Origin of the sequence: Streptomyces sp. NPDC048361, assembly GCF_040651795.1 — a bacterium.
Classification (GTDB): domain Bacteria; phylum Actinomycetota; class Actinomycetes; order Streptomycetales; family Streptomycetaceae; genus Streptomyces.
Map to the genome: position 1 here is coordinate 112,384 of NZ_JBEZKW010000002.1, position 113,270 is coordinate 225,653.

Below are 113,270 nucleotides of genomic sequence, written 5' to 3' on the forward strand. Positions count from 1 at the left end.
ATCTTGTGGCGCGAGAGGTGGTCGCGGCGGCCGTTCTGGTCGAGCTGGGTGAGCAGGCACTTGCCGACCGCGCTCGCGTGCGCCGCCGACTTGAAGTCGACCCACTCGTTGACCTTCGGCGCGCGCGGCCCGTCGGCGTACTGGGTGATCTTGACCTCGCCGTCGATGTACCGGCTGATGTAGACCGCCGCGCCCACCGTGTCGCGGAGCGACAGGAGGGTGTCCTGCAGCTTGGTCTCCAGGGCCTGCTGACGGGCGGCGCCCGAGCCGAGCAGGACCATCGAGTCGCCGATCACATAGGCGCCGTCGGCCACCTGCTCGACATAGCCCTCGCGCCGCAGCATGAGCAGCATGGAGGTCAGATGGGCGGAGGGCAGACCCGTCTCGCGCGCGACCTGGACATCGGTGACACCCCCGCCGTGCCTGGAGATCGCCTCCAGGACCCGCAGGACGTAGTGCACCGAGTGGAACGGCGCGGTCGGCTCCGGCTTCAGCGCCACGGTTTCCCCCTAGCAGGTCGAGCTGCGAAGGTGGCAGGTCTGCACCTCCACGATAGCCGCCAAGACCCCTTTGGGGTGGGGGTGTTGACAACTTCGGTGGCGCGCTCCAGGGCTCTGTCCTGGGGCGTGCCACCGTGGCATATGCCAGAGGCATGGTCGGTCGGTGCCGTGCTGGTCGGACCGTGAGGTCAGGGCCGTTTACGCCGTGTATTCACGCGATCGCACCGAGGAACTCCCGTGTCCGCTCGTGCTCCGGCGCACCGAAGATCTGCTCCGGCGGCCCCGACTCGATGACCTTGCCCGCGTCGAACATCATCACCTCGTCGGAGATGTCCCGCGCGAAGCTCATCTCGTGGGTGACACAGAGCATGGTGATGTCCGTGGTGCGGGCGATGTCGCGAAGGAGGTCGAGTACGCCGGCCACCAGCTCGGGGTCGAGCGCGGAGGTCACCTCGTCCAGGAGCAGCACCTCCGGACGCATCGCGAGAGCCCGGGCGATCGCGACCCGCTGCTGCTGGCCGCCGGAGAGCTGGGCGGGCTTCGCGTCGCGCTTCTCGTCGAGGCCCACCAGGTCGAGCAGCTCACGCGCCCGCTGCTCGGCCTCGTCCGCGGAGAGCCCGAGGACGCGCACCGGAGCCTCGGTGATGTTGCGCAGGACGCTCATGTTGGGGAACAGGTTGAACTGCTGGAAGACCATGCCGATCTTTTTGCGGGCCACCCGGCGCTCCTTCTCGTCCGCCGGGAACAGCCGGTTCCCGTTGACCTGGATGATCCCCGAATCCGGGGTCTCCAAAGTCATGAGCAGCCGCAGGATCGTCGTCTTGCCGGAGCCCGACGGGCCGATCAGGGTGACGTGCTTGCCCTTGCGGGCGGTGAAGCACAGGTCGTCGAGGACGGTGTTGTCACCGAAGCGCTTGGTGACGTTCTCGAAGCGGATCAGCTCGCTGCCGCTCTGCTTCTTCACGGGCATCTCGATCTGGGTGTCAGCGGACAAGGCGGCGCTCCAGGGCTCGTACGAACAGCGAAGCCGGATAGGCGATGAGGATGAAGGCGACGCCGACGACGGTCAGCGGCTCGGTGTACTGGAAGGTGCTCGCCCCCGCCAGACGGGACTGCTGGAGCATCTCCAGGACGCTGATGCCGGCGAGCAGCGGGGTGTCCTTCAGCATGGAGATGACGTAGTTGCCGAGCGCCGGCGTGATGCGGCGGACGGCCTGCGGCAGGATCACCGCGAACCACGTGCGGTGGGTGGGCAGGCTCAGCGCGGTCGCCGCCTCCCACTGGCCCGCGGGCACGGCGTCGATGCCGGCCCGGTAGACCTGCGCGGTGTACGTGGAGTAGTGCAGGCCGATGGCGAGGATGCCGGTGGTCAGGGCGGAGAACTGCACGCCCCACTCCGGGAGCACGAAGAACAGGAAGAACAGCTGCACCAACAGCGGGGTGGTGCGGATGAACTCCGTGATCAGGTGGACCGGCCAGCGCACGAAGCGCGTCGGGGCGCGGAAGGCGAGCGCCCACACCAGGCCGAGGGTGAAGGAGATGAGGGAGCCGAGCGCGAGGATCTCCAGCGTGGTGAGCACGCCGTCCCAGAAGCGCGGCATGAAGTCCCAGACGGCGGACCAGTCCCAGTTCACTTGACCGTCACCCCCAGGTTCGCCTTGGTGCGGCGTTCCAGCGCCTTCATCCCGCGGGTGAGACCGAAGGCGAGCACGAAGTAGATGACCAGCGTGACGGTGTAGATCTGCGCGCTGTCCTGCGTCGCGAGCCGCACCAGATACGCCGCGAACGACACATCGCCGACCCCGAGGAGGGAGACGAGCGCGGTGCCCTTGAGCAGCTCGACCAGCAGGTTGCAGAACGGCGGGATCATCTCCGGCACCGCCTGCGGCAGCAGCACGAGCCGCATCCGCTGCCAGGGCGTGAAGCTGAGCGCGATGCCCGCCTCACGCTGGGCGGGCGCCACCGCGTTCAGGGCGCCGCGCACGATCTCCGCGCCGTACGCCCCGTAGGAGAGACCGAGCGCGAGCACCGCCGCCCACATCGGGACGAGCTGCCAGCCGGCCAGCGGCGGCAGCACGAAGAACAGCCAGAACATCAGGACCAGGGCCGAGGTGCCCCGGAAGATCTCCGTGTACGCGGCCGCGAGGAAGCGCACCAGACGCGAGCGCTGGGTGCGCGCGATACCCACGCCGAAGGCGACCGCTGCCGCCAAAGCGGCGCTGTAGACGGTCAGTTGGACCGTGATCCATATGCCAGGCAGCACCCAGTGCTGCCACAGTCCCGCCGTCATCGGCACAGCTCCTTGGCGGTCAGGGTGGTCATCTCGGCCTGGGTGAACCCGAAGGGCTTCAGGATCCGGAAGAGCTCGCCGCTCTGCTTCATGCGGTGGATCTCGGCGTTGAAGGCGTCGCGCAGCGCGCCGTCGGTGGGACGGAAGGCGAAGCCGCCGCCGTCGATCTTCTTCTTGCCGTCGACGACCGCCGCGAAGGGCTGGGTGGCCTCCGCCTTCGCGCTCTTCTTCGCCACCTCGCGCACGGTGAGCGCGGTGCCCGCGAACACGTCCACGCGGCCGGACTCCACGGCGTTCAGGCCCGCCACCTGGTCCTGGAGGATCACGATGTTCTTCTCGGGATACCCGGCGGCGGTGGCGTACGCGATCTCCGCGTAGCCGGTTCCGGTCGCGAACCGGGCCTTGCTCCGGACGACGTCCTCGTAGGTGTGCAGGTTCTTCGGGTTGCCTTTGCGGACGATGAACGCGTCCAGCATCTGGTACTCGGGGTCCGCGAACAGGACCTGTGCACAGCGGTCCTTGTTGATGTACATACCGGCCGAAACGACGTCGAATTGCTGGGAGTTGAGGCCGGGGATCAGCGAGGAGAAGTCGGTTGCCACGGGTTGGACGCGGCCGATTCCGAGCCGTTTGAAAATCACCTTGGCGAGTTCGGGGGCCTCGCCGGTGAACTCGCCCTCCTCGTTCACATACCCGTACGGGACTTCACCGGCGATGCCGAGGCGGACCGTGCCCTGCGACTTGAGCCGCGCAAGGGCATTGCCATCAGGGACTCGGGAGCAGGCGGCGGCGCCGGTGAGGGCGACGGCGGCGGCACCGGTGAGCAGGGTTCGCCTGGGTATCGAGGGTCTGGGGCGTGAGGTAGCTCGGGCCATGGCGGCGCGGCTACCCCTCTTCATCCGGCCCATGCCTCTTATTTTTTCGGACACCGCCCGGGCCCGCCTGCGGGACTCACCCCATCGGGGTGCCCGGGAAGGCCGCGGCCGCCCGCAGGACCACCGCGTCACCGTGGCGCGCGGCGATCAGCTGGAGCCCGATCGGGAGGCCGTCCGCGTCGGAGCCGACGGGCACGGTCGCCGCCGGTTGCTGGGTCAGATTGAACGGATACGTGAACGGTGTCCATCCCGTCCAGCGGTGCGGAGCGGAGCCCTCCGGCACCTCCCGGCCCGCCTCGAACGCGGTCAGCGGCAGCGTCGGCGTCACCAGCAGGTCGTAGCGCCGGTGGAAGCGGGCCATCCGCCGCGCGATCTCAAGGCGGGCATCCTGCGCGGCGAGCAGGTCGACGGCGGAGAGCCGGGCGCCGCGCGCGGCGATCATACGCAGCCCCGGATCGACCAACTGGCGCTTCTCCAGAGGGAGTCGGTCGATCAGACGGGCCGCTCCCGCGTTCCACAGGGTGTGGAAGACGTCGACGGGGTCGGCGAAGTCGGGGTCGGCCTCCTCGACGTACGCGCCGAGCCCGGCGAGCCGGGTCACCGCGGCCCGTACCGCCGCGGCCACCGCGGGGACCACCGCGACCTGGCCGCCGAAGGAGGGGGAGTAGCCGATGCGCAGGCCCTTGACGCCGGCCGCCGCGTCCTCGGCGAGGGCGGCCGCGTAGGAGTGGGCGGGGGGTTCGAGGGCGGTGGGGTCCCTGTCGTCCGTACCGCTGATGACGTCGAGGAGCAGCGCCGCGTCCGCCGCGTCCCGGGCGATCGGGCCCACGTGCGACAGGGCGCCGAACGGGCTCGCGGGATGGAGGGGGACCCGGCCGTACGTCGGCTTGAGCCCGACGACCCCGCAGAACGACGCCGGAATGCGGATCGAGCCCCCGCCGTCCGTGCCGAGCGAGAGCGGCCCCGCCCCGGCCGCCACCGCCGCGGCGCTGCCTCCGCTCGATCCGCCCGCGGTGCGCGCGGGATCGTACGGATTGCGGGTGACGCCGGTGCGCGGGGAGTCCGTGACGCCCTTCCAGCCGAACTCGGGGGTCGTCGTCTTGCCGACCAGCACCGCCCCGTGCTCGCGCAGCCGCGCGACGGCCGGCGCGTCCTCGCCCCAACTCCCCTCCTCCGACGTGGTGTTGGATCCACGCAGGGTCGGGCCGCCGGCCTGGAGGAGCAGATCCTTGACCGAGACGGGCACTCCGTCGAGCAGCCCCCTGGGCTCCCCTGCGTGCCAGCGTTCCGTGGCGGCGCGGGCCTGGGCGAGGGCGGTCGCGCTGTCGACGCGAACGAAGGCGTTGAGGCGGGGCTGGGTGTCGTCGATCCGGGCCAGGACGGCACGGGTCGCGTCGGTGGGGGAGAAGGTCCCCGCCCGGTATCCGGCGAGGAGTTGACGTGCCGTCAGGTCCGTGAGTTCGCTCGGCTCAGTCATGGGGGGTGTCGTACCCATGTTTCCCCCGGCCCACGTGACGGGTCGGCCACGGTGCGTGGCTCCGCGGAGCGGGAATAAACGGAGAGTGCCTCCTGTTGCGAGCGGTGTACGCGAATGACGACGACCCGGAGGCGTGGAGCGGTGGACGTGGATGCGATGCGAGGGACGGCGCTCGGGACCGCGCCCGTGCCGCTGTCCGTACTCGACCTGGTGACGGTGGGTGCCGGCTACACCGCGCACCGGGCGCTGCGTACGAGTGTGGAGATCTCCCAGCTCGCCGAGGCGCGCGGCTTCCACCGGCACTGGGTGGCCGAGCACCACTCCATGCCCGGGGTCGCCTCGTCCGCGCCGGCCGTGATCCTCGCCCACCTCGCCGCCCACACCTCGCGCATCCGGCTCGGCTCGGGCGGCGTGATGCTGCCCAACCACGCGCCGCTGGTGATCGCCGAGCAGTTCGGCACGCTGGAGGCGATGGCTCCCGGGCGCATCGACCTCGGGCTCGGGCGGGCGCCCGGCACGGACGGAGCGACGGCCGCGGCGCTGCGCCGCACGGACCGGCTCAACGAAGGTGCCGAGGACTTCCCTCAGCAGCTGGCCGAGCTCACCCGCTTCCTCGACGACGACTTCCCCGACGGGCACCCCTACGCCCGCATCCACGCGGTGCCGGGTCCCGTGCAGGGGCCTGCGGCCCGGCCGCCGATCTGGCTGCTCGGCTCGTCCGGCTTCAGCGCGCGGCTGGCCGGCACGCTCGGGCTCCCCTTCGCGTTCGCGCACCACTTCTCGGCGGCGAACACGGTGCCCGCGCTCGACCTCTACCGGGATTCCTTCCGGCCGTCGGCGGCCCTGGACGCGCCCTACGCCCTGATCGGCGTCTCGGCGCTGGCCGCGGACGACGAGCGCGAGGCCCGTCGCCAGACGCTGACCAACGCGCTGTCCATGGTCCGGCTGCGTACCGGGCGGCCCGGGCTCGTCCCGACGCCGGAGGAGGCCGAGGCCCACCAATTCAGCGCCATGGAGCGGGAGTTCGTGGACAGCTGGCTCGCGAACGTCATCTCCGGTACGGCGCAGGAGGTCCGGGCGGGGCTCGACGACCTCCAGAAGCGGACGGGCGCGGATGAGCTGATGATCACGGCGAATGCGCATGGGCCGTCGGTGCGGGTCCGCTCGTACGAGCTGATCGCCGACGCGTACGACCTCCCCACCGGGGCGTAGCCCCGGGCCCCTTGGCAGGGCATCCGGGCGGATGAGGCTCACCGCAGTCCGCTGGGGTCGCGGCCAATCGTGCGGTTGCGGCTGACCGCACGCCGCTGGGGGCGCGGCCAACCATGCGGTTGCGGCTTACCCCGGTCCGCTGGGGGCGCGGGGAACTGCGCGAGCAAGCGGGCACGGTCCGCAGCCGACCGGCAGTTCCCCGCGCCCCTGACGGCACTGGGGTGTCCCCGGCTTCCCCCTTGGCGGGGTGGGGGTCCCGGCCGGGAAAGGGGGCCGGGGCGGGTGGCCGGGGTCGGGGAAGTTCGGGGTTTGTGGGGGACTGGTTCACCTCGGGGGGCCGGGGTGCGGTGGGCGCACGCGGCCCGCCATGGCTGGTTCCGCCGGGAGCAAAGCGGCGCAACTCACCCCCCGACAAGCGGATTCGCCGCCAAATTGGTCTAGTCCTCAATTTGGTTCAGACCATTGACGTGGCCGGTATCCGATCGCTATCACTTCCTCAACCGCCCTTCCCCGCACCCCCTCGTGCCCCACCCCCCGGAGGCCCGTCTTGCAACGCCGCAGACCTCTCGTTGCCGCCTTGAGCACCGCCGTGCTCGCCGCCGGCGCCCTCGCCGCATTCGCGGGCCTCGGTACCGCGTCCGCCGCCGACAGCGCGCAGGGCTCCGCCCAGAACGCCGCCGCGCCCTCCACCGGCGGCGTGAAGATCGCGTACTACGACCAGTGGAGCGTGTACGGGAACGCCTTCTACCCCAAGCACCTCGACACCCGCGGCATCGCCGGCAAACTGGACGTCCTGAACTACTCGTTCGGCAACATCGACCCCACCAACCTCACCTGCTTCGAGGCGAACAAGGCGGCGGGCGACGACAACAACCCCAACGCCGGTGACGGGGCGGGCGATTCGTTCGCCGACTACCAGAAGTCGTTCGCGGCCGCCGACAGCGTCAGCGGCGTCGCCGACACCTGGAACCAGCCGATCGTGGGCGTCTTCAACCAGTTCAAGGAATTGAAGGCCAAGTACCCCAAGCTGAAGATCAACATTTCGATCGGCGGCTGGACCTACTCCAAGTACTTCCACGACGCCGCGTTCACCGATGCCAGCCGCAAGAAGTTCGTGTCGTCCTGCATCGACCAGTACATCGCCGGCAATCTGCCGTCCGAAGGCGGATACGGCGGTGCCGGCGCCGCGGCCGGGATCTTCGACGGCGTCGACATCGACTGGGAGTACCCGGGCTCGCCCGACGGCCACCTCGGCAACCACTACGGCGCCGAGGACAAGGCCAACTACACCGCCCTGCTCGCCGAGTTCCGCAAGCAGCTCGACGCGTACGGCTCCGCGCACGGCGGCAAGCACTACCTCCTGACGGCGGCGCTCCCGGCCGGCCAGGACAAGATCAAGAACATCGAGACGGACAAGATCGGCGCGTCCCTCGACTACGCCAACATCATGACGTACGACATGCACGGCGCCTGGAACGCGACGGGACCGGCCTACCACCAGTCCCCGCTGGTCTCGCCGGCCAACGACCCCACCGACGTGATCAAGCCCGGCACCCAGAAGTACTCGATCTCCAACGCGATCGACTCCTGGATCGACGGCAACCCCGCCTACGGCATAGCCGGCGGCTTCCCCGCCAACAAGATCACGCTCGGGTACGAGTTCTACTACCGCGGCTGGAAGGGCGTCCCCGCGACCAACAACGGGCTCGGCCAGAGCGCGACCGGCCCCTCCAACGCCCGGCCCACCAGCCAGGTCGCGGGCACCGCGCTCTACAAGGAGCTCGGCGGCATCGTCGACAACCCGGCGACCACCTTCTGGGACGCCGACGCGAAGGCCTCGTACTTCTACAAGGACGGCGAGTTCTTCACCGGCCTCGACAAGCAGTCCATCCAGGCCCGCGCCGACTACGCCCACCAGCGCGGTCTCGCCGGCGCCATGATGTACAGCCTGCTCGGCCTCGACGACAAGACCACCCTGCTCAACGACATCGTGGACGCGGTCGGCTCCTCGCCGTCCTCGACCCCGGACCCGACGCCGACGGCCACCAACTCCCCGTCGCCGACGCCGACCGCCACCAACAGCCCGTCTCCGAAGCCCGGTGGCTGCACCGCCGCCGCATGGGACAGCGCCGCCACCTACACCGGCGGCAACCAGGTCTCCTACGGGGGTCACACCTGGAAGGCCCAGTGGTGGACCAAGGGCGAGCAGCCCGGCACCACCGGACAGTGGGGCGTCTGGCAGGATCTCGGCGCCTGCTGATCCGCTCTCCCCGGCACCCCCCGCGCGCACATGGACATGAGTCACACGCGCACACGCGGCCGCCCCGCTCCCTGTTGCATTCAGGGGAGCGGGGCGGCCGACACCGTGTGCCGCGCGCCTCAGACCTTCTGCGGGCTGACGGCGATCATCTTCGCGATCCGATCCGGCGTGACGGCGCGCGAGTACAGCCAGCCCTGGCCGGTGTCGCAGCCGATGCGGGCCAGCCGGGTCGCCTGCTCGGTGGTCTCCACGCACTCGGCGGTGACGGTGAGGCCGAGCCGGTGCGCGAGCTGCACCATCGCCTCGACGATGGTCTCGTCGGCCGGGCTGGGATGGGCGCCCCCCTCGTCGTACTGGAAGCCGCGCACGAAGGAACCGTCCAGCTTGAGCACGGAGACGGGCAGCCGGCTCAGATAGGCGAGGTTGGAGTAGCCCGTCCCGAAGTCGTCGATCGCGATGTGCACGCCCATGTCGGACAGCGCCTGGAGGGCCTGGAGCGGGCGGCCCGCCGAGCCCATCACCGCGGACTCCGTCAGCTCCAACTGGAGCAGTTCCGGGGCCAGTTGGGTCTCTTCGAGGATCTCCGCGACATCCGTCACCAGGTCGGAGTCCCACACTTGGCGCACCGCGACATTGACGCTCACGAACACCGGCGGCACACCCGGGTGCTCGACCTGCCAGCGCCTGGCCTGCCGGCACGCCGTGCGCAGCACCCAGCGGCCGAGCTGCACCACCGAGCCGTCCTCTTCGGCGATCCCGATGAACCGATTCGGCGGAAGCATCCCGAATTGGGGGTGGTTCCAGCGCACCAGCGCCTCGACGCCGTGCACGACTCCGTCGGCCATCCCCACCAGCGGCTGGTACTCAAGCGTGAACTCACCGCGCTCCACGGCCGGGCGGAGCGTGGACGAGAGCGCCTGGCGGGTCATGCGGTGCGCGTTGCGCTCGGGGTCGAAGAGCGTCCAGCGGGCCTTGCCGTCGGCCTTCGCCCAGTACAGCGTGGTGTCGGCGGCCTGCATCAGACCGGTCGCCGATGTGCCGGAGCCGGCCCGCTCCACCACCCCGATCGAGGCCGACACCGACAGGCGCTGGCCCGCCAGGTCGAAGGGCCGCTGCAGCGCTTTCAGTACGGAACGGGCGAGCTCGGCCAGCTGCTCCGTACCCGTGGAATCCTCGACGAGGACGGCGAATTCGTCGCCGCCGAGCCGCGCCACCAAGTGGCCGCCGCTGCGCGCGTACCCGCTCTGGTCGGCGCACTCGGTGAGGCGGGCCGCCACCGCGCTGAGCAGCCGGTCGCCGACCCGGTGGCCGAGCGTGTCGTTGACCGCCTTGAACCCGTCGAGGTCGAGGTAGCAGATCCCGATGCGGCCGGTGCCGCCGTTGTCGTACGTGGATGCTTCGAGCGCGGCGGTGAGCCGCTCGAAGAAGAGGGTGCGGTTGGGAAGCCGGGTGACCGGGTCGTGCATCTGGAGGTGGCGCAGGCGCGCCTGGAGTTCACGCCGGTCGCTGATGTCGGCGATGGAGAGCAGCACGCTCGAACTGTCCGGTACGGGGGCCACGGTGACCTCGGCCCAGAGTGAGTGCCCGTCGGGGTGCTTGAGGCGGCGGGTGCAGCGGAACCGGTTGCGGGCGCCGCGCAGCACCTCGCGGTAGGCGTGCCAGGTGCGGTGGTCGGCGGCCAGGTCGACGAGGTCGGCCGCGTCCTGCTCGCGCAACGCCTCGGGGTCGGTGCCGAGGAGTTCGCCGAGCGCGTCGTTGGCCGCGACGACGCTGCCCTCGCGGTCGACGACCGCCATCGCGAGATGGGCGGCGTTGAACGCGGCCCGGTAGTCCCGCACTTCGGATGCCGTGCGGCCCGCCGCGTAGCGCTCGGTCTGCTCAAGGCGGCCGGCCCGGTCGCTGTGTTCGGCTCGGTCGGGGTGGTCGGTGCGACCGGTGTGTTCCGTGCGGTCGGGGTGTTCGGCGCGCTCAGTGTGTTCGGTGCGACCGGCGCGCTCGGCGCGCTCGGCCTGGTCGGCGCGCAGTCCGTTCTGTGTGGTGCGCCCCGTTCGCGGGTCGGAGTTCTGGGCGTGTTCCGGGGGGCGTTCCGCCAGGACGCCTGCGATCCGGTCCGTATGACGCTCTGTGACGGGCGGCCGGATGGTCCCGGGTGCTCGACCCGGTCCTTCGGAGGTTCCGCTCACCGCTGGCTCCCGCAGTGCATTCGAGTTGTGCAGAGGTAGTACGGAGGTGGCCGGGGTCTTCGGCCGGGGTGGACGCCGGCCCCAGGAGGCCGGATCCACGCTGGAAAGTGTGCCGATCATAGAGGTTGGCGCACGGCGCGATCCAGCTTCACCGTGGTGATCATGAGCACCCGGAGTTCCGTGTCGATCGTTGACCGATCGTTTCTGCGCGGGTGTGGCCGGGCTCGGGCTCTCGGTGATCGGTCGTGACTTTGCGTAAGTCATCGGGGTGTCGTACACCCTCACCCTTCTGGGGCATCGAAACAGGGCATATTCATATAAACCTGCACAAAGTGGGTGGGACGTCTCGCATCCCGCTCCCGGAGGTCGCCGTGCAGGGTCCCCAGACACCCGGGGGAGTGGAGCGTGTCCGGCTGCGGAGCGCGGCCGCGGCCCTCACCTCCCTCGCGGCGCTCGCCGCCATCTCGCTGGTGACGGGGCCCGCGGTCGCGGCCGACTCCGAGTTGCCCTGCGCCCTGCCGAGGACCGACGCCCACCACTCGCTCGGCGTCAACACCTGGAACTTTGCCTACCCGCGCCCGGTCCGCGCCCTCAAGGCGGTGATGGTCTTCCTGTCCTTCCCGGACTCGCAGCCCGCCACCGCCCCCAAAGACCTGGCCTCCGACTACTTCCCCGCCACCAGCCGCTTCTTCGAGCAGGCCTCGTACGGCAAGTTCCGGCTCGACGCCGAGCCGCAGCAGGCCTGGGTGCGGATGCCGGCCGCGTCGACCTCGTACCGCATGGAGCGGGACTGGGACCCGCGCCAGCGCAGCCGCTACCTCAAGGACGCGATCAGCGCGGCCGACCCGACGACCGACTTCTCCCGGTACGACATCGTGTATCTGGTCGCCGACCCGGACGCGCCCGGCGTCGACTCGGACGCCACCAAGGTGGTCAACTTCGAGCGGCCGGTGCGGGCGGACGGCCGGGACATCAACCGGGCCGTGACCGTCTTCGAGCACCACCCGCCGGACCGCAACGTGCTGGCCCACGAGACCGGGCACGTCTTCGACCTGCCGGACCTCTACCACCGGCCGCAGGACGGCAAGAGCGGCGACTGGGACACCTACGTCGGCGACTGGGATGTGATGGGCAGTCAATTCGGTACGGCGCCCGACCTGTTCGCCTGGCAGAAGTGGAAGCTCGGCTGGATCGACCGGCGCGAGGTCAGCTGCGTGACCGGCGACGGCACGACGAGGATCACCCTGGAGCCGCTGTCCGCGTCCCCCGCGAAGGCGGGCGTCGCGGGCAAGCGGCTCGCGGTGGTCCGCACCGGCGAGGACCGCGCCATCGCCATCGAGGTCCGCGAACCGGCCGGCCTCGACCGGGCGAGCTGCGCCTCGGGGCTCCTGGTCTACCGGGTCAACAGCGGGTCCGGGTCCGGCGGCGGCCCGGTCGAGGTGCTCGACGCGCACCCGGACACGGAAGGGTGCTGGGAGAAGTCGGTGTACCCGGCGCTCGCGGACGCGCCGGTCGGCGTGGGCGAGACGTTCACCGTGCCGGGCGAGGGCATCAGGATCGAGGCGGAGGGGCGGACGAAGTCGGGGGCGTGGACGGTCAAGATCTCCCACTGACCGGTGCAACGCGGTGGCGTCTTCGGTATCGGCTCCGGCATCCGCCCTGGTCAGGGCAGCAAAGAAGCCCCCCGCTCGCGCGAGGGGCTTCTTTCGTCTGTGCGCCGCCAGGGACTCGAACCCCGGACCCGCTGATTAAGAGTCAGCTGCTCTAACCAACTGAGCTAGCGGCGCCTGCTGACGTCGTAGACATTAGCATCCTGATCGGCGCGAGGAAAAATCGAAATCCGGGAAGCGTCCGCGGGCCCGTTCGTGGCTCCGCTCCCGGTCTCTTTCGCGGTCTCGTACGTGGTCTCGAACGCGGTCTCGTTCCGGGCGGCCCGGACGCAGGCCCACAGCAGGACGTCGGGCCCGGGCAGCCAGGGGCGGCGGGTGTCGGGGGCGACCAGCCAGCGGGCGGCGCCGGTGTTCTCCCGCTCCGGGCGCACCAGGGCCGGGACGGTGACGGCGTCACCGGCGCCGTGGCACAGCAGCGGCGGTACCGGCGCGTCCGGGCGGTGCCACTCCTCCCACTCCAGGAGCGAGGGCAGGCGCTGCGCGGTGCCGGGGGCGGCGAACAGGAGCATGCGGCCGCGGTGGATCGCGACGGGACCCGAGCCGGGGCCTTCGGCCCACAACCGGTCGAGCATGCGGCGCCCGAACATCGACGGGACGTTGACCACGTCGAAGACCGACCCGCAGGGCAGCACCCCGGGCGCGGTCGGCCGGGCCTCCCACAGAGCGAGGGTGCTGCGCGCGTGACCGGACGCGGACGACAGCCAGGCGGCGCCCGCTGCGGTCACCTCACCGGCCTGATGGCGTCCCTCGTCCCGGAGGACGGAGAAGACGTCGAGGGCGTCGAGGGCGCCGTGGGTCCCGGCCTGGCCGCCGCGCCGGCTTACGGCTGTGAGGGTGTCGGCGCCCCCTGCCTGTCCGCCCCCGTACCGGCTCACCGTCGTGAGGCCGGCACCACCCGTCTCCATCTGCCGCATGCCGCCGCTTCCGCCGTTGCCATCGCCGCTGCTCATGCTCTACGTCTACCGGCCGGGCGGACCCCGCCCCGGCGGGTTGGCGGAAACCGGGACAGGGCGGGGCGGGGAGGCGTATCTTGCGGCCCGGCATATGCCCGGGGCGCGCCCGCCGACGGGGCGGGCGACTGCGGAACCAGGGCTCGGGCGACGGCCCAGCACCAGCGGCTTGGGCGGCGGGCCAGCACCAGCGGCTTGGGCGGCGGGCCAGCACCAGCGGCTTGGGCGGCGGGCCAGCACCAGCGGCTTGGGCGGCGGCCCAGCACCAGCGGCTTGGGCGGCGGCGAAACCGGCGCCCCGGGTACGGGCCGCTCAGGACTGCGCGGCAGGGGCGGACGGGGCTCGGCGCGGGCGGCCGAGCCGTCGCCAACTCCTAGGGGACGTCGGCGTTGCGCAGCAGGTCGCGGCCGAACTCGATCATCTTCTTCGCGTAGTCCTCGGTCCACTGCGCCCGTTCCGCCACGTCGGCGGGGGTGAGCCGGTCGAAGCGGCGCGGGTCGGCGAGCTGGGCCGCCGCGATCGCCTGGAACTCGACCGCCCGGTCGGCGGCCGCCCGGAAGGCCAGGGCCAGCTCGGTCGAACGGCTCAGGAGTGCCCGGGGGTCCTCCATGGACTCCAGGTCGAAGAAGTGTTCCGGGTCGGCGGTGGCCTCGGACGGCTCGAAGAGCAACGGCGCCGGCCGCAGCCGCTGCCGCTCCTCGTTCCGCTCGTGCTCCGGCATGTCTGTCCTCCCAGGGCAGGTCGACGCTCGGCTCCGGGCGCCCCGGGCCACCGTCCATTCTCCCGCGCCTGCGCAAGGGGGCCCTGCCGGGGGGACGGCCGGAGGGCGGCGGGGCCCGCGCCGCGAACCCGGGCCCGGGGCGCCGGACGATGCGGTGGTCCGCCGACCTTGCTCACGGAAGCGGCGCTGTCTGGCGTCCATATGCCCCCCGGGGTCAGGCGCGCCAGCCCACTCGATGTTCCGCCAGATGCGACAGCACCGCGTGGTTCGCCTCCCAGCCGTCCGGGAACTTCACCGTCACGCCCAGCTGGACCGGCTCCGTCGAGGGGTGGTCGTCCAGGAGGTCGCTCACGCCCGCGCGGCACACCACGATGCAGGCGTGCCGGTGGCGGGAGGCCAGGACGCACAGTCGGCCCGTCTCCAGGTGGAAGGCGGTCGCGTCCGGGCGGCCCGACAGCGGGTGCAGGACGACCGTCACGTCGAACTCCCGGCCCTGGAGCCGGTTGGCCGTGTCGACGGCCACCCCGCTCACACCCTGCTCCGCGAGCGCCGCGCGGACCGCAGCCGCCTGGTCGCGGTGGGCGGTGCCGACCGCGACCCGGTCCGCCGTGAGCGGGACCGGGTCCGGCGAACGCTCGCTGGTCGCGGCGCCACCCCGGTCCAGGAGGCGGCGTACGACGAGGGCGACGGCGTGCACCGCCTCCGGGTCGGTGCGCGGGGTGTGCCGGGCCGGCAGCTCCAGGAGGGCCCAGCCCGACCGGGCGGCCTCGTCGACGGCGCGGTCCGCCGCCGAGCCGTCCGACGCGACGCCGAACGCCAGCCGCCGGTCGCCGTGGCCGGTGCCGCTGCGGAACGGCGTGAACGGATAGAACGCGTCCGACACCAGCGGCGCCGCCGACGCCGGAAGCCGCCACGACACCGGAAGGCGGTGCTGGGGCAGCTCGGGGTTGTGCGCGAGGAGGGTGGAGACCGCGCTGGCCGACGGGTCGTAGGACAGCCCCGCCCACTGCTCGGCGTCGGCGATCGCGAACGGGTCGAGCTGGCCCGGGTCGCCCACGAACAGCGCCCGCTCGAAGAGCCCGGCCACCGCGAGCAGCGCGTCCGAACGCATCTGGTACGCCTCGTCCACGATCGCGTGGCCCCACGGCTCGACATCCTTCACATGCGCCCACTTCGCGGACGTGGAGATCACCACGTCGAGCCCCGCGAGATCACCCGCCTTCGCCGACTTCCGTACGTTCTCCAGGTCGTCAAGGACCTTGTCGTACGGGTCGCTGTCGCTGCTGTGCAGCCGGCCGACCGGCAGGTCGGGAGCCTTCTCGGCGAGGCGGACCACGAGATCGTCGACCTGCGAGTTGGTCTGGGCGACCACCATCAACGGGCGCCCGGCGGCGGCCAGTTCGAGTGCGGCACGCACCACGAGAGTCGACTTGCCGGCGCCGGGCGGCGAGTCCACGACGACGCCGCGGCTCGTGCCGTGCAGCGTGTCGGCGAGGATCGCGTCGGTGGCCTCGGCCGCGGCCGTGCCCGGGTCGAAGGCGGTCACAGGAGGTCCTCAGGGGTGGCGGCGTCGGGCTGCTCGGCGGTGGCGGAGCCGGGCGGGCCGCCGTGGGTCCAGGGGGTGGCTTCCGGGTCGGGCAGCTTGGGCGCGCCGCGCTGGTCGTGCTCGAAGAGCGTCCAGCACACGCGGTCGCCCTTCTCGGGCACGGAGCCGGGCGCCGGGTCCTTGCCGCGTCCCATCTTGTCCAGGACGCGCAGCACCAGGACGCTCTCGCCGCCGGCCCGTTCTCCCGCGGCCCGTTCTCCCGCGGCCCGGTCTCGCACGGCCCCGTCCGCCCCCGCAGCCCCGTCCGCCCCGGCGGAACCGCCCGCCCCCGCGGTCTCGTACGTCACCAACTCGGCCTTCTGCGGCTTGCCGTCCAGGGTGCGGTAGACCTTCGTGCCCTCGGCGAGGTGCGGGGCGTCGTCCGTGCGGAAGGTGATCAGGGGGCGCGGGCTCGGGCGTTTGGACTCCGACCACGCCGGGGTCACCTCGACCACCTCGCCCGCGAACGCCTCGCCCGCGAGCCTGCGGCCCGCCATCACCAGCGGGTCGTCGAGCGCCTCGCCCGCCTCCAGCTCGGCCTGGGCCCGCTCGCGGCGCAGCAGCTTGGTCGCGGCGGTCACCGCGTCGTCGCGGCGCGGCTGGGGCGGCTCGCCCGCGGTGATCCGGTCGCGGTGGCCGGTGAACGACCAGCGGTCGCTCGTCCAGCGCGCCGCCGCCCGCTCGCCCTCGGGCAGCTCCCGCAGCAGGTCGAGGGCGCGCCACACCGCGGACCAGGTGGGCATGAGCTGCGCCATGAGCAGGCGGCGGATCTCCCGTTCGGCTGTGGCCAGTTGGCCGAGGCGTTCGTCGGCGGCCAGGCCGTCCTCGGCGGATTGGAGCGCCTGCCGGGCCCGGTCGTAGCGCTCCACCGCCGGGGCGAGCAGCCGGTTGTCGAACGCCGGGTCGGTGGCGGGGCCGGCCGGTGGACACAGGAGCTGGCCGTCGGCGCCCCGCGCCAGCTCCGCGCGCAGCGCCGCGTCGGCCCCCGACTGGCCGTCGGGCGGGTCGATCCAGGCGAGCAGGGCGCCCAGGTGCTGGTCCTCGAGGCTGGACTGGCCGGTCGCCCAGTGCCGGCCCAGGAGGTCGGTCGTGGCGAGCAGCAGCGCGGAGCCGGGGGTGCGGGCGCGCTCGGCGTAGTGCGTGAACCAGCGGCCGAGCAACGGGACCCGGGGCGGCGCCGGATAGGGCGCGTCCGGATCCTGCTCGGCGGTACGGCGGAACCGCATCGAGCGGCCGAGGAGGCGGACGAAGTCGATGCCGGCCCGGCCGGGCACGATCAACTGCGGTGCGTCCGCGCACAGTTCGACCTCGACCTTGGTCTTCTTCCCCGTCTCCGGGTCGGTCTCGGAGCGCTCGGTGAGCTCGATGTCGCCCGCGTACGCGTCCAGGTACGGCAGGACGGCCTCGGCGAGGTCGGCGAGGAAGGTGAAACGCAGGTCGCGGTCGCGGGGCTGGGGGACCACGAGCAGCGTCGGGGCGTCGCGGTCGGTGCCGACCAGGGCGCCGAGCGGCGCGCCCGCCTCGCCGGCCGTGGTGAGCGGCACGAAGACGAGCGGCCGCTCGGAGAGGTGACGGTGGCGGACGGTGGCCAGCGGCTGGGCGCGGCCGCACTCGACGGCTTCGAGGCGGGCCAGGGTGGAGATCAGCGACACGGGGCTCCTCCCTGGGCGCTCGCGTCGGCGGCGGCCGTTCCGCTGCGCGGGGCGGCGAGGGTCGGGGCGGTGCCGGTGCCTTCTGCGTTCGCGGTGACCCCGGTGGCCCGTGGATCCGGGCCGGCCCCGGTGGCCTGGACGTCCGCGCCGACCCACGTGCCGTCTGCGTCCGGGGTGGGCTCGGTGGTCATGCCGGGTTTGCCGAGTGCTTCCGCGCGCAGGGCGGCCGCGCGGCGGACCGCCGCCACCGTCGGGTCGGCGGGGTCGCCCGCCTCGCCGCGTGCCGCGGCCAGGACCTCGCCTACGGTCGTCAGGGCGCCGAGCTCGCCGCGCAGTGGGCGGCCGAGCGCCGTCACCATGTTCTGCTCGCGGGCGCGGCCACGGCAGTGGAAGGCCAGCTCGCACGCGGACAGGCACTCCGGCGCGTACACCGCGGGCACCGCCTCGACCGCCGAGGTCAGGGCCGCGCCCGACTGGCCGTCGAGGTCGAAGGTGGTGCCTGGCGGCAGCGCGTCGGCGATGGACTCGACATGGGTGAGGCGCGTCAACTGGCGCCGGGTGACCGACAGTTGTTTACGTACGTCGACCACCGAGGCGGTCGGCAGGTTGGAGAAGTCCTTCGGGCAGACCAGCAGGACCGAGTGGTCCACCGCGGCGCCCTCGGTACGCTCCGCGACCCGCTCAAGGGCGAGGACGTACACCGCGGACTGGCGGGCGGCGGCGCCCACCTTCGACGGGTCGGCCGCCGCGTCGATCATGGGGAAGGACTTGATCTCGACGACCGTCCAGCGGCCGTCGGGGTGCACCACCACCGCGTCCGGCTCCAGGTAGGCCGGGGAGCCGGCCACTTCGAGGGCGAGCATCGGGTGGTCGAGCAGCGCCCAGGCGCCGGCCGCCGTCGCCTCGCGCAGAGCGAGCGCCGTGCGGGCGGCGCGGCCCTCGGGGCCGGCCGCGGCGAGGTCGGGTGTCAGGGCGTCGCCCTGCGGCTCGTCGCCGGTGCCCATCCGCTCGTACAGCAGGCGGAGCAGCTCGGTGCCGCCGTCGCCCTTGACCTTCGCCTCGAACGCGTTGCCCCGCATGAACGCGAACTGCGACTGGCCGAACGCCGCCGACGGCGAACCGATCGCCTCCGCGAGCGCGCCCTTGTCCACCCCGGCGCCGTCGAGCAGGGCGCGTCTGCGGCACCCCGGGTTGGCGGCGAGCGCCGCGAGCGCGCGGGCGTCCAGCGGCCTGGCCGGGACCGCCGGGCCGCGTAGTTCAGCGAGCCTTCGACGGAGCGCCGTCGACGGCTTCTGCGGGGATGCGGGAGGAGGTCCGCTGCCCAGGGATTGGCTCACCCGGGGAAGTCTGGCATCCAGGACTGACAATCGGGGCACGGGTGGCGGAAGGGGCGGGCGCGAAACGGGCACGCACGCGGTCCGCGAGGCGCAGCAGCGGCTTCGAGAGCAGCAGCCCGATCCCCATCACGGCGACGCCCGCGACCGCGTCGAGAAGATAGTGGTTGGCGGTACCCATCACCACGAACGTGATGGTCAGCGGGTACGCGACGGCGGCGATCTTCGTGATCCGGCTGCCGCCGAACCGCCACAGCATCACCCCGGACCACAGCGCCCACCCGACGTGCAGGCTGGGCATCGCGGCGAACTGGTTGGTCATCCCGCCCATGCCGCGCGGCGCGCTCGCCTCGCCGCCCCACCAGCCGTACGTGCCGTACTGCGCCATCGTGTCCGTGAAACCCTGCACGGCGGGGAGCAGCCGGGGCGGGCACGTCGGCAGGAACGTGAAGCCGATGAGGCCGAGCAGCGTGGACGTCATCAGCCAGGTGCGGGCCGCCCGGTACTGCGTCGGGCGCCGGCGGAACAGCCAGATCAGGACGGCCGGGGTGATCAGGTAGTGCAGCGAGGCGTAGATGAAGTCGGCGGGTATGCCGAGCGCCGGGGTGTGCGTGAACAGCCGGTTCAGCGGGTGCTCGGCGTTGAGGTGGAGCGACTTCTCCAGGCGCAGGATGGACAGCCCGTGCTCGGTGGCCCGCGCCTCGTCGCCGCGTACGATCAGCCGTCCGAGCGAGTACGCCGCGTACATGATCGCGATCAGGGGGAGTTCGGTCCACCAGCGCGGTCGCGTGGCATGGTGCGGCAACTGCATCCGGAAGGGTCCCCCCACTTGGTCATCGGACTGCCCTCTGGGGGCCAACGGGTTTTCGGCGTGCGTTCAACCGTACGGTGTACGCGGTCGTGTGCGCACAGCACCCCGGTGCGGGGGGTGTCCGGGGTGAGACGTCGGGGCCGGGCGTCGGGTTGCCCGGGGGGTGCGGGATGATGGATGCGCACGATTTGGCCTTGCCCGGGCTCTTTCACCGGGAATGGGCGCGCCTCGTTGCACCAGGTCACGTCTAGTCACGCCTTGTACGGCATCGGGAGTGAACACCCATGGCAGCCGCCGCACCGCGCATCCTGCTGGCCCGGCACGGGCAGACCGAGTGGTCGCTCGCGGGCAAGCACACCGGCCGGACCGACATCCCCCTCCTCGACGAGGGCCGGCGCGGTGCGAAGCTGCTCGGCGAGCGCTTGCACCGCTCCCCGTGGGACGCGCTGGCCGGCGCCGAGGTCCGCACGAGCCCGCTGGTCCGGGCCGCGGAGACCTGCGAACTCGCCGGCTTCGGGGAGCGGGCCGAGCCGTGGGACGCGCTCATGGAGTACGACTACGGGGCGTACGAGGGCATGGCGCCGCCCGAGATCCAGGCGGTGCGGCCGGGGTGGTTCATCTGGCGGGACGGGGTGCCGGACGGGGAGAGCCTGGCGGAGGTCGCCGCGCGGGCGGACGAGGTGGTGGCGTGGGCGCGGTCCGCCGAGCGGGACGTGCTGGTCTTCGCGCACGGGCACATTCTGCGGTCCATCGCGGCGCGGTGGCTGGGCGAGCCCATCGCCTTCGCGGCGCGGATCCGGCTCGATCCGACGTCGCTGTCGGTGCTGGGGTGGGCGTATGGGGCGCCGGCGCTTGAGCGGTGGAACGATACGGGGCACCTTGAGCGGTGAGCTGACCGGGCGGGCGGGGTCCGCCCACCCTCCCCCAAGCCCTTAAGGAGCAAGGGGGACCCCGATCCCGTGCGGCTACTCGGGGGTGGCAGCTCCCCGGGGCTCCCCGCCCAGACCCCGTTCACGCCTGAAGGGTGCTCGTCCTCAAGTGCCGGACGGGCTGGCTGTGCCGGTGTGGGCCGGCGTCGAGCAGTTCAGGGGCGCGGGGAACTGCGCGCCCGTCCGCGGGGTTACACGGCTACCGCCGCCCTCCGTTCCAGGAACGCCGCCACCTCGGGCGCGGCCCGGTGCGGGGTCAGGAGGCGGGACGTGTCCGCCAGCATGGCCTGGATGCGGGTGGAGCGGACCTGGGTCAGGAGGTCCAGGACCTGCTGGCCCGCCGCCGCGGATTCGGCGGGCGCACCCGCACGCGCGAGATCGTCGGCGAGCTCCGCCCGGTACAGGGCGAGGTTCCGCGTGAAGTACGGGTCCTGGAGCGCCGCCGCCCGGCGCGCGTGCCGGGCAGCTTGCCCCCAGTCGCCCAGCGCCGAGAAGCACTGCGCCTGGAGCATCTCCAGCTCGGCCTCGACGAAGAAGCTCATCCACTCGGGGTCGGCGTCCGAGGCGCCCCGCGCGAACAGGCCGTGCGCCCGCCCGAGCGACTCCTCGCACGCGGAACGGTCGCCGAGCCCCGCCCAGCCGCCCGCCTCGCGCAGCGCCAGCAAGGAGAGCAGCCGGGCCGAGCCGAGCGGCCGCGCCGCGTGCTCGCCCGCCTGCGCCGCCCGCATCGCCTCGCGCGGCCGGCCCATGTCCCGGGCCAGGAACGACATGTTGCAGAACGCGTGCGCTTCGAGCGCGGGGTCGCCGGCGAGGCGAGCCGTGGCGAGCGCCTCCGCGTAGTGCGAGCGGGCCTCGCCGAAGCGGCCCGAATCATGCGCCAACCAGCCAACGGAGATGGCCAGTTCGCCCGCGCCCGAGTGCAGTCTCTCCTGGGTGGCACGCCGGGCGGCACTCGCGTCGAGCAGGGCGTACGCGGTCCGCAGCGGCTGAGCGGCACGCTGGTACAGCGTGTCCGCGCCGTGCCGGTCGTCCAGGAGTCTGATCCGGCGCACCGCGTCCTCGACGGCGCTCACCTCGGCCTCGCCGACGCGCTGGACGGAGTGTGCGGGTACCGGGCTGAGGCCCAGTGAGACGGCCGCCACCGCGGTGGTGGACCCGGTCATGAATGCGCGACGCAGCACGTCGCTCTCCTCGTGGTTCTGGTGGTACCGGTGGTCGTGGTGGTCGTGCAGAGGCAGTGGCAGTGGGTGCAAAGGGGGGAGAAGGTAGGGCGGTTGTCGGTCGGACGGGTAGGTGTCGACGGGTTCGGGGCGGGGTGCCAGACGGATGAAGGGGCCGTCGGCGAAGGGAGAGTTGGGGAGGAGGGAGTCGGGGAGAGGGGAGTCGGTGAGGGGGCGGGCCCCTCGGCCGCGCACCGCCTCCCGTGCCGAGAACCCCAACTCCGCCAGGGTCAAACCCGGGAACATGTGCCGGAAGACCCTTTCGTACGCATAGTTGGGGCAGCGGATCTCGCCGTTCTCCACCCGCCCGATGTAGCGCGCGTCGCACGCGACCTGCTCGCCGATCTCGCGGGCGGCGCGGCGGACCGCGGCCGCGAACTCCCCAGGGGAACGGGCACCCCGCAGCGCCCGGAAGGCCGCGTTGGGCTCCCGGGGTTCCCGCGTGAGCCGGCGCGGTGTCGGTGGAGTCCGCGTGTTCACCGGGGGGTCTGCCTGGGGATCTGGTGACGGCGCCATGGCTCGACAGCTCTCTCTGGCGGGGTGGTGCGGAGCAAGAACGTACCTTCTGTGACGGCCTGTTCACGCAGCGTTTGCCTACAAAACGGATATCTCACCCGCGATCCGCCATGAACTGCCATCCTTTGCGGCGGCGTGCCGCCGTTCCCCTTGACGCGCACGGGCGTTGAACCATGTGGAGAGCGCCAGACGCCGCGCAGAAGCGGAGGGCTTGCCTTGTTGGAGGACCGCGTGAACACCGACACCCCCACCGACTTCACCGTCTCCGGTACGCAACCGACGACCGCCCACCCGCCGAACGCACCGCGTCCGGGCGCCCCTTCGGCGCAGCTGTGCGGCGCCGATGAGCCCTGCGACCTGGTGACCGTGCCCGCGCGCCAAGGGCTTGAGGCCGTCGACATCATTCGCCGCGGCGCCGCCCCCGCCGCCGTCGGCCCGGTCCTGCACGACGGGGCCTGCGACACCCTCGGCTTCCTCGTGCCGTCCGGCACCGCCGCCGCCTGGGACGTGCCGGGCAGCGCCTGTACGGAGACCAACGGACGCGGCCTGCGCCTGTCGGGGCTCCCCGTCGAGCCGCCCGTCACCGGCTCGGGCTGGCTGCTCCCGCCGAACACCACCGAGGTCACCGACCCCGGCCTGCTGCGGGCCGCGCTGGGTGAGGCGGCCCGGATGATCGAGGCGGCCGACGGTATCTGCGAGGCGGGCGTCCGAATCGCGCCCGTGCGGGAAGGCGGCACCCGCACGCCCGGTCGATAATGGCCGGATGGCGAAGAGCAGCAGGCGGCGGGGGTCGGGTCCGGAACCCGTCGTGGAGGCGGTGGACGGCGGGCTCGCGGAGCTCATACCCGACCGGGACCGGTCCGGCGGATGGACGCTGCTGCTCGACGGGGCACCCCAGTCGCACGTGGACCTCGCCGCGCCGGACCGGCTGACTTTCGAGTACCAGCGCCGCCTCGGCCACGTCATCGACCTCGCGGTCGCGCCGGGCCGGCCCATGAACGTCCTGCACCTCGGCGGCGGCGCCTTCACCCTGGCCCGCTACATCGCGGCGACCCGGCCGCGCTCCAGCCAGCAGATCGTCGAGCTCGACGCCGCCCTCGTCCAGCTGGTGCGCCGGGAGCTGCCGCTCGACCCCGGGGCCCGGATCCGGGTGCGGGGCGGCGACGCACGGGCCGGGCTCGCCAAGCTTCCCGACGGCTGGGCCGACCTCGTCATCGCGGACGTGTTCAGCGGCGCCCGCACCCCCGCCCATCTGACCAGCACCGAGTTCCTCGACGACGTACGCCGGGTGCTCAAGCCGGACGGCACCTACGCCGCCAATCTCGCGGACGGGCCGCCGCTCGCGCATCTGCGGGGCCAGATCGCCACCGCCGCCGGTGTCTTCCCCGAGCTCGCGCTCGCCGCCGACCCGACGGTGCTGCGCGGCAAGCGGTTCGGCAACGCGGTGCTCGTCGGCTCGGCCGTGCCGCTGCCCGTCGCCGAGCTGACCCGGCGGATCGCGGGGGACCCGCACCCCGGGCGGGTCCAGCACGGGCGGGAGCTCGCCGACTTCACGGGCGGCGCGGCGCCGGTGCGCGACGCGAGCGCCAAGCCCTCACCCGCGCCGCCCGCCTCGGCCTTCCGGTGAGCAGCACGGGGCGCCGCCATGCGGGGCGCCGCATGGAGCGCCGCCGCCCGATCACGTGTTGTTGATCTCCACGGCGGGCGGATGGCCGTTCCAGGTGCAGAACACCGAGACGGTCTCGCCACCCCGCGTGAACGTCACCCGTATCCACTGCGTCTGGATCCAGCGTTCCATCTGCCAGCCCGACGCGGGCGTCGCCGAGACCAGTTGGGCGGAGCTCGCGCCGAGGTCGAAGACGACCCGGCCGCCCGCGACGTTGTAGCCCTGCACCGCACCCGAATTGGCGGGATTGTCCGAAGTGCGGGACGGGGGAGGCGACTTGGCGGTGCCCGACGGCGTACGACCGCCCGAAGGCTTCCCGGCCCCCGCGCCCTTCGACGCATTCGGCGAGGCGGAGGGCGACGGGGCGGCCGGGCTCTCCTTGGCGCGCCGGGTCGAGGACGCCGTCGGCTCGGAGCCCTGTGTGATGCGTGCCTCACCGCTGATCGGCAGGGCGCGCGGCGGGTCGTACGCCGTGCCGGCCATCACCGTGTGGACGCCCCACCAGGAGAGCGTCACTGCCGCTCCCGTGGCGAGTGACCACGCCAAACCGTGTACGAGTCCTCTGTGCATCCGGGCCATACTGCACCACGCGCCCCACCGGTGTCCCGCCACCTCCGACTCCACTCCCGCGGGGGACCCCGCTCCTCCGGATGGCGTACGGTGCGGCCCATGGCAAGTGTGCTCGTGGTCGAGGACGACCAGTTTGTCCGCTCCGCCCTCATCCGCCACCTCACCGAGGCCTCCCACACGGTACGGAGCGTCGGCACGGCACTTGAGGCGCTGCGCGAAGTGGCCCATCACCGTTTCGACGTGGTCATCCTGGACCTCGGACTCCCCGATCTGGACGGGTCCGAGGCGCTCAAGATGCTCCGCGGCATCACCGACGTACCCGTGATCATCGCGACGGCGCGGGACGATGAGACGGAGATCGTGCGGCTGCTCAACGACGGCGCCGACGACTACCTCACCAAGCCGTTCTCCGTGGAGCACCTCTCCGCGCGGATGGCCGCCGTGCTGCGCCGGGCGCGTGCCACGGCCGGCGCCGAACCACCGTCCACGGTGCTCCAGGTCGGCGGGCTCCGCGTCGACCCGCTGCGCCGGCAGGCCGAACTCGACGGTGACCCGCTCGATCTGACCCGGCGCGAGTTCGACCTGCTCGCCTTCCTCGCCGGCCGGCCCGGCGTGGTCGTACCGCGCAAGGAGCTGCTCGCCGAGGTGTGGCAGCAGTCGTACGGTGACGACCAGACCATCGACGTCCATCTGTCGTGGCTGCGGCGGAAGTTGGGCGAGACCGCGGCCCGGCCGCGTTATCTGCACACCCTGCGCGGTGTCGGCGTGAAGCTGGAGCCGCCGCGATGAGATGGGCGCTGGTCAAGGTCTGCCTCGCCGTGACGGTGATGGTGGTGGTCGCCTTCGCGGTGCCGCTCGGCATGGTCATCAAGGAGATGGCCCGCGACCGGGCGTTCTCCAACGCCGAGCGCCAGGCGGCGGCGATCGGGCCCACCCTGTCCATCACCACCGACCGCGACGCCCTGGCGCGGGCCGTCGCCTCGACCCAGTCCGGGGCCGAGAACCGGATGGCCGTGCATGTGCCGGCCGATCCGGCCGTGCCGGGCAGCGCGCCGGTGGACCTCGGTACGCAGCGGGCCGCGGACAAGGACCTCGAAGCGACCCGGAAGGTCATCAAGGCATCGATATCGGACGTCTCCGGTGGCTCCACGCTGCTCCAGCCGACCGCGCTCAGCTCCGGCCAGATCGCGATCGTCGAGGTCTTCGTACCGGAGGCCGAGGTCAGCAACGGCGTGGCGACGGCGTGGCTGGTCCTCGCCGGGGTCGGCATCGCCCTGATCATCGGCTCGGTGGCGGTTGCCGACCGCCTCGGCGTACGCATGGTCCGCCCGGCCCAGCGGCTCGCGGGCGCGGCGCAGGACCTGGGCGAGGGCAAGCTCGGGGCGCGGGTGCCCGAGGAGGGGCCCACCGAACTGCGCCAGGCGGCCGTCGCCTTCAACTCCATGGCCGACCAGGTCGTCCAACTCCTCGCGAATGAGCGGGAGTTGGCGGCCGACCTCTCCCACCGCCTGCGTACGCCGCTCACCGTGCTGCGTCTCAACGCGGCCTCCCTCGGGGACGGGCCCGCGGCCGACCAGACGCGGGCGGCGGTCGAGCAGCTGGAGCGGGAGGTCGACACGATCATCCGTACGGCGCGGGACGCCAAGCCCCAGACCCAGCCGGCCGGGCCCGGTGCGGGCTGCGATGCCTGCGAGGTGATCCTGGAGCGGATGGCGTTCTGGTCGGCGCTCGCCGAGGACGAGGGCCGCGAGGTGCGGCTCGCGGGAGTGGAGCGGCCGGTCCGCATCCCGGTGGCCCGGGCCGACCTGGTCGCGGTGCTCGACGCGCTGCTCGGCAACGTGTTCCGGCACACGCCGGAGGGGACGGCGTTCTCGGTGGACGTCCACAACGGCGAAGAAGCGGTGATCGTCCTGGTCTCCGACGCGGGGCCGGGGATCTCCGATCCCCGGGCGGCGCTGGCCCGGGGCAACAGCGGGGGCCGCCCCGGGTCGACGGGGCTCGGCCTCGACATCGTCCGCCGGGTCGCGGAGTCCACGGGAGGTGACGTCCGGATCGGCCACTCCGTCCTGGGCGGCACGGAGGTACGCCTGTGGATCGGCCTGGGCCGCACCACCAACCCGCCTCGCCGAAGCCACCGCCTCCGCCGCCGCGCGACCCCGGCGTAGCCCCCGCTCGTTCGGCTCCGCCCCGCGCCCCGGTTCTTGGCCCCGCCCCGCCCCTTCCCGAAACCCTCCGGGGAGTCCACCCCGTGCGGACCGTGCGTGGCTGGTCGCGCAGTTCCCCGCGCCCCTGAACTACTCGGTGCGGGCCCGCATGGGCATAGTCAGCCCGTCATGGGGGTCCCCCTGGCCCTTAAGGCCTTGGGGAGATTGAGGACGTGCGCCGTTCAGGCGCGAACGGGGTCCGGGGCGGAGCCCCAGGGGAGCTGCCATCCTCAAGCAGCCGCACGGGCGGGGGGTGGGCGAACCCCCAGGGGCTTAACCGCCCCCCATCGGATCCTTAAGCGGAGCCTAAGAACCTCAACCCCCGCCCTGAACTGGGCATTTGTCCGATTCCGCGACGCTAGCGTGCTGCCCGCACCCCAGAAACACCCCCCGCAAACGCAAACGCAGAGGCAGGCACGGCATGGGCACCAGTACGCACCGGCGCAGGGCAAGCGGCAAGACCAAGGTGATCGGCGGCATCGTCGCCGCCACCGTCGTCGGCGGCGCCGCGTTCGCCCTCACCGGCACCGCACAGGCCGCGTCGGTCGGCGCCGCGTACACGAAGACCAGCAGCTGGGCCGGTGGTTACACCGGGCAGTACGTCATCACCAACGACACCGGCAAGACCCTCGCCGACTGGACCCTGGAGTTCGACCTGCCGGCCGGCACCACGCTCTCCTCCCTCTGGAACGGCGACCAGAGCGTCAAGGGGCAGCACGTCACCGTGAAGCCCCCGAGCTGGGACACGGGCGGGCTTGCCGCAGGCAAGTCCGTGACCGTCGGCTTCGTCACCTCCGCGAGCGGCACCGCGGGCGACCCCACCGGCTGTCTCATAGACCAGGAGAAGTGCTCCGTCGACACCGGCGCCACCCCGCAGCCCAGCGGACGCCCCACCGAGCGGCCCACCCCCCAGCCCTCCAAGCCGGCGAGCACCAAGCCCACCGCCGAGCCCAGCACCAAGCCGACCGCCACGCCGTCCAAGTCGGCCACCGCCACCCCCGCCCCGAGCAAGCCGTCGGGCGGCGGCACCGCGGGCGGCGCCGGGTTCTCCCCGTACGTCGACACCTCGCTCTACCCCTCGTACGACCTGACCGGCACCGCCGACAAGACCGGCGTCAAGCAGTTCACCCTCGCCTTCGTCACCTCCGGCGGCGGCTGCACCCCGTTGTGGGGCGGCGTCACCGATCTGCAGAGCGACAAGGTCGCCTCGCAGATCGGCGCGCTGCGCGCCAAGGGCGGCGACGTGCGCGTCTCCTTCGGCGGCGCCTCCGGCTCCGAGCTGGGCCTGGTCTGCACGAGCGCCGACGAGCTGGCCGCCGCGTACGGCAAGGTCATCGACGCCTACAAGCTCACCAAGGTCGACTTCGACATCGAGGGCGCCGCGCTGCCCGACACCGCCGCCAACGCGCGGCGCGCGCAGGCGATCGCGAAGCTCCAGAAGTCCCACCCCGGGCTCGACGTCTCGTTCACGCTGCCCGTGATGCCGGAGGGCCTCACCCAGCCCGGCGTCGACCTCGTGGCCGACGCCAAGAAGAACGGCGTCAAGGTGTCCGCCGTGAACATCATGGCGATGGATTACGGGCCCTCGTACAGCGGTGACATGGGCGACTACGCGATCCAGGCCGCCACGGCAACCCAGGCTCAGATCAAGGGAGTTCTGGGTCTGTCCGACGCCGCCGCCTGGAAGGCGGTCGTCGTCACGCCGATGATCGGCGTCAATGACGTCAACGTCGAGAAGTTCACCGTCGCCGACGCCACCCAGCTCGTGGAGTTCGCCGAGTCCAAGGGCCTCGGCGGGCTCGCCATGTGGTCCGCCGCCCGCGATCAGGAGTGCCCGGGCGGCGCCAAGAACTCCGCCGACCCCACCTGCTCCTCGATCGCCCAGGACCCGCTCGCCTTCACCAAGGCCTTCGGCGCCTACAAGTAGCCACCACGGAGAGCCCTTTGCGGCCCCTGCGGTAGGCCCCTTCACGGCCCCTTGACCAGCGCCCCGGCCGGTACGCACCTTCCCCCATGTCGGCCGTGGCGCCTCAGCGTGTGAACGCCAGGGCCACCACGGCCAGGACCGCGACGGCCACCACCACCGCGGCCGCCACGCCCCACCCGACCACTCCGCACAGCGCGAGCACACCCACCAGCACCACGATGACCAGCAGGAACGGCAGGAGCGAGTAACGGTTCGTTCTCATCGTGCCGCCTCCAAGTACTCCGTCAGGGAGTCCCACTGGCCCGGCCGGGCCGACGCGTCCCCGGACAGTGCGGCCGGGTCCTCGCGCCAGGCGGCCCGTACGCCCGCCGAGAGTGTGCGGTCGCCGCCGCTGAACAGGGCGCTCAACTCGTCCATCCGCACCACCAGCCTGCGTACACGGGCATCAGTCGCAGGCGTGCCCGTCGCCCTCAACTCCTCGGCCCGCCGGTACAGTTCGGGCCACTCGACCTCCAGCACGCAGGACCCGGGCCGGGTCGACCCCGGCGTCCAGACAGAGGGCGATGGTGTCGAGCCCGAGACCCAGGCCGCGCAGGGCGAGTACCTGGTAGAGGCGCCCGACGTCGGCCTCGGTGTATTCGCGGTGCCCGGCCGGGGTGCGGCGCGACGGGGTCAGCAGCCCGATGGTGTCCCAGTGGTGCAGCGTGCGGACGGTGAGCCCGGCGGCCTCGGCCAGCGGGTCCACCTTCCAGGTGGATTCGCTCATACCGTCACTGTGCGTCCTCACGCCACGTGAGGTGCAAGCCCCGCGCCCGGCTCAGCCGCGCGAGGTGCGCCACTCCTCCGCGTAGTCGTTGAAGATTGCCCGCAGATGGTGGCCGATCTTGAGGTAGTCCAGGTCGTCGAGGTTGGCGAGGGAGACCCGTACCGACCATTCGGGGCCCTCGAAGCCGCCGCCGTTGAGCAGCACCACACTGGTCTGCTCGGCGAGCCGGAACAGCGGGTCGACGGCCTCGTAGTTCTTCTCCAGGAAGGTCGCGAAGTCCTTGCCGTGGACGCGCTCGGCCTCGGCGAGCAGATCGAGTTCGATGTAGTACCCGGCCCGCTTCGGGTCCTCGGAAATCTTCATCTGGGCGCCCTCCAGGAGGAGTTCGAGGCGCTGGTTGACGATCGCGCGGATGCGGTGCTTGTACGCCTGGCCCTCCTCCAGGAGGTCGAAGAGCGAGAACAGGGTCATCATCACCTGCTGCGGCAGCGAGAGGCCCGCGGTGTGGTTGAGGGCGACCTGCCGTGAGTCGGCGACGAGCCGGTCGATGAACCGGATCGTGGACGGCTCCAGGCTGAGCGTCCCGTACCGCTTGTCCAGGCGCTCCTTCTCGGACGCCGGCAGTGCGGCGATCAGCTCGTCGATCACGTTGTCGTCGTGCAGCCCGATCACGCCGAGCCGGTGCCCGGTGCAGCCGTAGTGCTTGGAGTAGGAGTAGACGAGCAGGGTGTTGCGCGGCACCTCGGCGGCGATTGAGCGGAAGCCCTCCACGAAGGTGCCGTACACGTCGTCGGTGACGATCAGGAGGTTGGGGTTCGGCCCGGCCACGATCTCCTTGAGCTGCTGCGAGACCCGCTCGCTCAGTGCGAGCGAGGGCGGGTTGGACGGGTTCACCAGGCACACCAGCCTGACGGAGGGGTCGGCGAGCTTGGCGACCTCATCGGGCGGGTAGCGCCACTCGCGTACCCCGGTCTCGGTGAACAGGCTCGCCTCGACGCGCACCACGTCGAACGCGTAGGTGTCGAGTTCGGGGATCTCGATGTACGGCGTGAAGACCGGCACCATCAGGGCGATCCGGTCGCCCTTCTTCAGGACCCCGTTCTTCATCAGGGAGTCGAAGATGTAACACATGGCCGCCGTGCCGCCCTCGGTCGCGAACAGCGACAAGGTGCCCTGCGGCGGCCGCCTGTCGAACATCTCGTCCGCGAGATAGCTGCGCACCACTTTCTCGGCGTGGACCAGCATCCGGTCCGGCACCGGGTAGTTGTCGCCGATCGAGCTGTCGGTGAGCTCGTGCACGAACTCGTCCCGGTCGAAGCCGAACCGTTCGACGGCGTACGCGACGCACCGCTCCAGGAGCTCGATGCCGGGCAGGTCCGGGTGTTGGCGCACGAACGTGTCGAAGCGGCCGGCCGCGCCCTGCTTCTCGGGCATGCCGCCCAGGTTGTCGGCGGTCCACACCCGGCGGGACTCCGACAGGGCGAAGTAGCCGAGCGCGTAGAACGCCTCGCGGGGTCCGGTGGCCACCCAGTTCGGGTTGCCGCGGCCCGCGTTCAGCATCTGCCGCGCCGACTTCTCCTTCTGGCCCGGCTCGTCCGCCTGCACCGCCTGGGCGATCTGGATGAACTTGTCCTTCAGCTCGAACGGCGAGAGCTGCGCGAAGGACTGGATTTCCTCACGGGTGAAGGTGGTCTTGGGCACGGAACGTCCTTACGTACGGGAGCGGTTGAGTCAGTGGTTGAGGAGGATGATCACGGCGCCCCAGATGGTGAGCAGGACATTGCTCATCGCGTAGGGGATGGTGTAGCCGAGCGTGGGAATCTGCGATCTGGACGCTTCGTTGACCGCGCCGAACGCTGCCGTCGTGGTCTCGCCGCCGGCCAGGACGCCCATCAGGACCGGGAAGCGGATCCTCTGGATGTGGTGGCCGACCAGGAAGCCGACCAGCAGCGGTACGACGGTGACGACCACGCCCCACAGGAGCAGGGTCCAGCCCGCGGTGGACAGGCCGCTGGTGAAGCCGGGCCCCGCATTGAGGCCGACCACCGCGATGAACAGACAGAGCCCGAGGGTGTCCATGAACCACTGGGCGCCGGGCGGGACATTGCCGTACGTCGGGTACTTGGAGCGGATCCAGCCGAAGACCAGGCCCATGATCAGCGCGCCGCCCGAGGTGGAGAGCGAGATCGGGACGCCGCCCGCCTTCAGGGCCGGGATGCCGATCAGGGCGCCGAGGACGATGCCGAGGCACACCCACACCATGTCGGTGGCGAAGCTGGTCGGAACGGGCTTGCCGATGGCTTTGCCGGCCGGGCCCACCAGCCGCTTGGGTCCGGTCAGGATGAGGGTGTCGCCACGTTCCACAGGGGTGGAGAGCCGGTAGGGGAACTCGGCGCCGGAGCGGTACAGCTTGTCGACGTACACCCCGACCATGAACGGCTCCTGCCGCAGCTCGCCGATGGTGCGGCCCAGTTGGGATTTTTCGGAGGCCACCACGTGCAGGGTCTCGGTCTGGTAGCCGAGCAGCTCCACGTCGTCGGCCTCGCCGCCGATGTGGGTGCGGGCGTCATAGGTGACGAGGTCGCCGCGGATCGCGCTGATCGCGACGGTGTCGCCTTGCCGCAGGACCGTCTGCTGGTCGTGTTCGAGCACTGTGCCCTCGCGCCGTACCGCCGTGATGTAGACGCGGCGGCCCAGCTGCTTCTGCTGGCGCTCGAAGTCGTCGATGGTGCGGCCCACGACGTCGGGGCGCTCCACCGTGTAGGCGCGCAGCACCACCTCGTAGTAGCCGGCGCCCAGGTCGGGGTCGTTGCCGGGCGCGTCCAGCTCCTTGGCGAGCAGGGCGCTCTCGGCCGCCAGGTCCCTGCGGTAGAGCCGGGGCAGCACCGAGGCCAGGAGCAGCGCGGCGCACACCGTGCCGAGCGGGTAACAGACCGCGTACCCGATGGCGACGAGGTTCTCCTCGCGTCTGATCTGGGCGGCGCTCAGGCCCGGCAGGTTGCCGATGGCGTCCTGGGCGACGCCGATCACGGCGGACTGGGTGAGCCCGCCGCCGAGCAGCCCGGCCGAAAGACCCGGCCCGTAGCCGAGCATCGAGGCCAGGCCCCAGGAGACCAGCAGGCCCGTGACGCAGACGACCAGGGCGTTGGCGACCTGGGGCAGGCCGTCCTTCTTCAGGCCGCGGAAGAACTGCGGGCCGACCCGGTAACCGAGCGCGAACAGGAACATCGTGAAGAAGAGGTTCTTCACGGTCGCGTCGATGGGCACCTTGAACTGGGCACCCAGGAAGAGCCCCACGATCAGACAGCCGGTGACCGCACCGAGCCCGATCGCGCGGTAGCGGACCTTCCCGAGCAGGAAGCCGAGCGCGATGGTGACGAACACCAGGAGCTCGGGGTGCGGATGGAAGATGTTCCGATTGATGAAATCGATCATGTTCAGGCTCCGAGGACGCCGACGAGGACCGGTCCGGTCAGGGGCAGCAGGAAGTTCGAGAGCGTGTACGTGATCGTGTAGCCGAGCATCGGAACGGAGCTCTGGGCGACCTGGGTGATGGAGGTGATGGCGGGCGTCGAGCACTGCTGGCCCGCGATCGCGCCGATCAGGAGCGGCTTCTCGATCTTCAGCAGGGAGCGCCCGACGATCAGCGACAGCGTGGCGGGGATCAGCACCATCGCGATCCCGGCGAACGGGAGCAGCGCCCCGTACTGCTGGAGCAGCGGCCACGCCTGCGGCCCCGACACCAGCCCGGTGCAGGCGATGAAGACCGCGAGGCCCATGTCCTTCAGCGTGGTCGCGGCCTGCGGCGGGAACGCGCCGAACGTCTGCTTGCGGGAGCGGAACCAGCCGAAGACGAGTCCGGAGATCAGACAGCCGCCGCCGGTGCCGAGCGAAAGCGGGATGTCACCGGCCCGGATCACGATCTGGCCGAGCAGTGAGCCGCAGACGATGCCGAGGCCGAGATAGATGAAGTCGGTGGCGTCGTTCTTGACCACCGCGCCGATCTTCGCGACCAGCCGGTTGAGCCCGGAGCGGGCGCCGACGAGGGTGAGGACGTCGCCACGCCGCAGCACGGTGTCCGGGTTCGCGGGAAGATGCTGGTCGTTGCGGAGTACGTCAGTGACGTAGACGCCCTGCTTGATGAACTCCGGGTAGGAGCGCTGGAGTTGGTCGAGGCTCTTGCCGTCGGCCGACTTCTCGGTCATCGCGACCTGGGCCGTCGCCAGCGGTGAGTCCAGGCCCGGGATGCCGGGTGTCTCGGGGCCGATCTCACGGCCCGCCTCGATGGTGTTGGCCCGGCGGCCCACCACGAGCACCAGGTCGGACAGGGTCAGCTCGACGTGTGGTTCGGGGGTGAGGGCGCGGCTGCCGCGGCGCAGCGCCTCGATGGTGATCCGGCCGCCGAGCGAGGACTCCAGGTCGCCGATGGTGCGCCCGTCGGCCAGCGTCACCAGATAGGTGCGGCCCACCAGGCCCGGCAGGGCCTCGCGTTCGTCCGCCTCCAGGCCGCGCTCGCCGCCGCCGCCGCGCATCGTCTCCCACAGCTGCCGCGACGCGTCGCGCAGATTGATGCGCAGCATCATCGGCATGATCTGGCTGGTGTAGATGACGATGGTGATGAGGCCGAAGAGGTAGCAGACGGTGTACGCGGTGGCAACATGGCCCTGGTAGTCACCGACCTGGGCCGGGGTGAGGCCGCCCAGCTTGCCGATGGCCTCGGTGGCGGTGCCGACGACCGCGGACTCGGTGGCGGCGCCGGCCAGGATGCCGGACGCGGTGCCCACGTCGAGCCCGAAGGCCTTCGCCAGGCCGTAGGCGATGCCGAGCACACAGACCAGCTCGATCAGGCACAGCGTGAAGAAGCGCAGGCTGCCGCGGTTGAGGTTGGCGAAGAACTGCGGGCCCGCGAGATAGCCGAGCGAGAAGATGAACAGGGCGAAGAAGACTGTCTTGACGTCACCGGAGACCTGCACCTTGGCCCAGGCGCCCATCAGGAGCGACACGATCAGGGTGCCGCAGATGCCGCCGAGCGTGATGGGTCCCGCCCGCAGCTTGCCGACGAGGTAGCCGAGCGCGAGGCAGAGGAAGAGGGCGAGCTCCGGGTGGTCCTTGAGGATGCCCATCGCGGCTCAGCCGAGCCGGGACGCGCTATATCCGGGCAAAAGGTGCATGAAGCTGAAATTAACAGCGGGCCGGGGCGGCGGCACGCCGGGCCGCCACCCCCTCCACCATCCCGGGCCACGCCCCCTTCGCCATCCCGGGCCACCGCCTCCTTCACCATCCCGGGCCACCGCCCCCTTCACGATCCCCGGCCGCCCCGCCGCGGAGTCAGGCGCCGGGCACCCGGGGCAGTTCACCCGTCCGGGCCAGCTCCGCGTACCAGCGGGCGCTCGACTTCGGGGTGCGGGCCAGCGTCCCGTAGTCGACGTACACCGCGCCGAACCGCTTGCCGTACCCGTACGACCACTCGAAGTTGTCCATCAGGGACCACAGGTAGTAGCCCCGCACATCGGCGCCCGCCTCCATCGCCCGGCGCACCGACGCGAGGTGGCCGTGCAGATAGCGGATGCGGTCCGGGTCGTGCACCGCGCCGTCGGGGCCCGGTACGTCGTCGCAGGCCGCGCCGTTCTCGGTGACCAGGAGCGGCAGCCCCGGGGCCTCCTTGGCGTACCGCAGGAGCAGGTCGTACAGGCCGGACGGGTCGATGGTCCAGCCCATCGCGGTGCGCTCGCCGGGCGGCTGGTGGAAGGCGACCGCTCCGGCGCCGGGCCACGGCGAGTGCGGGCTCGCACCGTGGCCGTCGGCGCGGGCGCCCGCGCCGGCCGGATCCGCCGCCGACACGAGCGAGGTCGTGTAGTAGTTGAGGCCCAGCGCGTCGAGCGGCTGGTGGATCGCGCGCAGATCGCCGTCGTGCACGAAGGACCAGTCCGTCACGGACGCGGTGTCCGCGAACAGCCGGTCCGGGTAGCTGCCGTGCAGCATCGGCCCGTGGAAGATCCCATTGGCGAGGTCATCGATCCGGCGCGCGGCCTCCACATCCGGCGTGTCCTGCGAACGCGGCCTCACAACAGCCGAGTTGAGGCTGACCGCGATCTGGTTGCGGGCCGGCATCGCGGCGCGCAGCGCCGAAGCCGCCTCGCCGTGAGCCAGGTTGAGGTGGTGGGCGGCGCGCAGCGATGCCGCCGGGTCGGTGCGGCCCGGCGCGTGCACCCCGGATGCGTACCCCAGAAAGGCACTGCACCAGGGCTCGTTGAGGGTGACCCACCGCTCGACACGGTCGCCGAGCGCGGTCCCGACGAGCGCCGCGTATTCGGCGAATCGGTACGCGGTCTCGCGCGCGGGCCAGCCGCCCGCGTCTTCGAGCTCCTGCGGCAGGTCCCAGTGGTAGAGGGTGAGCGCGGGCGCGATGCCATGGCCGAGCAGCTCGTCGACCAGACGCCGGTAGAAGTCGAGACCCCGCTGCACGGCGGGCCCGCGCCCGGTGGGCTGCACCCGGGACCAGGAGACGGAGAAGCGGTACGAGGTCAGCCCCAGCTCCGCCATCAGCGCGACGTCGTCCCGCATGCGGTGGTAGTGGTCCACGGCCACGTCACCGGTGTCGCCGTCGGCGGTCCGGCCCGGGGTGTGGCTGAAGGTGTCCCAGATCGAGGGTGTGCGGCCGTCCTGTGCCGCCGCCCCCTCGATCTGGTAGGCGGAGGTGGCGGCGCCCCAGAGGAACCCGGGCGGAAAGCGGTCGGACATACGACACTCCCAACGAGCTGAGGAACAAGGGGAATTGAGGGCGGCCGAGGGTCGGGTGCGGATCGGCTAGCCCTTGACCGCGCCCTGCATGATCCCGCCCACGATCTGCCGCCCGAACAGGACGAACGCGAGCAGCAGCGGCAGCGTGCCGAGCAGAGCGCCGGCCATGATGACCGACTGGTCGGGGATGTATCCGCGGCCGAGGCCGGTCAGGGCGACCTGCACGGTGGGGCTGCCGTTCTGGGTCAGCGCGATGATCGGCCAGAAGAAGTCGTTCCACGCCATGACGAAGGTCAGCATCCCGAGCACCGCCATCGCGGGCCGGGCCACCGGGAACACGATGTGCCACACCACCCGCCAACTGCTCGCCCCGTCGACCCGGCCCGCCTCGACCAGTTCGGTGGGGAGCGCCTCCACCAGGTACTGCCGCATGAAGAACACCCCGAACGCGCTGACCAGGGTGGGCAGGATGACCGCCTGGAGCTGGTCGGTCCAGGACAACTTGGCGACCATCATGTACAGCGGTACGACACTGAGCTGCGGCGGCACCATCATCGTGCCGATCACCAGGATCATCAGCAGGTTCTTGAAGCGGAACCGCAGTTTGGCGAAGGCGAAGCCGGCCAGCGTGGAGAAGAACACCGTGCCGGCCGCGATGGAGCCCGCCACGATCGTCGTGTTGAGCAGCGCCGTGCCCATGTTGGCGTCGGTCCAGGCGATCTGGAGGTTGCGGAACAGGTTCCCGCCGAACCAGAACGGCGGCGGTGTCTGGGCGAGCCGGGTGTTGGTGCGGGAGGCGGCCACCGCCGTCCAGATCAGCGGGAAGAGCGATCCGGCGGTGAACACGATCAGTACGGCGTAGGTGAGGCGGCCGCCGTGCAATTGGCGGCCGGCACGCTGGACCCTCAACTTGTCTCCCCCTTGCGCAACATGCGGGAGACGAACCAGTTCACCGCGCCGATCAGCAGCAGGATCAGGAACATCGCCCAGGCGATCGCCGAGGCCCGGCCCAGGTGCAGGTTCACCCAGCCCTGCTCGTACAGGTACAGGCCGAGCGTCTGGAACTGGTGGTCGGAGCCGCCGGTGGCGCCGGCGGCTCCGTTGAACAGGAGTGGCTCACCGAAGAGCTGGGTCGCGCCGATGGTGGAGACGACCGTGGTGAACAGGATCGTCGGGCGCAGCGCGGGGATCGTGACGTGACGGAACTGCTGCCACCGCGAGGCCCCGTCGAGCGCGGCCGACTCGTACAGGTCGGCGGGTACCGCCTGCATCGCGGCGAGATAGATCAGCGCGTTGTAGCCGGTCCAGCGCCAGATGACGATGGTGGAGACGGCGAGCTGGGAGGTCCAGGTGCCGTTCTGCCAGTCGAAGGGGTCGAACCCGACGAGCCCGAGCGCCCAGTTGATCATTCCGTAGTCGCGCCCGAAGAGCAGCACGAACACCAGGGTCGCGGCCGCCACGCTGGTGGCGTACGGGGTGAGCACGGCGACCCGGAAGAACATCGAGCCGCGCAGCTTGTAGTTGAGCAGATGCGCGATGCCGAGCGCGACGAGCAGCTGCGGAACGGTGGACAGGACGCCGATGGTGAACGTGTTGCGCAGCGCGTTCCAGAAGAAGTCGTCGGACAGCAGCCGCGAGAAGTTCCTGAGTCCCACCCACGTCATGTCGTTCGGCGCGGTCAGCTCGACCTGGTGCAGCGAGGCCCAGCCCGTATAGAGGAGCGGGAAGAGGCCGAACGCCGCGAAGAACACGAAGAAGGGCGCGACGAACGCGTACGGACTCCAGCGCATGTCGCGCCGGTAGCGGCGGCTGCGGCGCTCGTCGGCGCGCCCGCGGGCGGTGGCCGTGCCCTCCTGCCCGGGGGCGGGGGAGGGCACGACGGCCGTGGTGTCGCTCGCCATCGTCACTGGTCCAGAGCGTTGTCGATCGCCTTCACCGCGGCGTCCCAGCCCTGCTGCGGCGACTTGCCCTTCTGCTCGACCTGGAGCATGCCGATGTCGGAGAGGTTCTGCTGGATGATCTGGTCCTTCGGGCCGAGGAACTGCACCGGGGTGCCCTCGGCGGCCTTCGCGAAGATCTGCCCGATGGGTGCGCCGCCGAAGTAGTCGTGCTTGGCGTTCGCCACCGCGGGGAGCCCGTACGCGGCCTTGGCGCTCGGGAAGCTGCCGCGCTTCTCGAACAGGACGGCCTGCTGGGCGGGGGCGGTCAGCCACGCGGCGAGCTTGGCGGCCTCCGCGGTGTGCTTGCCGGCGGAGGGCACGGTGAGGAAGGAGCCGCCCCAGTTGGAGGGCTTGGGTGCGGCGGCCACGTCCCACTTGTCCTTGCCCGCGGCTCCCGCCTTGTCCTGGATGTAGCCGAGCATCCAGGCCGGGCAGGAGACGGTGGCGAAGGTGGCGTTGGCGAAGCCCTGGTCCCAACTCGGCTGGAACTGCTGGAGCTTGGCGGTCAGACCGCCGGTGGCGAACGCGGTGGCCGTGGACCAGGCCTGCTTGACGGCCGGGTTGTCCTTGTAGACGACTTTACCGTCGGCGTCGTAGTAGCGCACGGCACTCGACCCGGTGATCGAGTTCAGCACGCCCGAGGCGGAGTCGACGAAGGCGGCGCCGGACGGGACCTTCGCCTTGAACTGGCGCCCCACATCGAGGTACTTGTTCCAGTCGCCCGCCCACAGCTTGCCCACGGCGTCCCGGTCGGTGGGCAGCCCCGCCTTGGCGAACAGGTCCTTGCGGTAGCAGATCCCGGTCGGGCCGGTGTCGGTACCGAGGCCCACCGTCTTGTTGTCCTTGGTGGTGGCCTCGGCCCACTTCCACGGCAGGAAGTCGTCCTTGTTCACGCCGGACGCCTTCGACAGGTCCTCCAGCTTGCCGCTCTGTGTCGCGGTGACCTCGGCGATGTTGCTGACCTCGACGGCCTGGATGTCCGCGAGCCCGCTGCCGGAGCCGAGGTGGGTGAGGAGCTGCGGGTAGTAGTTCTCGTTCCGCTCGATCGAGGTCTGCTTGATCTCGATGTCGGGGTGGAGCTTCATGTACGCGTCGTAGAGCCCGGCCTCCTTCAGGCCGAAGGCGCCGAAGACGCCCACGGTGAGGGTGGTCTTCGCGCCGCCGCCGCCCCCGCCGCCGGAGGAGCCACCGGCCGCCGGGTCCTTGCCGTCGTCGGCGCAGCCGGCGAGCAGGGCGGTGCCGAGTGCGGCCACGGCCGCGAGGGCCGCGAAGCGTCTGGACATACGTGTACGCGTGCGCATGTGCTTCCTCCAACTGTCGTCCGGGCCAGGCCGGTTGAGGCGGTCGGCGCGGGCGGAAGGGATGCGAAAGGTGTAGGGACCTACTACTGTGGGAGCGCTCCCAGCCGTGATGTGTTGAAGGTTCGCCGCTCCCTGTTGGACTGTCAAGGGACCGCGCAATGCCAGGGGATGCCGTTCTCGATCCGGCCGGGGCTGTTACTTTCACCGTCAGTTGCGCGAGTTGGGGAGGCAGACGTGACAACAGCCCGCACGGCCAGGGGCCGCAGCGCGGGGCGGCCCACCCTGGAAGAAGTGGCGGCCAGGGCCGGCGTCGGCCGGGGCACGGTGTCCCGGGTGATCAATGGCTCGCCCCGGGTCAGCGAGGAGACCCGCGCCGCCGTGGAGGCCGCCGTCGCCGAACTCGGCTACGTACCCAACAGGGCGGCCCGCGCGCTCGCCGCCAACCGCACCGACGCGATCGCCCTGGTCGTCCCGGAACCCGAGGCCCGCTTCTTCGCCGAGCCGTACTTCTCCGACATCGTGCGCGGGGTGGGTGCCGCGCTCGCCGACACCGACATGCAGCTGCTGCTCACGCTGGTCGGCGGCGACCGCGAACGGCGCAGGCTCGCCCAGTACCTCGCCTCGCACCGGGTCGACGGCGTCCTGCTCGTCTCGGTCCACGCCGACGATCCACTGCCCGACCTCCTGGAACAGCTCGGCATCCCCGTCGTCATCAGCGGCCGCCGCAGCGAGGACGAGCCGCTCGCCTCGGTCGACTCCGACAACTTCGAGGGCGCCCGCAGCGCCATCGCCCACCTGGTGGCCCGGGGCCGGCGCACCATAGCCACGATCGCCGGGCCGCTCGACGTGTACGGAGCCCGGCGCCGCCTCGACGGCTACCGGGCCGCCCTCGCGGAGGCGCACCTGGAGGAACTCATCGCCCACGGCGACTTCACCGAGGAAGGTGGCCGCCGCGCGATGACCGAACTCCTGACCCGCGCCCCGCACCTGGACGCGGTCTTCGCCGCGTCCGACCTGATGGCCTCCGGCGCCCGCCAGGTCCTGCGCGCCCACGGCCGCCGCATCCCCGAGGACCTGGCCCTGATCGGCTTCGACGACTCCTCGATAGCCCGCCACATGGACCCACCCCTGACGAGCGTGCGCCAGCCGATCGAGGAGATGGGCCGCGCGATGGCCGAACTCCTCCTCACGGAGATCACCGCCACCGAACCGACCCGCCGAAGCCTGATCCTGCCTACGGAACTGGTGGTGCGGGCGTCGTCGTAGGGGTCGGGGGGCTTTCGCCCGGGCTATCGGCGGGGCCGGCAGGCGGGGTCTCCCTCGACGTGCCGCCAGTCGTCCTCGCGGGCCCCGCTCGCCGCCCCCAGCTGGCTCTCGCCGGCGACTTTGACGGCGGCGCCTTCGATGGGCCGGTCGCAGCGGACGCAGAACGTGATGCGGCACGTGACCGGGGTGGTGCCCTCTCCGCGCGCCCGGGCCGCCGCCTCGACCCCGCCGAGCGCGATCGTCCCGCCCCCGATCAGCTCGGACAGCCGCACGGGGTCGCACAGAGTGCCGGGGGTGGGCATGGGGACGGCCCAGTAGCTGGCGAGGGTTCCGTTCGGTTCGTTCGCCCCCACGCGGGGCACCCCCAGAAAGTGGCCGAGGCCCAGATAGGCGGCATGCGGGTCTGTCTTGGAGGGCGGTGGGGACGGGGGCACAAGTGCGTAGAAGCGCTGGCCACGCGGGTCGTGGATGACAGGACCGCCCAGACGCTCGCGCAGAACCCGGGTCACTGTGGTGGGGTCTGCCGAGCTGGTAGTCGCGTACACGAGAGCCTCACTGAGGCGGGCAGCACAGAAGCACCGTCCGAGGGCCAAAACGGCCACGGATCCGTCCTGCCACTGTCGCCGCGCGTCTTCGGGCCGGTGGAGGCTCGCGGCGAGCCAGGCGGAGATGGCTTCTGAAGTGGTGGTCGTGTGCACGAAGGCGCCCCTCGCTCGGTGCTGGTTGTGCCACTGAACGTAGAGGCGCCAGTCAGGAACAAGGGGCCGGGTCTCGGCCCCTTGCTACACGGCGAGCATTCCGATTTTCACCGCGAGTTCCGCCGCCCGGCGTCTCCGCTCGGGTAGGCGTGACTCGGTCTCCTCCAGCACGAGGCCCCGGGCGTACCCGTTGTAGCGAATGGTCTCGGGTGCAGCGACGTGTGCGAGTTCCAAAGTGGCCAGGGCGCGCTCGTGCTGACCGTCCAAGCGGTACGCCCTGGCCAGCTCGATCCGGTGCCGGGCACGACGAGGGCGCGACGGGATCGCTTCGGCCTCGGCTCGCGACGCTTGCCGCACGGATTCGCCTCCAGCCCTCAGCTCGACGGCGACAGTGACGGCGTGGGCGCCCATGATGGCCCTGCCGAAGGAGGTGACCGGGTGGTAGTAGTCCGGCGGCAGGCTCTCGGCTGTATGAGCGGCCTTGTCCCACCAGCCCCAGGCCGTCCCTGACTCAGCCCGTCGGGCAGCGGTGTACCCCGCCTCGAACTGCAATGCGCCCACGATGGCGCGGACGTTGTCCGCCGCATCAGGCAGAAGCGGGGTGAGATGGCGCAGCGCCGCCTGAGTGACCTCGTCCGCTGCGTCGAAGTGGCCGGAGTCGCGGTGCGCCTGCGCGGTGAGCCATGAGGCAATCCCGATCGCGTGCGGATCCTCGCTCTCCTGGGCGGCGACCATCCCGCGTTCGGCCACGCGCCACAACAGTGCCGCATCCGGCTGGTAAGCAACGAAGAACTGCGCGAGCGAGTACACCTCCGAGAGCGTGCCGTGCGCGATTCGGCGCTCGACCGCCGAATCGCTCTGCCGCACCGCGACTTGAGCGTCCCGGATCAGGTCCGGCAAGAGCTCGCCCAACATCTCCCGATGGTTGGCGGCGCGGTGCCGAGCCGACCACGCTGCGGCAAGACGCATGTGCAGATGTGCCGTGGACGGAGCCGCACGGTCGGTGCTCCACGGGAACGCGTTGATCGCCTCGGTCACCGCCGCGAGCCGGGGGTGACCGGGTCCCGTGAACAACGCGACATCCGTGCCGCTGTCGATTCCGGCGAGATCGTTGAGGCTCCGTACCCGGAGCGCCTCGGCGATCCGCAGGATCTCAGGCAGCCGTGGCATCCGCATCTGGCCGTTCTCGACCTTTTTGACCCACGACGCGTGATGGCCGAGAAGTCCGGCCAGCTGCTCCCGGGTCATTCCACGACGGGTACGGAAGATCTGCACGCGCTGCCCGAAGCGCACGGGGTTTTCATGCGGGTCCGGAGTCGCCTCGATCGACATAACGCCCTGCCCCTTCCTTGCAGCTCGACACTGCCAGGTTAGGAGTGATGCACGTGCCAGGTGGTCCTGTTCAGACTTTGTCAGTCGGCAACGCGAAAGAGGACCCGCTCCGTTGTCACGGAGCAGGCCCTCTTCGTTCAGGGTGAGTAACGGGACTCGAACCCGCGACATCCTGGACCACAACCAGGTGCTCTACCATCTGAGCTATACCCACCATGCATGGCCGGACTGTTGTGGTCTTGGGAAGTCCCTGGGGGCTTCCCTACCGGCCGAGAAAAAGTGTACAGGGTCCGAGAGGGTGCTCGCGCACATGTTTCGAGGCACCCTCTCGGACCCCCCTGCGGAGGGCTACTCCGCAGGCAGGACGTACTTCGCCGCGATGGACTTCGCCGTGTCCGAGTCGGGGCCCGGCTGCGGGACGAAGACCGCCTCGCGGTAGTAGCGGAGCTCCGCGATGGATTCACGGATGTCCGCGAGCGCCCGGTGGTTGCCGTTCTTGTCCGGGCTGTTGAAGTACGCCCGCGGATACCAGCGGCGGGCGAGCTCCTTCACGGAGGACACGTCCACGATCCGGTAGTGGAGGTGGGACTCCAGGCTCGGCATGTCCCGCAGCAGGAAGCCCCGGTCGGTACCGACCGAGTTTCCGCACAGCGGCGCCTTGCCCGGCTCCTTGACGTGTCCACGTACATACGCGAGGACCTGCTCCTCGGCGTCGGCCAGCGTGGTGCCGCCGGCCAGCTCGTCGAGGAGCCCGGAGGCGGTGTGCATGGTGCGCACCACCTCCGGCATGGTCTCCAGCGCGGCGTCCGGGGGACGGATCACGATGTCCACCCCTTCGCCCAGTACGTTCAGCTCCGAGTCGGTGACCAGTGCGGCCACCTCGATGAGTGCGTCGTCCGCCAGCGAGAGCCCGGTCATCTCGCAGTCGATCCACACCATGCGGTCGTTCATGCGCCTTACCCTACGGGGCGCTCCGCTGACCGGGCAGACTCGGACGGCCACCGGTGTACCCGGAGGCGTACAGATCGGAGCCGGGCTTCCCCGGCTCCGGCACGGTGTGCGAAGCGGAGGGACCCATCACCGCACTGGCCGCCGCCGTCCGCCGGATCTGGGGGAGCGCCTGGGACGGGACGGTCTCCGGCAGGGGAGCCGGCACCGCCACCGCTACGTGGCTTCCATTCGGTTCCGGCTGTGGTCGCCGCGCCCGGTAGGCCGCCCGGTAGGACGCCGGGGACGAGCCGAGCTGGCGGCGGAAGTGCCCGCGCAGCGCGACCGGGGAGCGGAAGCCGCAGCGGCCCGCCACCTCGTCCACCGAGTAGTCGGACGTCTCCAGCAGGCGCTGGGCCTGCAGGACCCGCTGGGTGATCAGCCACTGGAGGGGGGCCGACCCGGTCAGCGAGCGGAAACGACGGTCGAAGGTGCGGCGGCTCATGTACGCCCGCGCCGCCAGGGTCTCCACGTCGAACTGCTCGTGAAGGTGCTCCAGCGCCCAGGCGACGACCTCGGCCAGCGGGTCGGAGCCGATCTCCTCAGGTAAAGACCTGTCGAGATAGCGCTCCTGGCCGCCGCTGCGGCGCGGCGGTACGACGAGCCGGCGGGCCAGCGCACCGGCCGCCTCACTGCCGTGGTCCGTCCGCACGATGTGGAGACAGAGATCGATTCCGGCCGCGGTCCCGGCCGAGGTGAGAACGTCCCCGTCGTCGACGAAGAGCTCCCTCGGGTCCACATGGACCGACGGGTACCGCTTGGCCAGTGTCGGCGCGTACATCCAGTGCGTCGTCGCCGGGCGGCCGTCGAGCAGACCGGCCGCGGCGAGCACGAACGCGCCGGTGCACAGCCCGACGATCCTTGCCCCTTCCTCGTGTGCCCGCCGCAGCGCTTCGAGCGCGGCGGCGGGGGGCGGTGAGGTGATGGAACGCCACGCGGGCACCACCACCGTTCCCGCCCTGCTGATTGCCTCCAGGCCGTAGGGCGCGGTGAGTTCGAGTCCCCCTGTGGTCCGCAGGGGTCCTTCCTCGCCGGCGCACACCAGCAGGCGGTAACGCGGAACTCCCGCGTCCTGACGGTCGATGCCGAACACGGAGAGCGGAATGGAACTTTCGAAGATGGGGCCGCCACTGAACAGCAGTACGGCGACGACCTCCCGGCGTCGGCGGCCGGCCAGCTTCCTTGCGGTCTCCGGTGATGCGGCAGCGGAGTCCTGGCTCATGGCGCTAAGCCCCCCTCGGTGTTCGCGGCTCCCCGTTCTTGTCGGGCCTGTCGCTCCTGCACTTTTCCCCTCGGTTTTGCACGAGTCCCCAGCCTTCGATAGGCAAGATCGAATCTACTGCGTCCCGTGGCGCCGGCGTGACAAATCCGGCACTCAGCGCTATGTCGACATGGCAACTTGGCGCGAAGCTTTCGATCACGAGCGTTTCATTCGTGGGCCCCGTAGGGGAAGTGCGCCTGCGGGGGATGGCCCGTACCCGTAGGGTGCCGGCGCCCGCATCGACCCTTTCTTCCCTGGTGGCAAGGGGGTTGGCAGGCCATTCGGCCAAGGAATCCGTCACCCGGGGAAGTTGGCCGAAAACAGATGGGTCCAGTTGTGCGATCAGCTCACTCCTGGGGTGTACGGGCCCCTCCGTGTCGCCCTCCGCGATGCCCCGCGGGGGCAGGTCGGACACGTCGGCTCTGCGCCACAACCGACCGCAGTGCCCGTTCTTCGGCGGCGGCCCGCTCGGAGCGCCGCAAGAGCAGGCGGCACACGGCCGTCACGGCCGTGAGGCCCACCGCGGAGCCGACCGCGCCGGCGAACGAGGACCCGTAGACGACGAGCACCACGGGCACGAGCAGACAGCTGAACACCGCCCAGCGCACGACGTCCCCCGCCGGATCGCCGGACGCTCCTGTGGAAGCGGACCCTACTGGTTCGGCGTTCACGGACCGGTTGGTACGTACGGTTTCAGCCGCGGGCAGCGATTCGGGCGACCGGTGTCGGGAGCCGGCCGGCGCGGCGGGGGCGGACGGGTGGGCGACCGGGGGAGGGGGCACGAGGAGGTGCTTCCTGGATCGGGGTCGGGGTGATCGCGTGGCTAACGCGGAAGCGGCCGCTCCGGTCACTGGAAGATCATCAGTATGGAGGGATCGTCGAGGCGCGCCCGGGACGTCCCCGAGGCGTCGTCGAAATGTCCCCGGAAGCGTCCCCGAGGGTGTCGGCCGGGCCCGCGGGAGCGAATTTGGAGCGGCGGTGCGCGGGGCTGTCCGGGAGCCGTCCGAGCGTCGTCCGGGAGCCGTCCGGGCGGCCGTTCGGGGCCCGTCCGGGGGACGGCTGTACAGGGCACCAAGCATTGCCATCCGGGGCCGCCTCGTGCATGCTCCCGGGGAACGCCGAGTAGGTTCGGCGGACCTGGGCAGGAGAGGAGTGTCGCCGTACCCTTGGGGGTATGGGGTTGGGAAGACAATTCCCGGACACGGCTCCCCCCGGACACAGCTACGCCGCCGACTCGTTGTTGCTCACACGTCCCCGCTGTCCCTCGACTGAGGACCTCTTTCGCCGAGACACCCATGGCCGGTCACGAATTCTCCGAACCCGCGGACCGCAAGCAGGTAGCCGACCCCACGTCGGACCTCCAGGCGGCGACAGAACCACGTCATTCCTGCGATCCCGCGTTCCGTCACGGTGTCGTCGTCGGCTTCGACGGCTCGACCTCCAGTGAGCGGGCCCTCGCCTACGCCATCGGCATGGCCAAGCGCTCCGGCTCCGGGCTGATCATCGTGCACGTCGCCAACCGGCTGCCCACCACGGTGTGGGCGGGCTGCGAGCCGCCGGTCTTCGTGGACGTGCCGGACCACCGCACCGAGGTACTCGGCCTCGAACTCGCCTGCGCCGACTACCTCGCCGAGGTCCCCTGGATCCTCGTCGAGCGCGGTGGCGACATCTGCCACGAACTGGAAGAAGTCGGGCGCGAGTACGCGGCGGACGCGATCGTCGTCGGCTCCACGCACGGCCTGGTCGGCCGGATCTTCGGCTCGGTCGCGGGCCGCCTCGCGCGCCGGGCGCAGCGCCCCGTCGTCGTCATCCCGTAACCGCGCGGCGGGCGGGCCGTAACCGCGCGGCGGGCGGGCCGTAACCGCGCGGCGGGCGGGCCGTAACCGCGCGGCGGGCGGGCCGAAACCGCGCGGCGGGCGGGCCGAAACCGGCATGAGGTTTGGCCGAGCCCGGCCTCAGGTTTGGCCGAGCACGGAACCGGATTCGGCCGAGGCCAGCACCCGGTTGGGCTGACGTGACGTCAACTCCCGTGCTCCGTGGCTGAATCTACCCATGCGTAGGGGTGGATTGTGTGCTTGTGAAGGGTAAATAAGGGGCGCTGGGAAGCAGCACAAAAGCGCGTCTGAAGGGAGCCCGCCGTGGACAATGAAGTTCCCGCGGGAAGCACCACCTCCACCCTCGGCCACCTCGCACTCGGCCTCACCCTGCTGGCCTTCGGCATAGGCAACACCCGCGTCGTCCACGGCGTGACGGTGGCCGACTCGGTCTCCATCGCCACCTACGTCGGCGGCATCGGCCTGTTCGTCCTCGGCGTCCTCGCCTTCCGCGACCAGGACGCGTTCACCGGCACAGCCTTCGCCGGCCTCGGTGCCTTCTGGTTCACCTGGGCGGCCGGGGCGGACACCAAGCTCTCGGCCAACGCGGCCGGCCTCTTCCTCGTCCTGTTCGCGCTGCTCGCGCTGAGCCTCGCCGCGGGCTCGACGGGCGCCGGGATCTTCCGGCAGGGCACGTACGGACTGCTCTTCCTTGCCCTGGTGCTGCTGGCGATCGGCCAGTTCGCCGGGAGCACCTCGCTCGGCAAGGTGGCCGGCTGGGTCGCCGCGGTCGCGGGCGCCGTGGCCTGGTATGGGGCGACGGCCGCGCTCGCCAAGTGGCCGACCGCCATGCCGCGACGCGCCGCCGGCCGGGGGGTGACGGCCACCGGCTGACCGGCAGCCGCGTGCCGGTGCGTGGGCAGCACGGGCACGCACGAGGGCGGCCCCCGCCGCGAGGCAGGGGCCGCCCTTTTCCGTACGCGCTGCCGTACGTGATGCCGTACGCGCTGCCGGTCGGTGCGGACTATTCGACCGTGACGGACTTCGCCAGGTTGCGCGGCTTGTCGATGTCGCGGCCCATCGCCAACGCCGTGTGGTACGCGAAGAGTTGGAGCGGGATGCCCATGAGGATCGGGTCGAGCTCGTCCTCGTTCTTCGGCACGACGATGGTGTGGTCGGCCTTCTCCTGGTTCTGGTGCGCGACCGCGAGGATGCGGCCGCTGCGGGCCTTGATCTCCTCAAGGGCGGCGCGGTTCTTCTCCAGGAGGTCGTCGTCCGGGACGATCGCGACCGTCGGGAGCGCCGGCTCGATCAGCGCGAGCGGACCGTGCTTCAGCTCGGAGGCGGGGTAGGCCTCGGCGTGGATGTAGGAGATCTCCTTGAGCTTCAGGGAGGCCTCCAGGGCGACCGGGTAGCCGCGCACACGCCCGATGAACATCATCGACTGGGCGCCCGCGTACTCCTGGGCCAGCTTCTCGATCTCCGGCTCCATGGCCAGGATCTCCTCGATCTGGCCGGGCAGCTTGCGCAGGCCCTCGATGATCCGCTTGCCGTCGGCGACCGACAGGTCGCGGATGCGGCCGAGGTGCAGGGCGAGCAGCGCGAAGGCGACGACCGTGTTGGTGAAGCACTTGGTGGAGACGACACAGACCTCGGGGCCGGCGTGCACGTAGGTGCCGCCGTCCGCCTCGCGGGCGATCGCCGAGCCGACCACGTTCACGACGCCGAGGACGCGGGCGCCCTTGCGCTTGAGCTCCTGCACCGCCGCGAGCACGTCGTACGTCTCACCGGACTGGGAGACCGCGATGTACAGGGTGTCGGGGTCCACGACCGGGTTGCGGTAGCGGAACTCGGAGGCCGGCTCGGCGTCCGCGGGGATGCGGGCCAGCTCCTCGATGAGGCCGGCGCCGATCATGCCCGCGTGGTACGAGGTGCCACAGCCGAGGATCTTGATGCGGCGCACACCGCGGGCCTCGCGGGCGTCCAGGTTCAGGCCGCCGAGGTGAACGGTCGAGAACCGGTCGTCGATACGGCCGCGCAGGACACGGTCGACGGCCTCGGCCTGCTCGCTCATCTCCTTGTGCATGTACGTGTCGTGGCCGCCCATGTCGAAGGAGGCGGCCTCCCACTCGACGGTCTCGGGGGTGGCGTTGGTGAGCGTGCCCGACGTCGTGTACGTCCGGAAGTCGTCGGCCTTCAGGGTCGCCATCTCGCCGTCGTTGAGGGTGACGACCTGGCGGGTGTGGGCGATCAGGGCGGCCACGTCGGAGGCGACGAGCATCTCCTTCTCGCCAATGCCGAGGATGACCGGGGAGCCGTTGCGGGCGACCACGATGCGGTCGGCGAAGTCGGCGTGCATCACGGCGATGCCGTAGGTGCCCTCGATGACCTTGAGCGCCTCGCGGACCTTCTCCTCCAGGGAGTCGGCGGGGGAGCGGGCGATGAGGTGGGTGATGACCTCGGTGTCGGTCTCGGACGCGAAGACGACGCCCTCGGCCTCCAGCTTGGCGCGCAGGTCGGCGGCGTTGTCCACGATGCCGTTGTGGACGACGGCGACCTTGTTCTCGGGGTCGAGGTGCGGGTGCGAGTTCACGTCGGAGGGGGCGCCGTGGGTGGCCCAGCGGGTGTGGGCGATGCCCGTGGTGCCGGCGAAACGCTTGGGGACGCGGGCCTCCAGGTCGCGGACGCGGCCCTTGGCCTTGACCATCTTCAGCGCCCCGGACTTGGGGGTGTTGACGACCATGCCCGCGGAGTCGTAACCCCGGTACTCCAGCCGCGCCAGGCCTTCCAGCAGCAGCGGTGCCACATCACGCTTACCGATATAACCGACGATTCCGCACATAGAGTCTCTGCCCCTCCATCGACGTACAACGTTCCTGTGTGCCCGGCCCCGCCTCAGCCGCGCCTCAGCCGTACTTCAGCCGTAGACGATGCGGCGCAGCTGCCGGAGCGAGAGCTCCGGTGGCGCCACGGCGCGGTGCGGCAGCTCGGCCGCGATCCGTTCGAAGATCTCCGCGTTGACCGCGCCACCGGATTGCAGTTCACGGTGGCGCCGGCGGACGAATTCCTCGCACGTCTCGTCGAAGTACGCCAGCACATCGAGCACCACCCGGGCCGCCTCACCGCGCGGAAGCGCGGTGCTGCGCACCAGATGATCTACGAGGTCGTCGTGGGACGACGGGCTGCGGCGTTCGAGCACCCGTCGATATTGCGGGCTATCGGAGCCGTACGCAAGAATCCTGCCCGCTTTCGGGCAGGATTCGCATGATCATGTGCAAGGTCTGGACCAGACCGATCCAGATGGGCCTGCGGGGCCTCGAAGCCGGGGACGTCCGTCTCGCAGCCGGTGCGCGGGGATCCTAGGAGCCGGGAGAGCCGGGCCGTACGTCCTTACTGCCCGGTACGATCCGCAGCGTGGAGCCGTCGAAGGCCCACATGCCATCCGTCTGGATGATTTCCGCCATGACAGGATTCTTCTACCGCACGATATGGCGATGATCGACGTACGGACGTCTGCCGTGCGACCCGCCCTGCCCACCGGCCGGTCCGCACCTTGACCCCGGACGGGGATGCCGGGTCCCATGGAAGTGTTCGGTTGCTCGGCCCCCACAGCTGCGTGCGCCCTTGGAAGGGAACCGCTTGTGAGACAGAGACAGCGCAGGACATTCGCCCGGCTCTTCGGCTCCCTGGTCCTGGTGGCGGCCGCCGGGCTTACCAGCATCGGAACGTCGGCGGCGCCCGCCGCGGCTGACGGACCCCGCCCGCTCGGCCAGATCGTGCCCGTCCCCGCCGACGTTTCGCCGGGCGGCTCCCCCTACACCATCGGCTCCGCCACCCGGATCAGAGTCACCCCGGGCGAGCCCGAGGTACAGCGGATCGGCGCCTATCTGGCGGCCGTCCTGCGCCCCTCCACCGGGTACGCCCTGCCCATCACCGGCGCCACGGGCGGCGACGGAATCCGCCTGCTGCTCGGCGCCGATGACGAGGGCCTCGGCGACGAGGGGTACCGGCTCACCTCGGCCAAGGGCTCCGTCACCGTCGCCGCCAACACCCCGGCAGGCCTCTTCCACGGCGTACAGACCCTGCGGCAGCTGCTCCCCGCCAACGTGGAGAAGAAGACGAAGCAGGCCGGCCCCTGGAAGATCGCGGGCGGCACGATCACGGACGCGCCCCGCTACGCCTACCGCGGCGCGATGATCGACGTCTCGCGGCACTTCTTCACCGTCGCCCAGGTCGAGCGTTACATCGACCAGCTCGCCCTCTACAAGATCAATGAGCTGCATCTGCACCTCAGCGACGACCAGGGCTGGCGCATCGCCATCGACTCCTGGCCCCGGCTCGCCACCTACGGCGGCCAGACCCAGGTGGGCGGCGGCAAGGGCGGCTTTTACACCAAGGCCGACTACCAGGCGATCCTCGACCACGCCGCCTCGCGCTACATGGAGGTCGTGCCCGAGATCGACACCCCGGGACACAGCAATGCGGCGCTCGCCTCCTACGCCGAGCTCAACTGCAACGGCGTCGCGCCCCCGCTCTACACCGGCACCCACGTCGGCTTCAGCTCGCTGTGCGTGCCCAAGGAAGTGACGTACGCCTTCTTCGACGACGTGGTGCGCGAGGTCGCCGCCATGACGCCGGGGCGCTACCTCCACATCGGCGGCGACGAGGCGCAGTCCACCTCGAAGGAGGACTACGACACCTTCATGACCCGGGCCCAGCCCGTCGTGCACAAGTACGGCAAGACCGTGATGGCCTGGCACCAGATCGTCGACGCCACCCCGATCCCGGGCACCGTCGCCCAGTACTGGGGCACCACGGGCGACGAGGCGAACGTCGCCGCGGCGGCGCAGGCCGGCACCAAGTTGATCATGTCGCCGGCCAACCGTGCCTACCTCGACATGAAGTACGACGCGAAGACCACGCTCGGCACCAACTGGGCCGGCTACGTCGAGGTCGACAAGTCGTACTCCTGGGACCCGGACACCTTCGTGAAGGGGGTGCCCGCTCGCGCGGTGCTCGGTGTGGAGGCGCCGATCTGGTCGGAGACGCTCAGCACCAGCGCGCAGATCGAATACATGGCGTTCCCAAGGCTCCAGGGAATCGCCGAACTCGGCTGGTCACCGGCGTCCACGCATGACTGGACGGCGTACAAGGCCCGGCTGGCGCAGCAGGGCCCCAGGATGTCGGCGCTCGGCATCACCTACTACCGCTCACCGCTGGTGCCCTGGGTGTGACCTCGGGGCTGGATCACGGTGCCGGGGCCCGCAGGAAGGGGCCCCGGCACCGCCATGTCAGGAGGATCCGGGCCGGGTCATGCGACCTTCTTGGCCTTCTCGATGGCCTGGGCGAGTGCGTCGACGATGGGGGCGACACGCGCGTAGGAGTAGATCGGCTCGGTCAGGCGCGGCATGACCTGCTGGGCCTTGACGGCGGGCAGCCGCGCCCAGGTCGGCTTGGAGCCGAGGTCGGCGGGCTGGAGGGTGCCGGTTCGGTTGTCCATGAGGATCAGGTCGGCCGGGTACTTGCCGACGTTCTCCCAGCTGAGCGACTCGAAGAAGCCCTGCGAGTCGGTCTTCGGGGTGACGAACCGGACGCCGAGCTCCTGGAAGTAGCGGGTGTCGCAGCTGCGCTTGGCCTCGGAGACGTAGAAGAGGTCGGGGCTCGCGGAGCCGAGCAGCACCTTGATGTCCGGGTTGGCCTTGGTGGCGGCGCGCAGCCGCGCGGAGGCCTTCTCGAAGGCGGCCTTGGCGTCGGTGAACTTCTTCGCGTTCAGGTCCGCGCCGAGGGACTTGGCGAGGTCCGCGCGGCGCTGGAGGGCGGCGGGCATGCTCTCGTCGGCAGCCCACAGGGCGACGCTCGGCGCCAGCTTGAGGATCTTGTCCTTGCTGTTGTCCGGCACGTACCAGAGGACGTCCTTCTGCCACATGTCCGTGATCAGCACGTCGGGCTGGAGGGCCGCGTACTTCTCGACGCTGAACTCGCCGTACACATTGCCGATGATCTCGACCTTGTCGATGTCGAGGCCGCCGGCCTGCACATCGGGCTTGCCGTCCTTGGTTTTGGTCGGCCCGAAGACGCCCTTGACCTCGATGCCGTAGTCGAAGAGGGCGGCGGCCGTGCCGGTGAAGGCGACGATGTTCTTCGGCTGCGTCTTGGTCTTCGCGGTCTGGCCGCGGTCGTCCGTGAACGACCAGGGCCCGGAGGCGCCGGCCTTGGTGCCGTCCGCCGATCCGCTCTTCTTGTCGCCCCCACCGCAGGCGGTCAGCGCGGCACCGATGCCGATCGCGCCGCCCATGGCCAGGAGGCCGCGACGGGTGGGCAGGGATGCTCGGGCGTGGGGCATGACGTGTCCGCTTTCGTACGTACGGGCCGGGGGCTGCCGCCGGCTGGATGCGAAGGTAAGCCTACCCTTAGCTTTACTGATGGCCCGGCCCCCCACGGAACAAGCAGCCCGACTCGGGCACTTAGTGGTCGGCTCCGTAAGTCCTTCGGGGGTTGATCAAGCTGCCCGCGCGACGGAGGATTCTTCTTGTCGGCAGCCCGCCAGCGGCGAACCGGCCTCGCCAGGCACGAACCGTGTCCGGGTGCAGACCCGTTGTCGCAGCGCGGGGAGTACCCGGCCGATTTCCTTGGGCGCGGCAGGCCCCCTTGGCGGCTGACGGAGGGGCTGGGGGTTCAGTCGAGGGTGACGACCATCTTGCCGAGGGCTTCTCCGGCCTCCATGGCCCGGTGGGCTTCGACGATCTCGTCGAACCGGAAGACCCGGGTGGGACGGGCCCGGAGGGTACTGGCTGTGACTTTGGCGTAGATCTCGTCCAACGGCACGTCGGTGAGCGGGAATGCGGGGGTGCCCAGGACGAAGGCGCTGCCGAAGAAGCTGAGCCGGACCCCGCTGGGGAGATCGGTGATCGGATCGAAGTCCCGCACCGGGTCGAAGCCGCCCAGGAAGCCGAGCTGGCACACCCGGCCACGGGGTCGGACCAGGGCCAGCGAGTCGCGTAGGACGCTGTTGCCGACCACGTCGAACACCGCGTCGACGCCGACCTCCCGCTTCCCGACCTGGGCGGCGAGCGCGCCGTCGTCGATGAGCACGTCGCCGGCCCCGAGCTCCTTCAGCAGCGGTACGTGCGCGAGGTTCCGGGTCGTGGCGAGCACGGTCGCGCCGTGGTCGACCGCGAGGTTGACGGCGGCCTGGCCGAGCGAGGAGGTCGCTCCCCGCACCACGACCGTCTCGCCCGGTCGCAGGTCCAGATTGCCGAACAGGCCACTCCACGCCGTCGCGTACACCTCGGGAACCGCGGCCAGATCGGCCCAGTCCAGCGGCGAGTGCACGGCCACCACGTTGGTCGCCGGCACGGTTACCAGTTCCGCATAGCTGCCGTTGCGGGTCCGGCCCATGCCGCCGAGGATCGCCACCACCCTGGTTCCGACGGGGAGTTCACCGGATGGGTCGGCCTCGACCTCTCCGGCGCACTCGATCCCGGGGACGGCCGCCACCTCTCCCCAGGCTCCGCCGCGCATGTACGCCTCGGCGTGGTTGAGGCCGAACGCCTTGACCCGGACCAGCACTTCGCCGTCGGTGGGCACCGGGTCGGGCAGTTCGGTGAGGGTGAGCACCTCGGGGCCGCCGTAGGCGGAAATGACGATGGCCTTCATGTCGTGACTCCATTCTTGAGCGCACATTCAACTATTGGTGCGAAAAAAGAGCCACCGCGTACGGTGGCCCGTGTGGCCGGCCGTCAGGCGAGAGCAGTGAAGGCGTTGTCGACGATCGCCCGCAGGAGCGTCTCGTCGGGATTCGCCTTCCCGACGACCATCAGCCCCTGGCATGTCGCGACCAGCAGCTTGGCGCTGCCGGCGCAGTCCAGCGAGGCGCGCACCTGACCCCTGCGAGCCGCGTTCGCCAGAGCGTGGGTCATGCACCGTTCGAGCCGGGCCAGGTGGCCGCGTACGACGGCCGCCGCCTCGTCGTCCTCGGCGGCCTTCTCGATCGCCGTGTTGACGAGCAGGCAGCCTTGCCGGCCCTCGGGGCTGAGCAGGTCGCGCACCAGCCCGTCGAAGTAGCCGCGGATCTCAGCCACCGACGCGCCCGAAGCCTCCAACTCGCCCAGCTTCTCGGGCACGACCAGCCTGGAGTAACGCTCCAACGACTTCAGGAACAGTGCATGCTTACCGCCGGGGAAGGCGCTGTATAGGCTGCCGGGCTTCACCCCGGTCGCCTTCACCAGATCCTCGATGGACGTCGCCCGGTACCCGCGCTCCCAGAACCGCAGCATGGCCACGTTCAGGACGGTGTCGGGCTCGAACTCTCGAGGTCTGGGCATGAGGCAAACATACATGAGCGACCATTCAAGAACAATCCCTGGCGTACGGAGCGAGGGCATACTGCGGCCACGCGAACCGCCGCCAGTGGCGCAGTCGCCCGACCCTCGGCTCAGTGAGCTCCGGGGCATGTCGCACGTCCCGGCGGGGCGCCGCCTCTACCTCGTGAGACAAGTACGGAGGACTCCGCCCCCGCGACGGCACCTACGCCGACACCCCCAACGACGCCCCCGACTGAGCCTGCGAGCGTTACACCACCGCCTCGACGTCTGACCAACCCTCCGACACAACGCCCCGCCACTGCGTCAACCCCCGAAGGACTCCGAGGCTCTACCACTTGGTCCCCGTCCGGTGCGCCCTGCGTCCCGAACTCCGCCCGACACGCGTCGAGCCCCTCGATCCGGACGTCCACCGTACGAAGCCGCTCCCACTCGGCGTGCTCAAGGCGCAGCCGCTGAAGCGTGACGGGCCGGTCTCGCACGACGGCGGTGGCCAGCCCGTCGTCCCGGTAACCGAGCCGGCGCGAGACGCCGAGCGAGCGAGGGTTGTCGGTCATCGCGGCCGAGACGGCGGCCCGCGCGCCGAGCCCGGCGAACGCCAAGTGCAGGGCAGCGGCCCGCATCTCGGTGCCGATGCCGCGTCCCTGGTGGGCGGTGCCGAGCCAGGAGCCCGTCTCCACCTCCCGGGTCACCCCGAAACGCGTCGCCAGCACGTCCTGCCGGCCGACCACGGCCCCCTCGTGCAGCACGGCGAGGCTCAGCGTCCAGTCGTCCGGCGACCAGGTCGCGATGGTGCCGAGCACGTGCTGCCACGCCGCCCGGCCGCGCTCGGCGGGAGTCCCGTCGCTCCACGGCACGGTGAACGGCATCCGACCCGGCGCATGCACCCCACCCGCCGCCACCCTCGCGAGTTCGGCGAGCAACGCCAGGTCGGGCAGGCGCAGTTCGAGGCGGGGCGTGCGGATGCGCAGGGCGTAGAGGGGCCACCAGGCCGAGGGCAGTTCCATGGACCGACTGTGCGGGGCGGGGTCGGGGCGTGTCGAATGATTTGCCCTTGCGGGAACCGTTCAACGCGGTGGCCCGGCCCGGGGGTTCGGCTGCGGACCGTGCCGCTTCTCGCGCCCTGACTACTTGGTGCCGCCCGGCACTGGACACCCTCAGCCCAGGACAGTGGCCCGGTTTCGCGTCGTGCGTGGCTGGTCGCGCAGTTCCCGGCGCCCCTGGGCTGCTCGGTGCCGGGCGCTATGCGCATCCTCAGCCCGACCTGGGGCGGAGCCCCGGCAACCCCGCTTTCGGCTGCGGACCGTGCCCGCGTCTCGCGCAGTTCCCCGCGCCCCCCAGTAGGGCACCCGGCGCCGCATGGCCACCCGCGCCCACCGCGGCGGAGCCGCGAAAAGGGCACAGCCCCGCGCCCCTAAGTAGGGCACCCGGCGCCGCAGGCCCACCCGCGTCCCCCGCGGCGGAGCCGCGCAAAAGGGCACAGCCCCGCGCCTCTGGTAGGGCACCCGGCACGGGCCTGGTGGCCGGTTACCCCAGCAGCGGTACCTGCCGGCGCAGCGGGGCGTAGGTGAAGCGGACCTTGTGCGAGGCGCTCGGCTCGTAGGTGCGCAGGCACAGCCCGCAGTGCCAGTGCCAGCGGTCCGCCGCACCCGGCGCCGTCGTCGAGGTGTCCTTCCACAGCGGTGGACGGCTCGCACAACTGGGGCAGGTCGGGGGGTTCACCCTGACAGGGTGCGGGCCCCGGCCCCCCACGGCGACGCCGACGCGAGCGGCACCACTCCATCGAGGGACCCGAGGCCCAGGGCCCGGGGTCCAGGAACCCAGGACCCGGGGTCCAGGAACCCAGGACCCGGGGTCCAGGACCGACCCGGGGTCCAGGGGCCCGGAACCCCCGGAAGCGTGAGCAACACGCGCAAACGTCAGGCCGGCAGCCCCAGCTCGCGGGCGATCAGCATCCGCTGCACCTCGCTCGTACCCTCCCCGATCTCCAGGATCTTGGAGTCCCGCCACATACGCGCCACCGGATACTCGTTCATGAAGCCGTAGCCGCCGAAGATCTGCGTACCCTCACGTGCGTTGTCGACCGCCACCGTCGAGGAGTACAGCTTCGCGAGCGCCGCCTCCTTCTTGAACGGCTCGCCGTGCACCAGCCGGGACGCCGCGTCGCGCCAGCCGACCCGCGCCATGTGCGCCCGCAGCTCCATGTCGGCGATCTTGAACTGGATCGCCTGGTTCTCGCCGATCGGCCGCCCGAACGCGTGCCGCTCCTTCGCGTACTTCACCGACTCGTCCACACACCCCTGCGCCAGCCCAGTGGCCAGCGCCGAGATCGCGATGCGGCCCTCGTCGAGGATGCGCAGGAACTGGGCGTACCCGCGGCCCTCCGCGCCGAGCAGGTTGGCCACCGGGACGCGCACGTCGGAGAAGGACAGCTCCCGCGTGTCCGACGCGTTCCAGCCGACCTTCGAGTACGGCGCCGCGACGGTGAAGCCCGGCGTGCCGGACGGCACGATGATCGAGGAGATCAGCGGACGCCCGTCGTCCTTGCGGCCGGTGACCGCGGTGACGGTGACCAGGCCCGTGATGTCCGTACCGGAGTTGGTGATGAAGCACTTCGAGCCGTTGATGACCCACTCGTCGCCGTCGCGTACCGCGGTGGTCCGTGTGCCGCCCGCGTCCGAGCCGCAGTCCGGCTCGGTCAGGCCGAACGCGCCGAGCACCTCGCCCGAGCACAGCTTCGGCAGCCACTCCCGCTTCTGCTCCTCGGTGCCGAACCGGAAGATGGGCATCGCGCCGAGCGAGACGCCCGCCTCCAGGGTGATGGCGACCGAGGAGTCGACGCGGGCCAGCTCCTCCAGGGCGATGCCGAGCGCCAGGTAGTCGCCGCCCATGCCGCCGTACTCCTCGGGGAACGGCAGCCCGAACAGGCCCATGCGGCCCATCTCGCGGACGATCTCGTACGGGAACTCGTGGCGCTCGTAGAAGTCGCCGATCTTCGGGGCGACGACGTCGTGGGCGAACTCCTCGACGGTACGGCGGAGTTCCTCGTGCTCGGGGGTGAGACGGTGGTCGAGGGGCATGGCTACGACTCCTGGTGGGAGAGGGCACGTACGGTGCGGGAGGGGCTGGGTCGGCCCAGCTGTCCGGCCATCCACACGCTGGTGGCGGTGAGCAGGCCGAGGTCGACCCCGGTGTCGATACCGAGGCCCTGGAGCATCCACACGAGGTCTTCGGTGGCGAGGTTTCCGGTCGCGGACTTGGCGTACGGGCAGCCGCCGAGGCCGCCCGCCGACGCGTCCACGGTGCTCACTCCGTGCTGGAGGGCGGCGAGCGTGTTGGCGAGCGCCTGGCCGTAGGTGTCGTGGAAGTGCACCCCGATGGCGGGGGTGGGCACGCCCTGCTCGTTCAGCAGCGACAGCAGGGCCCGCACCTGGCCGGGCGTGGCGACGCCGATGGTGTCGCCGAGGCTCAGCTCGTCGCAGCCCAGGTCCATGAGGGACTTGGCGACGCGCACCACCTGCGCCAGGGGCACCGCGCCTTCCCACGGGTCGCCGAAGCACATCGACAGGTAGCCGCGCACGTGCGCGCCCGCGGCCTTGGCGCGGGTCACGACCGGCTCGAACATCGCGAGCGACTCGTCGACCGTGCGGTTCAGGTTGGCCTTGGCGAACGACTCGGTGGCGCTGGCGAACACCGCGATGCGGTCGGCGCCGAGCGCGAGCGCCCGGTCCAGACCCCGCTCGTTGGGCACGAGGACGGGCAGCGCCACGCCTTCGAGGTCACCCAGCATCGGGAACAGGGCCTCGGCGTCGGCGAGTTGGGGCACCCACTTGGGGTGCACGAAGCTCGTCGCCTCGATGGTGGTCAGGCCGGCCGCGGCAAGGCGGTGCACGAATTCGGCCTTGACCTCGGTCGGCACGACCGCCTTCTCGTTCTGCAGCCCGTCGCGCGCGCCCACCTCGTGGATGCGGACCCGGGCCGGCAGTCCGGGCGCCGGGACGGCCATCGGCAGCTCGGTCATGAGGTCTCCTCGGTGGCTGCGGCCTCGGCCGGGGTGACGACGGCCAGGACCTGGTCCATGGCCACGGTCGAGCCGGGCACGACGTCGAGCTCGGTGACCGTGCCCGCGTGCGGCGCCGAGATCACGTGCTCCATCTTCATCGCCTCCACCACCAACAGGCTCTGCCCGGCGTCCACTTCGTCGCCGACCGCCACCTTGACGACGGTGACCGTGCCCGGCATGGGCGCGGCCAGGGTGTCGGCCCCGCCGTGGCTGCGGCCGGACAGGGCGGCCTCGACGGCGTCGTGGTCGGCGACGTGCCAGCTGTCGCCGTCGCGGCCCAGCCAGGCGCCGGCGCGGTGGAAGGTGTGGGTGACGCCGTCGAGTTCGACGGTGACCCGGTCGGCGGTGACCATCGCCGTGGTGGGCGCGGCGTGAGTGACGGGTTCGAGTCCCGTCACGCGCAGCGGGAAGGCCAGAGCCTTGGGCTCACCCCCTATGCGCCAGCCGCTCGGCACCGAGAACGGGTCGGTCCAGCCGTCGGCCGCAGCGGGCTTCAGCGCGTCGAGCCGGACCGCCGCCGCGGCCGCGTACACCTCGTCGGGTACGCCGTCGGGGACGAGGCCGTCCGCCTCACGCTCGACGAGGCCGGTGTCCAACTCGCCTGCCACCACGGCCGGATGGGCCAGAAGGCGGCGCAGGAACCCGGCGTTGGTGGGCACGCCGAGCGTCACTGTGCCGGCGAGCGCGGCCCGCAGTTTGCGCAGCGCGGTCGCCCGGTCGGGCCCGTACGCGATGACCTTGGACAGCATCGGATCGTAGAGGCTGCCGACCTCGGTGCCCTCGCTCAGACCCGAGTCCGTGCGCACTCCGTCGCCCTGCGGTTCGCGCAGCGCCAGGACCGTACCGCCCGACGGCAGGAAGCCGCGCGAGGGGTCTTCGGCGCACAGGCGGGCCTCGATGGCGTGGCCGGTGAGGGTGATGTCCTTCTGCTCGTACGGGAGTTGCTCGCCCGCTGCGACGCGCAGCTGCCACTCCACGAGGTCGACACCCGTGATCAGCTCCGTCACCGGGTGCTCGACCTGGAGGCGGGTGTTCATCTCCATGAAGTAGTACGAGGACGGGTCGCTGCCCGGCACGATGAACTCCACCGTGCCCGCGCCCGAGTAGCCGCACGAGCGGGCCGCCTGCACGGCCGCCTCGCCCATCGCGGCGCGTGTCGCCTCGTCGAGCAGGACGCTGGGCGCCTCCTCGATGATCTTCTGGTGGCGGCGCTGGAGCGAGCACTCGCGCTCGCCGAGGTGGATCACATGGCCGTGGTTGTCGGCGAGGACCTGGATCTCGATGTGGCGGGGCCGGTCGATCCACCGCTCGACGAGCAGCGTGTCGTCGCCGAAGGAGGCGCGGGCCTCACGGCGGGCCGCCGCGATCTCGTCGCCGAGCAGCGCCTCGTCGCGGACCAGGCGCATGCCCTTGCCGCCGCCGCCCGCGCTCGGCTTCAGAAGCACGGGCATGCCGATCTCCCGTGCCGCGTCGGCCAGTTGGGCATCGGTGAGGCCGCTGCCCGAGGAGCCGGGCACGACCGGGACCCCGGCCTTCTGCACGGTCTCCTTGGCGCGGATCTTGTCGCCCATCAGGGAGATCGCACCGGCGGGCGGCCCGATGAAGACCAGGCCCGCGTCGGCGCAGGCCTGGGCGAACCCCGCGTTCTCCGCAAGGAAGCCGTAGCCCGGGTGGACGGCCTGGGCGCCGGTGCGCAGCGCCGCCTCGATGAGCCGCTCGGGGCGCAGATAGCTCTCGGTGGCCGCCGCCGGGCCGATGCGCACGGCCGTGTCCGCCTCCCGGACGTGGCGCGCCTCGGCGTCCGCGTCGCTGAAGACGGCGACCGAGCGGATGCCGAGCTGCCGCAGGGTGCGGATGACGCGGACCGCGATCTCGCCCCGGTTGGCGACGAGCACTGTCGTGAACATGGGAGCCCTCACCAGGGAAGTCGAGGTGGAAGTCGACGTGGGTGCCGTCGCAGATGTCTCAGCCGTCACGTCGGTCACATCCGGAAGACGCCGAAGGCGGGGTCGGCGAGCGGCGCGTTGGCGCAGGCCGTCAGGGCGAGGCCGAGGACCTGACGGGTGTCGACCGGGTCGATCACACCGTCGTCCCAGAGCCGCGCCGTCGCGTAGTAGGCGTTGCCCTGCGTCTCGTACTGCTCGCGGATGGGGGCCTTGAAGGCCTCCTCGTCCTCGGCGCTCCAGTCGTCGCCCAGCTGGTCGCGCTTGACGGTCGCGAGGACGGACGCGGCCTGCTCGCCGCCCATCACCGAGATCTTGGCGTTGGGCCACATCCACAGGAAGCGGGGGCTGTAGGCGCGGCCGCACATCGAGTAGTTGCCCGCGCCGTACGAACCGCCGACGACGACGGTCAGCTTCGGCACCCGCGTGCAGGCGACGGCCGTCACCATCTTCGCGCCGTGCTTGGCGATGCCGCCCGCCTCGTAGTCGCGGCCCACCATGAAGCCCGAGATGTTCTGGAGGAACACCAGCGGGATGCCGCGCTGGTCGCACAGCTCGATGAAGTGGGCGCCCTTCTGGGCGGATTCGGAGAACAGGATGCCGTTGTTGGCGACGATGCCGACCGGGTGGCCGTGGATCCGTGCGAAGCCGGTGACCAGCGTCTGGCCGAACTCGGCCTTGAACTCCTGGAAGCGCGATCCGTCGACGACCCGGGCGATCACCTCCCGTACGTCATAGGGCGTGCGCGAGTCGACCGGCACGGCCCCGTACAGCCCGAACGGGTCGGCCTTCGGCTCCTCGGCCGGCTCGACCGACCAGGGCAGCGGACCGCGCTCGGGCAGGGTGGCCACGATGTTGCGGACGATCCTGAGCGCGTGCGCGTCGTCCTCGGCCAGATGGTCGGTGACGCCGGAGACCCGCGAGTGGACCTCGCCGCCGCCGAGTTCCTCGGCCGTGACGACCTCGCCGGTCGCCGCCTTCACCAGCGGGGGACCACCCAGGAAGATCGTGCCCTGGTTGCGGACGATCACGGCCTCGTCGCTCATCGCGGGCACATACGCGCCGCCCGCCGTGCACGAGCCGAGCACGGCCGCGATCTGCGGGATACCGGCGCCGGACATCCGGGCCTGGTTGTAGAAGATCCGCCCGAAGTGCTCGCGGTCGGGGAAGACCTCGTCCTGCATCGGCAGGAACGCGCCGCCCGAGTCGACGAGGTAGAGACAGGGGAGGCGGTTTTCGAGCGCCACCTCCTGCGCGCGCAGGTGCTTCTTCACCGTCATCGGGTAGTACGTGCCGCCCTTGACCGTGGCGTCATTGGCGACGATCACGCACTCGCGGCCGCTCACCCGCCCGATCCCGGCGATCACGCCCGCGGCCGGCGCCTGCCCGCCGTACAGACCGTCGGCGGCCAGCGGGGCGAGCTCAAGGAAGGGCGAGCCGGGGTCGAGGAGCGTGTCCACGCGGTCCCTCGGCAGCAGCTTGCCGCGCGCCACATGCCGGGCGCGGGACCGCTCGCCTCCGCCGAGCCGGGCCGCGGCGAGCTTCGCCCGCAGCTCCTCGCCGAGCGCGTGGTGTGCCGCCTCGTTGGCCCGCCAGGCCTCGGAGGCGGGATCGTCCCCCAAGGACTCCGTCCAGGGGGGACCCCCAGCACTCCCCAGGACCGGTGCCTGCTGCATCGTGTCGAGCCCCCTTGCCCGTACGCGGCGATGTCAACGGATGTTAATGGCCGTTAACTCATTGCGTTCAGGTTAACGAGCGCTAACCCCATTGTCTAGAATGACTTCCCATGAGCACCCGAACCGACGCCCCGACCCGCCGCGAGCAGATCCTGCGCGAGGCCGCCCGGCTCTTCGCCGAGCGCGGCTTCCACGGCGTCGGCGTCGACGAGATAGGGGCCGCCGTCGGCATCAGCGGCCCCGGCCTGTACCGCCACTTCGCCGGCAAGGACGCGATGCTGGCCGAGCTGCTCGTCGGCATCAGCGGGCGCCTTTACGACGGTGGCCGCAAGCGGGTCGCCGAGGCGGACGGCGACCCCGAGCGGCTCCTTGGCTCGCTCATCGACGGGCACATCGACTTCGCCCTCGACGACCGGGCGCTGATCACCCTGCACGACCGCGAGCTCGACCGGCTGCGCGACAGCGACCGCAAGCTGGTACGCCAGCTGCAGCGGCAGTACGTCGAGCTGTGGGTCGGTGTCGTGCGCGAGCTCCATCCGCCGGTGCCCGTGGCGGAGGTGCGCGGGGCGGTGCACGCGGTGTTCGGGCTGCTCAACTCCACCCCGCACCTCGGCTCGTACGGCACCGGGCTGCCGGGCCGCGCCGCCACCGAGGCACTCCTCCGCCGCCTGGCCCACGGCGCCTTCGCCTCCCTGGACGGACACGTCGCCGCCGGGGACGGTCCCTTCGCCTCCGAGGACGGGCGCTGAGCCCGTTCCGCCGCCCCGGGCGGCCCGTCCGCGGCTCGGGACGGACCGGCCGTGTGCGGCGCGGGCGGGGCAGAATGGGCGGCATGCCGATACCCAGCCGTGCCGCCCTTGTCGACCACCTAGTCCGCACCCGGATCGCCGGTGACGTCGCCACGCCCCGCGACAACAACCTCTCCCACTACCGCAGGCTCGCCAACGGCGACCGCCACTACTGGCTGGGCCTGGAGCTGGGCGACCGCTGGGCCGACGAGCAGGACGTGCTCGCCGTCATGGCCGAGCGGTGCGGCGTCGTGGACGACCCGGAGCACCGCACCGGCCAGGACACCATCGACCCCGAGCTCACGGTGGACGGCCTCGACCGGATGGCGGCGCGGCTGCGCAAGGCCGCGGCGGGGCGGGAGCGGGTGCTGTTCGCGACCGGTCACCCGGGCGCGCTCCTGGACGTCCACAGCCGGACGGCTGCGGCGCTGCGCGCGGCGGGGTGCGACATCGTACGGATCCCGGGCGGGCTCACCGCCGACGAGGGCTACGTCGTGCAGTTCGCGGACGTGGCCGTGTTCGAGCGGGGTGCGTCGCTGTGGCACACCCACTCGCCGGAACCCATGCGGGCGATCCTCGGGGCCCTGGAGACCCCGCCGGACCTGGTGGTCGCGGACCACGGGTGGGCGGGGTGCGCGGGGCAGTGGGGCGTGGACGCGATGGGGTACGCGGACTGCAACGACCCGGCGCTGTTCATCGGCGAGGCGGAGGGTTCGCTCCAGGTGACGGTGCCGCTGGACGACCACGTCCTGGACCCCCGCTTCTACGAGCCCATGACGGCGTACTTGCTGGACGCGGCGGGCCTGACACTCTGACCCGGGTGGGTCCGTAGGTCCGTAGGTCCATAGGTCCGGGGGCGGGCCCGGAGGTAGGTACGGCCTTACTGCAGCGTGATCTCCTGCCCGACGGACCGTTCGCGGGCCGAGGCGACGACCAGGGCCGTGGCTGCGGCGTCCTGTGCTGCCACGCCGACCGACTTGTAGAGGGTGATCTGGTCCGGTGCGGTGCGCCCCGGCCTGCTGCCCTCGATGAGTTCGCCCAGCTCGGCATGGACGTGATCGGCTGTGATGAGGCCGTCGCGGATCGGCATGAGCAGGTCGTTGCTGCCCGCGGGGAACGGGGCGAGCGCGGCCTGGCGCGATTCGACGCACACCAGCGCCTCGGCGACCGTGGCGTCGTCGATCTCGCGGCCCGCCGGGTTGTATCCCACGGACGTGATGTGCACCCCGGGTGTCAGCCAGGAACGGCGGATCACGGGTTCGACGGCATGGGTCGCCGCGGCGGCGATGTCCGCGCCGTCGAGCGCCTCGGCGTAGCTGGGCACGGCCCGGACGTCGCCCTCCAGTACGGCCGAGAGTTCCGCGGCCAGGGCAGCGGCTTTTGCCGGATCGCGGCCCGCGACGCGGATCTGCTCAATGGGGCGGACCCGGCAGATCGCGCGGGCATGGGACCGGGCCTGCACGCCGGTGCCCAGCACGGCCAGTACGGTCGCGTCCTCACGGGCCAGCAGGCGTGCCGACAACGCGGAGCAGGCGGCGGTGCGTGCTGCGGTGATGGCCGTACCGTCCAGCAGCGCGGCGGGCTCGCCGGTGTCCGGATCGAACGCCACGATCAGCGCCTGATGTGTGGGCAGTCGGGTCACGTCGTTGTGCGGGAAGAGTGACACCAGCTTGGTCATCAGCACCCCGGCCGAGGGCAGGAAGCCCGGCATGGCCGCGAGGAATCCCTCGTGTTCGGGCACCAGGGCGGCGACGCGGTCGGGTACCGAGGCACGGCCCGCGCTGAGGTCCGCCATCGCCGGGGCCAGGGCGTCGATCAACGAGTCCACGTCGAGTAGCGCCTCGACTTGCGCGCCTCCCAGCACGAGCATGCGCCTCAACCTCCCGATGCCGGGTCGTCCGGCCGACGACCGCACAGCCAAAGCGTCGACCTCGTTTCCCGTTGCCTCGACTGCGACACGCCGTTGCCCGTGAACACGTTCCGCGCGCGGGGCGCGGGGCGCGGGGCGCGGTCGCCGGGGCTCCGCCCCAGCCCCCGTGCCCACGCCCGGAACCAGTGCACACCGCAACCTGACCCGCACAGCCACACTTCGGCACATCGCCACGGATCAGCGCTCCGGGACACCTCCGCTCTCCCGTACGTAGTGAGAGCAGGAACGATCCGGCCCGGGCGGGGCTCCGGAAACCTCCGCTCTCCACATAGACCGGAAGCGAGAGCAGCCTGATTGCCGACAAGGCTGGGGCGCCTTACAGCGGCGGTGCGAAGAGTGTCGAAGTGACGACTTTTGGAACTGTTCCCAAACCCATAAGAAAATCTAGGGGGATTGGAGATCAGTGTCTCAGGCGTCACCGCGTCACCGAAACGCACCCTCGGGAATCCACTGGTCCCTAATACTCCCGGAAGCGGGAACAGCGCGAGCCCGCTACGGCGGACGGGAAACCTCTGCCCTCCACAGGGAATGAGAGGGGGACTCTACCGCGCACCCACCCAACGGGGGAATCTGGCGGACCGAGCGCCCGACTCTCGGAACCAGCGTCGCCCGTGCACCACGCCGCGCCATGGAATCTCTCCGTCCCCACTGCTCATAGGAGTGGGGGCTAGTAGGCCGCTCTGCCCGACAGATGGTGCAACACCCTCGGTCCCTACCACTTGGGCAAGAGAGCGAGCACTCCACACATCAACGAGCACCAGGCGGTGACTGATGACCCCCTGCATGGAATGCAGCGACACGGCAACTCGGCATGCACGCTGCGGAGTTCACGACTAGGCGCACCAAGACCGTCCCACGGTTCGGGCTCGCCGTTCGCGTGGTCGGCGACGTGCGAAGCGGTTCGATGCTGCGGCACGGCTCCGCCGGCGAGTGCAGGAACGGGGCTCGGCGTGGTGCGACTGGTGCTTGGGTGACTTCCCGGCGGACGGGGTGGACGTGGACCATGTGCGTCCGCTGTCCCTCGGTGGCGAGGACATAGACAGCAACGTTCAAGTGCTGTGCCACGGCTGCCACCAGCTCAAGACCTGTACCGAGTTCGGAGGACGGGCGGCTTAGGAGACCGCCCTCCAACCACACAAGTTTTTGGTCTAACCGCCTACCAAAGCCCGCCCCCGCCCAAGCCATTAATAACACTCTGTGGACTGATCACGTTTGCAATTCCTTGGTTGACGGAGTCGCCGAGCGTCTCCGAGTAATAGTTGAACGACTCATCACGGTTTACCGTCAGGGGGCCATCATCAGCCTGGGCCACGCCGGTCATTGAGAGCGCCGCACCCGTCAGAGCCAGAGCAGCAAGTACGCGCTTGGTGGAGTTCATGCGCTGCCAACGATCTTGGCCCGCTGAGGTCACGCCCGTCGCACAGACACCGCCCTGGACCGGCCCTAACCCGGCTCGTCCTGGTGCGGAAGGGGTGCGGTATAGGCGCGCACTCTGCCCCGAGTAGGTACGGGCGGTTCCCGTGCTGAAACCGGGCGGTAGAGACGGTTCGATTCCGTCCATCCCGCGGACATGACTCCGCCCCGGCACAGTATCGCGCGCCGGGGCGGTGGCCGTCCGCTACTTTAATGAGCGACGCGTACGCTCTCGTTGCTCGCGAATGACACGGTTGTCGGTTCGTTGTCCGGCAACTTGATTGCCTTGACCATATATTTCTTCGACCCGTGCTTACCGGTCGTAGCAGTGGCCGCGCCAGTAACGCGACAAGGGCCCGACTCCGACCAGAAGACGACTCCGGGTTTCAGGGCCGTTGCGTCCTTAATTACCCACCGATATTCCTGCGTGGATTCATCTGATACTTCCTCAGTCATGAGGGCTCCAATCGGTCTTGCTGTCCGGGGCCGTTCCCCGAATGCATCGGCGAATGACCAGTACCCCTTCCCATCGAAGGTGACCCCTATGCCCCGCAAGCCCCGCCCCCCGTGCTCTGTCCCCGGGTGCCCCGAGCTGACCACTGGTGGGCGCTGTGAGGCTCACCGACGCGAGGCCGAGCAACAGCGCGGGACGAGCGCACTTCGCTGACCAGTTCTTCAATGGCGATGTGGAGGTGAATCCGAAGGGGTTCGATGGTCTGCGCAAGCGGCTGCTCGGCGGTCAGGTCCTGGACGCGAAGGGAGTCGGCCCGGTCGCCAACGGCCATGACTTATTTGATGTGTTGGACGCGCTCGTTGCCCAGGTACGCGGCCTCAACGGCACGAACGGAGCGCTCTACATGAACGCCGCGCTCCGGGCGAAGATCGAGTCTGGATTCCGGCGGCTCGGCGGTGCCGAACTCCTCTCGGCTGCAATCGCCGGAAAGCGCACCACCACGTGGAAGGGCATCCCGCTCCTCGATGCCGGGCAGAAGCTGGACGGCACCGACGTACTCCCGATGACCGCTGGAACAGGCGCCAAGCAGACTGGCGACATCTACGCCGTGCGCTTCGGGTCCACCGAGGCCGACGCCGGAGTCACCGGTCTGACCAACGGCGTGTGCAGACCACTGACCTGGGCGAGTCTCACGACAAGCCTGTGTATCGCACCCGGATCGACTTCTATTGCGGTCTCGCGCTGTTCGGCGGGAAGGCCGCTGCACGCCTGACCAACGTCCTCGCCGGCTGACCAACACCACAGAGCCCCCGCGCTCGCTGCCCTTGAACGGGCGGCGGGTGTGGGGGCCTTCCGCGTTCATGCGACGCTGTCCAGCAGTGCTCGGACGTCTGGTACGTCGCGGAACTTATCCAGGCGAGCGAGCACGATTCGCACACGTTCTGCTGTTCGTTCGCTGGCTACGTCGGCGGAAAGCGAGATCACGCGTTCAGCGACGGTTACCGCCTCCTCGGGTTCGTTGGCGTCGGAGAGGGCGACGGCGAGCCAGGAAAGGTACAGGGCAAGTTCCCGCGTGTGGGTCGCGTCGTACCGGCTGAGTACGTCCCGAAGCAGCGGAACGGCGCGGAGTGGTCGGCGTAGCTCCGTGTAGACACGAGCCTCCATGACCTGTAGTTCGCCGGAGTCAACCCAGTACAGGTAGGCCGGTGCCTCGCTTCCTTTGCTGTCCTGACTGAGTGCTTCGCCTGCCTCGCCCAGTGCCCGAATGGCGGGCTGAACTTCACCGGCCTTGGTGTACGCCCATGCCACCCGGTCGAGGTACAGCGCGCGAGCCTTGCCCGGTGCGTTCATTCCGGCAACGTCGAGAGCTGCACGGGCAAGTTGAAGCCCGTCAACCTCCCTTCCGATATTGCTGAGTTGATATGCCAGGGACCCGGCGAGGTTCGCGGCCAGGGTGTCGTCCTCTGCCTGCCTGGCTGCGCTGAGCCCTATCCGATAAATTTGTTCCGCCTCGCTATGTTGACCGGCGTCGCTCGCGATCCATCCAGCGATCTGTCCCAACTCACCGATGTGGCGCAGGAGTTCGCGTCCAACTGTTCCGCTGTGGCGGCCTTCTCGGTAGAGCTTTACGGCTGAGCGGAGTTCGCGGAGTGCGGGACGGATCAGGTCGCCGCCGGCTAAAACGTCATCGGCTAGCCGTAGGCCGTGTACGCGCTGTTGCAGGTCGTCCACCTGCTCCTTGCCGATGCGTCGCCCCGTGCGGGCTGTGAGGGGGGCTAGCGGATCATCGGCGGGCAGGTAGTCCGCGAGTGTCGGCAGCGGAGGTTCGGGGGGAGCCTGCGGCGCTGTGAGCGCATCCACGGGCACTTCGAGGGCGGCAGCGATGGACGGCAACCATTCGCGGGGCGTGCGCTTCCCTGTTTCCCATCGGCTGATCTCTTGGCGGCCGACCGGTTCGCCTTGAACTCCGGCAACTCGGCAGATCTCTCGCGCTAGGCGTGCCTGGCTCCATCCGCGCTGTCCCCGCTCGCGCCGGATGTTGGCCCCCGTGTTCTCCGACATGCGTCCAGTCTGGCCGACAGCTGGCCTACATGGGGCCGCTAGTCGGCATTGCTTGGCGGCAGCACGATCAAGGCTGACGACGTTCGAGGGGACGGCGAGAAGTGATGGCCGATAACTGGACGCCCATGGTGGGTGGTTATGCAGTAGATACGACAGGTGGGCGGATTGGAGAGGTGCGTAGCCTGTTCGAAGGAAGCGTGTACCTCGTTCCGCCGGGCGGGGGTGTGGAGTGGACCGCCCCGCCAAGCAGGCTCCGCCCGCCGTCTGACGCCGAAGTCTGGCAGGCGCGCGTGTGGACGACACCGGTGGGCGGGCGCTGATGAGCACCAGGAGCACGGCGCGGTTCGTGCGTTACAAGGTCACCTCCCACCCGGACGGGGGTCTGCGGACCTTCGTGTCCTGCCAGTCCTGCTCATTCGTTGTGCTGCCGACCGCCGACATCGAGCGGGCCACGCGTGCCATGAGCCACCACACGGCTACCAAGGGACACGCGATCTTCAAGCGGACGACTGAGGATGTGGCCGTCGTGGTGCTGGCGGACACGGCCGAGCAGGAGCGGCGGGCCGAGGTCAACCGGCTGGAGTACCGGCACCTGGGCGGAGCCGCCGAGGACGACGCCGAGCACGCGCAGGCCGGCGCATGAGCCCCCGATTACCGACCACGCGAGGCCGAGCGGCAGGCGCACTCATGCTCATCATCGGGTGGGCGCTCCCCGTGGCCTTGCTCGTATGGGGCGTGAGCGGTCGGCTCTGAGACTCCGGCTTCCGGGTGAGGTTCGCACCGGCCCGCCCCTGCTGCGAAGGGCAGGCGGACGGGACGGCGGTCCCGTCCACCCGGGAGGCGGGGTTCAACCCCGCTGTCTGCGTCGTGATGTGAGGTCCAACGCAGACAGCGGGTCCAACCCGCAAAGGAGAGAAGCACATGCGAGACGCACACGCCTTACTCACCCCGCAGGGGTTCGAGGGGGTCGCCGCAACAGTCCGCGACAACAACCCCGGCATGTCCGAAGCTATGGCAGAGCGCATCGTGACGGAAGCGCTCAAGTACGTAGCCGCGGCTGCCCAGTTCCCCGCCGTGTCGATCCAACCGTCCAAGGTCGTGGACGAAGGATGGCACGCGCTGATTCTGCACACCCGGCTGTACGCCCGGCTCTGCGCGGGACTGGGGCGCTTCGTCAACTACTTCCCGGAGCGGCCGGGACCGGAACGGCACGACCCGGACGTCCTGGCCCGCACGGTCGCCCTGATCGAACAGGCCGGGTTCACCGTGGACGCGGAGCTGTGGACCGGGCCGATCAAGACCCTGGTGGGCGTGGCCGCGAACTGCTCTCACACCCCGGTGCCGGGGGGTTGCGGGCCGATCAACCCTGGTAAGTGCGCAACGCACGGCGGGGGCAGCGGCAAGTAGCTAAGGTGGCGCGCAAGTCAGGACGGAAGGTGAGTCAATGGACGCGTACGAGGCCCGAGAAGTCGAGGCCAAGATCAAGCGGTTGGGCCTTTCCTGGATCGTCGCACCCATGGACCCGAACAACAGTGAGGGCCCGTGGGGTGTCTATGACATCGCCGACCCTGCCACCCGGGAACCCATCAAGGCCGAGGCATGGTCGGCGGTGCTGGCCAAGGCTGCCGATAGCGCGCACGACTCCCGGTCCAACCAGGGTCGGACCGCCACACGCGGCTTCGTAGTACCGCCCACCGGGGGCTGACCGACGCGCAACTAGACAGCAAGTAGCCACGCTCGTCCCGGCATACGTGCCATGGGCGGCGGGGCTACTCGTCGTCTTGGTGCCCGTCCTCGCCGGCGTGCCCCCGCGGTGACCGGTCCACCACACGGCTCCCCCTGCCCCACTCGGTCGCGACCATGCCTCGCTCGCGCAGAACGCGCACCGCTCGACGGGCAGTCTCACGCGCTACCCCGAATTGTCCGCGAGATCTTCCGCGAGGGCGCCGAACTTCCGCAGCTACAGCGTGAACGGCGGTGGCAACAGCGTTCGCCGAAGTCGGCATCGACTACGACCACCCGACCATCAACATCACGCCCGTTCGGCGCCGGGTGATGTCGGCATGACGACCGCCGAGGAACTGTTCCCGCTCGTCCTGCCCGGCCGTGTGGCGCTGTGCATCGCGTGCAAGACGCTCACCAGGGCGCCGATCGCTGTCCGCTGGATTCAAAGCACCATCGGCCCCAGAACGACGCTCTACGCCTGCCCGGACCATGCGCCGGGACTGGTGCACGGTCCGCAGTGGGACGAGCTGCCCGCGATGCGGCGCTCGACGGACAACTAGTAAGCCTTCCAAGCTGTCCCGCCCGGCATCAGGTCGTGCGGGACAGCACCCCTACTTACGAGCATCGGGGCTTCCCGAAACCCTCCGGGGGTGGGAAGTTGGGCGGAGGCGCAAGCACCTGGGGCTCCGCCCCAGTTGCCCATGCCGGCCGGCCCCCACCGGCCCCCACCGGCCCACGTGGCCCGGGACGCGGCACCGCTCCAGGCACACCGGGGTGTTCAGGCGCGCGGCACCCGAACCACGCCCTCCTGGATCACTGTGATCGCCAGCCGCCCGTCCTGCGTGTAGATGCGGGCCTGGCCCAGCCCCCGGCCCCCCGAGGCCGACGGCGACTCCTGGTCGTACAGGAGCCACTCGTCCGCCCGGAACGGCCGGTGGAACCACATCGCGTGGTCCAGCGAGGCACCCACCACATCACCCACCGTCCACCCGCCCCGCCCATGCGCAAGCAGCACCGAGTCGAGCAGCGTCATGTCGGAGACGTACGTCGCGAGGCACACATGGAGCAGCGGATCGTCCGCGAGCTTGCCGTTCGTGCGGAACCAGACCTGCGAGCGCGGCTCACGCGGCGTACCCACCGTGCCCCACGGAGGCGCGTCCACATACCGCAGGTCGACCGCCGCCCGGGCTTCGAGGAGCCGGTCCACGACACCCGGGTCGTGGAAGGCGGACGCGTACCGCGGCAGCATCTCCGCCGCCGTCGGCAGCGACTCCGGGTCCGGCGCCACCGGCATGTCCGCCTGGTGCTCCATGCCCTCCTCGTACCGCTGGAACGACGCGGAGAGGTGGAAGATCGGCTGCCCGTGCTGGATGGCGACGACGCGGCGGGTCGTGAAGGACGCGCCGTCGCGGATGCGGTCGACCGTGTAGACGATCGGCGCACCCGGGTCACCCGCCCGCAGGAAGTACGCGTGCAGCGAGTGCGCGAGCCGCTCGGCGGGCACGGTGCGGCCGGCCGCGACCAGCGCCTGCGCCGCCACCTGCCCGCCGAAGACGCGGGGGACCACCGCCGAGCGGGAGCGCCCCCGGAAGATGTCCTCCTCGATCCGCTCCAGGTCGAGCAGATCGAGGAGGCTCTCAAGTGCCTGATGCATGAAGGTAGTTGTACCTGACCGCCGTTTCAGGCCTTGACAGGCCCTTACAGGCCCATGTTCTTGGCGATGATCGACTTCATGATCTCGCTGGTGCCGCCGTAGATCCGGTTCACGCGGTTGTCCGCGTACAGACGGGCGATCGGGTACTCGTTCATGAAGCCGTAGCCGCCGTGCAACTGGAGGCAGCGGTCGATGACGCGGTGCGCGACCTCGGTGCAGAACAGCTTCGCGGACGCGGCCTCCGCCGGCGTCAGCTCGCCCGCGTCGAGGGCCTCAAGCGCGCGGTCGGCGACCGCCTCGGCGGCGTCCACCTCGGCCTGGCAGGCGGCCAGTTCGAACTTGGTGTTCTGGAACGAGGCGACCGTCTTGCCGAACACGGTGCGGTCCTGCACGTACTCCTTGGCGAACCGCACGGCCGCCTTGGCCTGCGCATACGCGCCGAACGCGATGCCCCAGCGCTCGGATGCGAGGTTGTGGCCCAGGTAGTAGAAGCCCTTGTTCTCCTCGCCCAGCAGGTCCTCGACGGGCACCTTCACGTCGACGAACGCCAACTCGGCGGTGTCGGACGTCTTCAGGCCCAGCTTGTCGAGCTTGCGGCCGACCGAGTAGCCCTCGGACTTGGTGTCCACCGCGAAGAGCGAGATGCCGTGGCGGCGGTCCTCGGCGGTCGGCGCGTCGGTGCGGGCGCAGACGATCACGCGGTCGGCGTGGACACCACCGGTGATGAACGTCTTCGCGCCGTTGAGCACGTAGTGCGAGCCGTCCTCGGAGAGCTTGGCCGTGGTCTTCATGCCCGCGAGGTCGGAGCCGGTGCCCGGCTCGGTCATCGCGAGCGCCCACATCTCCTCGCCGGTGACGAACTTCGGCAGGAAGCGCTTCTTCTGCTCGTCGTCGGCGAGCATCTTGATGTAGGGCAGGCCGAGCAGCACGTGCACACCCGAGCCGCCGAACTGGACGCCCGCGCGGGCCGTCTCCTCGTACATCACGGCCTCGAACTTGTACGAGTCGATGCCGGCGCCGCCGAACTCCTCGTCCACGCGGATGCCGAAGATGCCGAGGTCGGCCAGTTTGGAGTAGAACTCGCGCGGCACGATGCCCGCGGCGAACCACTCGTCGTAGGCGGGTACGACCTCGGCCTCGATGAAGGCGCGCAGGGTGTCCCGGAACGCCTCGTGGTCCTCGTTGAAAACGGTACGGCGCACGGACGCCCTCCTCGGATGGCAGTTTGGCCAAGCATTGGCTAAGCGCTTGCTCAGGTTGAATAACGAAGTTACCCGGCGGTCACCGGCGCTGTCCAGGGGGCCAGAGTGTGACGCCCCACTCTCCTGCGTCACCCCGGCCTGGGAGGCCGGAGGACGCGAGGACCGCGCCCCGTGCCGCACCCCCGCTCCGCGGGCGGATCGCCATGCGGCGGGGTCACTCGGCCTGGTCATTCGTCCTGCTTGAGTGCCAGCCACAGCTCGGTGCGGACGTCCATGTCGTCCAGGTCCGCGGCGAGCAGCGTCGCGCAGCGGGCGACGCGTTGGCGCACCGTATTGCGGTGTACGCCGAGCGCGGTGGCTGTGCGGTCCCAACTGCCGTTCCGAGAGAGCCAGTTGCGCAGGGTCGTGCGCAGTGGCTCGCTGAGCGGGGCGAGGAGGTCGCGGGCGTACGCGGCGGCCTCGGCCGGGGCGAGGAGCGCCGCGAACCCGGCCGGGCGATGGCGGACCAGCGGGGAGCGGGTGGCCTCGGCGCGGGTGAGGGCGCGGGCGGCCTGGGTGTCGGCCACGGCCAGCCGCTCGATTCCGGCCGGTGCGCTCACGCCCAGGGTCCAGCCGGGGTGCGGGGTGACCTCGCGGTCGGCGGGGACGAGGGCGCGTACGGTCGACTCCGCCGCGTCCACCAGCGGCGTGCCGAGGTCGGGCGGGGTGCCCGTGCCCCGGGCGCGTACGACGACCCAGGGCCCTTCGCCCAGCAGCGCCGCCGTCTCCCCGGGCGAGCCGCCGAGCAGCATGCGCACCAGCGCGGCGGAACGGGCGGCTTCGTCAGTGGTGGGGCGCCCGGCGGTGAGCAGCGAGAGCAGCACGGCCGCGACGCCGGCGATGGTGTGGTCGCCGGGGGAGCGGTGGGGGGTGGCCAGGGCGAGGGTGAGGGGGCCGGTGAGGGCGTAGGCGGAGAGGTGGGTGCCGTTGGCGCTGGCGCTGGAGCTGGCGGTGAGGGGGTGCGCCTTCGGGGGACTCTCCCCACCCCGCCCCTTCCCGAAAGCCTCCGCCGGATGATCAGCGGTCCGCGCCCCTGCGCCCACCCCACGGGCTCCGCCCTCGGATCCCGGCTCCTCGAACGCCGCAGCGGTCGACTCGCCCGCTCCCTTCTCCGGTGCGGGGTTCGTCCCCTCCGGTGAGGGGGTCGGCTCGGGCGGCGTGAAAATCAGCCCCTCCGGCGTTTGAGGAGCGGGGTCCGGGGCGGAGCCCCGTGGTCGATGGGCGGCGGTCGACGGAGCCGCGTCCCCCGCCGTATCCGCCGGAGGCCTTCCGTGGGGAAGACCCGCCGAAGGCGACACCACCCGCACCAGCCCCCGCACCCCCGCAAGGGACCCCGGCTCAACCCCCGCCGCCTCCACCACCGCCCCCTCCGGCGTCACGAGCGCGGCCCAACCCCCCACCCGCCCCGCAAGCACCCGCAACACCGCCCCGACCGGCGCGGAGCGCGACGCGGCCGCCGCCAGGGCCCGCTGTGCCTCGCTCACCCGTCTCAGCTCGTCCTCCCGGGCGCGGGCCATCAGGAGCCACACCGCCCGCGCCACCCCGGAGAACGTCGTGCGCGGCGGCACCTCGATCAGCGGAAGCCCGTGCCGCGCGCATGCCTCGACGAGGGCCGGCGGCACCTCCTCGTGCACCGGCGCCACCCCGAAGCCGAGCGCCGCCGCGCCCGCCGCCACGACCCGGGACACGTACACCTCGGGGTCGGCGAGCTGCACCCCCGCCGTCATCAACAGCTCGCCGCCCAGCAGATACGGGTACGGGTCGGCCATCTCGGAGGTGTGCACCCAGCGGATGGAGGCGTGCGAGGGCCCCGCGAGCTGTCGCAGTCCCAGGTCCGCGCGGGCCAGCAGGGCGGCGAGAGCGATCGGCGGAGTGGGTGGGGTGGGCGAGGTGGGCGGCGCGGTCGGTTCCGGCATGGTGGACGATCCATCCATCGGCGGCGTGAGAAGTGGAGGAAACGTACACTTCAGTGGGGCTGCCCGGCCACCTATGGTCGTGCCGACCGGCGCACGCGGAGGCATACGGGGGAACGGACAGGCTCCCCCGCGCCGCCGGACCCGGCCCGGACCGCCACGACCGGCGCGTCACACCGGACCGGGGTCGCCACAACACGCCGAAAAGGAAGGGCACTTCACATGAGCAGCAACGAAACGCCGCGCGGTCCGATCGACTCGTCCCGCATCCCGCGGTACGCCGGTCCCGCGACCTTCGCCCGGCTGCCCCGCCTCGACGAGGTCGGCACCGCCGATGTCGCCGTCGTCGGCGTGCCCTTCGACTCCGGCGTCTCCTACCGGCCCGGCGCCCGCTTCGGCGGCAACGCCATCCGCGAGGCCTCCCGTCTGCTCCGCCCCTACAACCCGGCGCAGGACGCCTCGCCCTTCGCGCTGGCCCAGGTCGCCGACGCCGGTGACATCGCGGCCAACCCGTTCAACATCAACGAGGCCGTCGACACGATCGAGGCGGCCGCGGACGACCTGCTCGGCACCGGCGCCCGCCTCATGACGCTCGGCGGCGACCACACCATCGCGCTGCCACTCCTTCGTTCCGTCGCCAAGAAGCACGGCCCGGTCGCGCTGCTCCACTTCGACGCGCACCTCGACACCTGGGACACCTACTTCGGCGCCGAGTACACCCACGGCACCCCGTTCCGCCGGGCCGTCGAGGAGGGCATCCTCGACACCGAGGCGCTCTCCCACGTCGGTACCCGCGGCCCGCTCTACGGCAAGCAGGACCTCACCGACGACGAGAAGATGGGCTTCGGCATCGTCACCTCCGCCGACGTCTACCGGCGCGGCGCCGACGAGGTCGCCGACCAGCTCCGTCAGCGCATCGGCGACCGCCCGCTCTACATCTCCATCGACATCGACTGCCTCGACCCGGCCCACGCGCCCGGCACCGGCACCCCCGAGGCCGGTGGCATGACCTCGCGCGAGCTCCTGGAGATCCTGCGGGGCCTGTCCTCCTGCAACCTGGTCTCCGCCGATGTCGTCGAGGTCGCCCCGGCCTACGATCACGCGGAGATCACCAGCGTGGCCGCCTCGCACACCGCGTACGAGCTGACCACGATCATGTCCCGCCAGATCGCGGCGGGCCGCGCCTGAGGTGCGGAGGACCGGTTGACGACGAGCTGAGCACCAGGCCACGCGGCCCGGGGGCGGGGGAGCCCGCCACCGGGCCCGGGCCGGGCGCCACGGAAGAGGACGCGATGAGCCACGACCACCACGACATCGAGCTGCGGCCCACGCCGCGCCAAGTGGAGGCGGCCCTGAACCCTCCGCCCGGCCGCACCGGTGGCGACCTGGTCGTGGAGACGCTGGCCGGGCTCGGCGCGACCACCGTGTTCGGGCTGCCCGGCCAGCACGCGCTCGCCATGTTCGACGCGCTGCGCCGCTCCGACCTCGCCTACGTCGGGCTGCGGGTCGAGAACAACGCGGGCTTCGCGGCCGACGCGTACGGCCGGATCACCGGCGAGGCGGCCCCGCTGCTGCTCTCGACCGGGCCCGGCGCGCTCACCTCGCTCGCCGCGCTCCAGGAGTCGGCCGCCGCCTCGTCGCCGGTCATCGCGATCTCAAGTCAGGTACCGCGCAAGGGACTTGACGGCGGGCGACACGGTCATCTGCACGAGCTCCGCGACCAGCAGGCCTCCTTCCGCGACATCGTGAAGTCGGTCCACTGCGTGCGCGGCCAGTCGCAGATCCCCTCCGCGATCGCGGCCGCCTGGGAGTCGGCGCTCACCGCGCCGCACGGGCCGGTCTGGGTGGAGATCCCCGAGGACGTGCTCCTCGCCGAGACCGCGCTGCCCGTCGTCACCGCGATGGACGCCTTCCCCGAAGACCTTCTTCCGCGCCCCGAACTGACCGCCGTGGCGGCCGAGTTGCTGGCCAACGCCGCCCGCCCGGCGATCATCGCGGGCGGCGGTGTCGTACGCGCCGACGCCGCGGGCAAGCTCCGCGCGCTCGCCGAACGCCTCGACGCGCCCGTCGTGACGACCTTCGGCGGCAAGGGCGCCTTCCCCTGGGAACACCCGCTCTCACTCCAGTCCTGGCTGGAGGACCGCCACACCACGGACTTCCTCGAAGACGCCGACGTCCTGCTCGTGGTCGGCTCCGGGCTCGGCGAGCTGTCGTCGAACTACCACACCTTCGCGCCGCGCGGCCGGATCATCCAGATCGAGGCCGACCTCGGCAAACTGGAGGCCAACCACCCCGCGCTCGGCATCCACGCCGACGCCCGCATCGCGCTCCAGGCCCTCCTCGAAACCGTCGACGAGCGCACGGATACGGAGGCGCCCGAGCGCGTACGGACCGTCCTGGAGCGGGTACGGGAGCGCATCGACGCCCAGGGCCTCGACGAGGAGCAAAAGATCCTCGCGGCCGTGCGCGCGGCGCTGCCCGCGACGGCGCCCAGCTTCTGGGACATGACCATCCTCACCTACTGGGCGTGGTCGGCCTGGCCCGGCGCGATGCACTCGGCGCAGGGCGCCGGCGGCCTCGGCTACGCCTTCCCCTCCGCGCTCGGCGCGGCCGTCGCCGACCCCGCCACCCCGGTCCTCGCGGTCTCCGGCGACGGCGGCGCCATGTACTCCCTCGCGGAGCTCGCCACGGCCGGACAGTACGACCTGCCGGTCACGTGGCTGATCGTCGACGACGGGGGCTACGGCATCCTGCGCGAGTACCTGAGGGACCCATCCGGTGAGACCACCGCCGCCGCCACGGACAGTGACGCCGGCGCCGCGACCGGCACGGCCGCCGTCACCGAGCTCGCCCGCCCCGACTTCGTCGCCCTCGCCGAATCCTTCGGCGTCCCCGCCGTCCGTACGAGCGCGGACACCCTCACCGCCGACCTCGCCAAGGCCCTGGCCACCCCCGGCCCCTCGGTGGTCGTGCTGCCCGCCGTCCTGAAGATGTTCGCCCCGACCCACCTGTAGGTCCGTCCAAGACCGGAGTCCTCGTCCTTACGGCCCGTATGCACCGCGATTCATTGCGGCGGGATGAAATCCGCAGGCCCCCGTGTTGGTGCTTGCGGCAGGACACGTACCAACGGGAGGAATGTCGTGACGGAGGGTGCGCAACAGGGGTGGGGGCGCAGGCTGACCGGGTACGCCTGGCGGTACCGGCGCAATGTCGTGCTGGCACTCGGTTCGTCGCTCGGCGGCATGGCCGTCATGGCGCTCGTGCCGCTGATCACCAAGGTCGTCATCGACGACGTCATCGGCGACCACACCCGCTCCCTGACTGTGTGGACCGGGCTCCTCATAGCCTGCGCCGTCGTCGTGTACGGGATGACGTACATACGGCGGTACTACGGAGGGCGGCTCGCTCTCGACGTCCAGCACGACCTGCGCACCGAGATGTACCGCACGATCACCCGGCTCGACGGGCGGCGTCAGGACGAGCTGTCCACCGGACAGGTCGTCGGCCGTGCCACCAGCGACCTCCAGCTGATCCAGGGCCTGCTCTTCATGCTGCCGATGACCATCGGCAACATCCTGCTCTTCATCATCTCCATCGTGATCATGGCGTGGCTCTCGCCGCTGCTCACCCTCGTCGCCCTCGCCGTGGCGCCCGCGCTCTGGTTCATCGCCAAGCGCAGCCGCACCCGCCTCTTCCCCGCCACCTGGTACGCGCAGGGCCAGGCCGCCGCCGTCGCCGGGGTCGTCGACGGCGCCGTCTCCGGGGTCCGCGTCGTCAAGGGCTTCGGCCAGGAGGACCAGGAGACCGGCAAACTCCGCGAGGTCGGCCGCAAGCTGTTCGCGGGCCGCCTGCGCACCATCAAGCTGAACTCCCGCTACACCCCGGCCCTCCAGGCCGTCCCCGCGCTCGGCCAGGTCGCGATGCTGGCGCTCGGCGGCTGGCTCGCCACCCGGGGCCAGATCACGCTCGGCACGTTCGTCGCGTTCTCCACCTACCTCGCCCAGCTCGTCGGGCCCGTGCGCATGCTCGCCATGGTGCTCACCGTGGGCCAGCAGGCCCGGGCCGGCGTCGAGCGGGTCCTGGAGCTCATCGACACCGAGCCGTCGATGCAGGACGGCACCAAGGAGCTCGCGCCGGACGCCCCCGCCACCGTCGAATTCGACGACGTGCGCTTCGGCTACGACGACGAGCGGCCCGTCCTCGACGGGTTCTCGCTCTCCATCCGCCCCGGCGAGACCGTCGCCGTGGTCGGCGCGTCCGGCTCCGGCAAGTCCACCGTCTCCCTCCTCCTGCCGCGTTTCTACGACGTCGCGCACGGCGCCGTCCTCGTCGGCGGCCACGACGTGCGCGAGCTGACGCTGTCCTCGCTACGCGCCGCCATCGGCCTCGTCCCCGAGGACTCCTTCCTCTTCTCCGACACCGTCCGCGCCAACATCGCGTACGGAAAGCCGGACGCCACGCAGGAGGAGATCGAGAAGGCGGCCCGGGCCGCCCAGGCCGACGGCTTCATCGCCGAACTGCCCAAGGGGTACGACACCACCGTCGGCGAGCACGGCCTCACCCTCTCCGGCGGCCAGCGCCAGCGCATGGCGCTCGCCCGCGCCATCCTCACCGACCCCCGCCTGCTGGTCCTGGACGACGCGACCTCGGCCGTCGACGCCCGCGTCGAGCACGAGATCCATGAGGCCCTGAAGTCCGTCATGGCCGGCCGCACCACCCTGCTCATCGCGCACCGCCGCTCCACCCTCGCCCTCGCCGACCGCATTGCCGTGCTCGACGGCGGACGCCTCGCCGCGATCGGCACCCACGACGAACTCCAGCGCGACAGCGCCCTCTACCGCCGTCTGCTCACCGACCCCGACGAGCTCGGCGCGGTCTCCCCGGGCCACACCCCGCCCACCGTGCACACCGAGGACGAGGACCACTCCGTACGGGACGAGCTGGACGCCGAGTTCGACGCGGAGCGCGGCATCACGCCGCCGCTGTGGATACGCGAGGAGAAGCCCGAATCGGCCGCCCCCGGCGGCATGCCCGCCACCCCCGAACTGCTCGCCCAGGTCGAGGCGCTGCCGCCGGCGACCGATGTGCCCGCGATAGACGAGGCGAAGGCGGTCCAGCCCGAGGAGTCGTACGGCCTGCGCCGGCTGCTGCGCGGCTTCGGCCTGCCCCTCCTCATCTCGCTCCTCCTGGTCGCCATCGACGCCGGCGGCTCCCTCATCCTGCCGGTCCTCATCCGGCACGGCATCGACCAGGGCGTCACCAAGCTCGCGCTCGGCGCGGTGTGGGCGGCGTCCGGGCTCGCGCTGCTCACCGTGGTGGTGCAGTGGTTCGCCCAGACCGGCGAGACCCGCATGACCGGACGTACCGGCGAACGCGTCCTCTACACCCTGCGCCTGAAGATCTTCGCCCAGCTCCAGCGGCTCGGACTCGACTACTACGAGCGGGAGTTGACCGGCCGGATCATGACCCGCATGACGACGGACGTGGACGCGCTGTCCACGTTCCTGCAGACCGGACTGGTCACCGCGTTCGTCTCCGTCGTCACCTTCTTCGGCATCATGGTCGCGCTGCTCGTCATCGACCTCCAGCTCGCCCTCGTCGTCTTCGCGACGCTCCCGCTGCTCGTCGTCGGCACGTACGTCTTCCGCAAGAAGAGCGTGAAGGCGTACGAACTGGCCCGCGAGCGGATCAGCGTCGTCAACGCCGATCTCCAGGAGTCGGTGTCGGGTCTGCGCATCGTGCAGGCGTTCCGGCGCGAGCACGACGGGGCCGAACGGTTCGCCGAGCGCAGCGACCACTACCGCCGGGCGCGGGTACGCGGCCAGTGGCTGATCTCCGTGTACTTCCCCTTCGTGCAGCTCCTGTCGTCGGTGGCGGCGGCCGCCGTGCTGATCGTGGGCGCACACCGCGTCGACGGCGGCACCCTCACCACGGGCGCGCTCGTCGCCTACCTCCTCTACATCGACCTGTTCTTCGCGCCCGTGCAGCAGCTCTCGCAGGTCTTCGACGGCTACCAGCAGGCGGCGGTCTCGCTCAAGCGCATCCAGGAACTCCTGCGCGAGAAGACCTCCACGGGCGCCGCCCGCGAACCGCTCGACGTGCTGTCCCTGCGCGGCGAGATCGCCTTCGAGGACGTCGACTTCGCGTACGGGGCCGCCGACGACGGCGACGAGCCGGAGGAGGCACTGACCGGGGTCGACCTTCGCATACCGGCCGGGCAGACCGTCGCCTTCGTCGGCGAGACCGGCGCGGGCAAGTCCACCCTCGTCAAGCTGGTGGCGCGGTTCTACGATCCGACGGGCGGGCGGGTCACCGCCGACGGCACGGACCTGCGCGACCTGGACATCACCGCCTACCGGCACCGGCTCGGCGTGGTCCCGCAGGAGGCGTACCTCTTCGCCGGCACGGTCCGCGACGCCATCGCGTACGGGCGCCCCGACGCGAGCGACGCCGAGGTGGAGGCGGCGGCGCGGGCGGTCGGCGCGCACGACATGATCGCCACGCTCGACGACGGCTACCTCCACGAGGTGGCCGAGCGCGGCCGCAACCTCTCCGCCGGGCAGCGCCAGCTGATCGCGCTGGCCCGCGCGGAACTCGTCGACCCGGACGTCCTCCTGCTCGACGAGGCGACGGCCGCGCTCGACCTCGCCACGGAGGCCCTGGTCAACCAGGCCACGGACCGGCTCACGGGCCGCCGCACCACGCTGGTGGTCGCCCACCGTCTGACCACGGCGGCGCGGGCGGACCGAGTGATCGTGATGGACGGCGGCCGGGTCGCGGAGGACGGCACGCACGACGAACTCCTCGCGGCGAACGGCAAGTACGCCCGCCTGTGGCGCACGTTCATCGGCACCCCGACCCCCCGCGACACCATCCCGGCCCGCGCCTGAACCCCTGGTCAAGGGGCGCGGGGAACCGCGCGGACCGGGGGTGCGGGCAGACCTGAGAACCGTCGGGCGACTTATCGCGTCCCTCCCCACATACGCGCAAGTGGCGGAGAGGTGCACGCGTGTTCGGTGGGATGTTCGCAGGAGTGGGGAGGGCGGGGCTGCTCGGCCCCGCAGTGGCGGTACTGGCGATGGCCGGCGGACTCGTCGTGTTCGGCCCGGCCGGCGGAAGCGCGGACGCGGCCGCCGCCTGCGCGGGCAGACCGGTCAAGACCGTCGGGTTCAGCGCGGGCGAGCTGCGCCTGTACAAGGGCAACGGGTACGCCTGCGCGGTGACCGTGGCCAAGTCCGCCGGCGCCCGGCGCCAGATGTCCGTCACCATCCAGGCCCGCGGCGGCGCCCCCGCCGGCGACTCGGGCGTCTACACCCAGCGCGCCGGCCCGATCACCGTCTACTCCGGCAACCGCTGCGTACGCGCCACGGGGGCGATATCGGGGAGCTCCGCACAGACGGGCTGGGTCTGCTGAGCACACGTGAGCACACGGCTCCAAAGGGGTCTGGCGGGGCGGGTGTTGGCCCGGCTAGGTTCGCGGTGCCACGTTCCGAGCCCACAGGGGCCCCACAGGGGAGTGTGAATGCGCAAGGCGCTCAGATGGCTGCTGTCGCTCGCCGTGCTGATAGGCACGATGACCGCGACCGGAGCCACGGCAGGGGCGGCCACCGCCGCCGAGCCGGACATCAAGGACCGCATCCTGGCCATCCCCGGGATAAGTCTCATCGAAGAGAAGCCGTACGCCGGCTACCGCTACTTCGTCCTGGACTTCACGCAGCCCGTCGACCACCACAACCCGTACAGCCGGGCCACCTTCAAGCAGCGCATCACCGTGCTGCACAAGGACACCGACCGGCCGACGGTGATGTACACCAGCGGCTACGACGTGTCGACCAACCCGAGCCGCAGCGAGCCGACGCAGATCGTCGACGGCAACCAGGTCTCCGTCGAGTACCGCTTCTTCCCCGAGTCGCGGCCCACACCCACCAACTGGGCCAAGGACGACATCTGGCAGGCGGCCAGTGACCAGCACGCCATCTTCAAGGCCCTGAAGCCGGTCTACGCCAAGAACTGGCTGACCACCGGCGGCTCGAAGGGAGGCATGACGGCCACGTACTACAAGCGGTTCTACCCGCGCGACATGGACGGCGTCGTCGCCTACGTGGCCCCCGACGACGTGGTGAACACCGAGGATTCGGCGTACGACCGCTTCCTGGCGAACGTCGGCACCAAGGAGTGCCGCGACAAGCTGGCGGGCGTGCAGCGCGAGGCGCTGGTGCGGCGGGGCTCCCTGGAGAAGAAGTACCAGCAGTACGCGGCCGACAACGGCTACACCTTCACGACGGTCGGCAGCCTCGACAAGGCGTACGAGGCGGTCGTGCTCGACTACGTGTGGGGCTTCTGGCAGTACCACCTGCTCGCCGAGTGCTCCACCATCCCGGCGGACGCGGCACACGCCACCGACCAGGCGATCTGGGACTCGATCGACACGATCTCCGGCTTCTCCTTCTACACCGACCAGGGCCTGGCCCCGTACACGGCGTACTACTACCAGGCCGGTACACAGCTGGGCTCGCCCACCATCAAGCAGCCCTGGCTGGGCAAGCTGAGCCGCTACGGCTACCAGCCGCCGCGCAACTTCGTACCGCGGGACATCCCGATGCGGTTCCAGCCGTGGGCGATGCGGGACGTCGACTCGTGGGTCAAGCACCACGCCGACCACATGCTGTACGTGTACGGGCAGAACGACCCGTGGGGCGCCGAGCGCTTCTCCCTCGGCGCGGGGGCCCGTGACTCGGCCGTGTACACGGTGGCGGGCGGCAACCACGGCTCGAAGGTGTCCATGCTGGCGCCGGACCAGAAGGCCTCGGCGACGGCCTCCATCCTCCGCTGGGCAGGCCTGAACCCGGCCCCGGCGAAGCCGCGTGCGCCGTTCGACACGAAGCTGGACGCCCCCCAGCTCACCAGGGAGCCCTCCCTGCGCCCCTGACCCCGGGGCACCCACCCCGGTCGGCCTCACCTTCCGCACACCCGGCGGGTTTCGGGAAGGGGCGGGGTGGGGGAAACCACCCCGCCCCCGGCAGCACCGCACCCCACCGCACCGCCTAGTACGACAGGCCGTGGCCGATCGGGTACAGATCCTGCGCGGGATCGTCCGCGCGCGGCACCGCCACCGGGAGGCGCCCGCGCGGACGGACCCGCCCCGCCAACACCCGTACAGCCGCCCGGAGTTCGACGTCCGTCCAGGAATACGTCGCCAGCGACGCTCCGAACCCGCTCAGGTACGCGATGTCGTACGGATTGCGCAGGGCGAGGTGAACGACCGGCACACCCGTCGCACCCAGCGCCGCCACCAGCCGGCTCTGCGCACCACCCGCCCCCGCGTTGTACGTGCCCACGATCACCACATCCCGCCCGGCCGTCGCCGCCACCGCCGCGTCGATCTGCGCGGGGGAGGGCAGGGTGCCGGTACTCAACACCGCCGTACGGAAGCCGAGTTCGGTGAGCGCGTCGGCCAGGACGGTCGTGGGCGGCCCCGTCGTACCGGACGGGGAGTCCGGGTCGGGCCCCACGACCAGCACGCGACCGTGCCGCCGACGCGACAGCGGAAGCAGCCCGTGCGGATTGGCGAGCAGCGTCGTGGTCCGCTCGGCGATCTCGTCGGCGGCACCGAGATGCGCCCGTGTACCCACCACTCGGTCGACACCCCGCCCGCTGACGTACGGCCGGGCGAACAGCCCCCGCCGCTCCTTGAGCCGCAGGATCCGCAGGAGCGACTCGTCGAGGCGGGCCTCGCTCAGTTCGCCGCTCGCCACGGCCGCCCGCACCCCGGCGAACGCCACGTCCAGCTTGGGCGGATCGAGCAGCTGGTCGACGCCCGCCTTCAGGGCCAGCACCGGCACCCGGTCGTCCCCGTACTTGTCCCGTACGCCCTTCATGCCGAGCGAGTCCGTGATGACGACCCCGTCGTAGCCGAGCTGTTCGCGCAGGATGCCGGTGAGGATGGGGTGGGAGAGAGTGGCGGGGTCGTTGCTCGGGTCGAGCGCGGGGAACTGGATGTGCGCCGTCATGATCGCGTCGATCCCGGCGGCGATCGCGGCCTTGAACGGAGGCGCGTCGAGCCGCTCCCACTCCTCCCGGCTGTGCGTGATCACCGGAATCCCGGTGTGGCTGTCGACGCTGGTGTCGCCGTGCCCGGGGAAGTGTTTGGCGGTCGCGGCGACCGAGGACTCCTGGTAGCCGCGCACCTCGGCCGCGACCATGCGCGCCACGGCGGCCGGATCCGCACCGAAGGACCGTACGCCGATGACGGGGTTGGCGGGGTTGATGTTCACGTCGGCGTCGGGGGAGTAGTCCTGGCGGATGCCGATCGCGGCGAGTTCGGCGCCCGAGATCCTGCCGAGCGTGCGGGCGTCCTCCGTCGAGCCGCCCGCGCCCATCGCCATGGCGCCGGGAAAGAGCGTGGCCGGCTTGCCCACCCGGCACACGATGCCGTGCTCCTGGTCGGTGGCGATGAGCAGCGGCAGCGGGACGCGCTGGGCGAGCCCGGCGGCCTGGATGCCGTTGGAGAGAGCGGCGATCTGGTGCGGGTCGCGGGTGTTGTGCGCCCAGGTGAAGTAGATGATGCCGCCGACGTGGTACGTGGCGATCAGCTCGGCGGCGTCCCGCACCCCGATCTCGCGGAGGTTGGCGTCGATGTCCGCCTGGTCGGGCGCGGTCGCGGAGTGCCCGTAGATCCGCATGACGAAGAGCTGGCCGATCTTCTCCTCGATCGACATGCGGGCGACGATCGCGCGCAACCGGCGGTCGGCGGCGTCGCCGTCGGTGACATCCAGGGCGGCGGCGGGGAGCCGGGACCCGAGAGCGGTTATGGCGGTCACGGCGGCGGTGGTGGTCAGGAGGCTGCGTCTTGAGGTGCGGTGCTGCACGTGCGGCTCCTTCCGGCGAAGCGGTGTGAGGTGCCAGGGAGTGGAAGAAACACCGATGGCAGAAACTTCCACGCCTGAACCGTTATCCGGAAAGTAATTGCCAGTCAAGGCTACGCGCACGAACCTCCACCACCCGGCGCGGCCCGGTGTGACCCGGCTCGGGTGCGCCCCGGCGCCTGCCTGGCTACGACGACCTGCGGGCCTGCTCCTCCTCCTCCATCTCCTGCTCGCTCTCGTTGTCGTTCGCCGCCACCTCTCCGGCCCTGGCCGCCGGTCGCGGCATGACATACGGCTGCCAGGTCCGGCCCCCGTCGTACGTCACCCGCAACGCCAGCGCCGGCCCCGCTACCAGTTGCCCCCATGCCGGACGGCCTTCTCCATCAGCCACGCGCACACCTCCTCTTCCTCCTGAGCGGAGGCGGCACGCAGATCACGTACGGCGATGGTGGCGACGAAGTACACGAACCGCACCCGCCGCCACTCGCCGTCCGCGCCGATCACCTTGCCGGGCCCGTACACATCGGTCCCCGTATGGGCGACGTACGCCCCGACGCCGTGCGCTGCCATGCGACTGCCTCTCACTGTGTGTGGTGTTCCGCTCACAGCGTGGGGTCACGTTCCGTACGCTGAACAGTGCACAGAGCGTGACAACGTGGCTCGCACGCAAGGGAGTTGATGTCGTGGCGATCGAGGACAACCCCGTATCGCGCATCAAGTACGGCCAGGAACTGAAAGCCAGACGCGAGGCGGCCGGCCTCACCCAGGAGGAGCTGAGCCGCCTCGCGGTGATGTCTCGCACGCACATCGCGCACATCGAGGCGGGGCGGAGGCGACCGGACATCGCGGACGCGCGACGGCTTGACGCGGTGCTGAAGACCGATGGGTTCTTTGAGCGGTTCTTGCCAGTTCTGGAAGGGCCGCATGTCGCCGAGCACTTCGCGGAGGCGCTGGAGTTCGAGCGGTATGCGGTCATGATCCGCCAGTACGCGCCCAAGCTGGTGCCGGGCTTCTTGCAGACGGAGGCGTATGCGCGCGAGGTGCTCAGCTCGGGTTACCCGCCCAAGAACGATCAGGAGCGTGATCGGCTCCTGGAAGCTCGACTGGAACGTGCCAGGGTTCTGGACGACTTCGACAACCCCGTGGTGTGGACGATGCTCGACGAGGCGGTGTTGCGGCGACCCATTGGCGGCCCGCTGGTGATGTGCGAACAGCTTCAGCACCTGCTGGCCATGGGGGAAAGCCGACGGATTCGCCTCCATGTGCTCCCCTACGCGGCGGGCGCGCACGCCTTGCTGGAGGGGCTCGTCTCCCTGATGTGGTTCAGCGACCTTCCGCCCATCGCCTACGTGGAAGGCTTGAAGAACGGCCGAGTGTGGGAGCCCCCGTCCGTGGTGCGGCAGTGTCAGGAGGTCTATGACCACGCCCTGGGTGACGCGTTGTCGAACCGGGCGTCCCTGGCGCTGATTCGGTCTGTGTCGGAGGATTACGAACATGCAGCGAAGTGAGCACATAGTTCCCGACGCCTCGGCGTTGTCGGCTTGGCGCAAGTCCAGCTATAGCGGCGGAGAGAGCGGCGAATGCCTCGAAGTCAGCGAGGCGTACACAGCCTGGCGGAAGTCCTCGTACAGCGGGGGCGACAGCGGCGAATGCCTGGAGTTCAGCGACACCTGTGAGGGGTGCGTGCCCGTGAGGGACAGCAAGAACCCGACCGGGCCGGCCGTGGTGTTCGGGCCGGGGGCCTGGACCTCGTTCGTCGACGCGGTGAAGGGCGAGGGCCTCGTGCACTGAGGGTGGTGCTCTGCGACCGCCGCGCACCTCACGGCTCGGCTTGGCAGTCCTCGTCCTGGAGCGCTCCTTGGTCGTCACCGGCACATGAACGTGCCCGCACCCCTGCGCTTGCTGAGGATGTGGGTCACGGGAAGCCGCGTTCCCCGAACTGGCCACGGCTGGATCCGTGCGTTCTGGGCGCCCCGGGCCGTCACTCTTGCGCGTGGTGGTACCAGCGTCGGTGCACCGCGGGTTCGACGCACAGCACGGCGGCCCCTGCGACCGTGCCGACCAGCAGGGCCGGCCCGCCGCCACCGCTGAGGACCGAGCCGAGGCAGGCGGCGACGACGGCGAGCGGGCGCAGCAGGGTCAAGGGGCCGAGGCCGACAACCATCGCGAGGGTGCTGCCGCGGAAGGGCAGGGCGAAGTAGGCGGCGAGCGACAGCAGTACGGCGGCGGCGTAGACGGCGAGCGGGAGCAGGTAGCCGAGGCCGCCGGCGCTCAGGATGCCGTAGATCCGTGCCGGGTCGCGTGTGGTCAGCAGCAGAAGGACGGCGGTCAGCGTGGGGGCGAGGAGCAGGACGGCTCCGACGGCCAGCCCTCGCAGGGCGGCTCGGGCCGTGGCCCGTTGCTTGCGGATGCGTGCGTCGGTGCCGGCATACGCGCGGAAACCGCTGAAGGCCGCATCGGTCAGCCCGAGGAGCACCAACGGTATGGCGGGCGTCATCGGGTGGTCCCGGCAAGGTGCTCCGCGCCGACCAAACGGCGTGCTTCCCGGCCGAGGGCTCGTCGAAGCGGGGCCTCCAGGTGAGGGCGGACCCCGATGATCGGACGCAGCGTGGTGCAGAACGGGTTCACCGCACCGCGGGGCTCGTAGAGCAGCGCGCGGATGCCAGGGACCGCGGCGGCGCGCAGGAGTGTCTCGTCGCTGTGCGCGCGCCGTGCCGAAACGACGCCGTCGTGGCGGCCGAGCCGGCTGCGCATCCGGGCCCGGTGGAAGACCCAGGCGCCGATGGGCGCGAGACGGGTCGCGGCGATGTCGAAGTGGCAGAAGGCGTAGGCCGGTGAGGCGGCCTGGGCGTGGAAGAACTCGGCCAGGGCGGGACCACGGAAATGGTGCAGCACGCCGGTGGAAACGTAGACGGTCGCGGCCTGCGGCAGGTCGAAGGCGTTTCCGTGGACGAAACGGCAGTCGAGTCCCTCCGCTTGGGCAAGACGGTCCGCCTCGCCGACCAGCGCGGCGTCGAGATCGACCCCGACCAGTTCGACGTCCGCGCCCAGGACGTGGGTGGTCGCCAACTCGCGGACCAGGTAGCCCAGGCCGCACCCGACGTCGACCACACGGTACGGCCCGGACTGGCCGGTGGTCTCCCGGATCGCGGTGAGGAGCGGGCCGAGCAGGTGGACCAGCCGTTCACCGATCCGCAGTTCCTCGCTCAGGCGCTGGAGCTCAGTGTGCGCACCGAGGAGCAGGCGGTCCACGGCGTGCGGGACAAGGACGCCGTCCTGGTCCATGGGCAGCCCGGCGACGATGCGGGCCGCGCGCTCGTCTCCGCTCTCGCGAAGCTGCCGCATCACCTCGGCGCGCCGGACCGGGAGCCGGTGACCGCTCCGCGGATCCACGGCCGTGATCAGGTCGGATATCTCAAGCTGGGGCACGAGGCAGAACCCTATGGCCTTCCCTGCGGGCCGCAGACCTCGAAGTCCCCGGACGTCGCCACGCCCGGTTCGAGTTCAGCCTCTGGGCGAACGCCCGGGTCGGCGACCCGCTGTCGTAGTCAGCCCGGTCAGGTACTCCCGTCCTGCTTGGAGCAGCGTCGGGAGCGGGGTCGCGCGGGGGTACCAGCGCTTCTCGTACTCCCAGCACAGCCAGCCGTCCGGCGGGAGCTGGGTGACGCATGGGGCGAGGGGGAGTACGCCGGTGCCGAGGGCGAGCGGGGTGGTGTCCTCGGGCGATGCGATGTCCTTCACCTGGGTGTAGCCGAGGTGGGGCGAGAGGTGCGTGAACGACTCCGCGGGGGCCTCGCCGCCGAGCCACGTGTGCAGGACGTCCCAGAGCGCGCCGGCGCCGTCGTGGTCCACGCGGTCCAGGACGCGGGCGACGGCTCTGCCGGTGCGGTGGGAGTCGTGGGTTTCGAGGAGGATGCGGATGCCGTTGCGGTGGGCGAGGGGGGCGGCCTCTGCGAGGCGGCGTACGGCGGTGTCGTCGGCGGTGGTGTCGGCGGTGGTGTCGCTCTCGGCACCGCCGGGGAAGACGCGGATGTACCGGGCTCCCAAGTCGCTTGTCAGTCCTACTAGTTCGGTGAGGTCCGTGGTGTCGGCGGGGTCTGCGACCCGGGCGTACGCGGCGAGGGTGAGGATCTTGATGCCGGCGGATTCGAAGGTGCGGGTGACGGCCTTGCGCTGCGCGGCGTCGAGGCCTGGGTGGACGGGTTCGTCGGGGTGGGTACGGAGTTCCACGCCGTGGTAGCCGGATTGGGCGGCGAGGTCGGCGACGCGGGGGAGGTCGGTGCCGGGGAGGCCGAGGGTGGAGAGGGCGAGCTTCATGGGGGTTCCTGTCGGTGTGGCTTCGTTCTGGCTGTCCGTTCGGCGCGGGTGGCGCCCTCGAAGGGTCGATTTTCGGGTGCGGACCGTGCTGGGTTGCTCGCGCAGTTCCCCGCGCCCCTAAAAACGTCGGTCGGCTGCGGACCGTGCCCGCGCGTCCCGCGCAGTTCCCCGCGCCCCCAACCCCGCCTTCGTCTGCGGACCGTGCCCGCTTCTCGCGCAGTTCCCCGCGCCCCTGAGGTACTTCGACGCTGGCCCGCATGGGCATCTTCAGCCCGTCATGGGGGCCCCTGGCCCTCAAGGCCTTGGGGGAGTTTGAGGACGAGCGCCGTTCAGGCGCGAACGGGGTCTGGGGCGGCGCCCCAGGGAGCCGCACCCTCAAGTGGCCGCATGGGGCTGGCCCCCCGGGCCCAGGATGGCCGCGGCGCGGGCAACCGTGTCCTCAAGGAGCGCCACCCCGTCCCCCGCCCACAACCCCTCGTTGAACAACTCCACCTCCACCGGCCCCGCATAACCGACCGAGTCGAGCAGCGCGCACCACCCGGCCAAGTCGACCGACCCCGACCCCAATTGGCCCCGCCCGAGCAGCACCCCCGCGGGAAGCGGCGTAACCCAGTCCGCCAGTTGAAAGGCGTGGATGCGGCCCGCGGCTCCCGCACGCGCCACCGCCGCCGGCGCCGTGTCGTCCCACCACACGTGGTACGTGTCGACCACCACCCCCACCTGCGACGCGGGGAAGCGCTCCGCCAGCCCCAGCGCCTGGTCCAGCGTGGACACCACGCAGCGGTCCGACGCGAACATCGGGTGCAGGGGTTCGATCGCGAGCCGTACGCCGCGCGACGCGGCGTACGGCGCGAGCGACGACAGCGCGTCGGCGACCCGCTCCCGCGCCCCGGCGAGGTCCTTGGAACCAACAGGACCGACAGGACCGACGGAACCGGGCGGGAGCCCGCCCGAGACCAGCACCAGCGTGTCCGTGCCCAGCGCCGCCGCCTCGTCGATCGCCGCGCGGTTGTCGGCGAGTGCCGTCGCCCGCTCGGCGGGGTCCAGCGCCGTGAGGAAGCCGCCCCGGCACAGGGAGGACACCTCAAGTCCCGCGCCGCGCACCAGCTTTGCCGTCGCGTCGAGCCCGTACGCCGCCACTGGCTCGCGCCACAGCCCGACCCCGCGCACCCCGAGCCGTCCGCACGCCTCCACGAGCTCCGGCAGGGAGAGCTGCTTCACCGTCATCTGGTTGATGCTGAAACGGGCCGGGGGAGGGGCGATGTGGGTCATTGGGATACTCCGTACACCGTCAGGAAGGACCGCATGCGAGACTCCGCCCGCCCGGGGTCGGGGAACAGGCCGAGCCCGTCCGCCAGTTCGTACGCCCGCGCGAAGTGCCGCAGCGAGCGCGCCGACTGGAGGCCGCCGACCATGGTGAAGTGCGACTGGTGTCCCGCCAGCCACGCCAGGAACACCACCCCCGTCTTGTAGAAGCGGGTCGGGGGCTGGAAGAGGTGGCGGGAGAGGACGACCGTCGGGTCGAGGGCGGCGCGGAAGGCGTCGGTGTCGCCCTCGTCGAGCAGGCGTACCGCCTCCGCCGCCAGCGGGCCCAGCGGGTCGAAGATGCCCAACAGGGCGTGGCTGAAGCCCTGTTCGTCGCCCGCGATCAGCTCTGGGTAGTGGAAGTCGTCGCCCGTGTAGCACCGTACGCCGTCGGGGAGGCGGCGCCTCAGCTCCACCTCGCGGCGGGCGTCGAGCAGGGACACCTTGATGCCGTCGACCTTGTCGGGGTGTGCGGCGATGACCTCCAGGAAGGTTTCCGTGGCGGTGTCGAGGTCGGGAGAGCCCCAGTAGCCGTCGAGCGCCGGGTCGAACATCGGGCCCAGCCAGTGCAGGATCACCGGTTCGGACGCCTGGCGCAGCAGATGCCCGTACACCGCGAGGTAGTCCTCGGCGCCGCGGGCCGCCGCCGCGAGGGCGCGCGACGCCATCAGGATCGGCTGCGCGCCCGCCTCCTCGACCAGCGCGAGCTGCTCCTCGTACGCCCCGCGAACCTCGGTGAGCGTGCCGGAGCCGAGCTGGTCCGTGCCGACCCCGCAGGCGATCAGGCCGCCAACTGCCTGCGCCTCGGCGGCACTTCGGCGGATCAGTTCGGCGGCGGTGGGCCAGTCGAGGCCCATGCCGCGCTGCGCCGTGTCCATCGCCTCCGCCACGCCGAGCCCGTGCGACCACAGGTGACGGCGGAAGGCGAGCGTGGCGTCCCAGTCGACGGCCGCGGGGGAGGCGGGCGAGCTGTCCGCGTACGGGTCCGCCACCACGTGCGCGGCCGAGAAGACCGTACGGGAGAGGGGCGGCGGGCCCGGTGGCAGCGCGAGCGGGGCCGTGCGGGGCTCGTACCGCCGGGTCGTGCCCTCGGGGCCCGGCAACAGGAGGCTCACAGCGCGATCTCCGGCACGTCCAGGCGCCGGCCCTCGGCGCAGGAGCGCAGGCCCAGCTCGGCGAGTTGCACGCCGCGCGCACCGGCGAGCAGGTCCCAGTGGTAGGGCTCGTCCAGCGCGACATGCCGCAGGAACAGCTCCCACTGTGCCTTGAACCCGTTGTCGAACGTGTCGTTGTCCGGCACCTCCTGCCACTGCGCGCGGAACGGCTCGGTGGCGGGGAGGTCGGGGTTCCACACCGGCTTCGGTGTCGAACTGCGGTGCTGCACACGGCAGTTGCGCAGGCCCGCGACCGCCGAGCCCTCCGTGCCGTCCACCTGGAACTCGACGAGTTCGTCGCGGTTGACGCGCACCGCCCAGGAGGAGTTGATCTGGGCGGTCGCGCCGCCCTCCAGCTGGAAGATCCCGTACGCGGCGTCGTCGGCGGTCGACGCGTACGGCTTGCCGTGCTCGTCCCAGCGCTGCGGGATGTGGGTGGCGGTCTGCGCGGTCACGGAGGTGACCCGGCCGAACAGTTCGTGCAGGACGTACTCCCAGTGCGGGAACATGTCCACGACGATGCCGCCGCCGTCCTCGCGCCGGTAGTTCCAGGACGGGCGCTGCGCGCTCTGCCAGTCGCCCTCGAAGACCCAGTAGCCGAACTCGCCCCGCACGGACAGGATCCGGCCGAAGAACCCGCCGTCGATCAGCCGCTTCAGCTTCAGCAGACCCGGCAGGAAGAGCTTGTCCTGGACGACGCCGTGCTTGACGCCGGCGCTGCGGGCGAGCCGGGCCAGGTCGAGGGCGCCGGCCAGTCCGGTCGCGGTCGGCTTCTCGGTGTAGATGTGCTTGCCCGCCGCTATGGCCTTGCCCAGCGCCTCCTCGCGGGCGGACGTCACCTGGGCGTCGAAGTAGATGTCGATGCTCGGGTCGGCGAGCACCGCGTCCAGATCGGTCGACCACTCGGTGAGGCCGTGCCGGTCGGCCATCGCCTTGAGCGCGTGGTCGCGCCGGCCGACCAGAACGGGCTCCGGCCACAGCGCGGTGCCGTCACCGAGGTCGAGGCCGCCCTGTTCGCGCAGGGCGAGGAGGGAGCGTATGAGGTGCTGGCGGTAACCCATGCGTCCGGTGACGCCGTTCATGGCGATCCGCACGGTCCTGCGTGACGTCATGTGATCCCTCCGGGGGGTCGGTCGGATGGGGCGTGGGGGATGATCGGTCGATAGTAAGCGCTTTCTACAGGGCGGGACGCTAGCCTGCGCACAGCGCCTCGGACAAGAGGCCGAAAGCTTGAACGGCCGGGCAGTGGTGCGACCGTGGCCCCGGGGGTGGTTCCGGCGGTGCGGGTGCACGGTGTGACCTGCGGCTCGGGAATGGTTCCGGGTTCGGTGGCGCGGTGCGACCTGCGGCCCGGGAGTGGTTCCGGGGCGCGGCGGCACGGCGCGACCTGGCCGGCCGCGGTTCGACGACCACGGCCCGATCGGTGCGGAGGCAGAGATGACAGCGACCCTGGCGGACGTGGCGGCCCGGGCTCAGGTGTCCCCGGCGACCGTGTCGCGCGTGCTCAACGGCAACTATCCGGTGGCGGCGGCCACGCGGGAACGGGTGCTGCGCGCGGTCGACGAGCTCGACTACGTCCTGAACGGGCCCGCGAGTTCGCTCGCCGCGGCCACGTCCGATCTGGTCGGCATCCTCGTCAACGACATCGCCGACCCCTTCTTCGGCATCATCGCGGGCGCGGCCCAGACCGCGATCGGCGAGGAGCGGGGCGCGCGCGAGAAGCTCTCCGTCATCTGCAACACCGGGGGCTCACCAGAGCGTGAACTCACCTATCTGACGCTGCTCCAGCGCCAGCGCGCCGCCGCCGTCATCGTGACGGGCGGCGCCGTCGAGGACCCCGAGCACGCGGCGGCGGTCGGCGCGAAGCTGGCGCGGCTGGCCGACGCGGGGACGCGGATCGTGCTGTGCGGGCGGCCCCCGCTGCCCGGCGACAGCGTGACGGCGACGCTCGCGTTCGACAACCGGGGCGGCAGCAGGCGCCTGACGGAACACCTCATCGGGCTCGGCCACCGCCGTATCGGTTACGTGGCCGGGCCCACCGAGCGCACCACGACCCGGCACCGGCTTGAGGGGTTCAAGGGCGCCGTGGAGGCGGCCGGGCTCCGTCTCGACCACCTCGTGGTGCACGGCTCCTACGACCGTCGCTCCGGGTACGACGGCGCCGTCGAACTCCTGCGTAGGGACAGGGAGTTGACGGCCGTGGTCGCCGCTAACGACACGGTGGCGCTGGGGGCGTGTGCGGCGTTGCGGGACCGGGGGGTGTCCGTGCCCGGGGACGTGTCGGTGGCGGGGTTCGGGGATCTGCCGTTCAGTGCGGATGCGGTGCCGGGGCTGACGACGGTGCGGTTGCCGCTGGCGGAGGCGGGGGCTCGGGCGGGCCGTCTTGCCCTGGCTCTCGATCCGGCTCCGCCGGGAGGGATTGCGACGGTGCAGGGTGAGTTGATGGTGCGGGCCTCGACGGGGGCGCCGCGTCGCCCTTAGGCCGCCCGTGCGCAGGGGCCCGGGCCCCTTGAACCCGCCTTCATCCGCGGACCGTGGAGGGTTGCTCGCGGGCCTCGAAGGGTCGGTTTTTCGGGTGCGGTCCGGTGGAGGCTGGTCGCGCATTTCCCCGCGCCCCTTAGCTACTCGGTGCCGGCCCGCATGGGCATAGTCAGCCCGTCACGGGGGTCCCCCCTGGCCCCTCAAGGCCTTGGGGGAGTTTGAGGGGGCGGCCAAGGCGTGGGAGAGCGCGTTGATGCTGATGTCGACGACCGTGCGGAGCTGGCTTCGGCTCGCCTGAGCCCGGCTCATCACGGCCAGCGACTGGTTGACCGCCGCGAGGTGAACCGCGAAGTCGTCGGCATAGCCCTCGGCCAACTGCGCGGCACGCAGCGCGGTCCGCAACCGCGCCTGCTGAAGGCCCAGAGCTTCCATCGCCCGTGCGCCGATGGCCGGGCTGAGCACCGGCGCCGCCATCGCGGTCTGGGCGATCAAACAACCATCGGGTACGCCAGGGTCGGCGATGCGTTCCAGGGTGACCTCGAAGAACGCCCGTACCGCCCGTACCGCTTGGACCGCCTGGAGCGGTTCCTCGGACGCGGGTGAAAGCGCCTGCTCGTACCGGCTTCCGTACCGCGCGGCGTAGCGGTCCATGCAGCGCAGGTAGAGCGTGTCCTTGTCGCCGAACGAGGAGTAGATGGAACTGCGGTTCAATCCGGTCGTCCGGGAGAGGTCGTCGAGGGATGTGTCGGCGTATCCGGCCCGCCAGAACTGGACCATCGCCGCGTCGAGCGCGAGGTCCACGTCGAACTGCTTCTTCCCGGCCATCACGCACGCACCTCGTTCTTGGACCAGCCGTTGCGGCTCTGCGTTCTGCGTTCTGCGCATCCTATCTTGAACTAAGCAGTTCAAGATGCCGTAGGCTCGCGTCATGACCGACGACGCCATGGCCCCGACCCGCTCCTGCGACCAGAACCCCGTCCCCGGTTTGCCGCTGAACGACCTTGCGGGATTCACTCACCGCTGGGTCGACGCGGAAGGAATCCGGCTTCACGCCGTGGAAGGCGGACGTCCGGGCGGTCCCACCGTCGTCCTGCTCGCCGGGTTCCCGCAGACCTGGTGGGCCTGGCGCAAGGTGATGCCGGGCCTTGCCGGGCGATTCCACGTGATCGCGATCGACCTGCCGGGGCAGGGCCACTCCGAACGCCCTCAAGGAAGCTACGACACGCACACCGTCGCCTCGCGTGTCCAGGCTGCGCTGACCGAGCTGAACGTACCGAAGTACTGGCTCGTCGCTCACGACATCGGGGCGTGGGTCGCCTTCTCGCTGGCCCTGACGCACGAGGAGCGCCTGCATGGTGTCGCGCTGCTGGACGCCGGCATTCCCGGCATCACCCTGCCGGACTCCATCCCGACCGATCCCGAACGGGCCTGGAAGACCTGGCACTTCGCCTTCCACCTGGTGCCCGAACTGCCCGAGACTCTGCTCACCGGCCGCGAGCGCGACTACGTCGGCTGGTTCCTGCAGGCCAAGGCCCTGTCCCCGAACACCTTCGACGGTGCCGAGATCGATCATTACGCCGCCGCCATCGCGGCCGAGGGAGGTCTTTCCGCGTCGCTCGCCTACTACCGCGACGCCGCGGAATCGGCGCGCAGGAATCATGACGCCCTCGAACGGGGGCACTTGACCGTCCCGGTCCTGGGCGTCTCCAGCTCCCATGGCTCGATCCCCGACATGGCCGCCTCCATCAGGCCGTGGGCCGAGCACGCGGCCGGGGTCTGCATCCCCCGGGCCGGGCACTTCATTCCTGATGAGCAGCCGCATGCGACGGTGGACGCGCTGACCGCATTCTTTGATCGCGAGGGCGTCGAGTAGGTGCGCTCGGCAGGGTGCGCAGGGGAGGCAACCCCGGCGGCTCCGCTTTCGGGTGCCGGCCGTGCGTGGCTGGTCGCGCAGTTCCCCGCGCCCTGCTCGGTGCCGGGCGGCATGGGCATAGTCAGCCCGTCATGGTGGTTTCCCTGGCCCTTAAGGCTTTGGGGGAGATTGAGGACGAGCGCCGTTCAGGCGCGAACGGGGTCTGGGGCAGCCCCAGCGGGTCAGTGCGGGGACGGGGCCAGGGCCGTGCACGGGCGTAGGGAGGCGAGGCGGTCCGTTACGGACTTGGCCGCCGCCCCCGCCTGGGGCATGGGCACACCCCGCGAATCCACCATCGCAGCGGTGAACGCCTGCTTCACCACCCGCCCCCGCGCGATCGTCAACGTCGCGATCCCGCTGTCATTGGAGTGCGGATACGGCGACGTCCCGTACCAAAGCAGGTTCCCCAGGCCATAGTTGACGTACGTTTTGCCCAGCATCCCCGACCCCAGCATCACGTGCGCGTGCGTACCGACCACCGCTGTCGCCCCCGCCGCCGACAGCTTCGCGGCGATGGACTTCTGCTCGGGCCCCGGGCAGCTCTGCCCCTCCGTACCCCAGTGCAGGTACACCACGACCACATCGGCCTGCGCCTTAGCCCGCTTCACCGCCGCGACGAGCTTCGTCGTGTCGAGCGCGGAGGCTATGCCCGGCTTCTTCGGGCCGGCCCGGAACTTGTCGTTGGTCAGGTCCATCACCTGGCTCGCCGCGACGACGGCCAGCTTCACCCCGCGGATGTTCTTGATGTACGGCTTGTACGCCTCCGCCTCGTTCGCCCCTATGCCGAGCACCGGTATGGGCGCGTGGTGCACGGCATCGAGCGTGTCGGCGAGGCCCGCAGGACCGTAGTCCACCGCATGGTTGTTGGCCATCGACACCGCGTCCACGCCCGACTTCTGAAGCGCCGTCAGAGCGCTCGGCGGCGTACGGAAGTGGTAGAGCTTCGGCTCCTCGGAGCCGCGCGTCGTGATCGCCGTCTCCAGGTTGACCATCGCGAAGTCGGCGCTCGCGACGGTCCTGGATATCGGGCCGAGCGCCGGGTCGGCCGGGGTCGCGTTCAGCCGGGACGCCGTCCGCTCGGTGAAGTGGACGTCACCGCCGAACGCGAGCGTGATCGTGCCCGGCGGCAGCGACGGCGTGGGCCCGGCCGTCACGTCGGCCTGCGCCTCGGGGCTCGCGGCTGCCGCCTGCGCGGCCCCGGACCGTACGGCGGCGGGAGCGGCGGACGGGGCGCCCGAGCACGCCGTGGACGCCAGCAGGACGCCGGCCACCAGCACGGAGGCCTGGGCGGCGGCGGTGAGGCGCGGGCGGGTGCGGGTGCGCGCGGGCGGGATCATGCGCGTCAGGGTATTCGCGCGGGCGTACGAGTCCCGGCCCGGGGTCACTCACAGCCGGGTCTTCGTGTGCGCAACCCGGGGCTTCGTGGTCACAGCCCGGGACTTTGTGGTCCATCTGTACGCATGCGTGAGCATGTGCGCCCCGAAGGGGGGAAGTGATGCCCGGGACGGGGCACGATCACGTTCGGAGTTCGGAGGCAGTCATGGCAGGTTTTCTCGACCGGGCCAAGGAGCAGGCGCAGAGCGCCATGCAACAGGGCAAGCAGAAGGTGGACGAGGTCCAGCAGCAGCGGGCCGGCAACGACCTGCTGAAGCGACTCGGCGCTGCGTACTACGCGGAGCGGCACGGCGGGGGGCCCGCGGAGGCGACCCAGCAGGCGCTGACCGCTCTGGAGGTCCACATCGCGGCCCACGGCGACGCGTTCCTGCGCGGCGCCTGACCCGCGAGGACCAACCTCCGACCGGGCCGGCGTGCAGTGCGGGCACGACGTGTACGTACGCCGGGCCGGCCCGGGAGGAAGGCCGCGCCGCGCCCGCCCGGCCGCCCCAACAGCCCGTATCCGCAACGGAGTTGAGCGCGCGCCCTTCCTCCGCCCCGACTCCCGCTGGGTCCGGCCGTCCTCCGGCGTGTGACGTCCTCCGATGCGTGACGTCCTCCGGCGTGTGACGTCCTCCGGTATGTGACGTCCTCCGTTGTGTGAGCGGGCTACCTCTTCGTCCCGCCGCCCAGGATCTGACCCAGAATGTCGCCGAGGCCGCCCCCGGTGCCACCGGCGCCCCCGGTGCCGCCACCCGCCCCGGCTGCCGCGCCCGGCGTCCCGGACTTCGCGGCCGCCCGCTTGGTCAGCACCGCGAGCGCCACCGGCAGCACCACCTCAAGGGCCTTCGTCACCGTTGCCGCGGGCAGCCCCGTCTTCTTCGCGACGGCGTTCGCGACCGGACGGGCCACCTTCGCCAGCACCCCGGCCGCGAGGCCGCCGCTCAGCATCCCGCCGAGGCCGCCGCCGAGGGTGGCCACGCCCTGCAAGGGGGCGTCGCCGGGTGAGGGCGAGGGTGAGGGCGGGGGTGCCGGCTCGGCTGCCGCCTCCGTCACGGCCTGGCGGACCTCATCCTGGCTGTCCTGCGGGAGGCCGCCCGTCAGCGTGGACATCGTCGTACCCACCATGTCCTGCGCGCCTGCCGCGTCCGTGCCGAGGAGCCCGGCGATCCGCTGGACACCGTCGTCGCCGAGCTCGTCCAGAACGTCCTGCTTCATGGACCGGTCGGAAGGAGATACATCTTGAGTCATGGATCGAACGCTACTTTTGCCCCGCTTCGACGGCATGTCGAGCCGCCGAAAAAATTACTGCCCGCAATCGTGCAACCCTTCCGGGGTGACGGATGTCTTTAGGTAGGACAGCGCTTCAGGGGGTGGATCCGGGGGGATTTCGAGGAGCGCTGACGGGGAGGGAAATCAAGGGGCCCGGTCGACGGGCCGGGCCCCCTTGAACCCCACCGAATTCCCATGGCCCCAGCACCGTTGGTGCGCCCGACTCCCTTTCTGCGAAGCCGTGTTGTCCGCATTGTCAGTGCGGGGCGGTAGCGTCGTGGCATGTCGAGTCTCACGGGTGCGGCGGTGGTGGAGGGGGTCCTTGAGCGGATCACGTACGCCAATGAGGAGAGCGGATACACCGTCGCGCGGGTCGACACCGGCCGGGGCGGCAACGACCTCCTCACGGTGGTCGGCTCGCTGCTCGGCGCGCAGCCGGGGGAGTCGCTGCGCATGGAGGGCCGCTGGGGCTCGCATCCTCAGTACGGCAAGCAGTTCACCGTCGACAACTACACGACCGTGCTGCCCGCCACCATCCAGGGCATCCGCCGCTATCTCGGCTCCGGCCTGGTCAAGGGCATCGGCCCGGTCTTCGCCGACCGGATCACCCGGCACTTCGGGGCCGACACGCTCGACGTCATCGAGCAGGACCCGAAGCGCCTGATCGAGGTGCCGGGCCTCGGCCCGAAGCGGACCAAGAAGATCGCGGCCGCCTGGGAGGAGCAGAAGGCGATCAAGGAGGTCATGGTCTTCCTCCAGGGTGTCGGCGTCTCCACCTCCATCGCCGTACGCATCTACAAGAAGTACGAGGACGCCTCGATCTCCGTCGTGAAGAACCAGCCCTACCGGCTGGCCGCCGACGTCTGGGGCATCGGGTTCCTCACCGCCGACAAGATCGCCCAGGCCGTCGGCATTCCGCACGACAGCCCGGAGCGGGTGAAGGCGGGCCTGCAGTACGCGCTGTCGCAATCCACCGACCAGGGGCACTGCTTCCTGCCCGAGGAGCGCCTGATCGCGGACGCGGTGAAGCTGCTCCAGGTCGACACCGGGCTCGTCATCGAGTGTCTCGCCGAACTCGTCGCCGAGGAGGGGGCCGTGCGCGAGAGGGTGCCGGGGCCTGACGGGGGCGAGCCCGTCGCCGCCGTCTACCTCGTGCCGTTCCACCGCGCCGAGCTGTCCCTCGCCGCCCAGGTGGGCCGCCTTCTGCGCACGGGTGAGGACCGCATGCCGGGGTTCTCCGGGGTCGACTGGGACAAGGCGCTCGGCTGGCTGGCCGGGCGCACCGGCGCCGAGCTCGCCCCCGAGCAGCAGGAGGCCGTGAAGCTGGCACTGACCAGCAAGGTGGCCGTGCTCACCGGTGGCCCGGGCTGCGGCAAGTCCTTCACGGTCCGCTCCATCGTGGAGCTGGCGCGTGCCAAGAAGGCCAAGGTGGTGCTCGCCGCGCCGACCGGACGGGCCGCCAAGCGCCTGGCCGAGCTGACCGGCGCCGAGGCCTCCACCGTGCACCGCCTGCTCGAACTGAAACCGGGCGGCGACGCGGCGTACGACAAGGACCGCCCGCTCGACGCGGACCTGGTCGTCGTCGACGAGGCCTCCATGCTCGACCTGCTGCTCGCCAACAAGCTCGTCAAGGCGGTGGCGCCCGGCGCCCATCTGCTCATGGTGGGCGACGTCGACCAGCTGCCCTCGGTCGGCGCGGGCGAGGTGCTGCGCGATCTGCTCGCCGAGGGCGGGCCCGTGCCCCGCGTGCGGCTGACCCGGATCTTCCGCCAGGCGCAGCAGTCCGGCGTCGTCACCAACGCCCACCGCATCAACTCCGGTACACAGCCCATCACTTCGGGCCTGGACGACTTCTTCCTCTTCGTGGAGGACGAGACGGAGGACGCGGGGCGGCTCACCGTCGATGTGGCCGCCCGGCGCATCCCCGCGAAGTTCGGCCTCGACCCGCGCCGCGACATCCAGGTGCTCGCGCCGATGCACCGCGGGCCGGCCGGCGCCGGCGCCCTCAACGGCCTTCTCCAGCAGGCGATCACGCCCGCCCGGCCCGACCTGCCGGAGAAGAGGTTCGGCGGGCGGGTGTTCCGCGTCGGCGACAAGGTCACCCAGATTCGCAACAATTACGAGAAGGGCGAGAACGGCGTCTTCAACGGCACCGTCGGCGTGGTCACCGCGCTCAACCTCGACGACCAGTGCCTGACGGTCCGTACGGACGAGGACGAGGAGGTGGCGTACGACTTCGACGAGCTGGACGAGCTGTCCCACGCCTACGCCGTGACGATCCACCGCTCCCAGGGCAGCGAGTACCCGGCCGTCGTCATCCCGGTCACCACGAGCGCCTGGATGATGCTGCAGCGCAATCTGCTCTACACGGCGGTGACCCGCGCCAAGAAGCTCGTCGTCCTGGTGGGGTCCCGTAAGGCGATCGGACAGGCGGTCCGCACGGTTTCCGCAGGCAGGCGCTTTACCGCACTTGCCCACCGGCTGGCAGGGGGCACTTTGGTGTAAAACCCCACCCCGGACTTTCCTAACCGGGGCGAAGGGGGCAGGATGAGCAGGTTGGCGGCACTGAGTGCCGTGAATAAGCCCAATGGGCGACCCCGAGTGCACTCTGCTGAGCCAAATGGGGGATGGTAGAGACAGTCAGGGCACCTCGAAGAAGAGGCACTACGTCGGTGAGGGATGACGTGAGCGAGAACGCGAACAACGCTGTAGTACTGCGGTTCGGCGATGGCGAGTACACCTACCCGGTGATCGACAGCACCGTCGGCGACAAGGGCTTCGACATCGGGAAGCTCCGAGCCCAGACCGGGCTGGTCACCCTCGACAGCGGATATGGCAACACCGCCGCCTATAAATCCGCCATTACCTACCTCGACGGCGAGCAGGGCATCCTGCGCTACCGCGGGTACCCGATCGAGCAGCTCGCGGAGCGCTCGACCTTCGTCGAGGTCGCGTACCTGCTGATCAACGGCGAGCTGCCGACCGTCGACGAGCTGGCCAGCTTCAAGAGCGAGATCACCGGCCACACGCTGCTCCACGAGGACGTGAAGCGGTTCTTCGACGGCTTCCCGCGGGACGCCCACCCGATGGCGATGCTGTCGTCCGTGGTCTCCGCGCTGTCCACGTTCTACCAGGACAGCCACAACCCGTTCGACGAGAAGCAGCGCCACCTCTCCACGATCCGGCTGCTCGCCAAGCTGCCGACGATCGCGGCGTACGCGTACAAGAAGTCGATCGGCCACCCCTTCGTCTACCCGCGCAACGACCTCGGCTACGTCGAGAACTTCCTGCGCATGACGTTCTCGGTGCCGGCCCAGGAGTACGAGCTCGACCCGGTCGTCGTCTCGGCGCTCGACAAGCTGCTCATCCTTCACGCGGACCACGAGCAGAACTGTTCGACCTCCACCGTGCGGCTGGTCGGCTCCTCGCAGGCCAACATGTTCGCGTCGATCTCGGCCGGCATCAGCGCCCTGTGGGGCCCCCTGCACGGCGGCGCCAACCAGTCCGTCCTGGAGATGCTGGAAGGCATCCAGGCCAACGGCGGCGACGTGGACTCCTTCATCCGCAAGGTGAAGAACAAGGAGGACGGCGTCCGCCTGATGGGCTTCGGCCACCGGGTGTACAAGTCCTTCGACCCCCGCGCCAAGATCATCAAGGCCGCCGCGCACGATGTCCTCTCGGCCCTCGGCAAGTCCGACGAGCTGCTCGACATCGCGCTGAAGCTGGAAGAGCACGCGCTGAGCGACGACTACTTCGTCTCGCGCAACCTGTACCCCAACGTGGACTTCTACACGGGTCTGATCTACCGCGCCATGGGCTTCCCGACCGAGATGTTCACGGTCCTCTTCGCCCTCGGCCGCCTGCCGGGCTGGATCGCCCAGTGGCACGAGATGATCAAGGAGCCCGGTTCGCGCATCGGCCGCCCGCGCCAGATCTACACGGGTGAGGTATTGCGGGACTTCGTTCCGGTCGAGGGCCGCTGAGGCGCCCCCGAACCTAGGAAAAGCGCCCCGCTGCCGATCCCCCCACGGGTCGGCAGTCGGGGCGCTTCCCTGTTTCCCGGTGCGGATTCCCCCCACGGGATCCGAGCCGGGGGTCTAGGCGGTCTGCCGGGGTACGTACCTGTCGGTGGGCCGCTCAAAGCTCCCGACGTACGTGCCCCGGCCAACGCGTTGCCTGGAACGTCCCCCAAGACATTCCATGGACGTCCCCCAAGACATCCGTGGCATCGCCCACTTAGACTCCCGACCCCTCCCGATGGTTACCTCAAAACCTCTGTGATCTAGATCTCTTTGTGGAGGTCAGGTGAAGGAACGCAACCGTAGGCAGTTGGGTACCACGAACACCGGGGTGAGCGCCAGAGCCGCGGCCGCGATCACCGGATTCGGCGGCCCGGGCGCGGGCGCTTCGGGCGCTGCGGAATGGGGCTCCGGAAAGCGCGTCGGGCCGCACGCTGCCGGCGTGGAGCCGACCGGGTGCGGCCCGACGGAAAGCGGAGGAGTGAAGGGGGCGCGTGCCGTCAGGCGCGGCCGACCAGTTCGTATCCCGCCTCGTCGACGGCGGCCCGTACGGCCTCCTCGTCGAGCGGGGACGCCGAGACCACGGTGACCTCGCCGGTGGCGGCGACGGCCTTCACCGAGCTGACTCCCTCGATCCCGGAGAGCTCCGAGGACACCGCGCCCTCGCAGTGGCCGCAGGTCATGCCGGAGACCCGGTAGACGGTGGTGACGGCACCCACCTGGACGTCGGCCGCTCCGCCACTGTGGCAGGAACCGGCGGGCGAGCAGCAGGAACCGGTCGCGGCGGCGGGGGTCTCGGTCTCGGCGGTCATGGCGTTCTCCTCTTCACGGGCGTACGGATCCATGGTGCATCAGGCATCCGCAGGCCACGGGGAGGCCATCGATGCCCTCACGCGCCCCACGTTATACCCCCAGGGGGTATTAAGCGAGCTAATGCGGGCGTGGCGGCGCCCGTCTCGGTCGTCACGGTGGCCTCAGCCGTCACGGCGGCCACGGTTGCCGGGGCGCCGTGCGACCCAGGTGCGGATGGTGTCCGCGAACCAGTAGGGCTTGCCGTTCTCCACGAGGTCCGGCGCCGGAAGGAGCCCGTGTTTGCGATAGGAGCGCACGGTGTCCGGCTGCACCCGGATGTGCGCGGCGATCTCCTTGTAGGACCAGAGTCTGCGGTCGGTCATGTGCGGCACCTCCCTGCGTACGCCACAGCGGCGGCCGGAAGGCCGTCGGGGGAGCTGCGACGCGAACGCTTGGCGATCACTCAGCCTGTGCCCGTTGAACGACGCAGAGTGAGGTCGAGGGCGTGCCTGTCGACCGCCTGTGACGCAAGACCCGCGTAATCGAGACATGTGTGACGAGAGGGAGATCCTTGTGACGAATACGACGAAGAGCGGTGGAGCGGTAGAGCGGCGCAGGGAGGCCAACCGCGCGCGTGGGCTTGGTGAGAGGCGCCGGGCGCGGCCCGGGTCGGCCAGGCTCGGATCGCGCGCGTGGGCTTGGTGAGGGGCACCGGGTGCGGTCCGGGTCGGCCGGGTTCGGATCGCTACTTGTACAGGGCCGGCCGCTCGGTCTGCTCCACGCGGATCCGCTCGCCCGACCGCTGTGCCCGCACCCCCGCCTCGCAGACCACCGCCGCCGCGTACCCGTCCCAGACGCTCGGCCCCTCGGCGCGGCCCCGCCGGGTCGCGTCCACCCACGCCTGCACCTCGCGGTCGTACGCGTCGGCGAACCGGACCGTGAAGTCCTGCGGGATCGCGCCGGCCGCGTGCCCCTCGGTCCGCGCCACCAGGCCGCCGCCCTCGCCGATCGAGGCCGTGCCCCGCTCGCAGACCGCCTCGCAGCGCACCTCGTAACCGAAGCCGCAGTTGACGAAGATCTCGACGTCGACCACCGCGCCGCCGTCCGTCTCGAACAGGACGAGCTGGGGGTCGCCGAGCCCCTCGGGTGCGTACGAGGAGGGGCGCGGGCGCAGTACCCGTACGGCGGTGATCTCCTGGCCGAGCAGCCAGCGGGTGGCGTCCGCCTCGTGCACCACCGAGTCGCGGATCAGCATCCCGGTGGTGAAGAAGGACGGCGACGCCACATTGCGGTGGCGGCAGTGCAGCATCAGCGGACGGCCCAACTCGGCTCGTTCGAGGACATGTTGAAGCTCCTGGTACTCGCGGTCGTACCGGCGCATGAAGCCGACAGTGGCGAGGCGGCGCCCGAGGCGCTGTTCGGCCTCCATGACCCGCAGGGTGCCGGCCGGGTCCGGGGTGAGCGGCTTCTCGCACAGGACCGGCAGACCGCGCGCGAAGGCGTCGAGCAGGGCCGCCTCGTGGGCCGGGCCCGATGAGGCGATGAGGACGGCGTCCACACCGGGCGCGCTCATCGCCGCGGCCGGGTCGGCGTGCACGGAGCACCCCTCGATGCCCGCGGCCACGGCGCCCGCGCGCTCCACGTCCAGGTCGGCGACGGCGGCGACGCGGGCTCCGCCGGTCACCGAGTCGATGCGGCGCACATGGTCGGCGCCCATGCGCCCGGTGCCGATGACGGCGATGCCCAGCGTCATGTCAGGCCCCGCAGGAACGCAGGAAGGCGCGGGTGCGCTCGGCGATCGGGCGCGGCTTGTCCGGGTCGCACGGATACATGTCCTGCTCAACGATGGCGAAGAGGTCGACGTTCAGGGCCTGGGCCGCGGCGAGGACCGGTTCGAGCGCGGGCACGCCGTGCGGCGGCTCGCACATCACGCCCCGGGCGACCGCGGGCCCGAACGGCGTTCCCTCGGCGCGGACCTGGGCCAGCACCTCCGGGTCCACCTGCTTGAGGTGGAGGTAGCCGATCCGCTCCCCGTACGTCTCGATCAGCTTGAGGCTGTCGCCGCCGCAGTACGCGTAGTGCCCGGTGTCCAGGCAGAGCGAGACCAGGTCGGAGTCGGTGGCGTGCAGGAAGCGGGCCACGTTCTCCTCGCTGTCGATGTGGGTGTCCGCGTGCGGGTGCACCACGACGCGCAGGCCGTAGCGGTCCCGCACCTCACGGGCCAGGCGCTCGGTCTGGCCGGCGAGATCGCGCCACTGCGCGGCCGTCAGGGTGCTCTCCTCCAGGACCGCGCCGTTCTTGTCGTCGCGCCAGAACGACGGGATGACGACGAGGTGCCGGGCGCCGGACACCTGGGTCAGCGCGGCCACTTCCGCGACATGCGCCCAGGTCTTCTCCCACACCGCCGGGCCGTGGTGCAGCCCCGTGAAGACCGTCCCCGCCGACACCCGCAGATCGCGGGCGCCGGTCTCCTCGGCGAGGCGCGCCGGATCCGTGGGGAGATACCCGTACGGTCCGAGTTCGATCCACCGGTAGCCCGCGCCCGCGACCTCGTCGAGGAAGCGCTGCCAGGGGACTTGGCGGGGGTCGTCGGGAAACCACACGCCCCAGGAGTCGGGGGCCGAACCGATCCGGATACGGGTCTTCGCCGTCGTCATGGGGTCAGCCTTCCGAAGGCGCGGGAGAGGTGTCAAGGTCACGTCCGAATGTAAGGACAAAGATTGACAGGGGTGGCAGCGGACGGCTAGACCTGGGGCATCGGCGACCGGGCGATCCGAGGGGATGTGCATGGACGAGGCTTCGTACGGCACCGGGCGGGCGGTGGCCGGATCCGAGCCCCCGTACGACGTGATCACCATGGGGCGGATCGGCGTCGACCTCTACCCGCTCCAGACCGGCGTGTCGCTCGCGGAGGTCAGTTCGTTCGGGAAGTTCCTCGGCGGGTCGCCGTCCAACGTGGCGGTCGCCGCGGCCCGGCTCGGCCGGCGCGTCGCGGTCGTCACGCGCACCGGGCGCGATCCGTTCGGCGAGTACCTCCGTACGGAGCTGGGCGAGTTCGGGGTGGACGCGCGCTGGGTCACGCCGGTGGACGGCCTGCCCACGCCGGTCACCTTCTGCGAGGTGTTCCCGCCGGACGACTTCCCGCTGTACTTCTACCGGCTGCCCAAGGCGCCCGATCTGGAGCTGCGCGCAGGGGAGTTGGACCTCGACGCGATCCGGGCGGCGCGGATCTTCTGGGTGACCGGGACGGGACTGTGCGCGGAGCCGAGTCGCGGGGCGACGCTGGCGGGGTTGCGGGTGCGGGCGGACTCCGCCTGGGGGGATTCCGCTCGTGGGGATTCCGTCCGTGGGGATTCCGGCCGTGGGGATTCGCTCCCCACGCCGCTCCTTCCCAAGGCCCTGGAGGGGCTGTCCTCAAGTGAACACTCCTCAAATGCACCCCCGCCGCCCCGCAGGATCACCGTCTTCGACCTCGACTGGCGGCCCATGTTCTGGGCGGATCCCGACGAAGCGCGGCCCTGCTACCGCGATGCCCTCGCCCACGCCACCGTCGCCGTCGGCAACATCGAGGAGTGCGAGGTGGCCACCGGCGAGCGGCAGCCGCGGGCCGCGGCCGAGGCGCTGCTCGGGGCCGGGGTCGAGCTCGCCGTCGTCAAGCAAGGGCCCAAGGGCGTGCTCGCCGTGCACCGGGACGGCACGGTCGCCGAGGTGGCACCGGTGCCGGTCGACGTGGTCAACGGGCTGGGCGCGGGCGACGCGTTCGGCGGGGCGCTCTGCCACGGGCTGCTCGCGGGATGGGAGCTCGAACGGATCATGCGGTACGCCAACGCCGCCGGGGCCATCGTGGCGTCCCGGCTCGCCTGTTCCGCCGCCATGCCCTTCCCCGCCGAGGTCGAACACGTCCTGGAAGGCGGCCGGGCGTGAGCGCCGACCTCGGTCCGGCCGGGCTCGCGCGCATCCGGGCCCGCCACCCCGAAGCGGTCACCGAGGCCGCCGCCCGCCGCAGGCGCAGACCGCTCCTGCGCGGCGACGGCGGACGGCTCATGGTGATCGCCGCCGACCATCCGGCGCGCGGCGCGCTCGGCGTCGGCGGCGACGCGCTCGCCATGGCCGACCGGGGCGACCTGCTCGACCGGCTGCGCCTCGCCCTGTCGCGGCCCGGCGTCGACGGAGTGCTCGCCGGCGCCGACGTCCTGGAGGACCTGCTGCTGCTCGGCGCCCTCGACGACAAGGTCGTCATCGGCTCCATGAACCGCGGCGGCCTCGCCGGAGCCGCCTTCGAGATGGACGACCGCTTCACCGGCCACCGCGCCCAGGACCTGGCCCGGCTCGGCTTCAACGCGGGCAAACTGCTCCTCAGGATCGACTACCAGGACCCGGGCTCCCTCGACACGCTGCACGCGGCGGCACGTGCCGTCGACGACATGGCCGAGCGTCAACTCCCCGTATTCATCGAGCCGTTCATCTGCCGCCGCAGTCACGGCAGGCTCCGCAGCGACCTCTCCGCCGGCGCGGTCACCCGCTCCATCGCCATCGCCTCCGGGCTGGCCGGCACATCCGCGTACACCTGGCTGAAGGTGCCCGTCACCGAGAACCCCGACGACATGGCCCAGGTCATGGCCACCAGCACACTGCCCGCGGTGCTGCTCGGCGGCGACATGGGGGACGACCAGGACGCCGCCTTCGAGAAGTGGCGCGGCGCGCTCCAGCTGCCCACCGTGCAGGGGCTCGTCGCCGGACGCTCGCTGCTCTACCCGGCCGACGGCGATGTCGGGGCGGCCGTCGACACCGCCGTCGCACTGCTGTAGCCACGACCGCCGCTGAAGGGTAGGGATCGGGCATGGATCACCAGGAACTGTTGGTACGGGCGGGCGCCACGGCCCACGGCGCGTACGCCCTCGACATCGACCCGGCGCGGGCCGGCTGGGGCTACTCCTCGCTGCGCGTGCTCGACCTGGCGCCCGGCGGCTCGCACCGCCTCGACGCCGGGGACAGCGAGTGGCTCGTGGTGCCGCTCGACGGCGGCTGCACGGTGCGCGTCGACGGGCTCGACCTCGAAGTGGCCGGACGCAAAGGCGTGTTCGACGGCCCCACCGACTTCGCCTATGTGCCGCGTGACGCGCACGCCGAGATCTCCTCCGGTGCGGGAGGCCGGTTCGCGCTGACAGGAGCGCGCTGCGAGCGACGACTCCCCGCTCGCCACGCCCCCGCGCCGGAGGTGCCCGTCGAAGCGCGCGGCTCGGGGAACACCGCCCGTACCGTGCGCAACTTCGCCGCCGCCGACGCCTTCGCCTGCGATCGGTTGATCGCCGTCGAGGTGATCACGCCGGGCGGCCACTGGTCCTCGTATCCGCCGCACAAGCACGACGAGCACCGGCCGGGCCACGAGAGCGAGCTGGAGGAGATCTACTACTTCGCGTTCGAGCGGCCCGACGGCTACGGCTACCAGCGGATCGCGCCCTCCCGCCCCGGCGGCGCCGACCTGCTGGCCGAGGTGCGCTCCGGTGACGCGGTCCTCGTGCCGGACGGCTGGCACGGGCCGTCGATCGCCCAGCCCGGCAACGCCATGTACTACCTGAACGTGATGGCGGGCCCGGGGCAGGAACGGGAGTGGAAGATCTCCTTCCACCCCGATCACATGGAGGGATACCAATGACGGAGGGATACCGGTGACCGGACCGACACGGCGCCTCACCACCGCCCAGGCGCTGATCGCCTTCCTGGCCCGCCAGTACACGATGTGCGAGGGCGCCAACCACCGTCTGATCGCGGCGACTTGGGGGATCTTCGGGCACGGCAACGTCGCCGGTGTCGGGCAGGCGCTGCTCGAATCCGGGTCCGCGGCCATGCCCTTCCATCAGGGCCGCAACGAGCAGGCCATGGTGCACGCGGCCGTCGGTTACGCCCGCCAGTCGGGCCGGCTCTCCGCGCAGGCGGTGACCACGTCGATCGGGCCCGGCGCCACCAACCTCGTCACCGGCGCCGCCCTGGCCACCGTCAACCACCTGCCGGTGCTCCTGCTGCCCGGCGACACCTTCGCCACCCGCCCCGCCGACCCCGTCCTGCAACAGCTCGAAGTCCCGTACGCGGGCGATGTGTCGGTCAACGACTGTCTGCGGCCCGTCTCGCGCTACTTCGACCGCATCACCCGCCCCGAGGCGCTGATCACGGCCGCCCTGAACGCGATGAGCGTCCTCGCCGACCCCGCGAACACCGGCGCGGTCACCCTCGCGCTGCCGCAGGACGTCCAGGCCGAGGCGTACGACTGGCCCGAGGAGTTCTTCCGCGAGCGGGTGTGGCCGGTGCGGACTCCGGCGGTCGACTCCGATGAACTCGCTTTTGCTGCGGTTGAGTTGATGTCGGCGCGGCGGCCGCTCATCGTCGTGGGCGGCGGGGTGCGGCACGCCCGGGCCCAGGGCGAGCTCGACGCGTTCGCGCGCTCCACCGGCATTCCGGTCGCGAGCACCCAGGCCGGCAAGGGCGCCCTCGACCACGACCACCCCCAGGACGTCGGGGGCATCGGCCACACCGGTACGGCCGCCGCCGACGAGCTGGCCCGCACCGCCGATGTGGTGCTCGGCGTCGGCACCCGCTGGACCGACTTCACCACCGCGTCCGCCACGCTCTTCGCCGCCCCGGACGTCCGTTTCGTCAACCTCAACATCCGGCCCGCCGACGCGCACAAGATGGGCGGCAGACAACTCGTCGGCGACGCACGCGGGGGGCTCGCCGCGCTGAGCGAGGCGCTGAAGGGGCATCGCGTACCGGCACCGTACGAAGCCGAGTGCGCACGTCTGAAGGGGGAGTGGGAGCGCCGGGTCACCGCCGTGTACACCCCGGCGTCCGACGCGGCGCGCCCCACGCAGGCCCAAGTGCTCGGCGTACTCGACACGTTGGTCACCGGGGACGACATCCTGGTCAACGCAGCCGGCTCGCTCCCAGGCGACCTCCACCAGCTGTGGCGGACCCGCTCGCGCGACCAGTACCACGTCGAATACGGCTACTCCTGCATGGGCTACGAGATCCCGGCGGCGATCGGCGTGGCCCTCGCGGCGCCCGGCCGGCCGGTCTGGGCGCTGGTCGGCGACGGTACGTATCTGATGAATCCGACCGAAATCGTCACCGCCGTGCAGGAGAACATCCCCATCAAGGTGGTGATCCTGCAGAACCATGGGTACGCCTCGATCGGCGGGCTCTCGGACGCGGTGGGGGGTGAGGGGTTCGGCACGGCGTACCGGTTCAGAACACCCGGCGGGGCGTACGGAGGCGACGTGCTGCCGGTCGACCTCGCGGCCAACGCGGCCTCGCTCGGGATGCGGGTGCGGCGCGCCGAAACCGTGCGTGACCTGCGAGAAGCCCTCGCATGGGCGCGCTCGGCGGACGTTCCCACATGTGTCTACGTGGAGACCGAAACGCCCGACACAGTGTCGGGCCCGCCCCCGTCCCCGGCGTGGTGGGATGTGCCTGTGGCCGAGACCGCGACGCGTCCGTCGGCGGTCACGGCCCGCGGGAATTACGAACGGCACGTCACCGCCCGACGCCGCCATCTGTGAAGGAGCACCTGGACATGACGAAGACCGTCCACCACTGGATCGGTGGCAAGACCTTCGAAGGGACCGCGGGCACGTCGGGCAGGTTCGGCTCGGTGACCGACCCCGCGACCGGCGAGGTCACCACGCGGGTCGCCTTCGCCGCCGCCGAGGAGGTCGACCAGGCGGTCGCCATCGCGCGCGCCGCTTACACGACCTGGGGCACGTCCTCGCTCGCGCAGCGCACCACCGTCCTGTTCAAGTTCCGGGCGCTGCTCGACGCGAACCGGGACGCCATCGCCGAGCTGATCACCGCCGAGCACGGCAAGGTGCACTCGGACGCCCTGGGCGAGGTCGCCCGCGGCCTGGAGATCGTCGACCTGGCGTGCGGCATCACCACCCAGCTCAAG

100 protein-coding genes, 2 tRNA genes and 1 pseudogene (2 of these 103 only partly in view) are annotated in these 113,270 nt (G+C 71.1%); 38 read left to right on the top strand and 65 right to left on the bottom strand.

Annotated elements, in window-relative coordinates:
• From AB0D31_RS01730 to AB0D31_RS01755, 6 genes are all read right to left on the bottom strand, one after another.
• Window positions 1-500, bottom strand: the 5' portion of a protein-coding gene (locus AB0D31_RS01730) for an IclR family transcriptional regulator C-terminal domain-containing protein (RefSeq protein WP_362715511.1). The gene continues 259 nt to the left of window position 1, outside the view; the window shows 500 of its 759 coding nt (coding positions 1-500); it begins with the start codon at window positions 498-500; its stop codon lies off the left edge, out of view.
• 211 nt (window positions 501-711) lie between these two features.
• Entirely contained in the window at window positions 712-1,470 is a 759-nt protein-coding gene (locus AB0D31_RS01735; RefSeq protein WP_362715812.1) for an amino acid ABC transporter ATP-binding protein, read from the bottom strand.
• A gap of 13 nt (window positions 1,471-1,483) precedes the next feature.
• Window positions 1,484-2,134, bottom strand: a complete 651-nt coding sequence (ehuD, locus tag AB0D31_RS01740; RefSeq protein ID WP_362715514.1) for an ectoine/hydroxyectoine ABC transporter permease subunit EhuD — start codon at window positions 2,132-2,134, stop codon at window positions 1,484-1,486.
• On the bottom strand, window positions 2,131-2,790 hold the full coding sequence (ehuC, locus tag AB0D31_RS01745) for an ectoine/hydroxyectoine ABC transporter permease subunit EhuC (RefSeq protein ID WP_362715517.1): 660 nt from the start codon (window positions 2,788-2,790) through the stop codon (window positions 2,131-2,133). The genes ehuD and ehuC overlap by 4 nt, the downstream gene beginning before the upstream one ends.
• Window positions 2,787-3,665 (bottom strand): ectoine/hydroxyectoine ABC transporter substrate-binding protein EhuB, encoded by an 879-nt coding sequence (ehuB, locus tag AB0D31_RS01750; RefSeq protein ID WP_362715519.1) that lies wholly within the window; start codon window positions 3,663-3,665, stop codon window positions 2,787-2,789. The genes ehuC and ehuB overlap by 4 nt, the downstream gene beginning before the upstream one ends.
• 76 nt (window positions 3,666-3,741) lie before the next feature.
• Window positions 3,742-5,142, bottom strand: coding sequence for an amidase (locus tag AB0D31_RS01755; RefSeq protein ID WP_362715522.1), 1,401 nt, complete (start codon window positions 5,140-5,142; stop codon window positions 3,742-3,744).
• Between the two features lie 156 nt (window positions 5,143-5,298).
• Between AB0D31_RS01755 and AB0D31_RS01760 the strand changes: the two genes are divergently transcribed.
• Complete coding sequence (locus AB0D31_RS01760; RefSeq protein ID WP_362715815.1) at window positions 5,299-6,354, top strand: LLM class flavin-dependent oxidoreductase; 1,056 nt, start codon at window positions 5,299-5,301, stop codon at window positions 6,352-6,354.
• A 547-nt stretch (window positions 6,355-6,901) separates the two neighbouring features.
• Window positions 6,902-8,614, top strand: a complete 1,713-nt coding sequence (locus AB0D31_RS01765) for a glycosyl hydrolase family 18 protein (protein WP_362715524.1) — start codon at window positions 6,902-6,904, stop codon at window positions 8,612-8,614.
• Window positions 8,615-8,733: 119 nt separating this feature from the next.
• Here the strand turns inward: AB0D31_RS01765 and AB0D31_RS01770 are convergent, their stop codons facing one another.
• Entirely contained in the window at window positions 8,734-10,452 is a 1,719-nt protein-coding gene (locus AB0D31_RS01770; protein ID WP_362715818.1) for an EAL domain-containing protein, read from the bottom strand.
• Window positions 10,453-11,168: 716 nt separating this feature from the next.
• On the opposite strand from AB0D31_RS01770, the gene AB0D31_RS01775 reads away from it, so the two are divergent.
• Window positions 11,169-12,410 carry a M6 family metalloprotease domain-containing protein gene (locus tag AB0D31_RS01775; RefSeq protein ID WP_362715821.1) on the top strand — a complete coding sequence of 414 codons (1,242 nt, stop codon included), beginning with the start codon at window positions 11,169-11,171 and terminating at the stop codon, window positions 12,408-12,410.
• A 100-nt stretch (window positions 12,411-12,510) separates the two neighbouring features.
• Here AB0D31_RS01775 and AB0D31_RS01780 read toward each other — a convergent pair.
• From AB0D31_RS01780 to AB0D31_RS01810, 7 genes are all read right to left on the bottom strand, one after another.
• Window positions 12,511-12,584: transfer RNA gene (locus tag AB0D31_RS01780), tRNA-Lys, on the bottom strand.
• Window positions 12,575-13,417: a bifunctional DNA primase/polymerase gene (locus tag AB0D31_RS01785; RefSeq protein WP_362715526.1), complete on the bottom strand. Its 843-nt coding sequence runs from the start codon at window positions 13,415-13,417 to the stop codon at window positions 12,575-12,577. Before AB0D31_RS01785 ends, AB0D31_RS01780 begins: the two co-directional genes overlap by 10 nt.
• A 373-nt stretch (window positions 13,418-13,790) precedes the next feature.
• Window positions 13,791-14,138, bottom strand: coding sequence for a hypothetical protein (locus tag AB0D31_RS01790; RefSeq protein ID WP_362715529.1), 348 nt, complete (start codon window positions 14,136-14,138; stop codon window positions 13,791-13,793).
• Between the two features lie 214 nt (window positions 14,139-14,352).
• Complete coding sequence (locus AB0D31_RS01795; protein ID WP_362715532.1) at window positions 14,353-15,684, bottom strand: AAA domain-containing protein; 1,332 nt, start codon at window positions 15,682-15,684, stop codon at window positions 14,353-14,355.
• On the bottom strand, window positions 15,681-17,375 hold the full coding sequence (locus tag AB0D31_RS01800) for a hypothetical protein (RefSeq protein ID WP_362715535.1): 1,695 nt from the start codon (window positions 17,373-17,375) through the stop codon (window positions 15,681-15,683). Before AB0D31_RS01800 ends, AB0D31_RS01795 begins: the two co-directional genes overlap by 4 nt.
• Complete coding sequence (locus tag AB0D31_RS01805; protein ID WP_362715537.1) at window positions 17,366-18,712, bottom strand: hypothetical protein; 1,347 nt, start codon at window positions 18,710-18,712, stop codon at window positions 17,366-17,368. The genes AB0D31_RS01800 and AB0D31_RS01805 overlap by 10 nt, the downstream gene beginning before the upstream one ends.
• Window positions 18,633-19,520, bottom strand: a complete 888-nt coding sequence (locus AB0D31_RS01810; protein ID WP_362715540.1) for a phosphatase PAP2 family protein — start codon at window positions 19,518-19,520, stop codon at window positions 18,633-18,635. The genes AB0D31_RS01805 and AB0D31_RS01810 overlap by 80 nt, the downstream gene beginning before the upstream one ends.
• A gap of 284 nt (window positions 19,521-19,804) precedes the next feature.
• On the opposite strand from AB0D31_RS01810, the gene AB0D31_RS01815 reads away from it, so the two are divergent.
• Window positions 19,805-20,410 (top strand): histidine phosphatase family protein, encoded by a 606-nt coding sequence (locus AB0D31_RS01815; RefSeq protein ID WP_362715543.1) that lies wholly within the window; start codon window positions 19,805-19,807, stop codon window positions 20,408-20,410.
• Between the two features lie 230 nt (window positions 20,411-20,640).
• Here the strand turns inward: AB0D31_RS01815 and AB0D31_RS01820 are convergent, their stop codons facing one another.
• A complete protein-coding gene (locus AB0D31_RS01820; RefSeq protein WP_362715546.1) occupies window positions 20,641-22,149 on the bottom strand; it encodes a hypothetical protein in 1,509 nt (502 codons plus the stop codon).
• A gap of 366 nt (window positions 22,150-22,515) precedes the next feature.
• Between AB0D31_RS01820 and AB0D31_RS01825 the strand changes: the two genes are divergently transcribed.
• Both AB0D31_RS01825 and AB0D31_RS01830 read left to right on the top strand, forming a co-directional pair.
• Window positions 22,516-22,941: a hypothetical protein gene (locus AB0D31_RS01825; RefSeq protein WP_362715823.1), complete on the top strand. Its 426-nt coding sequence runs from the start codon at window positions 22,516-22,518 to the stop codon at window positions 22,939-22,941.
• 7 nt (window positions 22,942-22,948) lie between these two features.
• The gene (locus AB0D31_RS01830; RefSeq protein WP_362715549.1) at window positions 22,949-23,812 is read left to right on the top strand and encodes a fused MFS/spermidine synthase; all 864 of its coding nucleotides are present in this window, start codon (window positions 22,949-22,951) and stop codon (window positions 23,810-23,812) included.
• A gap of 51 nt (window positions 23,813-23,863) precedes the next feature.
• Here AB0D31_RS01830 and AB0D31_RS01835 read toward each other — a convergent pair whose 3' ends face one another.
• Complete coding sequence (locus AB0D31_RS01835) at window positions 23,864-24,421, bottom strand: hypothetical protein (RefSeq protein WP_362715551.1); 558 nt, start codon at window positions 24,419-24,421, stop codon at window positions 23,864-23,866.
• Between the two features lie 99 nt (window positions 24,422-24,520).
• On the opposite strand from AB0D31_RS01835, the gene AB0D31_RS01840 reads away from it, so the two are divergent.
• The 3 genes from AB0D31_RS01840 to AB0D31_RS01850 all read left to right on the top strand — a co-directional run bounded on the left by AB0D31_RS01840 (window position 24,521) and on the right by AB0D31_RS01850 (window position 28,552).
• On the top strand, window positions 24,521-25,210 hold the full coding sequence (locus tag AB0D31_RS01840) for a response regulator transcription factor (RefSeq protein WP_362715554.1): 690 nt from the start codon (window positions 24,521-24,523) through the stop codon (window positions 25,208-25,210).
• A complete protein-coding gene (locus AB0D31_RS01845) occupies window positions 25,207-26,586 on the top strand; it encodes a HAMP domain-containing sensor histidine kinase (protein ID WP_362715557.1) in 1,380 nt (459 codons plus the stop codon). Before AB0D31_RS01840 ends, AB0D31_RS01845 begins: the two co-directional genes overlap by 4 nt.
• Window positions 26,587-27,046: 460 nt before the next feature.
• Window positions 27,047-28,552, top strand: coding sequence for a cellulose binding domain-containing protein (locus tag AB0D31_RS01850; protein WP_362715559.1), 1,506 nt, complete (start codon window positions 27,047-27,049; stop codon window positions 28,550-28,552).
• Between the two features lie 103 nt (window positions 28,553-28,655).
• Here AB0D31_RS01850 and AB0D31_RS01855 read toward each other — a convergent pair whose 3' ends face one another.
• The 10 genes from AB0D31_RS01855 to AB0D31_RS01900 form a co-directional block, all read right to left on the bottom strand.
• Window positions 28,656-28,814, bottom strand: a complete 159-nt coding sequence (locus tag AB0D31_RS01855) for a hypothetical protein (RefSeq protein WP_362715562.1) — start codon at window positions 28,812-28,814, stop codon at window positions 28,656-28,658.
• Window positions 28,811-28,969, bottom strand: a complete 159-nt coding sequence (locus tag AB0D31_RS01860) for a hypothetical protein (RefSeq protein ID WP_362715565.1) — start codon at window positions 28,967-28,969, stop codon at window positions 28,811-28,813. The genes AB0D31_RS01855 and AB0D31_RS01860 overlap by 4 nt, the downstream gene beginning before the upstream one ends.
• Before the next feature lie 28 nt (window positions 28,970-28,997).
• Window positions 28,998-29,318, bottom strand: coding sequence for a MerR family transcriptional regulator (locus tag AB0D31_RS01865; RefSeq protein ID WP_362715568.1), 321 nt, complete (start codon window positions 29,316-29,318; stop codon window positions 28,998-29,000).
• Between the two features lie 51 nt (window positions 29,319-29,369).
• A complete protein-coding gene (locus tag AB0D31_RS01870) occupies window positions 29,370-31,019 on the bottom strand; it encodes a bifunctional aspartate transaminase/aspartate 4-decarboxylase (RefSeq protein ID WP_362715571.1) in 1,650 nt (549 codons plus the stop codon).
• Window positions 31,020-31,049: 30 nt separating this feature from the next.
• The gene (gene aspT / locus AB0D31_RS01875; RefSeq protein WP_362715574.1) at window positions 31,050-32,753 is read right to left on the bottom strand and encodes an aspartate-alanine antiporter; all 1,704 of its coding nucleotides are present in this window, start codon (window positions 32,751-32,753) and stop codon (window positions 31,050-31,052) included.
• Window positions 32,754-32,755: 2 nt separating this feature from the next.
• A complete protein-coding gene (gene aspT, locus AB0D31_RS01880; protein ID WP_362715576.1) occupies window positions 32,756-34,441 on the bottom strand; it encodes an aspartate-alanine antiporter in 1,686 nt (561 codons plus the stop codon).
• Between the two features lie 205 nt (window positions 34,442-34,646).
• Window positions 34,647-36,059 carry a GH1 family beta-glucosidase gene (locus AB0D31_RS01885; protein ID WP_362715579.1) on the bottom strand — a complete coding sequence of 471 codons (1,413 nt, stop codon included), beginning with the start codon at window positions 36,057-36,059 and terminating at the stop codon, window positions 34,647-34,649.
• Window positions 36,060-36,125: 66 nt separating this feature from the next.
• Window positions 36,126-36,968, bottom strand: a complete 843-nt coding sequence (locus AB0D31_RS01890; RefSeq protein WP_362715580.1) for a carbohydrate ABC transporter permease — start codon at window positions 36,966-36,968, stop codon at window positions 36,126-36,128.
• The gene (locus tag AB0D31_RS01895) at window positions 36,965-37,960 is read right to left on the bottom strand and encodes a sugar ABC transporter permease (RefSeq protein WP_362715826.1); all 996 of its coding nucleotides are present in this window, start codon (window positions 37,958-37,960) and stop codon (window positions 36,965-36,967) included. Before AB0D31_RS01895 ends, AB0D31_RS01890 begins: the two co-directional genes overlap by 4 nt.
• Before the next feature lie 2 nt (window positions 37,961-37,962).
• On the bottom strand, window positions 37,963-39,300 hold the full coding sequence (locus AB0D31_RS01900; RefSeq protein WP_362715583.1) for an extracellular solute-binding protein: 1,338 nt from the start codon (window positions 39,298-39,300) through the stop codon (window positions 37,963-37,965).
• Window positions 39,301-39,534: 234 nt separating this feature from the next.
• Here AB0D31_RS01900 and AB0D31_RS01905 point away from each other — a divergent pair, with 234 nt between their 5' ends.
• Window positions 39,535-40,566: a LacI family DNA-binding transcriptional regulator gene (locus AB0D31_RS01905; protein WP_362715585.1), complete on the top strand. Its 1,032-nt coding sequence runs from the start codon at window positions 39,535-39,537 to the stop codon at window positions 40,564-40,566.
• A 23-nt stretch (window positions 40,567-40,589) separates the two neighbouring features.
• Here AB0D31_RS01905 and AB0D31_RS01910 read toward each other — a convergent pair whose 3' ends face one another.
• The 6 genes from AB0D31_RS01910 to AB0D31_RS01935 form a co-directional block, all read right to left on the bottom strand.
• On the bottom strand, window positions 40,590-40,919 hold the full coding sequence (locus AB0D31_RS01910; protein WP_362715588.1) for a hypothetical protein: 330 nt from the start codon (window positions 40,917-40,919) through the stop codon (window positions 40,590-40,592).
• Window positions 40,920-41,348: 429 nt separating this feature from the next.
• A complete protein-coding gene (locus AB0D31_RS01915) occupies window positions 41,349-42,596 on the bottom strand; it encodes a helix-turn-helix transcriptional regulator (RefSeq protein WP_362715590.1) in 1,248 nt (415 codons plus the stop codon).
• A 141-nt stretch (window positions 42,597-42,737) separates the two neighbouring features.
• A tRNA-His gene (locus AB0D31_RS01920) sits at window positions 42,738-42,810 on the bottom strand.
• Window positions 42,811-42,944: 134 nt separating this feature from the next.
• Complete coding sequence (gene orn / locus AB0D31_RS01925) at window positions 42,945-43,547, bottom strand: oligoribonuclease (RefSeq protein ID WP_362715593.1); 603 nt, start codon at window positions 43,545-43,547, stop codon at window positions 42,945-42,947.
• A 10-nt stretch (window positions 43,548-43,557) separates the two neighbouring features.
• Window positions 43,558-44,805, bottom strand: coding sequence for a helix-turn-helix domain-containing protein (locus AB0D31_RS01930; protein ID WP_362715595.1), 1,248 nt, complete (start codon window positions 44,803-44,805; stop codon window positions 43,558-43,560).
• A gap of 386 nt (window positions 44,806-45,191) precedes the next feature.
• Window positions 45,192-45,515 carry a hypothetical protein gene (locus AB0D31_RS01935; protein ID WP_362715598.1) on the bottom strand — a complete coding sequence of 108 codons (324 nt, stop codon included), beginning with the start codon at window positions 45,513-45,515 and terminating at the stop codon, window positions 45,192-45,194.
• Between the two features lie 624 nt (window positions 45,516-46,139).
• On the opposite strand from AB0D31_RS01935, the gene AB0D31_RS01940 reads away from it, so the two are divergent.
• Both AB0D31_RS01940 and AB0D31_RS01945 read left to right on the top strand, forming a co-directional pair.
• Window positions 46,140-46,661, top strand: coding sequence for a universal stress protein (locus tag AB0D31_RS01940; protein ID WP_114036721.1), 522 nt, complete (start codon window positions 46,140-46,142; stop codon window positions 46,659-46,661).
• Between the two features lie 321 nt (window positions 46,662-46,982).
• Entirely contained in the window at window positions 46,983-47,552 is a 570-nt protein-coding gene (locus AB0D31_RS01945) for a GPR1/FUN34/YaaH family transporter (protein ID WP_362715601.1), read from the top strand.
• A gap of 130 nt (window positions 47,553-47,682) precedes the next feature.
• On the opposite strand, the gene glmS is transcribed toward AB0D31_RS01945, so the two are convergent.
• Complete coding sequence (gene glmS / locus AB0D31_RS01950) at window positions 47,683-49,500, bottom strand: glutamine--fructose-6-phosphate transaminase (isomerizing) (RefSeq protein WP_362715604.1); 1,818 nt, start codon at window positions 49,498-49,500, stop codon at window positions 47,683-47,685.
• Between the two features lie 75 nt (window positions 49,501-49,575).
• The gene (locus AB0D31_RS01955; RefSeq protein ID WP_328312691.1) at window positions 49,576-49,857 is read right to left on the bottom strand and encodes a hypothetical protein; all 282 of its coding nucleotides are present in this window, start codon (window positions 49,855-49,857) and stop codon (window positions 49,576-49,578) included.
• A 442-nt stretch (window positions 49,858-50,299) separates the two neighbouring features.
• Here AB0D31_RS01955 and AB0D31_RS01960 point away from each other — a divergent pair, with 442 nt between their 5' ends.
• The gene (locus tag AB0D31_RS01960; RefSeq protein ID WP_362715606.1) at window positions 50,300-51,892 is read left to right on the top strand and encodes a beta-N-acetylhexosaminidase; all 1,593 of its coding nucleotides are present in this window, start codon (window positions 50,300-50,302) and stop codon (window positions 51,890-51,892) included.
• 77 nt (window positions 51,893-51,969) lie between these two features.
• On the opposite strand, the gene AB0D31_RS01965 is transcribed toward AB0D31_RS01960, so the two are convergent.
• From AB0D31_RS01965 to AB0D31_RS02005, 9 genes and pseudogenes are all read right to left on the bottom strand, one after another.
• The gene (locus AB0D31_RS01965) at window positions 51,970-53,001 is read right to left on the bottom strand and encodes an ABC transporter substrate-binding protein (RefSeq protein ID WP_362715607.1); all 1,032 of its coding nucleotides are present in this window, start codon (window positions 52,999-53,001) and stop codon (window positions 51,970-51,972) included.
• Between the two features lie 332 nt (window positions 53,002-53,333).
• The gene (locus AB0D31_RS01970) at window positions 53,334-54,314 is read right to left on the bottom strand and encodes a zinc-binding dehydrogenase (RefSeq protein WP_362715609.1); all 981 of its coding nucleotides are present in this window, start codon (window positions 54,312-54,314) and stop codon (window positions 53,334-53,336) included.
• A gap of 83 nt (window positions 54,315-54,397) precedes the next feature.
• Window positions 54,398-54,982: a helix-turn-helix domain-containing protein gene (locus AB0D31_RS01975; protein WP_362715611.1), complete on the bottom strand. Its 585-nt coding sequence runs from the start codon at window positions 54,980-54,982 to the stop codon at window positions 54,398-54,400.
• Window positions 54,983-55,344: 362 nt separating this feature from the next.
• Window positions 55,345-55,986 (bottom strand): annotated as a pseudogene (locus AB0D31_RS01980) (GNAT family protein); the annotation flags it as partial.
• Between the two features lie 520 nt (window positions 55,987-56,506).
• Complete coding sequence (locus AB0D31_RS01985) at window positions 56,507-56,701, bottom strand: hypothetical protein (RefSeq protein WP_362715614.1); 195 nt, start codon at window positions 56,699-56,701, stop codon at window positions 56,507-56,509.
• 197 nt (window positions 56,702-56,898) lie between these two features.
• On the bottom strand, window positions 56,899-58,059 hold the full coding sequence (locus AB0D31_RS01990; RefSeq protein ID WP_362715617.1) for an acyl-CoA dehydrogenase family protein: 1,161 nt from the start codon (window positions 58,057-58,059) through the stop codon (window positions 56,899-56,901).
• Window positions 58,060-58,061: 2 nt separating this feature from the next.
• Window positions 58,062-59,000, bottom strand: coding sequence for a hydroxymethylglutaryl-CoA lyase (locus AB0D31_RS01995; protein ID WP_362715620.1), 939 nt, complete (start codon window positions 58,998-59,000; stop codon window positions 58,062-58,064).
• On the bottom strand, window positions 58,997-60,949 hold the full coding sequence (locus AB0D31_RS02000) for an acetyl/propionyl/methylcrotonyl-CoA carboxylase subunit alpha (protein ID WP_362715623.1): 1,953 nt from the start codon (window positions 60,947-60,949) through the stop codon (window positions 58,997-58,999). Before AB0D31_RS02000 ends, AB0D31_RS01995 begins: the two co-directional genes overlap by 4 nt.
• 74 nt (window positions 60,950-61,023) lie before the next feature.
• Complete coding sequence (locus AB0D31_RS02005) at window positions 61,024-62,661, bottom strand: carboxyl transferase domain-containing protein (protein WP_362715626.1); 1,638 nt, start codon at window positions 62,659-62,661, stop codon at window positions 61,024-61,026.
• Between the two features lie 110 nt (window positions 62,662-62,771).
• Between AB0D31_RS02005 and AB0D31_RS02010 the strand changes: the two genes are divergently transcribed.
• Window positions 62,772-63,410: a TetR/AcrR family transcriptional regulator gene (locus tag AB0D31_RS02010; protein WP_362715628.1), complete on the top strand. Its 639-nt coding sequence runs from the start codon at window positions 62,772-62,774 to the stop codon at window positions 63,408-63,410.
• An 83-nt stretch (window positions 63,411-63,493) separates the two neighbouring features.
• Complete coding sequence (locus AB0D31_RS02015; protein ID WP_362715631.1) at window positions 63,494-64,264, top strand: phosphatase; 771 nt, start codon at window positions 63,494-63,496, stop codon at window positions 64,262-64,264.
• A gap of 65 nt (window positions 64,265-64,329) precedes the next feature.
• Here AB0D31_RS02015 and AB0D31_RS02020 read toward each other — a convergent pair whose 3' ends face one another.
• Window positions 64,330-65,319: an ornithine cyclodeaminase family protein gene (locus AB0D31_RS02020; protein ID WP_362715634.1), complete on the bottom strand. Its 990-nt coding sequence runs from the start codon at window positions 65,317-65,319 to the stop codon at window positions 64,330-64,332.
• A gap of 990 nt (window positions 65,320-66,309) precedes the next feature.
• Here AB0D31_RS02020 and AB0D31_RS02025 point away from each other — a divergent pair.
• The gene (locus tag AB0D31_RS02025; RefSeq protein WP_362715637.1) at window positions 66,310-66,495 is read left to right on the top strand and encodes an HNH endonuclease signature motif containing protein; all 186 of its coding nucleotides are present in this window, start codon (window positions 66,310-66,312) and stop codon (window positions 66,493-66,495) included.
• A 40-nt stretch (window positions 66,496-66,535) separates the two neighbouring features.
• Here the strand turns inward: AB0D31_RS02025 and AB0D31_RS02030 are convergent, their stop codons facing one another.
• Complete coding sequence (locus tag AB0D31_RS02030) at window positions 66,536-66,757, bottom strand: hypothetical protein (protein WP_362715640.1); 222 nt, start codon at window positions 66,755-66,757, stop codon at window positions 66,536-66,538.
• 646 nt (window positions 66,758-67,403) lie between these two features.
• Here AB0D31_RS02030 and AB0D31_RS02035 point away from each other — a divergent pair.
• On the top strand, window positions 67,404-68,018 hold the full coding sequence (locus tag AB0D31_RS02035) for a major capsid protein (RefSeq protein ID WP_362715643.1): 615 nt from the start codon (window positions 67,404-67,406) through the stop codon (window positions 68,016-68,018).
• 86 nt (window positions 68,019-68,104) lie between these two features.
• Here AB0D31_RS02035 and AB0D31_RS02040 read toward each other — a convergent pair whose 3' ends face one another.
• Complete coding sequence (locus tag AB0D31_RS02040; protein WP_362715645.1) at window positions 68,105-69,307, bottom strand: helix-turn-helix transcriptional regulator; 1,203 nt, start codon at window positions 69,305-69,307, stop codon at window positions 68,105-68,107.
• A gap of 319 nt (window positions 69,308-69,626) precedes the next feature.
• Here AB0D31_RS02040 and AB0D31_RS02045 point away from each other — a divergent pair, with 319 nt between their 5' ends.
• The 4 genes from AB0D31_RS02045 to AB0D31_RS02060 all read left to right on the top strand — a co-directional run bounded on the left by AB0D31_RS02045 (window position 69,627) and on the right by AB0D31_RS02060 (window position 71,592).
• Window positions 69,627-69,950, top strand: coding sequence for a hypothetical protein (locus tag AB0D31_RS02045; RefSeq protein WP_362715647.1), 324 nt, complete (start codon window positions 69,627-69,629; stop codon window positions 69,948-69,950).
• A 278-nt stretch (window positions 69,951-70,228) separates the two neighbouring features.
• Window positions 70,229-70,714: a hypothetical protein gene (locus AB0D31_RS02050; RefSeq protein WP_362715650.1), complete on the top strand. Its 486-nt coding sequence runs from the start codon at window positions 70,229-70,231 to the stop codon at window positions 70,712-70,714.
• Between the two features lie 37 nt (window positions 70,715-70,751).
• Window positions 70,752-71,012, top strand: a complete 261-nt coding sequence (locus AB0D31_RS02055) for a hypothetical protein (protein ID WP_362715653.1) — start codon at window positions 70,752-70,754, stop codon at window positions 71,010-71,012.
• 358 nt (window positions 71,013-71,370) lie between these two features.
• Window positions 71,371-71,592 carry a hypothetical protein gene (locus AB0D31_RS02060; RefSeq protein WP_362715656.1) on the top strand — a complete coding sequence of 74 codons (222 nt, stop codon included), beginning with the start codon at window positions 71,371-71,373 and terminating at the stop codon, window positions 71,590-71,592.
• A 218-nt stretch (window positions 71,593-71,810) separates the two neighbouring features.
• Here AB0D31_RS02060 and tesB read toward each other — a convergent pair whose 3' ends face one another.
• The 3 genes from tesB to AB0D31_RS02075 form a co-directional block, all read right to left on the bottom strand.
• Window positions 71,811-72,686 carry an acyl-CoA thioesterase II gene (gene tesB, locus AB0D31_RS02065; RefSeq protein WP_362715659.1) on the bottom strand — a complete coding sequence of 292 codons (876 nt, stop codon included), beginning with the start codon at window positions 72,684-72,686 and terminating at the stop codon, window positions 71,811-71,813.
• Between the two features lie 44 nt (window positions 72,687-72,730).
• Entirely contained in the window at window positions 72,731-73,888 is a 1,158-nt protein-coding gene (locus tag AB0D31_RS02070) for an acyl-CoA dehydrogenase family protein (RefSeq protein WP_362715662.1), read from the bottom strand.
• 227 nt (window positions 73,889-74,115) lie between these two features.
• Entirely contained in the window at window positions 74,116-75,843 is a 1,728-nt protein-coding gene (locus AB0D31_RS02075; RefSeq protein ID WP_362715664.1) for a PucR family transcriptional regulator ligand-binding domain-containing protein, read from the bottom strand.
• 219 nt (window positions 75,844-76,062) lie between these two features.
• Between AB0D31_RS02075 and speB the strand changes: the two genes are divergently transcribed.
• The 5 genes from speB to AB0D31_RS02100 all read left to right on the top strand — a co-directional run bounded on the left by speB (window position 76,063) and on the right by AB0D31_RS02100 (window position 84,769).
• Window positions 76,063-77,028, top strand: a complete 966-nt coding sequence (gene speB, locus AB0D31_RS02080) for an agmatinase (protein WP_362715667.1) — start codon at window positions 76,063-76,065, stop codon at window positions 77,026-77,028.
• A 104-nt stretch (window positions 77,029-77,132) separates the two neighbouring features.
• On the top strand, window positions 77,133-78,854 hold the full coding sequence (locus tag AB0D31_RS02085) for a thiamine pyrophosphate-binding protein (RefSeq protein WP_362715670.1): 1,722 nt from the start codon (window positions 77,133-77,135) through the stop codon (window positions 78,852-78,854).
• A gap of 126 nt (window positions 78,855-78,980) precedes the next feature.
• Complete coding sequence (locus AB0D31_RS02090; protein ID WP_362715672.1) at window positions 78,981-82,730, top strand: ABC transporter ATP-binding protein; 3,750 nt, start codon at window positions 78,981-78,983, stop codon at window positions 82,728-82,730.
• A gap of 119 nt (window positions 82,731-82,849) precedes the next feature.
• Window positions 82,850-83,254: a hypothetical protein gene (locus tag AB0D31_RS02095; RefSeq protein ID WP_362715675.1), complete on the top strand. Its 405-nt coding sequence runs from the start codon at window positions 82,850-82,852 to the stop codon at window positions 83,252-83,254.
• A 108-nt stretch (window positions 83,255-83,362) separates the two neighbouring features.
• Complete coding sequence (locus tag AB0D31_RS02100; protein ID WP_362715677.1) at window positions 83,363-84,769, top strand: S28 family serine protease; 1,407 nt, start codon at window positions 83,363-83,365, stop codon at window positions 84,767-84,769.
• 115 nt (window positions 84,770-84,884) lie between these two features.
• Here the strand turns inward: AB0D31_RS02100 and AB0D31_RS02105 are convergent, their stop codons facing one another.
• From AB0D31_RS02105 to AB0D31_RS02115, 3 genes are all read right to left on the bottom strand, one after another.
• Window positions 84,885-86,708 carry a glycoside hydrolase family 3 protein gene (locus AB0D31_RS02105; protein WP_362715680.1) on the bottom strand — a complete coding sequence of 608 codons (1,824 nt, stop codon included), beginning with the start codon at window positions 86,706-86,708 and terminating at the stop codon, window positions 84,885-84,887.
• A gap of 184 nt (window positions 86,709-86,892) precedes the next feature.
• A complete protein-coding gene (locus tag AB0D31_RS02110) occupies window positions 86,893-87,096 on the bottom strand; it encodes a hypothetical protein (RefSeq protein ID WP_362715838.1) in 204 nt (67 codons plus the stop codon).
• Window positions 87,054-87,275 (bottom strand): hypothetical protein, encoded by a 222-nt coding sequence (locus tag AB0D31_RS02115; RefSeq protein ID WP_362715683.1) that lies wholly within the window; start codon window positions 87,273-87,275, stop codon window positions 87,054-87,056. Before AB0D31_RS02115 ends, AB0D31_RS02110 begins: the two co-directional genes overlap by 43 nt.
• 113 nt (window positions 87,276-87,388) lie before the next feature.
• Here AB0D31_RS02115 and AB0D31_RS02120 point away from each other — a divergent pair, with 113 nt between their 5' ends.
• Window positions 87,389-88,213 (top strand): helix-turn-helix transcriptional regulator, encoded by an 825-nt coding sequence (locus tag AB0D31_RS02120; protein ID WP_362715685.1) that lies wholly within the window; start codon window positions 87,389-87,391, stop codon window positions 88,211-88,213.
• Window positions 88,200-88,496, top strand: a complete 297-nt coding sequence (locus AB0D31_RS02125; RefSeq protein ID WP_362715688.1) for a DUF397 domain-containing protein — start codon at window positions 88,200-88,202, stop codon at window positions 88,494-88,496. Before AB0D31_RS02120 ends, AB0D31_RS02125 begins: the two co-directional genes overlap by 14 nt.
• A 190-nt stretch (window positions 88,497-88,686) precedes the next feature.
• On the opposite strand, the gene AB0D31_RS02130 is transcribed toward AB0D31_RS02125, so the two are convergent.
• The 6 genes from AB0D31_RS02130 to AB0D31_RS02155 form a co-directional block, all read right to left on the bottom strand.
• Window positions 88,687-89,202, bottom strand: a complete 516-nt coding sequence (locus AB0D31_RS02130) for a hypothetical protein (RefSeq protein WP_362715691.1) — start codon at window positions 89,200-89,202, stop codon at window positions 88,687-88,689.
• The gene (locus AB0D31_RS02135) at window positions 89,199-90,134 is read right to left on the bottom strand and encodes a class I SAM-dependent methyltransferase (protein WP_362715693.1); all 936 of its coding nucleotides are present in this window, start codon (window positions 90,132-90,134) and stop codon (window positions 89,199-89,201) included. The genes AB0D31_RS02130 and AB0D31_RS02135 overlap by 4 nt, the downstream gene beginning before the upstream one ends.
• A 75-nt stretch (window positions 90,135-90,209) precedes the next feature.
• A complete protein-coding gene (locus tag AB0D31_RS02140; RefSeq protein WP_362715695.1) occupies window positions 90,210-91,022 on the bottom strand; it encodes a sugar phosphate isomerase/epimerase family protein in 813 nt (270 codons plus the stop codon).
• A gap of 375 nt (window positions 91,023-91,397) precedes the next feature.
• Window positions 91,398-92,294, bottom strand: coding sequence for a sugar phosphate isomerase/epimerase family protein (locus tag AB0D31_RS02145; RefSeq protein ID WP_362715698.1), 897 nt, complete (start codon window positions 92,292-92,294; stop codon window positions 91,398-91,400).
• Window positions 92,291-93,442, bottom strand: coding sequence for a dihydrodipicolinate synthase family protein (locus tag AB0D31_RS02150; protein WP_362715701.1), 1,152 nt, complete (start codon window positions 93,440-93,442; stop codon window positions 92,291-92,293). The genes AB0D31_RS02145 and AB0D31_RS02150 overlap by 4 nt, the downstream gene beginning before the upstream one ends.
• On the bottom strand, window positions 93,439-94,593 hold the full coding sequence (locus AB0D31_RS02155; protein WP_362715703.1) for a Gfo/Idh/MocA family oxidoreductase: 1,155 nt from the start codon (window positions 94,591-94,593) through the stop codon (window positions 93,439-93,441). Before AB0D31_RS02155 ends, AB0D31_RS02150 begins: the two co-directional genes overlap by 4 nt.
• Window positions 94,594-94,918: 325 nt before the next feature.
• Between AB0D31_RS02155 and AB0D31_RS02160 the strand changes: the two genes are divergently transcribed.
• Window positions 94,919-95,962: a LacI family DNA-binding transcriptional regulator gene (locus tag AB0D31_RS02160; protein WP_362715706.1), complete on the top strand. Its 1,044-nt coding sequence runs from the start codon at window positions 94,919-94,921 to the stop codon at window positions 95,960-95,962.
• Between the two features lie 177 nt (window positions 95,963-96,139).
• Here AB0D31_RS02160 and AB0D31_RS02165 read toward each other — a convergent pair whose 3' ends face one another.
• Entirely contained in the window at window positions 96,140-96,787 is a 648-nt protein-coding gene (locus AB0D31_RS02165) for a TetR/AcrR family transcriptional regulator (RefSeq protein ID WP_362715709.1), read from the bottom strand.
• A 103-nt stretch (window positions 96,788-96,890) separates the two neighbouring features.
• Between AB0D31_RS02165 and AB0D31_RS02170 the strand changes: the two genes are divergently transcribed.
• The gene (locus tag AB0D31_RS02170; RefSeq protein ID WP_362715711.1) at window positions 96,891-97,835 is read left to right on the top strand and encodes an alpha/beta hydrolase; all 945 of its coding nucleotides are present in this window, start codon (window positions 96,891-96,893) and stop codon (window positions 97,833-97,835) included.
• Between the two features lie 221 nt (window positions 97,836-98,056).
• Here AB0D31_RS02170 and AB0D31_RS02175 read toward each other — a convergent pair whose 3' ends face one another.
• The gene (locus AB0D31_RS02175) at window positions 98,057-99,211 is read right to left on the bottom strand and encodes a CapA family protein (RefSeq protein WP_362715714.1); all 1,155 of its coding nucleotides are present in this window, start codon (window positions 99,209-99,211) and stop codon (window positions 98,057-98,059) included.
• 203 nt (window positions 99,212-99,414) lie between these two features.
• Between AB0D31_RS02175 and AB0D31_RS02180 the strand changes: the two genes are divergently transcribed.
• A complete protein-coding gene (locus AB0D31_RS02180; protein WP_362715717.1) occupies window positions 99,415-99,651 on the top strand; it encodes a hypothetical protein in 237 nt (78 codons plus the stop codon).
• Window positions 99,652-99,917: 266 nt separating this feature from the next.
• On the opposite strand, the gene AB0D31_RS02185 is transcribed toward AB0D31_RS02180, so the two are convergent.
• Window positions 99,918-100,499: a DUF937 domain-containing protein gene (locus AB0D31_RS02185; RefSeq protein ID WP_362715720.1), complete on the bottom strand. Its 582-nt coding sequence runs from the start codon at window positions 100,497-100,499 to the stop codon at window positions 99,918-99,920.
• 303 nt (window positions 100,500-100,802) lie between these two features.
• Between AB0D31_RS02185 and AB0D31_RS02190 the strand changes: the two genes are divergently transcribed.
• Both AB0D31_RS02190 and AB0D31_RS02195 read left to right on the top strand, forming a co-directional pair.
• On the top strand, window positions 100,803-103,025 hold the full coding sequence (locus tag AB0D31_RS02190) for an ATP-dependent RecD-like DNA helicase (protein WP_362715721.1): 2,223 nt from the start codon (window positions 100,803-100,805) through the stop codon (window positions 103,023-103,025).
• Between the two features lie 179 nt (window positions 103,026-103,204).
• Window positions 103,205-104,503 carry a citrate synthase gene (locus tag AB0D31_RS02195; protein ID WP_362715724.1) on the top strand — a complete coding sequence of 433 codons (1,299 nt, stop codon included), beginning with the start codon at window positions 103,205-103,207 and terminating at the stop codon, window positions 104,501-104,503.
• A gap of 536 nt (window positions 104,504-105,039) precedes the next feature.
• Here AB0D31_RS02195 and AB0D31_RS02200 read toward each other — a convergent pair.
• The 4 genes from AB0D31_RS02200 to AB0D31_RS02215 form a co-directional block, all read right to left on the bottom strand.
• A complete protein-coding gene (locus tag AB0D31_RS02200; protein WP_362715726.1) occupies window positions 105,040-105,351 on the bottom strand; it encodes a heavy-metal-associated domain-containing protein in 312 nt (103 codons plus the stop codon).
• A gap of 162 nt (window positions 105,352-105,513) precedes the next feature.
• Complete coding sequence (locus tag AB0D31_RS02205; protein WP_267053117.1) at window positions 105,514-105,714, bottom strand: MarR family transcriptional regulator; 201 nt, start codon at window positions 105,712-105,714, stop codon at window positions 105,514-105,516.
• Between the two features lie 362 nt (window positions 105,715-106,076).
• On the bottom strand, window positions 106,077-107,084 hold the full coding sequence (locus AB0D31_RS02210) for a Gfo/Idh/MocA family oxidoreductase (RefSeq protein WP_362715729.1): 1,008 nt from the start codon (window positions 107,082-107,084) through the stop codon (window positions 106,077-106,079).
• A gap of 1 nt (window position 107,085) precedes the next feature.
• Window positions 107,086-107,988 carry a sugar phosphate isomerase/epimerase gene (locus tag AB0D31_RS02215; protein ID WP_362715732.1) on the bottom strand — a complete coding sequence of 301 codons (903 nt, stop codon included), beginning with the start codon at window positions 107,986-107,988 and terminating at the stop codon, window positions 107,086-107,088.
• Window positions 107,989-108,118: 130 nt separating this feature from the next.
• Here AB0D31_RS02215 and AB0D31_RS02220 point away from each other — a divergent pair, with 130 nt between their 5' ends.
• The 5 genes in view from AB0D31_RS02220 to AB0D31_RS02240 are tightly spaced (at most 32 nt apart) and all read left to right on the top strand, a layout consistent with a single transcriptional unit that may run on beyond the window.
• On the top strand, window positions 108,119-109,255 hold the full coding sequence (locus AB0D31_RS02220; protein WP_362715734.1) for a 5-dehydro-2-deoxygluconokinase: 1,137 nt from the start codon (window positions 108,119-108,121) through the stop codon (window positions 109,253-109,255).
• Complete coding sequence (locus AB0D31_RS02225; RefSeq protein WP_362715737.1) at window positions 109,252-110,139, top strand: deoxyribose-phosphate aldolase; 888 nt, start codon at window positions 109,252-109,254, stop codon at window positions 110,137-110,139. Before AB0D31_RS02220 ends, AB0D31_RS02225 begins: the two co-directional genes overlap by 4 nt.
• A 32-nt stretch (window positions 110,140-110,171) precedes the next feature.
• Window positions 110,172-110,987, top strand: a complete 816-nt coding sequence (gene iolB, locus AB0D31_RS02230; protein WP_362715740.1) for a 5-deoxy-glucuronate isomerase — start codon at window positions 110,172-110,174, stop codon at window positions 110,985-110,987.
• Between the two features lie 13 nt (window positions 110,988-111,000).
• Complete coding sequence (iolD, locus tag AB0D31_RS02235) at window positions 111,001-112,884, top strand: 3D-(3,5/4)-trihydroxycyclohexane-1,2-dione acylhydrolase (decyclizing) (RefSeq protein WP_362715743.1); 1,884 nt, start codon at window positions 111,001-111,003, stop codon at window positions 112,882-112,884.
• A gap of 14 nt (window positions 112,885-112,898) precedes the next feature.
• A protein-coding gene (locus AB0D31_RS02240; protein ID WP_362715746.1) for a CoA-acylating methylmalonate-semialdehyde dehydrogenase crosses the window boundary here: on the top strand, window positions 112,899-113,270 show its 5' portion. Its footprint extends 1,140 nt past the window's final position; only the first 372 of its 1,512 coding nucleotides appear in the window; the start codon lies at window positions 112,899-112,901; its stop codon lies off the right edge, out of view.

Excerpts from the sequence above, each read along its gene's own strand:
- AB0D31_RS01735 (WP_362715812.1), bottom strand. The coding sequence starts at position 1,470 with ATGCCCGTGAAGAAGCAGAGCGGCAGCGAGCTGATCCGCTTCGAGAAC.
- ehuC (WP_362715517.1), bottom strand. The coding sequence starts at position 2,790 with ATGACGGCGGGACTGTGGCAGCACTGGGTGCTGCCTGGCATATGGATC.
- ehuB (WP_362715519.1), bottom strand. The coding sequence starts at position 3,665 with ATGGCCCGAGCTACCTCACGCCCCAGACCCTCGATACCCAGGCGAACC.
- AB0D31_RS01755 (WP_362715522.1), bottom strand. The coding sequence starts at position 5,142 with ATGACTGAGCCGAGCGAACTCACGGACCTGACGGCACGTCAACTCCTC.
- AB0D31_RS01760 (WP_362715815.1), top strand. The coding sequence starts at position 5,299 with ATGCGAGGGACGGCGCTCGGGACCGCGCCCGTGCCGCTGTCCGTACTC.
- AB0D31_RS01785 (WP_362715526.1), bottom strand. The coding sequence starts at position 13,417 with ATGAGCAGCGGCGATGGCAACGGCGGAAGCGGCGGCATGCGGCAGATG.
- AB0D31_RS01790 (WP_362715529.1), bottom strand. The coding sequence starts at position 14,138 with ATGCCGGAGCACGAGCGGAACGAGGAGCGGCAGCGGCTGCGGCCGGCG.
- AB0D31_RS01810 (WP_362715540.1), bottom strand. The coding sequence starts at position 19,520 with ATGCAGTTGCCGCACCATGCCACGCGACCGCGCTGGTGGACCGAACTC.
- AB0D31_RS01815 (WP_362715543.1), top strand. The coding sequence starts at position 19,805 with ATGGCAGCCGCCGCACCGCGCATCCTGCTGGCCCGGCACGGGCAGACC.
- AB0D31_RS01830 (WP_362715549.1), top strand. The coding sequence starts at position 22,949 with ATGGCGAAGAGCAGCAGGCGGCGGGGGTCGGGTCCGGAACCCGTCGTG.
- AB0D31_RS01835 (WP_362715551.1), bottom strand. The coding sequence starts at position 24,421 with ATGCACAGAGGACTCGTACACGGTTTGGCGTGGTCACTCGCCACGGGA.
- AB0D31_RS01840 (WP_362715554.1), top strand. The coding sequence starts at position 24,521 with ATGGCAAGTGTGCTCGTGGTCGAGGACGACCAGTTTGTCCGCTCCGCC.
- AB0D31_RS01845 (WP_362715557.1), top strand. The coding sequence starts at position 25,207 with ATGAGATGGGCGCTGGTCAAGGTCTGCCTCGCCGTGACGGTGATGGTG.
- AB0D31_RS01850 (WP_362715559.1), top strand. The coding sequence starts at position 27,047 with ATGGGCACCAGTACGCACCGGCGCAGGGCAAGCGGCAAGACCAAGGTG.
- AB0D31_RS01855 (WP_362715562.1), bottom strand. The coding sequence starts at position 28,814 with ATGAGAACGAACCGTTACTCGCTCCTGCCGTTCCTGCTGGTCATCGTG.
- AB0D31_RS01860 (WP_362715565.1), bottom strand. The coding sequence starts at position 28,969 with ATGGACGAGTTGAGCGCCCTGTTCAGCGGCGGCGACCGCACACTCTCG.
- AB0D31_RS01865 (WP_362715568.1), bottom strand. The coding sequence starts at position 29,318 with ATGAGCGAATCCACCTGGAAGGTGGACCCGCTGGCCGAGGCCGCCGGG.
- aspT (WP_362715574.1), bottom strand. The coding sequence starts at position 32,753 with ATGATCGATTTCATCAATCGGAACATCTTCCATCCGCACCCCGAGCTC.
- aspT (WP_362715576.1), bottom strand. The coding sequence starts at position 34,441 with ATGGGCATCCTCAAGGACCACCCGGAGCTCGCCCTCTTCCTCTGCCTC.
- AB0D31_RS01885 (WP_362715579.1), bottom strand. The coding sequence starts at position 36,059 with ATGTCCGACCGCTTTCCGCCCGGGTTCCTCTGGGGCGCCGCCACCTCC.
- AB0D31_RS01895 (WP_362715826.1), bottom strand. The coding sequence starts at position 37,960 with ATGGCGAGCGACACCACGGCCGTCGTGCCCTCCCCCGCCCCCGGGCAG.
- AB0D31_RS01900 (WP_362715583.1), bottom strand. The coding sequence starts at position 39,300 with ATGCGCACGCGTACACGTATGTCCAGACGCTTCGCGGCCCTCGCGGCC.
- AB0D31_RS01915 (WP_362715590.1), bottom strand. The coding sequence starts at position 42,596 with ATGTCGATCGAGGCGACTCCGGACCCGCATGAAAACCCCGTGCGCTTC.
- orn (WP_362715593.1), bottom strand. The coding sequence starts at position 43,547 with ATGAACGACCGCATGGTGTGGATCGACTGCGAGATGACCGGGCTCTCG.
- AB0D31_RS01930 (WP_362715595.1), bottom strand. The coding sequence starts at position 44,805 with ATGAGCCAGGACTCCGCTGCCGCATCACCGGAGACCGCAAGGAAGCTG.
- AB0D31_RS01940 (WP_114036721.1), top strand. The coding sequence starts at position 46,140 with ATGGCCGGTCACGAATTCTCCGAACCCGCGGACCGCAAGCAGGTAGCC.
- glmS (WP_362715604.1), bottom strand. The coding sequence starts at position 49,500 with ATGTGCGGAATCGTCGGTTATATCGGTAAGCGTGATGTGGCACCGCTG.
- AB0D31_RS01965 (WP_362715607.1), bottom strand. The coding sequence starts at position 53,001 with ATGCCCCACGCCCGAGCATCCCTGCCCACCCGTCGCGGCCTCCTGGCC.
- AB0D31_RS01970 (WP_362715609.1), bottom strand. The coding sequence starts at position 54,314 with ATGAAGGCCATCGTCATTTCCGCCTACGGCGGCCCCGAGGTGCTCACC.
- AB0D31_RS01975 (WP_362715611.1), bottom strand. The coding sequence starts at position 54,982 with ATGCCCAGACCTCGAGAGTTCGAGCCCGACACCGTCCTGAACGTGGCC.
- AB0D31_RS01990 (WP_362715617.1), bottom strand. The coding sequence starts at position 58,059 with ATGCCCCTCGACCACCGTCTCACCCCCGAGCACGAGGAACTCCGCCGT.
- AB0D31_RS01995 (WP_362715620.1), bottom strand. The coding sequence starts at position 59,000 with ATGACCGAGCTGCCGATGGCCGTCCCGGCGCCCGGACTGCCGGCCCGG.
- AB0D31_RS02000 (WP_362715623.1), bottom strand. The coding sequence starts at position 60,949 with ATGTTCACGACAGTGCTCGTCGCCAACCGGGGCGAGATCGCGGTCCGC.
- AB0D31_RS02005 (WP_362715626.1), bottom strand. The coding sequence starts at position 62,661 with ATGCAGCAGGCACCGGTCCTGGGGAGTGCTGGGGGTCCCCCCTGGACG.
- AB0D31_RS02010 (WP_362715628.1), top strand. The coding sequence starts at position 62,772 with ATGAGCACCCGAACCGACGCCCCGACCCGCCGCGAGCAGATCCTGCGC.
- AB0D31_RS02015 (WP_362715631.1), top strand. The coding sequence starts at position 63,494 with ATGCCGATACCCAGCCGTGCCGCCCTTGTCGACCACCTAGTCCGCACC.
- AB0D31_RS02020 (WP_362715634.1), bottom strand. The coding sequence starts at position 65,319 with ATGCTCGTGCTGGGAGGCGCGCAAGTCGAGGCGCTACTCGACGTGGAC.
- AB0D31_RS02030 (WP_362715640.1), bottom strand. The coding sequence starts at position 66,757 with ATGAACTCCACCAAGCGCGTACTTGCTGCTCTGGCTCTGACGGGTGCG.
- AB0D31_RS02040 (WP_362715645.1), bottom strand. The coding sequence starts at position 69,307 with ATGTCGGAGAACACGGGGGCCAACATCCGGCGCGAGCGGGGACAGCGC.
- AB0D31_RS02045 (WP_362715647.1), top strand. The coding sequence starts at position 69,627 with ATGAGCACCAGGAGCACGGCGCGGTTCGTGCGTTACAAGGTCACCTCC.
- AB0D31_RS02050 (WP_362715650.1), top strand. The coding sequence starts at position 70,229 with ATGCGAGACGCACACGCCTTACTCACCCCGCAGGGGTTCGAGGGGGTC.
- AB0D31_RS02055 (WP_362715653.1), top strand. The coding sequence starts at position 70,752 with ATGGACGCGTACGAGGCCCGAGAAGTCGAGGCCAAGATCAAGCGGTTG.
- AB0D31_RS02060 (WP_362715656.1), top strand. The coding sequence starts at position 71,371 with ATGACGACCGCCGAGGAACTGTTCCCGCTCGTCCTGCCCGGCCGTGTG.
- tesB (WP_362715659.1), bottom strand. The coding sequence starts at position 72,686 with ATGCATCAGGCACTTGAGAGCCTCCTCGATCTGCTCGACCTGGAGCGG.
- AB0D31_RS02075 (WP_362715664.1), bottom strand. The coding sequence starts at position 75,843 with ATGCCGGAACCGACCGCGCCGCCCACCTCGCCCACCCCACCCACTCCG.
- speB (WP_362715667.1), top strand. The coding sequence starts at position 76,063 with ATGAGCAGCAACGAAACGCCGCGCGGTCCGATCGACTCGTCCCGCATC.
- AB0D31_RS02085 (WP_362715670.1), top strand. The coding sequence starts at position 77,133 with ATGAGCCACGACCACCACGACATCGAGCTGCGGCCCACGCCGCGCCAA.
- AB0D31_RS02100 (WP_362715677.1), top strand. The coding sequence starts at position 83,363 with ATGCGCAAGGCGCTCAGATGGCTGCTGTCGCTCGCCGTGCTGATAGGC.
- AB0D31_RS02115 (WP_362715683.1), bottom strand. The coding sequence starts at position 87,275 with ATGGCAGCGCACGGCGTCGGGGCGTACGTCGCCCATACGGGGACCGAT.
- AB0D31_RS02125 (WP_362715688.1), top strand. The coding sequence starts at position 88,200 with ATGCAGCGAAGTGAGCACATAGTTCCCGACGCCTCGGCGTTGTCGGCT.
- AB0D31_RS02130 (WP_362715691.1), bottom strand. The coding sequence starts at position 89,202 with ATGACGCCCGCCATACCGTTGGTGCTCCTCGGGCTGACCGATGCGGCC.
- AB0D31_RS02140 (WP_362715695.1), bottom strand. The coding sequence starts at position 91,022 with ATGAAGCTCGCCCTCTCCACCCTCGGCCTCCCCGGCACCGACCTCCCC.
- AB0D31_RS02145 (WP_362715698.1), bottom strand. The coding sequence starts at position 92,294 with ATGACCCACATCGCCCCTCCCCCGGCCCGTTTCAGCATCAACCAGATG.
- AB0D31_RS02155 (WP_362715703.1), bottom strand. The coding sequence starts at position 94,593 with ATGACGTCACGCAGGACCGTGCGGATCGCCATGAACGGCGTCACCGGA.
- AB0D31_RS02160 (WP_362715706.1), top strand. The coding sequence starts at position 94,919 with ATGACAGCGACCCTGGCGGACGTGGCGGCCCGGGCTCAGGTGTCCCCG.
- AB0D31_RS02165 (WP_362715709.1), bottom strand. The coding sequence starts at position 96,787 with ATGGCCGGGAAGAAGCAGTTCGACGTGGACCTCGCGCTCGACGCGGCG.
- AB0D31_RS02170 (WP_362715711.1), top strand. The coding sequence starts at position 96,891 with ATGACCGACGACGCCATGGCCCCGACCCGCTCCTGCGACCAGAACCCC.
- AB0D31_RS02175 (WP_362715714.1), bottom strand. The coding sequence starts at position 99,211 with ATGATCCCGCCCGCGCGCACCCGCACCCGCCCGCGCCTCACCGCCGCC.
- AB0D31_RS02180 (WP_362715717.1), top strand. The coding sequence starts at position 99,415 with ATGGCAGGTTTTCTCGACCGGGCCAAGGAGCAGGCGCAGAGCGCCATG.
- AB0D31_RS02185 (WP_362715720.1), bottom strand. The coding sequence starts at position 100,499 with ATGACTCAAGATGTATCTCCTTCCGACCGGTCCATGAAGCAGGACGTT.
- AB0D31_RS02190 (WP_362715721.1), top strand. The coding sequence starts at position 100,803 with ATGTCGAGTCTCACGGGTGCGGCGGTGGTGGAGGGGGTCCTTGAGCGG.
- AB0D31_RS02200 (WP_362715726.1), bottom strand. The coding sequence starts at position 105,351 with ATGACCGCCGAGACCGAGACCCCCGCCGCCGCGACCGGTTCCTGCTGC.
- AB0D31_RS02205 (WP_267053117.1), bottom strand. The coding sequence starts at position 105,714 with ATGACCGACCGCAGACTCTGGTCCTACAAGGAGATCGCCGCGCACATC.
- AB0D31_RS02210 (WP_362715729.1), bottom strand. The coding sequence starts at position 107,084 with ATGACGCTGGGCATCGCCGTCATCGGCACCGGGCGCATGGGCGCCGAC.
- AB0D31_RS02215 (WP_362715732.1), bottom strand. The coding sequence starts at position 107,988 with ATGACGACGGCGAAGACCCGTATCCGGATCGGTTCGGCCCCCGACTCC.
- AB0D31_RS02220 (WP_362715734.1), top strand. The coding sequence starts at position 108,119 with ATGGACGAGGCTTCGTACGGCACCGGGCGGGCGGTGGCCGGATCCGAG.
- iolB (WP_362715740.1), top strand. The coding sequence starts at position 110,172 with ATGGATCACCAGGAACTGTTGGTACGGGCGGGCGCCACGGCCCACGGC.